The following is a 115343-nucleotide window of genomic DNA, read 5'->3' as shown; positions in this document are numbered from 1 at the left end:
CAGACTCGAAACCGTTGCCGAATAACCGTCAAAACGGCAGCGAAAAAAGCTAAGATATTCGCAGTACTTATAGGGATGTTATATCTGCACTTAATAGATGCCACCCCACGGTGCGAGGTTTATTAGAAGGCAAATGCGTTCTAATGTTGTTATGAAATTATCACTTTATTTAAAATGGTTCGTTTTCTTTGCGCTGACGTGTCTGCTCACAGGAAACCTTAATGCCCAAATACAACCTGCTGGCACTCAAGCCTCGCTTGTAGAATGGCATTACACCATTAGACCTAAAGATAATATCTGGACACTAGGTGAAGCGTTTCTTAATAGCGCTCACAACTGGGAAGATATTATTCGTCATAACAAAATCAATGACCCCAAAACACTCACATCTGGTACCGTTTTAAAAATCCCTGTCGACTGGTTAAAACATCAACCAGAGCCTGCTATCGCGGCTTCTGTGACGGGCAACACAATGGTAAGGCGGCATTTAGAAAGTCACTTTAGCCACCTCTCTAAAAACAGCGAACTACGCGTCGGCGACGAGATTAATACCTACGACGGCTCTGTTTTGATTCGCTTTGCAGATAGCTCAATTCTGCGATTAGCCCCCAACTCTCAGCTTGTGTTCAACCGGCTAACCCGCTACGGAAAAACCGGTATGGCCGACACTCGGCTTAGGCTGCAAAAAGGGCGACTCTCTACGCATGTTACGCCTCTTAATGGCCGTGGCTCACGTTATGAAATCAACACCCCATCAGCAGTTGCCGCCGTTCGCGGTACCGCCTTTAGACTATTAGTAAACGACCAAAGCACTCAGTTAGAAGTAACAGAAGGTACTGTTCTATTTAGTAACAACGCTCGATCTCTTGAGCTAGATATGGGGCAAGGTACGATTTTAAATTCAGGGACTTCACGTGCAACCATCATCGACCTACCTAAAGCGCTCAAGCCCAGATCGGTTATATCCAACACTCAGCAACTTCCTGTGACATTTAGCTGGCGCAAACAACCCAACATCACCACTTACTACTACCAGTTATTCAAAGACTCGGATCAAGGTGAACTGTTAGATAGCAGCTTTCTTGCGACCCCCGAAATCACCTTAAACCATTTAACTAACGGCACCTATCTTGTTGCTATGCGCGCGGTCGACAGCCAAGGGTTTAATGGTATTGACCATCATGTCAGTCTGGTCATCGGTATGATCGCTAAACCTGCTACCCTACTAGGCCCTGCTAATAACCTGTTTATTGATAATGACTTACCCGAGTTTACATGGCAATACAACAGTAAAAATGAGCTATCGCAGCTTGAAATAGCAAAAGACTTTGCGTTTACCGAGCTTATAAGTACATCTGAGTTTGCACCTGACAATACGGCCATCCCAACCCATGAATTGCTCCCGGGTGAATACTATTGGAGAGTGAAAACATTAGCAGGCGGAGAAAGCATTGCCTATAGCGATATCAGGCGCTTGAAAATCAGAGGTATGATGCCCCCTGCAACAATCATCAGCGTCAATTACATCGATAACCAAGCAAAAATATTTTGGAACACCGTCCCCCAAGCGGAGCATTATATATTACAGCTAGCAGAGGATTTAGAGTTTAAAAAAATCCTACACGAAAACACACTCGAAAAATCCAATGTTAGCATCAAGCTAACCAAGAATAAGCGTTATTTTGCACGCGTAAAAGCCGTCGGTAACGAGCTTTTCAAGTCAGAATTTAGCACCGGGAAAGAACTAATAATAAAATAATCAAGGCGCACCTTCTGGCCTTTGCGGACTCTGCTTTTAATGACTCGAGACAATACGCTAACCTTTCGTTCTTTTGAACAATATGTACTCGCCCTCACCCTTGTGGTGCTCAGTGGCCTACTTATTTACACTCAGCTTCCTGAGCGCCTTAACCTTATCGTTTACGACTTTGCTATTCGACTATCGCCACAAACTGCGGAGCAAAATACCGCAATAATCGCCGTCGATGAAAAAAGTCTTGACGCGCTAGGGCAATGGCCTTGGAGACGCTCGAACCACGCTAAACTGATTGACCAACTATCCAATGCCAACACAAAAGCCATTGCGTTCGATATTATTTTTGCAGAGCCCGACCTAAACCACCCTGAAGACGACGCCGCCTTTGCTAGCGCTATTGAGCGAAATGGCAACGTATTCCTGCCTTTACATATTCACCCCAGAAGCAATGAAACCACCCTTTCTGAAGTCATACCTATACCCGAGCTCACCGCAGCTGCGAAGAATTTAGGGCATATACATGTGGAGCTCGATATAGATGGAATCGCCAGAGGGTTTTATTTAAAAGAGGGGCTAGGCGAAGCCTACTGGCCCAGTATGTCGCTAGCACTAGCAGAGTCAACCCATCCAGATATTGCATTAAGCCTTGAGCAAACGAGCAGCGATAAAGAAGAGGTAGCAGCCTTCGTTAATGTACGAGAAGGCTATACCATGATTCCATTTGCGGGGTCTGCCGGTACATTCCCGACATTTTCATATATCGACGTTTTAAACGGCGATGTTCCTGCTAACCAATTAGACGGAAAAGTTATACTCATAGGCGCCACAGCTGCAGGTTTAAGTGATGTATTACCGACGCCAGTTTCCGGTTTAGCGTCCCCTATGCCAGGTGTAGAAATCCACGCCAACGCGTATTCAGCCCTTGTGCAACAAGCCACCATTCAACCGTTACAGCTAAAATGGATTTACTTGCTCACTTTCGCTTTTGTGCTGATACCGGTGCTGGTGCTTCCTCGCTTATCACCAGAGCAAGCGCTTCCCGCAACCCTAATACTTATCTCGGCTGTTTTTCTATTCAGTTTAGCGGTGCTATTTTTTGACCAACATTGGTACCCACCCGCATCGGCTATTATTGGGTTAATTACGGCCTACCCATTATGGAGTTGGCAGCGTCTGTCACAGCTGAATAAGTTTCTAAATAACGAGCTTGAGCGACTTCATCATGAACCTGCGTTAACAGTACGAAACCTAGCCCAAAGACCTGTTAAGCAGCTTATGTCTGGCCTAACAGCCATGCTTAAGCCGGATGCATACTTACTATTAAATGAAGATACTGTTATCGATAGCTTGCACAGAAAAAAGTTAACTCGCCCGAAAAGACTTACCCCCTACCGCTGGTATCACAAAGAACATTGCAGTTGGATAGCATTTAGTCGTGAACATAAGACATACGAGATCGGACTTTATTGGGATGACCTGCAAGAGATCGAGAAAAAAAGAACGTTTTTGGAGCGTTTAAAAATAAATAACATCGCAAGAAATCGTGCAAGTGCATTCAAACGCTATGAAAAAATTGCCTCGCGCATTGCTCAAGTCCGATTAGCCATAGACTCCATGGGCGATATGAGACGCTTTATTTCTGATGGCTTTGAGAATATGCCGAATGGCGTCATCGTAACCGACTCTCTTGGCATCGTGCTGTTTATCAATAGCCATATCGAGCAATGGCTGAACTTGCCTAAACAGTCTGTCGAAGGGCAGCCCATTTTGAACGTACTCCAGCTGTCGCAATCAACAAATCGGCCTAATTCCTCTACCGATTATCGTCAGCAAGACCCAGACTGGGAAACCATTATCCATAAAGTGCTGATCAACGGAGATTCAAACATCGCGGAACTGACGCTAGGTGAACGAGACCTGATGTTTCATTTTGTGCCGTCTTCGGCATCTGCACCAGGGGATGCAGGCATGATTATCAACTTATCAGATGTGACCTCAATCAAACAGCAACAACGCGAACGAAATCAACTCGTCAGCTTTCTATCACACGATGTCAGATCTCCGTTAGTGTCCCAACTAGCGATGCTAGACGGGTTGAAAACGGGAAGAATGAAACAAGAACACGACACCTTCGACAAATTAGGTCATCACGCCCACCGAAGCCTGCACCTTGCAGAACAGTTTTTGCAATTAAACCGCGCAGAACAAGTCAACGACTCTCAGTTTTATGAATGTGATTTACTCACCATCATAGAAAACAGTGTCGATAGTATTGCTCAACAAGCGACTAAGAAACACATCGAAGTCACCATCGTTGATACAGATGAGCTTTGGATTAATGGTAATGCTGAGCTGATCGAACGAGTAGTGATTAATTTACTATCTAATTCAATCAAATATAGCGACCCTGATACATCGATCAAGCTCTCACTTAAAGCCGCAGATAATAGAGCAATACTGTCTATTGAAGATCATGGTTTCGGCATTGAAAAAGATGAATTACCATATATTTTTGACCGTTTTAGGCGCCAAAAAACCTCTGAAAGCAGTGGCCCAAAAGGCGCGGGACTAGGGCTAAATTTTGTTAGTATCGTTATTGAGAAACACCACGGTTCTGTCGAAGTCGAAAGCGAACTAGGCAAAGGTACCACCTTCACCCTTAAACTGCCTATTGAGCAGGGGCTATAGAAAGTTACTTAAAACGCGAACCAGTGGCTACCTGAAGGCTGAAATTTTACCTAAACCTCGTTACACTGCGCAGCATATTCAATTAATCCTACTTATAACAACATGAGTCTGAAATATATGTCCAAATATCACGTATACGGCATCGGTAACGCCTTGGTTGATAAAGAATTCGAAGTTGAAGACAGCTTTTTACAGTCTACCAACATAGAAAAAGGGTTGATGACGCTGGTTGAGCAAGAGCGTCTACTAGAAATTTTAGAAAAACTTAACACTACATTTGGCCTTAAAAAACGCGCCAGCGGTGGGTCTGCAGCCAACACAATTATTGCTGTGAGCTATTTTGGTGGTAAGACTTATTACTCATGCAATGTGGCAAATGATGAAACCGGTGATTTTTACGTCAATGACCTCAAAGCAGCAGGCGTCGATACCAATTTAGGGGATGATCGAGAAGACGGCGTAACCGGAAGGTGCCTTGTCATGGTGACGCCTGACGCTGAGCGCACCATGAACACTTATTTAGGTATTACAGCTAACCTATCATCAAAGCACCTAGATGAAGAAGCGATCAAATCATCTGAGTACTTATACATTGAAGGCTATTTGGTATCGTCTGATACAGCTAGACCTGCGGCCATCGAAGCAAAGAAAATCGCTGAAGCTAACGGCGTTAAAACAGCCTTTACCTTCTCAGACCCTGCAATGGTTCAGTTCTTTAAAGATGGCTTAGTTGAGATGATTGGCGATGGCGTTGATCTATTATTCTGTAACGAAGCAGAAGCACTTAGCTACAGTGATACCGACAACATCGCTGATGCAGCTAAGGAGCTCAAAAAGATAGCAAAATGTTTTGTGATCACGCGTAGTAGTAAAGGCGCCATCGTATTTGACGGTGACAATCAGCTAACTATCGCGCCCAATGCAATTACTGCAGTCGACTCTAACGGAGCGGGTGATATGTTCGCCGGTGCGTTTTTGTACGCTATTACCCATGGTTACAGCTATCAACAAGCTGGAGACCTTGCGAGTTTAGCATCTGCTGAAGTGGTATCTAACTTCGGCCCTCGTTTGGAGCCTGTGCATCATGCGCAAATTAAGCAGAAGATATTAGGTTAAGGTTCATTAGTGATCATCCAGAAACACTGACATTGTGCCTTCCTGTCATTCCCGCATTCGCGAGGATGACAGTCGTTTTTGGATGATCACTAAACCAGAGGGAAATGCGTAGCTTACCAACTATGTCTTGTTACCCAAGGTAATATGCTTAGGACCTGAAAGGCTTTCCTGCCCACTGACCCCAGTATTGATATGTTCAATTTCACCACCAGACTGAAGAAACGCAGCGGTTTGCTCCTCAATCGATTGAGAAGTTTCAGTCGCCGCTGACGGCTTCTTTTTTGTCGTTGTTTTAGGTTTAGCAGTCATAATTAAATTTCGATATGGCAAATGATTTTTCATTGTACATGAAATGGCCTAACTTTATTCGTGAAGTTCCATAATTAAATTATTGTTAACATATCATGATAAGGTAAATTAGGCTTTTCAGGCGGAAAGTAAATACATTCCCCCTCATTTCGATTTACACTATCGACAATACTCGTTAGCAGTATCAACAAACCAGATTAACAGAACAGAGATATAGATTATGAGTCGCTTCTGGAGTGCGAAAGTAAACGAACTAACGCCTTATGTGCCAGGTGAACAGCCCAAGGTGTCTAACCTGATTAAGCTCAACACCAATGAAAACCCATACGGGCCATCGCCAAAGGTACTAGAAGCCTTAAAAGCGGAAGCAGCCGATACTTTACGTCTTTATCCAGACCCGAACGCCGAGCAGCTAAAGCAAGCATTGGCTGACTACTATAACGTTAGCCCAAGGCATGTATTTGTGGGTAACGGCTCTGACGAAGTGCTGGCCCACACATTTCAAGGGTTACTCAAACAAGATAAGCCACTGATATTTCCTGATATTAGTTATAGTTTTTACCCGGTTTACTGTGGTTTATATGATATTAAATACACAAACCAACTGTTGACTGAATCGTTTGAGATCGATCTAAGCCAGTACCCTACAGAGAACGGAGGCATTATTTTTCCAAACCCGAATGCTCCAACGGGTCGCGTTTTGCCGTTAAGTGAGATTGAGTCGTTACTGAAAAGAAATACTGAAACGGTGGTCGTTATAGATGAAGCCTATATCGACTTTGGCGGTGAGAGCGCCATTTCACTGGTAGAAAATTATCCTAATTTATTAGTTGTGCAAACACTTTCAAAATCACGCTCACTAGCAGGATTAAGAGTGGGTTTCGCGATTGGTCATCCTGCGCTAATTGACGGACTTGAGCGAGTCAAGAATAGTTTTAACTCTTATCCACTCGATCGCTTTGCCATTAGCGGTGCCGTCGCAGCGATTAAAGATCAACCTTACTTTGAGCAAACCTGTAACGCGATCATTGAAAGCCGTAATGCCTTGGTTGAACAACTTAAAGGGCTTAATTTTGATGTACTACCCTCTGCGACTAATTTTGTGTTTGCAAGGCATGCGACACATGACGCAGGTGAACTAGCCGTTAAGCTAAGAGAAAAATCTATTATTGTTAGGCATTTTAAACAAGAGAGAATACAGCACTACTTACGCATTACCATTGGTACAAATGAGGAATGCCAAGCACTGGTGGATGCCATAAAAGACATCCTCGCTTAAACGGTCTGAATAACCACTCATCTTATCGAGGGTTATTCATTTCATTGAAATAGATGAGTTTTTAAAAAAGCTCATCCTCTTCTTCTTCCGGCCAAGCTGTCACTAGGCTAAGTGCAAGCACTTCAACACTCACAATACCGCCTGCTTCTGATAGCTCTAACAGCGTACCTTGCTCCGTTAGATCATCACTATTTAACGACATGGCAACATAAACTCTATGGCTCTGGTCAGTTGTATCACCACCATAAATAGCGGTCCTCTCCATGCCAAACTCTTCAAACTTCAACCATGTATCGCCAAACTTCTCAATTATTTGATCTAACGTCATCGTATTCACCTAACTCACTATTAAATTACGCCTTATAATACAGCAGATAGCGCCTTTCAGATAAGCCTATTCTATATTTATAATCTTACGATCTTCTCCGTAGATAAACCGCGCAGTGCGATAACTCGGCGTATTCGCCACTTGTTCTAACCGGGTTAACGAGTAAAAAGGAATATCAATCATCAGCATGTTAACGAGCCAGTCAGGAATGTGACCGCCCGGCTCTGTATGCTGAACCCAAATAACGTTGGTTTCAGTTGGCGTAATTGGAGAGAGGTAATATCGAATCGTCATCTTTTCAAGCCTAACATTATCTGTCTTGGGGATATGCCCCGTAACCGCATCTAGAATAATCTTAATCTCACCGGTATCAGCATCATCAATAGTCACTACTCGGTTTACGTAATCTCGATCATCCGCCGGCCAAGGTAAATCATTTATTCCATACTGAAAGGCTGTATTGAATGTCTCTCCCTCTAACGTTCTCGCGTTCACACACCCCCTAACCCAGTCTGCACAAGTACTTTCATCTTTCATGACTTTCAGGATACTGCTCACAGAGGCAGACATGACGGTTTTACCCATAAACGCTTTAATATCTGAACCTTCAACATCCTTAAAATATACTTGAATGTTATCTTGGTCTTTCTGAAGTTCCCAGGTGGGGTCATTGGGATCCAACATAGCGTCTGCGTTGACACTTGAGTAACTTCCTAGCGAAAGCATTGCCACAACAAACAAAGAAGAAAAAATACGTACCCGTGCCATGACCAAAACCCTTTTACTATAATATGAAAAGCCATTTAAAACGCTGTGAATGACTCACTATAACGATGGGCACAATTTAACATACCCTGACAAGATATTGACGACACAGAAGACTGTAATGTTAACTGAATCCCGTATTCTTATGCTATCTAGCGGGGTAATTGGGTAAACTATTATCTAAACTCACAATAACCGCCTATGCTATTCATGTTACAAAAAGTTAACAGCACCTTACCAAGAGCCTATAGATGTCGATAAACCACGATCAACTGATTGATATGGTCGATAAAATCCCGACCTTTCAAGAGAGTGTGCACCGAATACTCGCACTTACTACAAGCCCAGACTGCTCAGCTAAAGACCTAGTGCAAGTCATTGAGCACGACCCTATCCTCACCATAAAAGTACTCAAACTCGTCAATTCTGCTTACTTTGGTTTATCTCAAGAAGTCACCTCAGTTAATCACTCTGTGGTTTATGTGGGCATCAATACGATTAAGAATGTAGCCATTAGTGTTGCCACAACAGGCGCACTCCCTAAAACCAATAAAGCTGGCTTGAATATGAACCACTTTTGGTCGCACTCTTTAGCAGTCGGCGTCATAGCAAAGCTTTTAGCAGAAAATAAAGGCGTTAAGAAAAACGAACAAGCGAATTACTTTGTCGGGGGCCTTCTACACGATATTGGTAAGGTTCTATTTGCTCATTTTATTCCCACCGACTACCAACATGTCCTTCAAAAGGCAGAAGCAGACGGCATACCCTTGCATCAAGCTGAAAAAGAACTATTGGGCTTCGATCATAGTGAGATTGGCGCTATGGTTGCCGAGAAATGGCAATTACCATCAGAGTTAATAAGCAGTATAAGAAATCATCATTTAACCGAAGAAAAAGACCAAAGCTCATTATCATTAGCCATCTATGCAGCCAATCAAGCGGCTCATTATTTAGCGTTAATGACTCAAGCCTTGTTAGATGAGAACGATACTGAGAAAACCCTTCTAAAGGCTGCAATCATTGATAATGACCTACCTCAATCGGTTAAAGACTGGTTAGGATGGCCTCTAGCGGAGGTCAGTAAGTGGCTATCAAATTTAGATGAAGAAATCGATAAAGCCTTAGCGTTTATAGATTTAAGTGATGGAGAGTAAATGATGATTATTAACCTTCGTGGTGTTAGAGGGTCTATACCGGTACCGGGTAAAGACACCGTTAAATACGGCGGCAACACCACCTGTATTGAGATCACCACAGACGAAGGCGATACAATAATCATTGATGGCGGTAGTGGTATTCGTCAGTTGGGCAACGAGTTAATGCAACAACTGCCCGTTAACTGCTCCATCTTTATCACCCATACACACTGGGATCATATTCAAGGGCTTCCATTCTTTATTCCGCTATTTGTACCCGGCAATAATATTGATATATACGGGTCTTTTGACCCTGTGTATATGAAGGATCTTAAAACTATTTTGGCCCAGCAAATGGAGTACTGTTACTTCCCTGTTAGGGAAAGCGAACTCAACGCGAATATACGCTATAACAACCTTAAAGAAGGCGAAGCCATACGCATTGGCTCCGCAACTGTAACCCCTATATTGATTAACCATCCGGTACTTAATTTTGGCTATAAAATTGAATCGAATGGTAAGCGTTTCTTTTTTACAGGTGACTACGAGCCTCCTCTCAATATTTATCAACCAGAGGATGAAGAGTACAGCGAGTATCAACGCTTAATTAATCAACAAAAACAAATTTTGACTGACTTTATTCAGGGTGTTGATGTGGTCGTAGCCGATTGCCAATATACACGCGAAGAATATCCAAGCAAAAAAGGTTGGGGGCATGGTACTCACGACGGCTGCATTGAAATAGCGAGGGACGCAAACGTTGGCGCGCTATACTTTACCCATCATGACCCGATGCGAACAGATCAACAATTAGATGAAATATATCGAGACGTCATGGCTCGAGGCGACCTTCCACCCACAAGATTTTATACTGCTATGGAAGGTTTAAAAATCGAGCTATAAGTGATTAAGAACACAACTAACAGAGCTTAAGCTCGTTAAAACAAAAAAGAGGTATATATGATTACCGTTTACGGCTACCCCAAAACACGCACTAATCGTGTGACCTGGATGTTAGAAGAGCTAGGGGTCGACTATAAATATCACTTCGTTGATTTAATGAAAGGAGAAGGTCTCTCAAAATCATATCGAGCAATAAACCCTTCAGGTAAAGTTCCTTCACTTGCTGACGACGATTTAATACTGACTGAGTCTGCTGCAATTTTGACCTATTTGGGCGACAAATACGGTGCCGCCCCATTGTTACCAAAACCCGGCAGCGCGTTACGTGGCACTCATGATCAATGGCTTTGCTTTGCCATTTCTGAACTTGAGCAGCCCTTATGGACAATAGGTAAACACAAATTTGCCTTACCGAAAGAACGTCGTGTTGTGGAGGTATTTGAAACCGCTGCATGGGAGTTTCAAAAAGCATTAGCATTATTAAGCGCGGGGCTAGGCAACAAAGATTATATTTTAGGCGCTGATTTTAGCGCTGCAGACATATTAATCGGCCATACATTATTCTGGGGTATGAGCTTCAAGCAGCCCATTGAGCAAGAGAATCTAGTGGCTTATATTAACCGTTTAAAAAACAGGCCTGCCAGACTTTCCGCCATTGAAAAAGAAGAACAGGCCGCCACGAGCCAATAGCACAACTATTTGATCCCCCCCGCTAGCGCATCATTCTAAGACTGGAGGGGGTTCAAGGTTGATCTCTAGACTAAATAAACAGCGAAAGCCCGACGGCCACCACAATAAAAAGAGTAAAGAGCTGCATCAACACTCGCCACAATAGCGGCGCATGCTTTAACTCCATAAAAACATCAATAATTTGATAATTCTTAATCAAAACAGTCAATAGCACTAATGATATCAATAAGTTTTGTGAAATTTCTAAGGTACCCAACCCAGCAGATATAAGTGTTAAGACAATCAACAATACCCAGGTACTGGTTAATTTACGGCTAGTTAACTGCATCATGCTCTCCTTTACTTAATCACATATATCAACGGAAATAGAATCACCCACACCATATCGACCATATGCCAATATGACGCGCCTGTTTCTATGCCGGTAATATCTTCATCATACCCGCCTTTCTTTGCTTTATTAGCTACTACAACGAGGATCACAATCCCCATCAATACATGCATAAAGTGGAAAAACGTAATAAAGAAGTAAAGGGTATAAAATGTGTTAGTTCTCAAGTTATAGCCCAGCGCCATTAAGCTTTGGTATTCCATGAACTTGGTAACAACATAGATGGCAGCAACCGCTATACCCATCCATATCCACTGAGCCGATTTGGCTAACTGCCCTTCAGCCGCTAAAAAAACAGCCTTTGCCACAAAGAAACTACTCGTGATCAGCGACAATGTATTAATAAGCCCCATCATCGGATGAAGCGTCGCCTGCCCTTCTGCAAACATCTCAAGGTTCATAGACTTCGAAACCGAGAAAGAAATAAATAGCGCTGCAAATACAGTCAATTCAGCTAGAATAAAAATCCATATAGCTAAATCCCCAGGTAAGCGTTTTTGCATCACAGTAGAATTATTCAAAGCACTTTCCTCTTTTAACTTATCAATGTGGCTCAATAGTTATTGAGTCAAATTCACATATAGTCGCGGCAGTTCATTAGGCAGCTGCTGCGGATCTTTTATGACGACAAATGCATTATTACCAAAAATATAAGGCAAATACTCATCCGCCTCGTCATCAATAGTGACACAAAATGGCTGTAAGCCAATACGTTTAGCCTCAATGATCGCCATGCGGGTATCTTCTATGCCATAACGCCCTTCATAACAGTCAAGGTCATTAGGTTTACCGTCCGTCAAAATAAGCAGTACGCGCTGATGACTTTTCTCTGCCGACAATACTTTTGTAGCCTGCCGTATAGCGGCACCCATCCGAGTATAATAGCCGGGTTTGAGCGCTTGAATACGCCCTCTTACAATATCCCCGTATCGCTCGTTGAAGTTTTTAATCATGTTAAACCTTACGTGATCTCTTCTGCGTGAAGAAAAACCGTAAAGCGCAAAGCGATCCCCTGTTGAAGATAACGCTTCTGAAAACAACTGCAAGCTATCATGTATAACATCAATAACCCGCTGCTCATTATTAATATACGTATCCGTAGAAAGCGATAAATCTGCCAACATCAAACAGGATAGATCCCTGACCTGGGCAGAAAAAGAACGGTATAAACGCGGATCACCACTCACCTGCCCTTGGCTGCGCATACTGCAGAAGTCCTGCCATGCATCCATATCAATTTCTTCACCGTCAACTTGGCGATTCAACCAACTTCTAACCGGCTTTAGGTTACTAAACTGACGGCGTAACTTAACCGCACTAGCGCTAAGGTGCGTAGGTAATTCTGAGGGTTTTGCATCATCTGCGATTACAGGCAACAGACAGCAATGATTATCATAATAACGATTTTTACGATAATCCCACTCAGGCAATAAAATACCGTCGCCCAATATCAAGTCATCGCCTTCCGCTGAGGGCAAATCTAAATCAAACTTAATGCTAGAAGATGCTGCTTTACGATCCCGAGATAAACTCAGCACATCTAAGTCATCAGCAACGCTCTCTGCGTCATCTTCTTTTGAATCATCACCCGCCCGGTCAACCGGTACAAATTCTGACCACGAAAATAAATTCTCAAGCCGAAAAGCCATTAACCCGCTGTTTTTATCATACGAATCCTGCCGTTCAGCTTTCTTTCGCTTACTCTTTCGTTTGCCTGATTTACTACCCGAGCTATCAGCATCAGGATCATCAGCAATCATAGCCTCTGCCCCTGCACTGGCAGCACCCGACGGGTATAGCCATAAATAGACAGGCATGGGGGCATATTTAGCCGGTGGTAGTACTGTCTCGCTGCCAGGGTCTAAAATCGCACGCTGTATCGCTCGTTCTTGAACGGCATACACTTCTTCCATTTGCTCGGGGTTTGGTCTAATACGCACGAAGGCTTTCGCCAATTCATGATAGATAGTGTGAAGGCCGTAGAATTTTGCTAATACGGTAGCCGTCAGCCGTTGGTTATCAATAAACCAACGTTCAAAGTCATTATTTTGTTGTGACGCTAATGCGCTCAACCATATATATAGTTTACGGTTAAGTTCTTTATCGGGAAACAGCGCTAATCGTTCTGGTAGTCTCAGCGTTTCGCCATCTTTCCAGGCTAACTCCACCTGATTTCGCGAGCTGGCCACTTTTTGCAAGAATGATCGTCGTGTGTAGTAGTCTCGAGGGGTCGCCGCTTCAATTCTAAGCCCAGGATCTCCTCCTAATGCTCGAAAAAGAATACTTAGCGTCAACTGCTGCTCTTTTAAATAGACCGCTGCATCTGGAAAATCTGTACGGGCTTTTCGAGTAATGTACTCATGCCACTTAATACCTACATACTCTTCCATTTACATTTCCTGAAGAATTTCATCAATAAGATAATGCGAAAAATAGAGCATCGCATCAATATGCGTAATTTGTCATTTTTACGCCAAAATATCCTTGATGTAAGACAGGGTCTAAGCTCAACCCTTAAGGATATTGCTTGAGTTCATAAAAGTTGCGAGCCGTAACAGCAAAAAGGCGACGTTCAAACTTTCGTTATCCTGTCGCCCTTTCATTTCTCAAATAAACTTAGGTTAGCCTAAGTTTATCTTATTCTATTTTTCAGCTATTTCTACCGGATCGCCCTTCACAAAGAAGCTGGCTAAGTAGGTTAATAGACCGATAAAGAATACTACGCCAGAGATCTCACGTAACCAATAGAACAATGCAATGTTATCTTGCGTTGCCATAAAGGAAAGCGCCTGACCTGATTCTGGAATACGCTGCATCCAAATCTGCAAGATCCCTGCAGCCGTTAGGAATAGCGTGATGAATACCATCGCGATAGTCATCAACCAGAAGCTCCACATTTCTACCGTCTGAGCCTGACGAGAGTTGCCGTTTGGACGTCCACGCATTACTGGCATTGCGTAAGAGATCATAGTGATAACGATCATTACGTATGCGCCATAGAATGCCATGTGCCCGTGAGCAGCTGTTACCTGAGTGCCGTGAGTGTAATAGTTTACTGGCGCCAAGGTGTGCAAGAAGCCCCACACGCCTGCACCCAAGAATGCCATTACTGCACAACCTAACGCCCATAATGTAGCCGCACGGTTAGGATGCTCACGACGACGACGGCTTACCATGTTAAATGCAAACACAGTCATCATGAAGAACGGAATTGGCTCTATTGCTGAGAATATTGAGCCAAGGTAGTGCCAGTACTCAGGTGGACCAATCCAGAAATAGTGGTGTCCAGTACCGATAATACCCGAGATCAATGCCATCGCAATAATGATATACAACCACTTCTCAATAACTTCGCGGTCCACACCGGTGACTTTAATCAATACAAAGGCCAAGATAGAACCCATGATCAATTCCCATACACCTTCCACCCATAAATGAACAACCCACCACCAGAAGTACTTATCTATAGCAAGGTTGATTGGGTTATAGAACGCAAACAGGAAGAATACAGCCAAGCCAACAAGACCTGTCATCAATACAATATTGATAGCCGTCTTACGACCTTTAAGCATTGTCATACCGATGTTGAACAAGAAGCCCAACGCGACAACAACAACACCAATTTTGGTAATCGTTGGCATCTCAAGGAATTCACGCCCCATGGTTGGGAGTAAATCGTTACCGGTAATTTTGGCTAGCGTTGCATAAGGAACTGCAAGATAACCAATAATAGTCAGCGTACCTGCCGCTGCAAAAACCCAGAATAGAATCCATGCTAATTTGGTGCTATATAGCTCGGTTTCCGCTTCTTCAGGCACTAAATAATAAGCAGCACCCATAAATCCGAATAATAACCATACAATCAGCAAGTTGGTGTGAACCATACGTGCTACGTTGAATGGTATTTCAGGGAATAGAAAATCACCCACCACATACTGTAAGCCGATAATCAGACCAAATACGATCTGACCGACAAACAACGCAAGGGCAAAAATGAAGTACGGCATCGCAGCCGACTGTGATTGAAATTTCATTCTGCTCTCCTTAACCTTCTATATTAGGTGGCCAACCGTTAGTGTTGATGCCGTTTGCGTACTTAAGAAACGCAGCCAGATCTTCTAACTCTTGGTCATTAAGGTTAAATTGTGGCATTTGACGACGACCCGGAACGTTCGTAGGCATCGCATTCATCCAGGCTTTAATAAAGCCCACAAATGCTTCGTCATTTCCCATACCGCGTCGGTCGTACACGTTACCTAGCTCTGGTGCAAAGTAAGCACCTTCGCCAAATAAGCTATGACAGCCTAGGCAGTTATTTTCTTCCCAAAGCATTTTACCGTTAGCAACAGATTCCGTTAAATTTTCACGGTTATCTCGCTCCGGCATCGCTTGCATAGTGTCGAACGTTAGGCCTAGAAACAACAGTATAAAGAAGGTACTACCCCCCAAATAGATGTTTCTGGCCATGCTCTTGGTAAAGCGCTCAGCCATTTCGATGCTCTCCTTCGTTATTAGCAATTGTTGTCAGCAATTGAGTGCAAGCTAAAGGTACTCGCACCCTGATGTAAAACCCTTGATTTTGGTCAACCTTCTCATTTTTAAAAAATATTTTTTGTATATGTAATCAATAAACTGCCTCTTACTTATCAATAGATTTATGAAAATACCAATTTAGAGGTATATAGAGATAATACCGTTCTTACTAAAACCATAATCTAGATCAATCTTTTGTTATTTAGTAAATCGAAAATTAACTGTCCTAATTTCTCTTGATTATGGTCAAGGTTTGTAATCCTTTAGAGGCATAACGTTAGCTCCGACAATTAGTCCTTGAAGGGAGACGTCATCAATGAAAAAAACTCTAACACTTGGAAAACTAGCCGCAGCAGTCACCCTGACTACCGCAGCGCTTTCCGGAAGCACTGGAGCATTTGCTGCAGCTGCTAAAAGCCCAACCTTAAGCGATGCTGACTTTGAAACAGCAAAAACACTATATTTCCAGCGTTGCGCTGGTTGTCACGGTGTTTTACGTAAAGGCGCAACAGGTAAGAGCCTTTTACCTGAAGAAACCTTGAAAAAAGGTCAAAAGCGTCTAGAGAAAATCATCTCTTACGGTACTGAAGGCGGCATGAACAACTTTGACGATATCTTTAGCAAGAAAGAGATATCTATGCTGGCTACTTACATCCAGATGGAACCACCTGTTCCACCTGAAATGTCTTTAGACATGATGAAAGAGTACACAAAAGAGTACGTTGCACCAAAAGACTACCCAACAAAGCCTCTACACGGTCTTAACTGGAAAAACTTTTTTGTTGTTATCGAACGTGATGCCGGTAAAGCAGCTATCATCGATGGTGATAATCACAAAATCGTGTCTCACATCGATACCGGTTATGCAGTACACGTAATCAAAGGTACTGAGCACCATAAGACAGATGCTAAGCCTAAAGATGAAGTAGGTCGTTTCTGGTACACCATCGGTCGTGACGGTAAAGTCAACAAGATCGATTTGTGGCAGACACCTGACAAGATGTTGGTTGCAGAAACTAAAATGGCGTATGACGCACGTGATATCGCGGTATCAGGTGATGGAAAATACGTTATTGCCGGCGGTTACTGGCCACCACACTTCGTTATCATGGATGCAGAAACGCTTGATCCATTAAAAGTGGTTTCTTCTCGTGGTATCAACGTTGACGGCGAATACGTAAACGAAGCACGTGTTGCAGCAATTTACACCACACCTAATGAACCAACCTGGATGGTTGCAATTAAAGAATTAGGTCAAATGTGGCAGGTTGATTACAGCGACATTAACAACTTACGTATCGACCAAATGGATACCGCTAAGTTCTTACACGATGGATTCTTCGACCCAACCGGTCGTTACTTCCAGATTGCAGCAAACGCGTCTAACCAGATGGTTGTTGTCGATACCAAAGAGCGTAAGCTTGAGAAGATCATCGATGTTGCTTCTCTTCCACACCCAGGACCAGGTGCTAACTGGACTGATAAGAAGTGCGGACCTGTTGGCGCAACCACTCACCTTGGTAAGGGCGAAGTATCTGTTTGGGGCAACGACCCAATCGGGCACCCTGATCAAGCGTGGAAAATGTGCTACACCGTTGAAACTGACGGCGCAGGCGTATTCATCCGAACTCACCCAGATTCACAGTACGTTTGGGCAGATCAGTTGAAGCACCCAGAGCCAGAAGTTCAGCAAAGTGTTCAGGTTTTCGACAAAGATACACATAAGATTGTTAAAACAATCCGTGTAACTGAAGAAGAAGGCAAAGCAGCACTTCACATGGAGTTCAACCAAGACGGCACAGAAGTTTGGGTTTCAGTATGGAACCGTGCTGATGCGAGCAACCCTACTGGTGAGATCGTAGTTTATGATGCGAAAACACTTAAAGAGATTACTCGCATCAAAGGTCTAACTACACCTACTGGTAAGTTCAACGTTTACAACCGTATGAACCACAAAACTTAGTAGTTGTAATTGAGGGCATTTAACAATGCCCTCTTTTTACTGCACGTCATAAAATGCAACTTATCGATGACGTACAGCAAGCACAAAGAACAGCAACATAAAATAAACGTATTAGCCTTTTGCATTAGCCCCATAACGCAAAGGCTAATAACGTTAAAAAAAGAATCAGGTTAAAAATCTGTAAAAGACAAGGTAATAGAGCTTGCCATAAGCAACCACTCTATTACCTTCTCCTATTTGAGCAGCCTGGGTGGAGCAAAAGCAATGAAGAATAAGTCCTGGTTACAGGAACTTTTATCCAAAAAAATTATTCTAGGTACCACAATCGGAACCTCCCTAATATTTATGGCTATCGGTGTCATTTTCTGGGGTGGATTTAACTGGTCTCTAGAAATGACTAACACTGAAGAATTCTGTATCTCATGCCACGAAATGGAGGAGAACGTTTACGTAGAATATAAAGAAACTGTTCACTACAGCAACCGTTCAGGTGTTCGTGCAACCTGCCCTGATTGCCATGTACCTAAAGACTGGTTTCACAAAATTCAACGAAAAATACAGGCATCTAACGAAGTTCTGCATAAGATATTGGGCACCATTGATACGCCCGAAAAATTTGATGCTAAGCGTCTTGAGCTCGCGAAAAACGAGTGGAAACGCATGAAGCAATCAGATTCTCGTGAATGCCGAAACTGCCATAATTTTGAGTCTATGCACCAAAATTCTCAAAAGCCACGCGCACTTAAACAGCACACAGCGGCCATTCAACAAGGTAATACTTGTATCGATTGTCACAAAGGTATAGCTCACAAGAGCGTGCGCCATCTATTAACAGATGAAGAGCTCGAAGAGTTAGAAGCCCCCGACCCTGAGATGGCCAGACCCAATGCAACGTTACACTTATTCCAGAAAGATATTGAAGATGCTGAAAAAGCGGCAATAGAAGCGGAACAAGAAAAACTTCGTAAAGCAGAAGAAGCGGCTAAGAAAGCTGAAGACGCTAAAATAGCTAAAGCAGAAGCGGCTGCAAAAGCTGCGGAGTCAGGTTCTACTGCACCAGCCCCTAAATCTGAAGGCGCTACAAGCAGTGTAAACTGGGATGCAGTACCGTCCAGAGACATCACGCTGTTCTTCCCCGGAACGGCTTCAATTGAGTGGATTCATGGTCGAGAGCATGGCGGTAAACGTGCATTCACCAAAGGTGATCGCTGTATTGAGTGTCATGACTCTGAAACCATGGATATGGGTGAAAAAATTGTAACAGGTGAAAAACTAGAAGAGTCTGTTATCCCTGGTAAACGAGGAAGCATTCCAGTGACGGTTCAAGCCTCTTATGATGCTGACAACCTATACATGAAGTTTAGCTGGCCAGAAGGTTCACATGCGGCTATCCCATTTGCTGACGGTGGTAAAATGGACCCTGCAAACCAAGTTAAGCTAGCCATGATGTTTGGCAGTGATGATGTTGAGTTTGCTGATCGATCTGGTTGCTGGGGAAGCTGTCATGATGATGTCAAAAATATGCCTGGTGAAGTCGATGACGCCACTATTAAAGCATACGCAGACGCTTCAAGACTGGATACATCAGGCGGTATTACTAAGTATATTTCCGAAAGCCGTACCGATATTGAATACAAAGGTAAGCGCGGCGCTAAGCTGGGTGGCTGGGATAAACTTAAGTCTGAAGATGAAATTAAAGCGGCACTTGCCGGCGGCGGCTTTTTAGACCTTATTCGTTACGAAGTAGGCACAGGTAAAGTTGAAGACGGTTACCTATTAGACGAACGTAAGATGAGTGGCGGACAAGGGGCAACCTTTACCTCAAACTTAACTGACGGTATCTGGACAGTAGAAATGACCCGTAAACTTAATTCAGACAAAGCAGGCGATGTTAGCTTTGACACTGACGGGGTTTATAACTTCGGCTTTGCCATCCATGATGACTTTAGTGATTCACGTTTCCACCATGTATCACTTGGCTATCGCTTAGGGTTCGATAAAGACGAAGAAGGCATTGAGATAAATGCTACCAAGCAATAAGTAATCTCCTCCACTTGGTAGGTTTTGCTCACCAAGTCCTTCAAGCCACCCAACAGGGTGGCTTTTTTGTTTCCGTTATTCATAACAAAAAATGGGGGCATTACGCTAAAAGCAGCGCATCAAGTTAAAAGCATTATTTATACGCGATTTTGTGCGCTTTCAGCACCTCAGCCATTAAATTATTGAGTTCAGTCAAAGTAGCCACCCAACCATTAAGCTATGTTGACTACTATCAATCGGCAACCAATAAAGCTATGTCAGTATGTATCTAAAGATGGGGTCAGCTGACATTTAAAGCTGAGCTAGGCGATAGACTAAAACGCTTTCAAAACATCACTGGAGTTAGTAATGCTAAGTAGATTCATTATGTTTTTTGCAACATTCTTGCTTTCGGTATCTGTGTTGGCAAGTGAAGTGGCCGATGTCAGCATTAAAAAATTTGAGTTTATACCAAAAGAAATTACCGTTAAAAAAGGCACAAAGGTTCGTTGGACAAATAACGAAAAACGACAATATCACAGCGTTTGGTTTGAAGAACGTGGGGACGCCGAATCTGACTACTTCTTTCCTGAAGAAACCTATGAACTCGAGTTCAACGAAGTAGGAACATTCCCTTACCGTTGTGGACCACACCCCAAAATGCTGGGTGTAGTCATCGTAACCGAGTAAGACGAAAACGCACTAACAGTAATAACACGCCAACACTTCAAGACAGTGACCGAGATTTATATGTCAAATATCGCAGTAAACGCAAGCAACTCCATGCAAATGGTCGCAGCAGCAGTCATGGTGTTTTGTATGGCTATTACCCAGCACACCATCGCAGGAGAAGCCCCCAACAGCACGAGTAAAAACTCGATCACTCAAACTAGAGCGACCGAACTAGCCCATATGGTTAAACATGACTGCGGATCTTGCCATGGTATGACCTTAAAAGGAGGGCTAGGCCCTTCCCTACTGCCAGAACAATTTAAAGATAAGAACGTTGAATATATTAAATTATCGATCCTTCATGGACGAAATGGCACCGCGATGCCTCCTTGGAATGCAATCCTCAGTGACAATGATGCCGAATGGATAGCAGAGTATTTACTCTCAGGCAAAATTAACCAATCAAACCAATAACAGACCGCTTTGGAATCATGACAATGCCAACCATCAAAACGCTAAATCTTAAAGCAGCCATTCTAGCGACTACCTTTTCTATGACCACGGTATTAAGTGGCTGTGCTGTCAGCACCAGTACTGATGCCGACACTAGTGCCGAGACGAACATCCAATATAAGGCAAGTGGAGATCTAGGCACTATTATTGAAAGAGCTGATGGCGCAGTATCGATCGTCAATACCACTCAAAAAACAGTTGAAGGTCGTGTCGAAGGGTTAGGCGACTTATCTCATGCCTCTATTGTTTATTCCCGAGATGAGCAGTTTGCCTATGTCTTTGGCCGAGATGGTGGCCTGACTAAGGTTGATATCCTTAACCAATCCATTGAAAACAGAATCATTCAAGCCGGAAACAGTATCGGAGGTGCAATTTCACAAGATGGAAAACTCGTCGCCGTCTCCAACTATACGCCTGGTGGCGTTAAAGTCTTTAATGCAGAAACCTTAGAACTAGTCGTTGATATTCCTGCTATCTATACTGATGAAAATGGCGAGCAAAAACAATCAAAGACCGTAGGGTTGGTCGATGCACCAGGGCAAAAATTTGTATTCAGCCTGTTTGAAGGTAACCAAACGTGGATCGCAGACTTTTCTGCATCAGCCACATCTTCAAATGCAGCCCCTAAAATAACTAAGTTGAAAAACACAGGCAAACAACCTTATGACGCACTCATATCGCCAGACGGCCGTTACTATATAGCAGGCCTATTTGGACAAGATGGCCTAGCGCTTCTTGACTTATGGCACCCAGAGAAAGGCTCTAAGATTATTCTTCCTAACTATGGAAAAGGCGAAGCACGCCTACCCGTCTACAAAATGCCTCACTTAGAAGGCTGGGCTGTAGCAGGGAACTATGCATTCGTTCCAGCCGTAGGTCGACACTCTGTATTAGTGATCGATATGAATACTTGGACTCAAATACGTGAAATCCCCGTATACGGGCAACCAGTATTCGTTATGGCTCGTCCCGATGCTCGTGAAATTTGGGTCAATTTCTCATTCCCAAAAAATGACACATTACAAATTATCGATGCTGAATCATTCGAGCTTAATAAAACCTTAACGCCCGGAAAAGCAGTACTCCATATGGAGTTTACACCTCGTGGCGAAGAAGTTTGGGTGTCTGTTCGAGATGAAGATACGGTAAGAATTTACAACACCGCAAACTACGAAGAAGTCACATCGCTGAAAGCACTTAAACCAAGCGGGATATTTTTTACGTCCCGTGCACATCGAATCGGACTATAATCGGAACTTAAAAATGAGCATAATTACTGTTGATTCGCTAGGCCAACAAATTATTGATCGCTACCAAAAAGGATTTCCGCTGTCAGCATCACCATTCAAAGACATCGCAGATGAGTTAGGCGTGCAAGAACAAGACGTTCTTGACACTATTCAGTCATTGCAAGAAAGCCAAGTTGTCTCTCGCTTAGGGCCAGTCTTTAACCATGAAAAAGTAGGCGCTAGCACATTAGCCGCGATCTCAGTACCTGAAGCACTTTTGGGCGAAGCGGCCGAGCTTGTCAACTCGTTTGACGAGGTCAACCATAACTATGCACGCGAGCATGCCTATAACCTTTGGTTTGTTGTCACTGCAACCGATCAGCAACACCTCGACAAGACCTTGCAAGCTATAGAAACTAAAACAGGTTACCCCATTCTGAACCTACCTATGGAACAGGCATACCACATAGACTTAGGTTTTAAGTTGAATTGGAGCTAATACGCGATGACAAATAAAAACAACATATCAACATTCAGCGACCAGCCAACGCTAAGCGAACGCCAACAGCAAGCACTCAAGTGCGCTATCCAAGAGGGGCTACCGATAGATGCCCGCCCTTATCTAGTATTAGCGAATATCATTGGTGGCAATGAGCAGCAAGTGATCAACTGCATTGAAGAGTGGATTAATAACGGCCTAATTAAGCGTTTTGGCTTGGTCATAAAGCATCATAAACTGGGCTATAACGCCAATGCGATGGTCGTTTGGAACGTACCTGATCAGCAGGTTGATGAAATCGGCGAGCGTATTAAGCAGTCAGGCCTCGTGACCTTGTGTTATCGACGCCCCAGAAGACTGCCCGAATGGAACTATAACCTATTCTGCATGATTCACGGCAAAGATAGAAACCAAGTGCTTGACCAACTTAATCAACTTAAAGACGCATGTCAGCTATCTGATATCAAGCACGATATTCTGTTCAGCTATAAACAATTTAAACAATGCGGTGGACGCTTCCATAAACAGCATAGTGAACCCCATGCCACTCAGTGGGACCCAAACAAAAAGGCCATCAACCATGGATGAAATAAACCGTAAAATCATCAACCAATTACAGCGAGGGTTTCCGATATGTGAACGCCCTTATGAAGAAGCGGCAAAGACCCTCGATATTACTGAATCCGACCTGATATCACGAATAGAATCATTATTAGAAGATAAGACCTTAACTCGCTTTGGCCCAATGTATCAAATAGAAAAGGCCGGAGGTGCTTTTACCCTAGCCGCTATGACCATACCCGAGAGCGAGTTCGATAAAGTCGCCGAACAAGTTAATGCATTTCCTGAAATAGCGCACAACTATGAACGCGCCCATAAACTCAACATGTGGTTTGTACTCGGTACCGAGAATCCTAATGAGATAGCGTCAACGATTAAAAGGATCGAAGATAAAACCGGCTACAAAGTATATAACATGCCAAAACTGGAGGAGTTCTATGTCGGCCTATATTTTCCAGTCTAACGTAAAAAAATTCACCATAACGGTTACGCTAAACCTTCGAACCAATACACCCACAACACCCGCAAGCCAGAGCCTCCGAAATGAATAACGCGCACCCAGAACGTCAATGCGGTCATGCATTCCAGCCAAGTGAGCTGGACAGAAAACTAATAGTCGCCACTCAAGAAGGATTACCTTTAACGGCACGCCCTTACCTTGAACTGGCAGAGCAACTAAACGTCACCGAAGCGGATGTCATTGAGCGAATGCAATGCATGCAAGATGCAGGCGTCATTCGCCGAATAGCTGTGGTTCCCGATCATTACAAACTGGGCTATACGCTTAACGGCATGACGGTGTGGGATGTGCCAGACGAGATGATATCAACGCTTGGTCAAAGGCTAGGATCGCTTGATTTTGTCAGTCATTGCTATCACCGCCCTCGACACCTACCCGATTGGCCACATAATTTGTTTGCCATGGTCCATGGACGCACTCAAGAAGAAGTAGATAACCACATAGAGGCCATTGTAGCGTTACTTGGCGAGCATAATCGTGGGCATGATGTATTATTTAGTAAACGAATTCTCAAGAAAACAGGCTTAAGAATTAGAAAGTAGATCTAACAAAAACATGGAGTAGGCTTGCTCAAAGTCAAGGTTCCAAAAATGATATTTCGTAAACTATATTGAAACGAAAAAAGAGAGCCTAACCATGTTCCGTATTACTCAGTATATGCAGTCGCTAATGAATCCAACACCTGTTGGCCCAGCACGCAAACCACCAGGTCCTGTGGTCATATGGAACCTGATTAGACGATGTAATTTAACCTGTAAACACTGTTATTCAATATCGGCCGATACAGACTTTAAAGGTGAGCTTTCGACCGACGAAGTTTATACCGTAATGGATGACCTTAAAGCATTTAAAGTACCCGTACTGATTCTTTCAGGTGGTGAGCCCCTGCTCCGCCCAGATATATACGATGTTTCAAAGCGCGCAAAGGGCATGGGTTTCTATGTAGGCCTTTCCACTAACGGCACACTAATTACTGAAGACAATATTGAAAAAATTGCCGAAGTTGGATACGACTATGTAGGTATCAGCTTAGATGGTATAAAAGATACCCATGATGAGTTTCGTCAATTAAAAGGTGCCTTTGACGCATCACTGCATGCAGTAAAACTCTGCAAACAGCACGGAATTAAAGTGGGCATTCGGTTTACACTCACCCAAAACAACAGTCACGAACTACCTCAGCTATTGGCATTAATGGATGAGTACGACATCGACAAATTTTACCTGTCTCACCTCAACTACGCTGGCCGAGGAAACCGAAACAGAAAGAGTGATGCATTTCATTTAACCACTCGTAAAGCGCTCGACTTACTATTTGAACGCAGTTGGTCTGAGCTTAAACAAGGAATCGTTAGAGAATATGTCACCGGTAATAACGATGCCGATGGCCCTTACCTACTGCAATGGGCAGAAAAAAATGTCCCTAGCGAGGTTGACGCGCTTAGGCAGCGTTTAGAAAACTGGGGCGGGAACTCTTCGGGTGTCAATATATCGAATATCGACAACCTCGGTAATGTTCACCCAGACACTTTCTGGTGGAACTACACCTTGGGTAATGTCAGAGAACGTAATTTCTCAGACATTTGGAGCAATCCAAACGATGAATTAATGGATGGGTTTAGACAACACCCACGCCCAGTTAAAGGTCGCTGCGCCGAATGCCAATACTTAAAAATGTGTGGTGGAAACACGCGCGTCAGAGCCTATCAGCTGACTGATGATGCTTGGGCCGAAGACCCTGCATGCTATCTAAGCAACGAAGAAATCGGTATCGAAGACAACGATGATGATCGCTTAGATATGCCTTACAACGATAATACAAGCGCCAAGTTAATTCCGGTTACTCGACAACAATAAGTCGAGCACCGAAGCCGGCCATAAAGTCTAACCAGTATTAGAATATTATAAAATAGCATCGCCTGGCAGCCCGGGTTATGGAGAGAGCAATGGTAGATCAAACCAGCGAAGTTAAAGCGCTCATGGGGAACTGCGCCAGCAACACCCCCTTACAAGCCGGAGAAGTAGCTCTAGTAGGCTCTGGGCCAGGTGACCCTGAGTTATTAACACTTAGGGCTTTGCGTCTTATTAGAGAAGCCGACATCGTTGTCTACGACAAGCTTGTTAGCGAAGCAATTATGGGCATGGTGCCTACCGATACAGACCGTATTTTTGTTGGCAAAACGGCGAACGAACACACGCTACCTCAAGAAGAAATTAATAACTTATTAGTTAAGTTGTCTAAAGAAAACAAACGTGTTGTTCGTTTAAAAGGCGGTGACCCATATATTTTTGGGCGTGGTGGTGAAGAAATACAAGTACTTTTAAGCGCTGATGTGCCTTGCAGGGTCGTTCCAGGTATTACTGCAGCTTCTGGTTGCGCAACTTATGCAGGGATCCCATTAACGCATCGTGATCATGCTCAAAGCTGCACCTTTGTGACGGGCCACTTGAAGTCAGGTAACCTCGTATTACCGTGGGAAAATCTCGCACGCCCAAATCAAACGGTTGTATTTTATATGGGGTTACAGAGTATTGAAGTCATCAATCGAGAACTTCAAGCCCATGGAATGTCCGGCGATATGCCTGCAGCACTTGTCGAACAAGGCACAACCCCCAATCAACGGGTTTATATTGCGACCCTCGATACATTGCAAGAAATGGTTGAAGATAAAAACGTTCAAACGCCTACATTGATCATCATAGGCACTGTAGTCAACGCGTTTAATGAGCAACAAAAAGAGAATATTACCACCAGCAATGTCGTACAGTTTGCAACAGGAATGTAGTTAATGAGCGAAAGTCGCAGAGACAACCCGATGGTAACAAAGCCTCAGCTTTGGAAGTGCATTTTACCTAGCCTGATACTTTTGTTATCTTCACAGAGCACTCTAGCTCAGGCTTCTTCAACACACGCGACAGCGTCTCAAATAGAGCTTTATAAAGACCATTGTGCAGAATGTCACGGGGTCAACCGAACAGGCGCAATGGGCCCTGCACTCCTGCCAGATAACCTGTCTCGGCTAAAGCTAAAAAAGGCCATCGATGTTATTAAAAATGGCCGCACCGCGACTCAAATGCCGGGGTTTTCAACTCAGCTAAATGACCAACAAATATCCACTTTAGCTGACTATGTATTTAGTCAGCCAGACGTTCAGCCAGAATGGACGTTAAAAGATATCGAGCACTCTCATATCCTTTATCATCCAAATGGAAGCCTGCCCGACAAACCAAAATTTGAGGCCGACCTTAAAAATCTATTTATTGTAGTCGAGTTAGAAGACCACTCCGCTACACTGTTAAATGGCGATACATTTGAACCCATTCATCGCTTTAAAACTCGCTTTGCACTCCATGGTGGCCCTAAGTATTCACCAGATGGCCGCTATGTTTATTTCGCTTCTCGTGATGGCTGGATTAGTAAATACGATATCTACAATATGGAATTTGTAGCAGAAGTACGAGCCGCAATAAACACCCGCAACCTAGCCATTTCGAAAGACGGTAAATATGCGATGGTCGCCAACTATTTACCGCAAACGCTTGTGTTAATTGATACGACCGACCTCAAACCCGTTAAAATTTTTGATGTGGCAGACGAACAAGGCGTGCCATCCCGCGTGAGTGCAGTCTATACCGCCCCACCAAGAAACAGTTTTATCGCTGCGTTAAAAGACCTTAAAGAAGTTTGGGAGATCCCTTATGATCAACCCGAAATAACTGTTAGAAAAATTGTCGTTGATGATTACCTTGATGATTTTTTCTTTGACCAACCCTATAACCACCTCATTGGCGCTTCCAGAGATTCCAAAGATGGCCAGGTTATCGACTTAGATTTAGGTAAAAAAATCAAGACAATCGATCTGGCAGGCATGCCACACCTTGGCTCCGGTATTACTTGGGAGTATAAGGGGCGAACGGTGATGGCAACCCCTAACCTTAAAGATGGCCAGGTGTCAGTCATTGACATGACGACTTGGGAAGTCATTAAGCGAATTGAAACTAAGGGGCCTGGCTTTTTTATGCGAAGCCATCAAAACTCAAAGTATGCTTGGGTTGATGTATTCTTTGGTCCAAACAAAGACTTAATGCACGTTATCAACAAAGAAACGCTAGAGATCGAAAAAACACTGCAACCTATCCCCGGCAAGACTGCAGCGCATATAGAGTTCACCAAAGATGGCAGTCATGCGCTAATGAGTATCTGGGACAAAGATGGCGCACTCATTGTGTATGACGCTAATACGCTTAAAGAGGTTAAACGTCTGCCTATGAAGAAACCATCGGGTAAATATAACGTTCATAATAAAACCACCTACGCGAGCGGAACGAGTCACTAGCCCTTACTGGGATATCACGACTCCGTAGCCTTGATGTAACTAAGTGGAATCAGAATTTGACCATTCCCCCTCTGGTTCCGCTCACGATATGCTTTTAACAATTTAGTGCATATACTCTAATCAAACCAATTAATGTTAACCGCCTCTCACTTACGAAAAAAATCATGAGCCCTGCCTCAAAAACTCAATTATTTTGATGAAAAATATATTCTAAATATGTAAATTTGCGCTCTAAGAAACCTGTGAGAAACAACACTTTGTTTAGCTTAACAAAGGCCTCAGAGCGTTTCTCATGGATTTTTAAACTCAATGGATACAGCAGGAAGGCTATGAAAAACACCAAAAGCTCATTGGTAAGAAAAACATTAAACGGCAAGAATATTCTTATCACAGGTTGCACCGGTTTTTTGGGTAAAGTATTACTAGAAAAGATCATTTCATCCATCCCTAAGATTGGATCAATCAATATCCTCGTTAGAGGCAGTTCAAGCTATAAAAGCGGTAGAGAGCGCTTTGAGCAAGAAATACTAACATCTTCAATTTTCGATTCATTAAGAGCAAAAGACCTACCAGCTTTCGAACACTTTTGCGCAACAAAATTAAACGTTATTACTGGCGAGCTGACTGAAAAAAACTTCGGTTTAACTGAAACTCAATTTTCAACATTAGCCAATGACATTGACTTGGTCGTCAACTCTGCCGCCAGCGTTAACTTTCGCGAAGCATTAGATAAAGCACTTAAGATTAATACCATCTGCCTTAATAATATCGTTGAACTGTCGAAGCGTGGCGGTGATATCCCTGTCGTTCAGGTATCAACCTGTTATGTTCACGGTTTAAATACCGGTGATATATACGAAGAGACTAAAGCGCCTTTCGGCAAGCAAATTCCACGTAATGAAAAGGGGCAATATCTAGTAGGTGACTTAATTGACCTACTTAAAGACAAAATTAACAATGTACGCTTCCCGACTAAAAACCCTGAAGCGCTGAGTAAAGCCTTGGTCGATTTAGGTATTAATGAAGCCAACAAGTATGGCTGGAATGACACTTACACATTCACTAAGTGGATGGGTGAACAGTTATTGATCGAGAAGCTTGAAGGCCAATCATTAGCCATTGTACGTCCCTCCATTATCGAAAGTACATTGAAGAGCCCTGTACCGGGTTGGATTGAAGGAATAAAGGTAGCAGATGCCATCATCTTCGCTTATGCAAGAGGTAAAATTGCTTTCTTCCCTGCGGACCCTAAAGGGGTTATGGATATTATTCCTGCAGACTTGGTTGCGAATAGCATTATTCTGTCTATGGCAAAAGTAATCAAATCACCAAAAGAAACCAACATATATCAGTGCTGTAGCAGCGGCTCTAACCCGGCCAATGTTAATGCCCTCAAGAAAACCATGATCAAAGAGGCGCGCGCTAATTACAAGGCTTACCCGAAGTTATTTAAGGGTAAGAAGCCTTCGGCTAGCTTCAACTTTGTGTCTAAGTCAGTCTTTGAAACCGCGATGAAAGCGATTCAATTACCCTTAGGAATGCTCAATGACGTTAATGCATTTTTGGGTAGAACAGATAAAACAAGCCTGATGCTTAAGAACATTGATACCGCGTTAACGCTCTCGACGACCTTTTCTTTTTATGGTTTCCCCAAATACCGTTTCCACAATGGAAAGTTATTATCCCTTGCAGAAGAACTGGGCGAAGCACCTGATGGAGAATTTGCTGTAGATGCCAAAATGATTGATTGGGAAGAGTATTTTGGCAAAAATCATATTGCAGGGCTTGAGAAGTATGCAATTAAAGAGAAGAAAGCGACTGTCAAAGTTGACGATAAAGACGTTAATACACTCAAAGAAACTGTAAAACAAGGTAAGAAAGCGGCTTAGTCATTTATCACTAAGAACACAACCCGTAGCCCTGATTCCGCTTCGCTGTATCAAGGCTACGGGTATATGTTTTTAAACCCAGTTGTTCCCATTAGACCTTTTAATCACTAAAAACGTGGGTACGCTATCGGCTTTTTGGCCAGCGACCACGCCAATCCCAAAATACCCCACATTACAAAACTTGTATGCACAAGTGTGAAGTACATAATAATCCACATCCATGCATTACCTGTATTGCCTAACCACAGATATAAGCCTGTACACCCGCAGAATACTAATCCACCACCCAACAGCGACATAAAAAATGTTTGTCTAACATGGTTAGTGCCGATTAATGAGCGGTCGCCGCCGCCATGCTTTATAAAAAGCCTTGCAAGAATAATAAATGATATACCCGGAAGAACTAATAAATTACACAGATACCAAGCTTCAGCTTGGTTCGCCAGTGATTGCTGTTCATTTTTTTTATTATAATTTCCGTAGGCCAATTTAAGCCTCCTCGCCACCAAATATGGCATATATTACTTCAGTAAGCGCACTGACAGTCGCCTCATCGTCCGTCAAAGGTTCAGCCATCGTTACTCGACAAGCCTCTAGTGGTGCAACACCACTCTTTATTAACTTGGCCGCATAAATAACCAGTCGAGTCGAAGCGGCTTCTTCAAGGTCATGGTCTTTCAAGTTTCTAAGGCTATTTGCGAGCTTAACAAGAACTCGCGCTCTAGCCTCATCAATACCGCTTTCTTTAACAACAATCGCCGTCTCAGATGCCTCGTCAGGATAATCAAATCGAAGCGCTACAAATCGTTGGCGCGTACTAGGCTTCATGCCCTTCAATAAGTTTTGATACCCTGGATTATAAGACACAACCAACATAAATCCAGGTGCCGCTTCGAGATACTCGCCGGTCCTTTCAATAGGTAATACTCGGCGATCATCTGCCAATGGGTGCAAAACAACAGTGGTGTCTTTTCTAGCTTCAATCACTTCATCAAGGTAGCAAATTGCGCCTTCTCGCACCGCTCTGGTTAATGGGCCATCTTGCCAAAAAGTTCCGTCTTTACCAATCAGGTGACGCCCAACTAAGTCGGCAGCAGTCAGATCATCGTGGCAAGAAACCGTGTAAATTGGACGCCCCAATTTCTCTGCCATATGTGCGATAAATCGTGTTTTCCCACAGCCAGTAGGCCCTTTAATCAATACAGGCAGTTGGTGGTTGTACGCGTGCTCAAACAACGCTTCTTCATTACCTTGTGGCTGATAAAAAAGGCCGTCGGTTTGGTCTTGTGGTTTTTCAAACGCATTCATAAAGCGGGTCCATGGATATATATTCTAAAAACAGACTCAAGTCAGCGGCTAAAGCGCATCATAGTTTGAATCTTCAGGATGCCGTTACCATACCCTGAAACAGCAAAAGCCCCCTTGACCGAGGTCAGACTAAGCCATCAGCTCAGTGAGTTAGTTACTTTCCTCCTTGTAGCAATCTAATCAGCCTTGCCATTGCATCACTTAGCTCTTCAGCTGCTTTCTCATCTCTATCAATTAATATCCAACGGTCATATTGACTTACCGGATGGTATAACCAGCAAATATAGCGGTCATAATCACACGAAAATTTAACAAATGGGTCTACGCCATACATATCCATTTTGCTGACTAATAACGTCGGCGCACCGTCTCTATCATACTTCTTCTCTTGAATCTGAAGCTCATTACCGTTGACATTAATACTGTACTTGGCGCCTTTATTCGCATTCTTTTGCTTTATTCTGGCACCTTGGTAAGGATGTGTAGAAAGAATACTGTTAATTCTCAACACTAGAGCATCGATTGAAGAATCAGTTAAATATAAAGTTTTAAGTGACTCTAGGTAGCTATCTTTGTTTTTTTCAAGCACTAAATCTGCCGTATTGACAGGCTCTTTCTTGATTACAACCGCATTCTTTTTTTCATCTGCTTCAGTAATCATCTTTAAAGACGGGATGTAAAATTCACCCTCTTCACCCGCTTGGAGAACATATATTTCAAACGATTTTTGGGCTAAATCAAACTCAGACTGCTGAAGTTGAACCTGTCCATTCAGATAGTGAAATTTGGCATCAAGGGGCACGTCTAACTCTGCTATTTTTTTAAGTTGCTCCTCAGCCTTATCCCATTGACTATTATCGATTGAATGCTGCACCGCCAATAACAAGCGTTTTGCTTCATGCTCAGGCGGAAGACCTGTTGCAACTGAAATTGATGGTAGAAGAATGATAAAAATTAACAGCCATTTTTTTGAAAATAATAAATGCATATATGCCACTATCTGCTTAGTCCGAGTTAACGTTTTAAGTAATGGTAGTTAAGAGGAGCCTTGTACCAAAGTAAAATTAAAACCTTTCTGATATATAAAACCATTAGTAGAAGAATAGATGAGAGAAGTTGTAAATGAAACCACCGAAATGATCTTTTGCTGCCTTATGCACGAATGCTAGAGAATGCATCACTGAGTGGAGCAGGTCTAGCTATTCCATATCCTTGGGCATGATCAACACCAATCAGTTTTAACATCGACAAAATTTCTGAGTTCTCGACAAACTCTGCAATGGTCTCCATCCCCATAAAATGAGCGAGTTCATTAATTGACTTCACTAAGGCTTGGTCTTTTTTGTTATTGACGATATTTTTAATAAATACACCATCAATTTTAATGTAATCCATTGGCAGTTTCTGAATATACGCATAAGAAGAAAGACCTGTTCCAAAATCATCCAGCGAAAACTTACAGCCTGTTTTTCTTAACACTTTAATAAAATCAGTCGCATCGGATAGGTTTGTTATTGCGGCTGTCTCAGTGATCTCAAAGCAAATTTTATGACGTGGAACCGAGGTCGCTGAAAGTTCGCTAAGTACAAAATCTAAAAAGTGTTCTTCGTTAATCGATGTGCCTGATAAATTGATAGAAAAGCCATCTACATTTTCAACAATGATTGGGTTGTTTTCCATCCACCTGAGTGTGTTGTGGATTACCCATTTATCAACTCGAGTCATCCGCCCAAAGTGTTCTGCTGCTTCTATAAGCGCCACTGGCGGCAGAATGTTTTTATCTTCATCGTACACTCCTAATAAAATTTCATAATGAGAGAATCGACCTTCGGCTTTATTTACCGGTCGAATCTCTTGGCAACGAAGCATTAAAAGATCTTCAAGGGAATGATCAATTTTCTGAATCCATGTCATCATTTCATCATGATGCGCCTGATCTCTGTCCTGCGGAGTATAAGCCGTAACGCGGTTACGTCCGTGCTCTTTTGAAAAGTTACACGCAACACTGGCTTTTTTCATCACCGTGTCACTACTATCTGAAGCGGCATCTATTTCAGTTAGCCCGGCACTAATCGTCACAATTAGTGCGTTTTCTTGCCATAAAAAGGTGCTATCCGAAACTGCAGTTCTAATGTTCTCACAAAGTACAGTACCTTCTTTTAACGCACAATGATCAAAGATTACGCCAAACTCATTACCACCGACTCGGCCACATATAGCCATTGGCCCCGCAGACTGTCGAACAACTGATGCAACATGTTTTAGCAGCTGATCACCGGCTATATGGCCATAGGTATTATTTACAACCTTAAATTGGTCAATATCTAAAAAGCACACCACATAGGCGGTTTGATTAGCCATTGAGTCTGCAACAGTGCGCTCTAGATTTCTTTCAAATGACTGACGATTTAAAAGACCGGTTAGCGGATCACAACTTGCCTGATTAGATAAATCTTCATAAACAGACTGTACCATTTGGTGTAAACCCTGATCTATAACCGGCACTTCTTCTTTATCTAATAGCGTTGCTTTGCCGCTATTCATTCGCTCAGCCAATTCGTCGAGCGATATGTCGATATCCTTCATGCCTTGGCTATCAACAAACACAAACCTAAATGACTTACTGCCAGACCACGCTAACCTCATCCTTTGGGCTACGTTCTCTTCATCAATTATCTCGACCCAATCGCCGATCACCATCATTCTTGCACGTTTATGCCAACGACTATTTCCAGGTTTATTATCTTCTGTCTGACTACGCGAGCTATCAGCAACAATTTGTTCTTGGTCCGTCTCAACAGACCAACGATAGGGTTCAGCAGGGCAAAGCGGTACTTTTTTGCCCTGTACTAAATATTCTTTTAGCTCTTCGATAATATTACTGTGTGTTGCTTGACCGGTCGCCTTAAGTTCTCGATCGATCATCGTTAAAAAGGTCGGAGCTTCTAGATCTTTTTCAAAGCTATCCCCTACCGACTCTTCGCCTTCTGACGACTCACCTAACCAAGCTAATAACTGGTCAAGTACTGCTAAAGACTCCTTAAAACGCTTACTGTCTTCACCTTCTCTAAGCAAGGTCACTAACATTAACTGCCGCCAACCACCTTCATCCAATAAAGACAGTAATATTTTAGGGATTTTCTTACCCTTAATTCGCCGATCAATTTCAGAAACAATTGTTTCCCTCGCTTCAGTCAGTCTCTGTTGACCTTCATAGGCTCGCGCAACGCGCTCTGCATTGCGTTTAAAGGCTTCTTCTTGCCGTGAAACTAAGTGACTTATTTCTATCAGCAGTTCTTCAAAAAGCCGCAGGTCGCCCGTATATTCTTTAATGATTCTGTTGGTAAAGTATTCTAAAGATCGCTCAATACTTCGGTTAGGCGTTCGCTTGGTGCCAGCCAGTTTCGCGAGTTGGTTGATCACCTGCCGAGCAGGGTGGCTATTATCAGAAAAAAACGTATGGTCTAATAAAACAACTTTGAGCACTGATAGCTTTAACTTTTTTAACCACCTTTTCAGAACAGTGCTTACACCTACTTGATCTAACAACGTCTCAAATAATCGATCGGTTATCTCAATCAACTCGTTGTCTGTTTTGCCTAACTGAGCCTCTTCTTTACCACTTTCGATCAGTTGTTTTTTGACAACATCCCTGAGAGGAAGCTCAACTACATTACCGGAGTAACCTTTGTTACGCGTTCTCTCACTTTGTTCTAACGCCTCTTTAAGTGAGTCTTCTTTGAGTTGCAGACTTTGCAGTTGATTAACGGCCTCAATAACATCACTAGATTGATAATAAGCATAACGAATATCTCTAACATTTGCTTCCGGCTGGCCTGACGATGCAGTGCTCCCCCCACTGTTCACGGCAACAGAAGCTTTAAGGTTTATAAGTCTTTGTAATGTCGCGTATGTGTCTCCCTGCGCACTGACCGACGACGGTGAATTTTGACTGTTTTGACCTGTCTCTCGTTGCGGCTGAGTAGTTGGAGCTCCAAATAGCTCTTCATCCGCCATTAACGGCGTGTTATCCAAAAAGTTTGTTTCTGAAGATGCACTCGGTTTTAATTCGTCCTGAGCAGCCTCTCTTTCTTGGTATGCCGTTTTTTTCGAGGGTTCCTTTTCACTTTGTGCCGTCCCACTTATACCATAACGCTCGGCTGCTGAAAGTAGAACTCCGTATATATCTTTAAGCTCTGAGTTTAAGATACGGCCTAAAATCTTATAAATAATTGGATAAGAAGAAGACGGTATTTTTAATAAACTACAGCCCTCTTGAAACGCATTTATGATAATAGAAGGGCCTACAGGACAGCTTTTAACGTCTACGCCTCGTCCAGAAATAACTTCAAAGATATAACATATACGGTTGAGTTCATATCCCAGGTCTTCTTCGATAAGCCTGATAGCAGAATTCATAGCCAACCAGTCTTCAAAGTCGTCTTTTTCTACAACAGATAGGGTCTTTTGTGTCTTTTTCACACTTTTGGGGGGAGTAGAACTTTGCGACTTTAATTTATCAATTAACGCTATCACGGCGTCTTTAGATACTTTTTCAGACAACCAATGACTGCGGGTTTCTAGCATTTGAAGGCTTACGGAAAAATCAGAACGAAGCACGCCATCCATCGATTCATTTATGGAGAGCATCAGCTTAACTTCAGCCTCTTTGATTGCTCTTTCAATCGCAAGCGGCAGATTTTCTAGAATAAGCTTGCGATAACTTAATAGCAGCTTTTCGGTGATGTCTTTTTTTTGCTGCTGTTGAGCTGTAAAAGGAGTATTTTGCATAATGCCTTAGTTTTGTGTGGCTGCGAGCCTCAATAAGTTCTTCTCAGATATCAACAGAGTATACCTTGTTGATTTATAGCATCTATTCTAAATAACGATTATTCTAAAATGGGCTCTATGCTAAATGATTCCCCTCTATTTAGAATAGACTAATGTTAAGAAAACTGCTTAATTTACCCATTATTATGTATTTTTTCTGTTTTTTTAATGGATTTCATTTCTGCAGCGGCTTCAGCGCTAAGCGCTATATCCAAATCACTGTTTTCAACAATCGCTTGAGGTAGCTCTTTTTTTACACGAACACCAAGATCAAGAAATTTTTGTGCCTGACTCACCAAATTACCTCGACCCTCTCGTAGAGAGTCCCAAGCTTCTTGATAAGTACCATTTGCAGTATTTAGTTGGCCGCCTAATCTATCCATTTTTTCTACAAAAACTCTTAATTTGTCGTACACTTTTCCGGCCTGGTCAGCTAAAACGCGCGCGCTTTGATTTTGCTTTTCAATAGACCAAAGAATTGAAACCGTGCGTAATGTCGCTAACAGTGTCGTTGGTGTCACAACCACAATACGACTTTCAAATGCGTCATTAAAAAGCGCTGAATCATATTCAAATGCCGCGATAAAGGCAGGTTCAACAGGTAGAAACATAAAAACAAAATCGGGCGAATTCATTCCTTTTAGCTTCGGATATCCCTTACCGCTCAAGCCTTTTATATGCGCTCGAATACACTGTACATAGGCTTTAATATGAAGATCTTTTTCTTCTTCGCTATCTGCCTCTATATACCGAGTATAGTCGATTAAAGACACTTTACTATCAATTATAATATGCTTACTTTCGGGCAGATGTATGATGAAATCTGGGCGCATGTTTTTGGCTTCATCATTTTTAAAGTTGGGTTCCCTCTCAAACTCTCGCCCTTTCTTCAGGCCTGACTGCTCAAGTATCATTTCGACCTGAATTTCACCCCATGTCCCCTGTAGTTTTTTATCCCCTTTGAGCGCTTTGGTAAGGTTTGATGCCTCATTCGTGATACGTTGATTAAGCTGATAGAGTACATCGATTTGTGTTTTGAGTGACGCCCTCTCTTTAGCTTCATTAACGTAAACATCATCTATTTTTTGACGAAAGCCCGTTAACTGCTCTTTGAATGGCGTGAGTAACGCATCAAGCCCTTGCTTGCTCTGCTCTGCAAAGTGCTTTTGTTTATCCTGAAATATCTGGTTAGCTAGATTTTCAAATTCTTGCTTTAAGTGCGCCTTATTATCTTCTAATAACTTAAGTTTCTCTTGCCAGTACTGCCGCTCTTTCTCATTCAGTTCCTCGTACATAGATTCAGCCTGAGCAAGTTGCTGATCTTTAAGATTTAACCGCCCTTTAAGCTCAGCTTCGTTGACTCGCATTTCAGATCGCGCCATTGCTCGCCCAATCATCATGCCAACCGCCAGCAAAAGAACGCCAGAGAAAACACCTCCGGCTAACAAATACCCTTCCATAACCTATCCCGCGTCTGAGCCGAACGTCTATTTATATTTAACAACTACTGATACTGAAGAATAACACTAAGAAAATCAGTACCGTATTTATCTAGTTTTTTCTGTCCTACGCCACTAACTGTGCCTAATGACTGTAATGTAGCAGGCTTTACTTCTATCATCTCTTTTAATGTTGCGTCATGAAAAATAACATAAGGCGGCACCCCCTGATCATCTGCTAGTTTTTTGCGACATGCGCGCAGCGCTTCCCATAGTGCTGAATTTTCTTCACTGACAGGCGCCCCTTTTTCACGACTTGAGCGACTGCTTTGCTTTTTAACCACAGGGTCAAGCCTAAACTCAACCTCTTCTTCGCCCCGCAATACGGCTCGACACTTATCATTGAGAAACAACTGTCCGTGATCAAAGTTTACGCTCAAATACCCTCTTGCCACTAACTGTCGGTATACCGAGCGCCACTGTGTATCACTTAAATCTTCTCCAATACCGAACGTGGTGACCTGATGATGGTTAAACTGAGACACCTTATCTGTCATTTTTCCTCTAAGTACATTGATAAGGTGAACCACGCCAAAACGCTGCCCAGTACGATACACACAACTGAGAGCTTTTCTCGCGGCATCGGTGCCATTCCAAGTCTTAACCGGGGTGAGGCAGTTATCGCAATTACCACATGGCTCTTTTAACGCTTCGCCAAAATAGTTCATTAAGGTTTGTCTGCGGCAGCTGGTGATTTCGGCCAGCCCTAGCATTGAATCTAGCTTGCGCTGTTCGATGCGTTTAAATTGTTCGTTCGCCTCAGAGCCTGCCATCATCTGTTTGAGCTTGATCACATCTTCTAAACCGTATGCCATCCAAGCCGTTGAAGGCAACCCATCTCGCCCTGCCCGGCCGGTTTCCTGATAGTAGGCTTCGATACTCTTCGGCAAATCTAGGTGCGCTACAAATCTAACATCGGGCTTATCAATACCCATTCCAAAGGCGATGGTTGCCACAATAACGACACTCTCTTCGCGTAAAAATCGTTCTTGATTCTGTTGCCTTTCTTCTTTGCTAAGCCCTGCATGATAGGGTAATGCCTTTATCCCTTGTTCTGATAACCACTTAGCCGTGCTATCTACTTTATTACGAGACATGCAATAAACCACACCCGCATCCGTCAGGTGCTCTTGCTGAATAAAGCTGAGCAGTTGTTGTCTGGCTTTAACTTTTTGAGTAATACGATATTGAATATTAGGTCGATCAAAGCCTGAAATATACACAGCGGCTTGCTGTAGTCCCAAACGAGCAACGATTTCTTCTTGTGTTTTGGCGTCTGCCGTTGCCGTTAGTGCAATTCTGGGCACGGCCGGAAAACGTTCTTGTAGAATACTAAGTTGTAAGTATTCTGAGCGAAAATCATGCCCCCACTGAGCAACGCAATGAGCCTCGTCTATGGCAAACAATGAAACACTCACACTACTGAGCCACTCAAGTGTTGAAGGTAGCATTAGGCGTTCTGGTGCAATGTAGACGAGATCTAACTCACCTTTTCTGACCAAGTTCTCAACCTCGGCATTGTGGCCTGGAGGCATAGATGAGTTCATACATGCCGCCCTAACCCCAACCTCACACAGCGCAGACACTTGATCTTGCATTAAGGCAATCAGTGGTGATATCACAACGCCTACTCCTGGCCGAATCAAGGCAGGAATTTGGTAGCAAAGTGATTTTCCACCGCCTGTGGGCATGAGGACAAACACATCTTGCCCTGCAACCAATGAATTAACGACCTCATCCTGAGGTGACCGAAATTGGGTATAACCAAATACCTTTTCTAGAATGTTATATGCTTCCTGCATCATAAGGGGAGTTTCTCACTTTTGTTCATTAGTCTGGATCGCGCGCTCACCAGTTTACATTACCGCATTAGTTGCTCCAACGGGAGGGCTGTTATCAAGTTGATCACCCAGGTTTCACTTAGTAATAAAAAACACAATGTATAGAATTAAAGAAAAAATAATTCTAATTGATATTTATACAGTAATAAGACTATCATAATACTGTTTATTCATACAGCATGATATTTATTATGAAAGTTACTCCGCTATGTATTTTACATTCGTCGTTTAAATCGACTAACGAAGTGCTCTCGGTACTGAGTCGTCGCCTTGCATGTGGCTTTCCATCACCTGCAGATGATTACGCTGAAAGCATACCGAGTCTTAACGAGCTACTTATAAAGCATCCTTCAGCGACTATTTTAGCTAAAGCGCAAGGTGACTCAATGATAGAAAGGGGGATCCTTGATGGTTCCCTGTTAATCATAGACCGATCCATTCAACCTGAAAATGACAGTACCATAGTGGCGTCTATTGCAGGGGAGTTAACAGTCAAGATCTTAGATTTGAAAAAACAAATGCTAAGACCTGCAAACCCAAAGCATCAGCCAATCCCTTTGCCTCAAGATATTGATGTGATTTGTGAAGGCGTGGTGACTTACTGTATTTCACCTCAGAAGAACTTTGCTTTTACATGCTAGCACTGGTCGATTGCAACGCGTGTTATGCCAGTTGCGAACAAATATTCAGACCCGATTTAAGAGGCAAGCCCATTGTTGTTTTATCAAATAACGATGGCTGCATTGTCACTCGCAATGCCCAAGCAAAAGCATTAGGTATACCTGGCCTCGTGCCTTTTTTTAAAATTAAGCCGTTACTAGAAAAGCATCATGTTCACGTCTTTAGCAGCAACTACGAGCTATACGGTGACATATCGGCACGATTAATGGGTTTGCTGGCAACACTAGGTGATCGGATTGAAATATACAGTATTGACGAAGCATTTCTTGAGCTTAACGGCTTTAGTGACGCTATCAGCCATGGTCAGTTAATTAAAAGGCTAGCATGGCAGCATCAACGAATGCCGGTATGCGTAGGTATCGCAGAAACAAAGACATTAGCGAAACTGGCAAACCACATCGCTAAAAAGTCAAAAAAACTGGATGGTGTTTGTCTAATTTCAAATATTGATCACTGGGAAAATGTCTTCAAAAAAATTGCAGTGGATAAAATTTGGGGGGTTGGTTCCAGAGTAGCCAAGAGACTTAACTTATTAAACATACACTCTGTTCATGACCTTAAACACCAACCGCCCAAATTCATCAAAAATGAATTTGGAGTAACCCTAGAGAGAACCGTACTGGAGTTAAATGAAGTTCGTTGTTTCGACTTAGACACCCAACCACCTCCCAAGCAAGAAGTATTTTGCAGCCGCTCTTTCTCAAAGAAAGTCACCTCTAAACGAGAAATCAGGGAGAGTGTCGCCAGCTATGCCAGCAGAGCCGCAGTAAAGTTACGGCAACAAAATGGGCTCACCAAAAGAATCTATGTAACGATCCAAACGTCGCGTTTTTCAAAGCAAGCTTACAGCAACAGTTGCACGGTATCGTTGCCCTACCCAACGAATGACAGTCGGGTAATCATCGGCACAGCGATCAAAGCTTCAGATGCTTTATTTCGTGAAGACTATGACTATGCACGGGCAGGAGTAGGCTTGCTAGAATTAACTCATAGCAAGCACTTCCAGAATGACTTTTTTCAAAATGATTCAGAGCAAGCTATCAAGCTGATGAGCACCGTTGACCAAATGAATAAACGATATGGTAACGGATGCCTATTTTTTGCAAGACAAGGTATTGCCAGAGATTGGTCAATGGCTCGACACTTTAAATCTCCGGCTTATACAACGCGGATATCCGACTTACCTATCGTTAAGATTTAATGTATATATCACTCTGCCTTTAACGCTAAAATTTTATCAATATCTTCAGCGCTATGACGATTTTCAAGCTGTTCCCACTCTTCACCCCAGCTTCGGTTAACAATACGACCTCGCTGTACGGCAGGGCGCGCTAAAATGGCTTTCGCCCATCGAAGAACATGGGTGTAATCTTCGACTTGAAGAAATTCTTTTGCTTCATAAAGGTTACCCAATACTAAATTGCCATACCAAGGCCAGGTCGCAATATCTGCAATGCTGTACTCGTCACCCGCGATAAACTCATTTTTCGCCAGTTGCTTATCTAACACATCTAGCTGACGTTTAGTCTCCATCGTGAAGCGGTTGATTGGGTATTCGAATTTTTCAGGAGCGTAAGCGTAGAAATGACCAAACCCGCCGCCTAAATAAGGCGCAGAGCCATGTAACCAGAACAGCCAGTTGAAGACTTGAGTACGCTTTACGCCTTTTTCAGGCAGTAATGCACCCAATTTTTCAGCAAGATAAACCAGAATGGAGGCGGACTCAAAAATAGGTTCAGCACCGTCACTACTAGAGTGATCCACTAATGCTGGAATCTTAGAATTAGGGTTAATATCCACAAAGTCTGTTGAGAATTGGTCGCCTTCAATAATGTTAATCATGTGAGCGTCGTATTCTGCTGCCTTTCCTAAGGCTAATAACTCCTCCAACATAATGGTGACTTTTTGCCCATTAGGCGTGCCCATAGAATACAACTGCAAAGCATGCTCACCGACAGGTAGCGTTTTTTCATGGGTTGCACCTGAGGTTGGCCTATTAAGACTTGCCCATTGACCGCCATTTTCTGCATCGAAAGCCCAGATGTTGGGTGGTGTGTATTGATTTTCCATCATCACTCCTATGTTTATTTTGTAGATCAATCAAATGTTTCAGCTAGTTTTAGCTCTGGCTACGATATTTAGCAAGCCTGCAAACCATAAAAAGGCAATCAACGCCGCGTAGAAAGGAAAACAATACTCTATTACTCCTAAATAGCCTTTTATACTGCCAGTATTGTGGCCAAGGCCCGCGACATTTGCGCAGAAGAAAATGATCGCAAGAAGTGATGTAGATGTACCCGCACTGACGAGTGCTGTCACCCTCCTTCGTCTCGATCCAAAAAACAATAGCAAAACGGGAATCCAACTTGATGCCCAAACATACTGATAGCGTTCAGTGTAAATATCTACCTGCTCCCTCGGTCGCCATTCATTCATTGTCAATGCCTCCTCACGAGGCATCTCTTCGCTGTATCCCCGAAGGCGTAGTTGCCAGGCGATCTCACGAACACTTCTTCCAAATTTTGGCGTATAACTACCTGGTAGTTGATCTTTAGATAGCTCAGTTATTTTTTCATAAACGGCACTGGGCCAAAGGGTTTTCAAGTCTAATTTTTGCCAGGATGCGCAATGTGTAATGGCGCTTAATAATAAACGCAGCCGCTCTAAATCATCACCTGCAACCTCTTCGATATTAAGCAATAACACCGACAAAGCCTTAGCATCGTTAATAGTGCCGGCTGTACAAAGCGACTCGTCCCAAAATACTTTGTACTGAGCAATCGACAATTTGTTCATGGGTAGCAAACCATCCATCCTAAAACTCTCTAACATACGTTTAACGCCTTCTTCTTGTGTCGGTGCCATTAGCGTATGAGTCTGTAGTAAAAAAGCGGCAAGCCCCCCCAGGCCGCTGTAATAGTTGCTGTTATACCCGGCAGGCTTTTCTGTGGTTGTAATTATTTTGATCCATTGCAACAACGGTGCATTTGTAACTATGTTATTTTCTGCCAGTGCCCATATCACATAGCTCCAGTGCAATGCTCTTAGGTAGTCTGCATCTGATTTAATCGTATCAGGAAATGGAAACTCAAAGCCTGCAAGGTCTTCCGCTTTAACCTGATTTTTCACCCAATCCACATACTCCTCAGACTTATAAATTCGAATATTGAATCCGCTATAATAGCGGCGGGAAATGTACTGATTCATGGAAGGTGGTGGCGTATTCAGAGAAGATATTTTATTGCCCGGTCCGTCTTGCCCCAAACTAATAAAAAGCATGCCCAGCGTTTTTGTCTCCTTAAAAACGTCTGACTCAACCCGCATATTTCGAAAGACCTGCTCAAACATAGGCTCAGAATACTGTCGCATTTTCTTTAGGTAGTTCAACAAAAACTGGGTATTAATGGGTGCTTCAGAATTAACATACATATAAGCATCCAACAATAAGGTAGCGATTTCCACCCCGCCATTCACATAGCCCGGATGTTCGGGAACCACTGTCCCTTTATCAATAATGATATTCAGCCATTCTTCTATCGGAGCATTAACCGACTTACCCGTCTTTGCTAAAGACCATACCAAATAGCTCGAATGCAGTGCTTGTATATAGTCATCGTCTGCAACTAACCATTCAGGAAAGTCCATTGATGGGTATTCTGTGTGAGTATTTATATTTTGGACGGCATCTAAATAATCTTTACGATTTTTGATTCTAATGCCACTTTTTGGATACTCGGGCGAGTCCTTAAGAAAACTCCACCCCTGCAATAACGCCCCAAAAGATGCTTCGGTTACTGGGTCAAGCCGCTGCTCTTGAGCATTAACTGACTGAGCAACCAAGTAAACAAAAAGGCAAAGAGCAAAAGCAGCATTAATGACTGGGGTGCATTTACGCTTAAGCGCACTTTTTATTGTTATGCGTCTGATGAGTCTGATTTCCATTTAGACATTTCTTCTTTGATAAAGTGATTAACTAAATCACGATACATTTTCTCAATTGCACCTGGACATAAACCTTCTGATAAAGCCCAGGACCGGCGCTGTTCAAGCATCGCTTTAAATCGCTCAGGGGCGCGAACAGATGTTTCCGAAGTTTTAAACTTTGATGCCGCTTTAACATATTGAAACCGTTTACCCAGAATAGCGATAATGTCTCTATCCATGTTGTCTATCTCTGTGCGGATATCCTCCATTCCCGAACAATTTTCAGGCTCAATATTGTTTTGGTATATCAATTTTATTCCTTAATTTTAATAAAACACTCAGATCTAACAAAACGTTTGATTTCTCTACCAACCATAATAGCTGTGTCTGGTCTTGTTAGAAAATTATGACACTAAACAGTGATAACGCCTCTCAAATACTGAACGGCATTGCCAGAAATGAGCACCCTGTCTCCTGAAACCAAACAGTTGAGTACACCACCACGCTTTGAGGCTTGATACGCTACCAAGTCTTTCTTACCAAGACGATCAGCCCAAAGCGGAGCTAGACCTGTATGAATAGAGCCCGTAACAGGGTCTTCGTCTCCGCCATTCGCTGGCCAAAAGTACCTAGATACAAAATCGTATTCTTGCGCTTCTGACTGACAGGTCACCACCACATCAAGCGGTTTGAGTAGCACCAGGGATTCGTTGTTGCGTTGCACAGATAACACTTCAGACTCAGATTCATAAATCACGAAATATGCTTGCGAGTTACTATAAACATCTACCGGAGGAATAGAGAGGCCGGCTATCAAGTTGTCAGGGATGACGCTAACCTTCTGAGGTTTGGTATTCGGAAAATCCATCTGAATCTTGCCTGATTCAGTTTTCTCTACGATCAACTCTCCAACGGCCTGTGCGGTAAAGGTAATACGGGTTAACCCTGGGCTCTTGTCAAACAAGACGAAAGCGGAGGCCAGGGTAGCATGCCCACAAAAATCGATTTCAGTAAGTGGTGAAAACCATCGAATTTGATAGACTGATGTTCCAGCCAAAACTAAGAAAGCGGTCTCAGAAAGGTTATTTTCTGACGCTATAGACTGCATTAAATCATCGGATAGCCATTCATCGGTAATAATCACGGCTGCTGGGTTTCCGCCAAAAACAGAATCTGTAAAAGCATCTACTACTGTTATTTCGAGTTCCATTCAATCCCCTTATATTTATAAATAAGCTTACCCAAGAACAAAGTAAGTCGCGACTGTGCGCGACTTACTCTTATTAATCAGGCAATCGCTAAATAGACTCCACCCAGTGCAATGACTCCACCCGCCAATCGACTAACCGCTTGAACATTTGCTTGTTTCATCAACATACCCATGCCAATACCTGCAAAGTGAAGCATGGCTGTTGCTAGCGCAAAGCCGATTGCATAAGTTGCAGCACTCATTGAAACCGGCATTTCTGTGCCATGTGCATGACCATGAAAAATAGCAAACAGGCCAACAATAAGGCTGCTGAATACTAACGGCGCTTTGTAAGCACTGGCGATCAACACACCTAAAATCAAAATAGACACTAGTATGCCTTCTTCGACAAACGGTAGAGACACACCCGAGAAACCAAGAATACCCCCTAACACCATGACACCGACAAACGTGCAAGGCACCACCCATGATGCTTTACCACCAGACTGTGCCGCCCAAAGACCTACAGCGACCATGGCCAACATGTGGTCTAAGCCACCTATTGGGTGCCCGAAGCCATGCATAAACCCTGTTAACTCACCGCCACCAGCATGTGCAAAAGCAATACCCGGAAGAGTAGCGAACAAACCGATCAACATTAGTGCAACTTTTTTCATTTTATTTCTCCTTAGTTAGTATTTAAAACTATGTAGCAGCTCGTAAAGCGATGCTGCTTAATATTAATAATTATTTATCGCCTGTACGACTTGGTTCTTTGCATCTAATTCACGCTCAGATAACAAACCTATTCTCAAAATGGCTTTCTCATGACCTAAAAAGATAACACGTAATAGAACCCCCCTCTTAGCAAAAAATTGACTGATCTTGAGTGCATCTTTTTTGTTTAAGAAATAAGACGAAAACAACCCGGCATGCACCGCCCTCTCAACTTCATATTGAGTGATTAATGGTAAAAATATTGCCTGCGTCATTTGGGCATTTTGAGCAATTGAAATACGAGCCCTTGTCTGCCAGTCACGATCAGTTAATGCTTGAATGGCTAATGCTTGTGCAGGCCCATTCACCTGCCACAACCCAAGCGCATCAGACAGTTTTTGAATTAAACCTGTATTTGAAAAAACAAAGCCTAACCGAATACCCGCTAAGCCAAAGAACTTACCAAAAGAACGCAATACGACGATGTTATCTGGCAATGAATTTTCTAGTAAGCTTTTGTCGGGTGTTAAGTCCATAAACGCTTCATCCACTATCAAATATGACCCTTCCGCTAATTGACTCGCCCAATTTAGGAGTTGTTCCCTAGAAAATATTACACCCGTAGGATTGTTTGGGTTTACCACCAACAGATGCTGCTGCGGATTTCGAGTGAGGGTTGTTTGAATATAATCAATGGCCTCTTCACTATGGCAAGAAGGATAGTGATCAATGACAGATTCTGTTTTTGACCAATGTTTTTCATGTTCTTTATAACCCGTTTCCGGGATCAGAATAGGTTGTTTTAATAACAGCTTAGGCAAAGCCTGTATCGCCGCCTGAGTGCCTGAAACGGGTATAACGTTATCCGCCTTATAATAAGACGCTACGGCCTGATTAAATGCGTCTGATAGATAAGGTAATCGATTAAATGCCGCTGATGATATCGAATCCACAGGATAAGGTTCGGGATTAATCCCCGTAGACAGGTCTACCCATTGATCGACAGGAATACCATATTGAGCAGAAGCCGCTTCTAAATCACCGCCATGCAAAGGCAAAAATGTTTCAGCCTTAATCATAACAACAACCCCAGGCCGACACTGACAATGGCAATCACCAGTAACCATAGTAGTAAGGCTCTATTCAATAATTCACAAGCCTTGTTAATGGATTCAGCGACCGGTATCTCTCCACCCATATCCACATCAGGCCCTAATGCTTGCCTTATTTGTAATTCATTATGGTATTGAGCCGCCCCACCCAGAGACACATTCAATGCGCCTGCTCCGGCGGCCATCACAGGGCCTGCATTGGGGCTTTTCCAGCTAAAGCCTTGTTGCCGCCAACACTTAAGTGCCAACCTTGTATTGCCAACAAACGAATAACTCAGGGCGGTTAAACGGGCAGGTATCAAATTCAACAGATCATCAAACCTGGCTGCCGCCCAACCAAATGCAATAAAGCGTTCGTTTTTATAGCCCCACATCGCATCAAGGGTGTTACTTAAACGATAAATAACAACCCCTGGCACACCCAATACACAAAACCAGAAGATGGCCGAAAATATGGCATCTGAGCCATTTTCTAACACAGATTCTGTTGCGGCTTTTGCAATATCTGTTTCAGATAAATGCTCGGTATCACGGCTCACAATCAGGGAAACGGCTTTTCTGGCTTGCGCCAGATTTTTCTGCTGTAAAGGTTGGCTGATATTCAAGGCATGCTGAATAAGGCTCTGCCAGCCAATGGCTAAATACAATACGAACGCAGAAAAAAGCATGTATAACACTGAAACATCTTGCAGTAGGCTATCAATCAGCACAAAAACAAACGTTATAGGGGCTATCGCTATAAACACGGCTATCAACCCTTTTAATTTCTTATGAGCGCCATTATTCAGCCCTTGCTCAATACGGTTTGCGATATTGCCAAAGCCGACCAGCGGATGAAACCGTTTTGCTTCTCCCAACATGCGATCAAAAATAAGCGCTAACAACACGATCACGAAGGTATCCATCATCACGCTTTTTCAACCGGTAAAGACAGTAGCGACTTCAATAATTCAAACGGTAAAGCTTTTTCTACTTCTGTCGCGAGTCGATCAATTTGTTGCCCTCGGTAAGCGGGGTAATCAAATGCTTCAACAGTTGCCAAACCAGCCCACTGCAAAAGGGAGTCGAGTAACTCTGGCTGATCAAATACACCGTGGATGTAGGTGCCTAATACGGTGTTGTCTTGATTGATCGCGCCATCAAAAAACGTTTCGCTGGAGTCTTTATGACTGATGGAAAATACAGGGGAATCTAACGCCTCACCCTGACTAACCCCCGCATGAATCTCATAACCGGTAACCGGTATATGTTTGTCTACACTCACGCCTTGCACATTACGCAAGGTCTTTTCACCGGTGAGCGTTGTTTCCATATTGAGTAACGAAAGTGCATTACTTGAGCCTGCGGCTGATTCGACAGCATCGGGGTCATGTATTGCCTTTCCGAGCATTTGAAAACCACCACAGATACCCACTACCTTGCCGCCTAAGCGTAAATGTCGTTCTATGATGGCTTGCCAACCACTCTCGATTAACCACTGCAAATCACTACGCACACTCTTGCTGCCGGGCAAAATGATTAAGTCTGCTCCGTTGAATTGTTGAACCCCTTTCATAAACTGACAGTCGACTTGCGGATGCATACGCAACACATCAAAGTCGGTATGATTACTGGCTCTCGGGTAAGCAGGAATAACCACTTTTAACTGTTGATAACGGCTTGCGGCATTGTCTTTTTGGTTTTGTGAAATACTATCTTCTGCTTCAATATGCAGGTTTTGGATATACGGAATAACCCCCAACACCGGCACAGAAGTACGTTCTTCTAACCACCTCAACCCTGATTCAAGCAGAGACACATCGCCCCTAAACCGGTTAATCACAAACCCTTTCACGCGCTGCTGTTCAGATTCACTTAGCAGTTCATAAGTGCCTAACAGGTGTGCAAACACGCCACCACGATCAATATCTGCCACAATAATGACCGGGCAATCGACCCGCTCAGCAAACCCCATATTGGCAATATCATGCTCACGCAAGTTAATTTCTGCAGGGCTACCTGCGCCCTCCACTACAACCACTGAATATTTTTCTTGCAGCGCTCGGTGAGCGTCAGTCACGGTTTCAAGTAATTCAGGTTTGAACTCGTGATATTCCTTAGCTTGCATATTGCCAATAGCACGCCCGTTGACAATCACCTGCGATCCGCAATCACTGTTAGGCTTTAGCAATACTGGGTTCATTGCAACCGAAGCGGGTAAATAACAGGCTTCTGCCTGAACCGCTTGCGCTCTGCCTATCTCACCCCCTTCAATCGTAACGGCACTATTAAGTGCCATATTTTGGGGTTTAAAAGGGGCAACACCCACCTTGTGACGGGCTAATATTCTGCAAAGTGCAGTCACCAGAATGCTTTTACCGGCGTCTGAGGTTGTGCCCTGAACCATGAGGGTGTGTGGATTTTTAAACACGGCTATTCCCTTCTTGTGTTGCGTCTATTTCTAACAATAAGTCTTGTAATTTTTGGGCATACTCACCGGGTTCCTGCCACAATCCGCGTTGTGTTGCTTCGAGTAAACGCTCAGTCATTTCTTCAAGCGAGTGCGGGTTGTGCTCTTTTAAAAAGGCCTGATTATGCTCATCAAACACTAACGCATCAGCCACCTTTTGGTACTGGTAATCAGCAATCAGATTGGTGGTTGCATCATAGGCAAAGAGGTAATCAATACTGGCGGCCATTTCGAACGCACCTTTATAACCATGTTCCTGCATTGACGATATCCACTTTGGGTTCAACACCCTAGAGCGAATGACACGGTTTAGTTCTTCTTTTAATGTGCGGATTTTTGGCGCAGATGGGTTAGAGTGATCATTGTGATAAACCACTGGCATATCGCCACGGTAAGTATTGACAGCATTAGTCATCCCGCCCTGAAACTGATAGTAGTCATCTGAGTCTAAGATATCGTGTTCGCGGTTATCCTGATTTTGAATCACCGCTTCGAGTTTTGATAGCCGGTTTTGAAACGCTGTTTTAGCCTCGACGCCATCGCCTGAAACTTTGTCATTACCGTAAGCATAACCACCCCAATTTAAGTAGGCTTCGGCTAAATCGCTTTGCTGCTCCCAACAACGCTCATCAATCAGGCCTTGCAGACCCGCTCCATAAGCGCCAGGTTTACTGCCAAACACACGATAACTGGCTTGACGCTTAGCGTCACCCTCACTGTAACCTTCGCTCAATAGTTCTTGCTGGCGGGCCTCGATATGTTGACGAATAGTATTGGTTTTACCGGGCTCTTCAAATTCTGAAATCGCTTGTACCGCCGCATCAAATAACTTCATTACATTGGGAAATGCATCGCGAAAAAAGCCTGACACGCGTAAAGTGACATCAATCCTCGGTCGCCCTAACAACATGGCCGACATGATTTCAAAATCAACCACACGATGTGAACCCGCAGCCCAAATCGGCTTAACCCCCATTAAGGCAAAAGCCTGGGCAATATCGTCCCCACCTGTGCGCATGGTGGCTGTACCCCACACAGAAAGCCCAACTTGTTTAGGGTAATCACCGTGCTCTTGTAAATGCCGTTCTATCAACGCCTGTGCTGAACGCTCACCGATTGCCCACGCCGCGGGTGAAGGTATCGCGCGATTATCTAACGAGAAAAAGTTACGACCTGTCGGCAATGTATCAAGACGCCCTCTTGTTGGCGCACCACTCGGCCCGGGTGGAACGAATACCCCATTGAGACCTTGTATCAACGATTGAATTTCAAGCACTGCCGATTGTTCAAGCGCCTTTAAAATAGTGTGTTGCACATATCGTAGCTGGGCCGCTGTGTTAGGGTAAGATAGCGTTAGTTTATCAACACTTTCTCTATCAGCAGACAACACATAATCACTCACCCACTGCATAGCTAACAGCTCCAAGCGCTCACGGGTATCGGCTTGAGTTCGCCACGCTGACTCACTCAGATCAATTAATAACCGGGGTTTATTGCCTAGCCAAGGTTCACTGCTCGCAGCCAATGGATCAAAGCTTTCACCCTCAACAGTCAAGTCAAAATCTATTGCCAGATTATGCAATATACCCTGACTGTGTGGCTCATTACCTCTTGGTAAACGTAGCAGAGCTACGATCGTGTCACTCAGTTTATCGGTATCGGGTAGAGCACCAAGGATATGCAAACCGTGACGAATTTGTGCTTCTTTAATGTCACATAAGTAGGCATCTAACTGCATCAATGTATTGTCGTCTGCGGCATCAGCAGCCAGACCTAATTCCTCTGCGACATTACTTTGCTGAACTTTTAGTAAAATCTGTTCTCGCAACCATTCTTCACGGCGAACATCCATGCCCATTGCCTGATAATACTCGTCAACTAAGCCTTCGAGATCGGCCAAATCGCCATAGGTTTCAGCACGCGTCATGGGGGGCATTAAATGATCAATAATAACGGCCTGAGTACGGCGTTTAGCCTGCGCGCCTTCACCAGGGTCATTCACAATAAAAGGATAAAAGTGTGGCATCGGGCCCAATGCGATATCTGGCCAGCATTGGTCAGACAGTGCCGTCCCCTTGCCTGGCAGCCATTCCAGATTACCGTGTTTACCTACATGCACGATGGCATCAACCTGATAGCAATGACGCAACCAGAAGTAGAATGCCAAATAACTGTGGGGAGGAATCAGGTCAGGGTCATGATAATTCGCTAACAGGTCTATATTAAAACCACGGGCGGGTTGAATACCGATAAAGGTCTCGCCTAACCGAATGCCTGCAAGCATTAAACGACCGTTGCGGCATTTAGGGTCTTGTTCAGGCGCGCCCCATTGCTGCCAAATGGCATCCTGAGAACTTTGTGGCATCGCCTTAAAGTGTTCCATATACTCATCAACGGCCATGCTTTGCCAACAGGGTAGCTGATGTAGAGTGTTCGGGTTGTTAGTAACCGACCCCAACAATTCTTCAATCAATGCCGTACCGTTGGCGGGAATATTTTCAACCGCAAAACCTGCTTGCTGAAAAGCGTTTAAAATATTGATGGTTGATGCCGGTGTATCGAGACCTACGCCATTACCTATGCGTCCATCTTTGGTTGGGTAATTCGCCAGTATCAGGGCAATGCGTTTCTCGCTGTTTTCTTTAAGCGATAAAGCGCAATATCGCCTGGCCAACTCAGCAACAAATTTTGCTCGATTCTCTTGCAATGCATAGCGGACAACTGAGATTTCGCAACGATCACTGTAATGGCTTTCAGCTTTAAAACTGATAGCCCGAGTGACAATACGCCCATCCATTTCTGGTAAGACAACTTGCATTGCAATATCACGGCTGCGTAACCCCTGACTGTATTGAGCCCAGTCTTCTTCTGTACTGCTAGACAAGACCAACTGCAATACAGGTAAGGCTCTAGCAAAAGGTGATTTAAATAACGTAGGCTCAGATGATAGGTCTGGGCTAGAAACCGTATTGCTGGCAAAACTGGTTGTATTAAGCACCAAACAAGCGCCACTTTGCTCAATCAACGCATTAACCAGTGCGATTGATTCAGCATCTTTTAATGATGCAACCGCAATAGGCAACGGGTTAATACCTTGGTCTTCCAAGGTTACAATCAAGTCATCGAACATTGCCGTATTGGCACTTTGCAGATGGCTTCGATAAAACAAAACAGCGCAAACAGGGGCATCAGTTTTTTGCTGTTGCCAACGATCTTGCCAATCACTAAAGCTTGCTTGTGAATGTTTCAGCGACGAGCCAGGCATGTACAGCATGCAGTGAGGCAATGCTTGAGGTTCATGCCACTTGTATGAGCCCCCCATGTACTGATCAGCCAAAAAGTACAATAAATGCTGATTATTGAGTACCCCACCTTCACGCAAATAGCGCCAAATCTTAACCGCAGACGACTCAGCCACCGTTGATGCAGCAAACAAGCTGTCATCAGGCGTATCGTCACCCGGCACTAGAATCAAAACCCGAGGGTTATCATCTGTACTTTTAGAGGCCCACTGTTGTAATCGTTCAAACCCGTACTGCCAGTAGTTTTGTCCCCCCAGTAAAGAGACAATAACGACATGTGCATGATCCAACACTTTCGTCTGATAAAGGTCAAAAGCCGCAGGCTTTAACAACTGCATCCAGTTAGCCAAACGAATGCTCGGAAAGTCTTCAGGTAAGGACTCGGCACTACTCGCCAATGCTGCCAGGGAGCTATCGGCAGCAGACAATATAACGATATCAGCGGGTGACTGGTCGAGGTCGATAATGCCCTCGTCGTCGACGAAGCCACCGGGTTTTGCTGCTAAAAGATGCATAGGTTATTTTTCTAAAACAGCATCTTCAACGACCGCTTCTTGCAGTGCTGCCGTCAATATTGCTTCATCAATATCTTTGCCGATAATGACCAGTTGAGTCTTGCGTTCTTCTTCTGCCCCCCATAAACGATCAAAGTGTACATCAACCCGCTCACCGACCGCTTGTATCACCTGTCGCATAGGTTTACCCGGTAAAGCCGCGAAGCCCTTCGCTCGAAATATATTGTATTTCGACAGCAAGGTTTTCAATACGGCCTGCAACCGTTCATGATCAACTTGTCCAACTGAAATGACAAAAGAATCAAAATGATCATGAGCATGATCATGATGTGCGCCATGAGCGTGGTGATGATCATGGTGATTATGTACATGATCAATACGTTCTTCCGCAGCCGCATCGATACCCATCAGCAGATCAAGTTGCACTTCCCCATTACTGATATACGTCGTCTTAACAGCTTCTGGGACTCTGGTCGAAACGATAGCTTGCACCTGCTCCCGCTCTTGGTCACTCAGCAAGTCATTTTTGCTGACAATAACAATATCTGCCGCACTTAGCTGATCATCTAACAATTCTTTTAAGCTTGGGTCATGATCAAGGCTTTCATCAGCTAATCGTTGAGCTTGCACTTGCTCTGCATTATCAGCAAATCGACCGGCAGCCACGGCCGGGCCGTCTATCACAGTAATGACGGCATCTACCGTGCAATACTGTTTTATTTCTGGCCAGTTAAACGCTTGTACCAACGGTTTAGGTAACGCCAAACCAGAGGTTTCAATCAAAATATGGTCAATATCATCACGACGCGCAACGAGTTCTTTCATAACCGGTAAAAACTCTTCTTCTACCGTGCAGCAGATGCAGCCATTAGCCAGTTCATAAATACCGTTTTCGCCATTCGATACCTGCGCTGATTCGTCTTCACAATCTAGAGGACAATTGCGCAATAGGTCGGCATCGATATCCAACTCACCAAATTCATTAACAATAACCGCGATACGTTTGCCGGCTGCCTGCTTTAATACATTGGATAATAAGGTGGTCTTTCCACTCCCTAAAAAGCCGGTTACAACGGTGGCTGGAATCTTATTTAATTGCATCAACTTAACTCCTGAAATCTGAATTATTTTTACGTAACACTCAACATATAAACCATCACTTGATGGCAGACTTCATCCAATAAAAACAAATGAAGTAGTAGGTGAATTAGGTTACACTTTGACTTTAATTTCCTGCATTTATTACCTTCATTTAACTGACTCAGACATCATTATGACCGATTTAAATCAACTCCCCGAAAATAGCGGAATTCTCATCTGTGGTCATGGTAGCCGCGCCAAAATAGCTGAAGAAGAGTTCAGCCTTTTAGCGAAAGGACTACGTCAACGCCACCCAACATTAAAAGTAGAATATGGGTTCTTAGAGTACTCTGCCCCCAATATTCATATGGCACTTAACAGCCTTGTACAGCAGGGCGTAAAAAAAATATACGCTGTGCCTGGCATGTTATTTACGGCTACTCATGCTCAAAATGATATCCCATCTGTTCTCACCACCTTCCAGGAAAAGCACCCTGGACTTGAGATTGAATATGGCAACGTACTCGGTTTACATGATGAAATGATTCTTGCATTTCAACAGCGAATACTGGATATCTTAGGCCTAAAAACCATACCTCAAGCCGGTGAGCTTTATGACACCATGCTTGTCGTCGTAGGCCGTGGCACTTCGGTCACCGAAGCTAACGCTGACGCCGCAAAGCTTACACGTATCGTCTGCGAAAACGTAGGCTTTGGCTGGGCCGAAACGGTCTATTCTGGTGTTACCTTCCCATCAGTAGGCCGCGGTCTTGAAATGGCCATAAAGCTAGGATTCAAAAAAATCGTTGTTGCTCCTTACTTCCTCTTTGGCGGTAAATTGATTGATCGTATCTATGCATACACCGATAAAGTCGCAGCAGAAAACCCGGATGTTCAATTTTTAAAAGCCGATTACCTTCGTGACCAAGACCACGTTATCAATACCTTTTGTTCTCGCATTCAAGAGACCGTAGCCGGGCAAGAAGCTGGAACCGGCTTAATGGCTGACTTTAAAAAACGCCTCGCAAATGGCGATGTTGATGTTCACCACCATCATGCAGAATATCAGCCTGAAAAATCTCACGGCCATTCGCACGATCACTCGCACAGTCATGATCATTCGCATAGCCATGTTCATTCACACAGTCACGACCACTCACATGATGGCGGCCATAGCCACTCTCATGGTCATCATCATGCGCCCTATAAACATATTGCACATCCTCACGGACCACGAACAATGATTAATGAGAATGTCTGTTGCTGCTTTATGGGCCAGTTTCCACAAGCCGTTATCGATGAAGACTTAATTAAAAAACCGATACTCGACGGCACACCCAGCTGTAAACAGTCTTAAATCACTTTGTTCTTCGAAGAACGACTTAGGTTGTTCTTCGTAACGAGCTCAGCCCAGCTTTCATACCCGAGGTTCTCGGCTTTTAAGTTAAGTGCTACGTTATAATTACAACGCAGCACTTTTTTCATCTCTTTCGCTTCTTTTTTAATTTGAATTACTTTCTGGTGGCTTACCCGTTCCATAACATTACTTTTTCAACACTGGGTGAGCACTCGCGTTATCAACTGTTCGCGCCTCGATAGGTTTTACCTTGGGGCGATAAACATGCGCTTTATTTTCATCATATAAATATGAATCTCTAAACTCGTCTGTGCCTAACACATGCCCTACCAGTATCAACGACGTGCGTGTGAATTTTTTCTCACGTACTTTTTCTACAATATTCTTTAACGTGCCAATCACCTTGTCTTGGTCAGGCCATGAGGTTCGATAACAAACCGCGACGGGGCAATCTTCGCCGTAGTGAGGAATAAGCTCCTCAACAATTTTATGAATACGCGTCACCCCCAAATGAATAGCCAGCGTTGCACCGCTTGCCGCTAATGCCGGTAAGCGCTCTCTTTCTGGGAACGGGGTTTTACCTTCATAGCGAGTCATGATGATCGTTTGCGACACACCTGATAGTGTTAACTCTTTGCCTAACCATGCAGCCGAGGCAGACGTTGCCGTCACACCGGGAATGATTTCATAATCAATATCGAGTTGCTCGAGTCGACGAATTTGCTCGCCAATCGCCCCATAGAGAGAGGGATCGCCTGAGTGAACACGCGCCACATCTTTACCCGCTTTGTGGGCCGTTTCTATATGCGCAATAATTTCATCAAGATGAATCGATGCCGTATCAATGATACTGTCTGCGGTATCTTCTACTTCGGCAAAAATCTCACGTGGCACCAAAGAGCCCGCATATAAAATAATAGGACACTGCTTAATTAAGCGCAGCGCTTTGACTGTAATAAGCTCAGGGTCGCCGGGGCCTGCACCGATAAAATAAACTGTCATAATTTTTTACGATAACCTCGCGGTGTGTAAACCCACTCTTTACTGCCATTAATGATGTGCCGCGACTCACTGTTACCGACCGATACCAAGGTAAACATATCGACGTCTTTAGCATCCAGTTTATCCAGCGTGGTAATGGTGATACTTTCATCTTCACGGGTAAGCTGTCTGCCTAACAATACAGGGGTATGAGAAGGACGGTATTTCAATAAAATATCTCGCGCAGTATTGATTTGCCAGTCGCGTTTTTTTGATTTGGGGTTATAAAATGAAACAACAAAATCACCCGTTCCACAGCTATGAATACGCTTTTCGATCGTCTCCCAGGGCGTTAATAAATCTGACAACGAGATAGTGCAGAAATCATGACCAAGCAGTGCACCCACCCGACTAGCCCCTGCTTGCATCGCAGAAATACCAGGAATCACTTCAATATCAACCTCCAACCATTCAGGGTGAGACTCCTTCCCTTGCAGCTGCTGATCTAGCAATTCAAACACCAAGGTTGCCATGGCATAAATGCCTATATCACCACTCGATATTAATGACGTGGTTTTGCCAGAGGCGGCAAGATCAAGCGCCAAACGGGCACGGCCTATTTCTTCACCGAGCGGCAGATCATGGTGCGTTTTACCGTCGCAAACATCACCCAATAGATCAAGGTACAACCCATAGGCCACCAAATCACTACTCGCATTTATCGCCTGTAACGCTTTTGGGGCAACAAGATCTTTATCTCCGGGGCCGGTACCTACCACAAACAATTTGCTCATTAATATCTCTTCTATTGTTCTAAATATTCATTTTATGAATCAGCGGCAGGGTAAGACCTGGCAATTGCACAAGTCGCCTTTGCTGTTTTCTGCTTCACCAATACTAGCTCTGCACTCTCACCGGTATGTTGTTGAGCCGAATATAAAGCCGCTGATTCTGCCACGCCATAAACACCCACTGTTTTAAAAACATAATCTGACTTGGTACTTAACAGGCTTTCAACGGTGGCAAGCTGCGCTTTATCCCAAACGACATAAGGCTTACCTAACTTGGCAGCCAAAGAAAGCAAACCCACCTCATCGGCTTTAATATCAATACTACTAATACTGTCAACGCTATCGAGCGTTAGGCCTGCCTGGCTCAAACAACGCGCTAGTAACTGTTGCAATTCAGCTTCAGGGCAGTTTCTTTCACAGCCCATGCCAACGGTGTAAATCGGTCTGAGATAAGGCTTAGCGGTTGTCATCACTAGCTGCCCATCAATAACCTCAGCGACTTCGTTTGCCCAGTCATTAGCGCCACCTTCATGGCCAGATAATAATGGGATGACAAACTGGCCTTGTTCATCAAGCACCAATACGGCTGGGTCTTGATGCTTATTACCCAGCACCGGCGCTAAAGTTCTTACTGCTATTCCAGTGGCACAGATCAGTATTAGTCGATCACCCTGTTTAAAAGCCTGCTGCACGGTTTCCGTAAAGGGCTTTGGCTTAAACCATAATTCACTATCGGGCAATTTCCGCTGCAGCCTTTCACCTAATCGTTGGCCTGCATCCGTTAGAGAAACAATGCGAATCATCGGCTATCTCTATTTTGACGAGTAACTACAAACAACGAAAAATAAGGCCCTGCTTTATCTTCGAGTAAAGAAACATCCGTTGTCATACGCTCGTTCTCTCTACCAATATATTCAATATACTGTGCATCTTGAGTTCTATTGCTCGTCGCCAATGCCTTTAAAATTCGTGGTCGAGAAAGCCCTGCCTTCATAATAACCACGCTGTCATATTTGTTGAGCGTATCGATCATCTGCTCATCGGTATGTCTGCCACTGATAACCGAAAAAGATTCTTTTAACATGGTTAGTGGTAATTGCAGTGCTGAAGCTGCCGCATTCACAGACGTAATACCCGGAACCACCTGGCACTCATTCTCTGGCATTAACCTTTCAAGTAAGTAAGCAAATGAGCCAAAAAATAACGGATCGCCTTCACATAGAAACACCACCGTTTTCCCCGCATCAATTTCACGCTGTATCGTGATAGCGGCGTTATCATAAACGTGATTAGCCGCACTGCGATTCTCAGCAAAAGGCATCAATATAGGTATTTCTTGCTGCGCTTTTGTCACGTCCCTTAGCGCGTCTCTGGCAATATTTCTTGCCTGTGATTCGCCTTTATCATTGGCAATATAACAAACCACATCAGCCCGACCGATGATGCGCCATGCTTTAACGGTGATTAATTCAGGGTCTCCCGGCCCTACACCCACGCCAATAAACTGTGCTGTCATGCTGATAATCCAGTCTTCGTAAATTTAAAAATTGCTACTGGTAATTTTGCTACATAGTCTAATTTTTGGTTCATTAAACTTCCGCGTTTCACGGCTAGCTCTGTGCTTTCAACCTGTTGCTCATTCAAGGTTTCAGCAAAGTCTTGTAACTGATTTTTGGTGGCTTCTACCACACCACTTGCCACCAAAACCCCGTCCACCGGTAACATCTGCCAAAGATCAGTTAACAGGGTTTTAAGCGTGCCATCACTCCCCCCTATAAACACCTTATTGGGTTTTGGCAGATTATGTAGCGCCTCAGGCGCCCGACCCTCTATAATTTTTAAGTTTTGTACCACGCCAAAGCGTTGTTGGTTTTGGTGTAAATAGCGTAAGCGTTCCTGATGGCATTCAACGGCATAAACGGTCGCGCGCTCGTTCCAATAAGCCAATTCAACTGCGACACCACCACAACCCGCGCCGATATCCCAAATCACATCTTCATTGCCAGGCTGCATAAATGAAAGAATCGCCATGCGTACTTCTCGCTTACTGATCATGCCTTTACCTGGCTCAGCACCCGTAACAAAATGGTGATCAGGTATTCCCGGGAACTCTGGCAGTACACCTCCACGCCCTGAGGTTTTAATAATCGTCACGTGAAGGGGATCAAAACTAAGATCCTTTTTGTTTAATAGCTCTTCTACCGAGAACGCTCGTATTTGCTGCTGGGTATAACCCAAATTTTCACAGACCCATAATGTTGACTGTTCAAAACCGGCCGCAGCGCACTCAGCCGCTAGCACGTGAGGTGTACTTTTTTTATCGGTCAATATCACCAACGTTTGGTTTTTACGTAGTTTGCTGCGAATTTTTTCTACGGGTCTGCCATGCAGGCTTAACACTTCAACATCTTGCATCGACAAACCCACTGCATGACAGGCGGCTTGAATGCTTGAGATTGCGGGGTAATAACAGAGTTCTTCTAAAGCAAAATGATTAGCAAACCAACGCCCGATACCATAAAAAAGCGGGTCACCCGACGCGATCACAACCACTTTTTTATCTGCAGCCGATGTTATAAGTTTTTTCAACTCTGCGAGCTTAGGTAATAGCTGCAAGGTTGGGCTAATTTCACGCTTAGTCAGCAAAGGCTTAATAATGTCTAATTGACGCTTAGAGCCAATCACCAGATCTGACGCCATCAAAGCTGAGTATGCTGCAGGGCTTAGTTGTGTTTCTTCGGCAACCCCTAAACCTACAATATGAATGTTTGCCAACGGCTGAGCGTTACCCATTAATAAAACTCACCCTTATTGCAACGTAACAAAGCATTGCAGCTTGCCGATGAAACGGCACTGCCGCCCTCTCTGCCTAAAAGCGTAATGCACTCAACGCCAAGCGCTTCATGATTATCCCACAGTGCTTGTTTCGACTCAGCAGCCCCCACAAACCCGACGGGCATGCCAATAATTAATGCGGGTTTATCAGCCCCCTGCTCTAACATTTCTAATAATCGAAACAAGGCCGTTGGCGCATTCCCGATAACGACAACACTACCTGAGAGATGTTCTTTCCACGCGTCTAATGCAGCCATGGAACGTGTTTCACCTTTTTGTTTGGCCAGTTCTGCAGTTTCAGGTCTATTCAAAAAGCATAAAGGCGCTTTCTCGATCATGCGTTTAGTGATGCCTTGTTTAACCATTTCAACATCACACAAAATTGGGCTGTTTTTACTTAACGCTTGCATACCGTTTTCACAGGCATTTTTACTGAAACGGACTTGCTCAGCCAAGTGCGGTAGACCTAAGCTATGCACGATACGCATGACCACTTGCTGCTGCTCACGACTTAAGCCGTCGAGGCGGGCTAGCTCACGAATCTGACGAAAGCTTTCTCGCTCTATTGCTTGTGGGTTTATTTCAAAGTCAAAAGGCATTATGGTCCTGTTCTACCGTTAATAGTCAAACCGTTGTTAAATGCGCTTACTACAAACCTTTCGCAACTAGCGCTGTCAGTAAATATCTCATCCGCTTTAGGCAGAGTTGGCCGCTCAAGCATATAGACTGGCACGCCTAGCGCTCTGGCAGCCTGTATTTTGGCAACGGTTGATTCACCACCGCTGTTTTTACTCACCAGCGCATCCACATTATGCGTTTTCATCAATGCTAATTCGTCAGTGAGATTAAAAGGGCCAATGGCTTTTATCCAGTGCATTGAATCACTCAATGTCACTTTTGGCTCAACCGCTGTGCGTAGTAATTGACGTTGTTGCTCATTTGCTGTCAGCGCATCAATTGCCTGTTGTTCGAGCTGCCCTGCCGTGAGAAATACTGTCTTTTTATCTTTCAGTGCAGGCAGCAGTGTTTCCCAACTTATAAATTCTTGCCACAGATCGCCCGCCTGCTTTTCCCAAGCCGGTCGATGAAATCGCCAACAAGGTATACAACAAGTTTTCGAAGCGTCTACCGCTGTCGCACTCATTTTGGCTGCATAAGGATGCGTAACATCCAAAATCGCAACAATCGCATGTTGCTTAATATACTCAACCAACCCACCAAACTGACTAAAGCCACCACTGATGACTTCACAAGGCACATCTGGCTGCCTTACTAATCCGGCCACGCTGTAGATCAGCGACACACCTTGTTGGTGCAGCTTTTTAGCAAGTCGCCTACCATCAGCTGTACCACCTAAAAGTAATAGGCTCATTAACTATGTCCTTTAGTGACATCAGAATCTCGAGCGCAACCCACAAACGCGCCTTTTCGATCAATCGCCCATACTTCAAGTTCAACTGAGCTGGGCACAATAGTTCGGGCTTTAAGTAATGCAGCTCTGCACAGTGCGGAAGCCAGATCAACACCTGCTAACTGGCAATGCTTAAGTGCCTCGATACTGGTGTTGGATGCTTTGATTTTTTCGCACAACGTCACACTGCCACCCAACTCATTTGCGGCACGCGCAAGAAAGTCAAAATTAATAGCCGATACCCGGCTGTTTAAATCCAAGTGGCCGTCGGCTAACTTACTAATTTTTCCAAAACCACCACAAATACTTAAACGTCCAACCTGAACCCGTTTTAAATGTTTGAATACAGCGCCGACAAAATCGCCCATCTCAATCAGTGCGATGTCATCAAGCTGATAATGGTCTCTGATGGCAGCTTCACTACTGCTCCCAGTTGTCGCTGCTATGTGGTTAATACCGTTTGCTTTAGCCACATCTATGCCTTGATGAATCGAGGCGATATACGCAGCACATGAAAAGGGTCTTACAATGCCGGTCGTACCCAATATCGATAAACCACCCATAATCCCTAATCTAGGGTTCATTGTTTTCAGCGCGATGGTTTCACCGTTTTTAATACCCACAGTCACCTCAAAACCACCGGCATAGTTGTGAACGCCAGCGAGGTGCTGTAAGTGCTCAGTCATCATTCTTCTGGGCACTGGGTTAATAGCAGGCTCACCCACTGCCAGCAGCAAGCCATCACGTGTAACAGTCCCTACACCAGGCCCTGCTTTAAAATAGACGCCTGTTTGCGCAATCAACCGTAACTCAACAAAAACGGTTGCCCCGTGTGTCGCGTCGGGGTCGTCACCTGCATCTTTAATGGTGGATGTTACAACGCCATCCTCTAATAATTGATAGTCACAAATGGTCAGTTCAACGACTTTACCACGGGGCAACGTTACGCTAACTATTTCAGGCTGGGTGTTTGTAAATAAATATTGTGCTGCAGCGACACTGCAAGCTGTTGCGCAACAGCCTGTGGTTAAGCCACTTCTAAGTGGGCGAATGTTTTCACTGGTCTCCGTCCACACAATAAATTACACCGCCTGACTAAACCCATCACTGCCCATTAGTATTGAACTACCTGCCATCACATGATCGGCATCTAATGCATGCATTAGCCCTAAGGTAAAACCGGCAGTTATTAATGGAATCAAAGTACTTAACATTCGCTGGCTTGAGCCTCTAACATGTGTACTTCAGATGCATTAAATAGTTCTGCAATAGCACTGGGGTTTGAAGGGAAAAATAAATGAAGGTAACTTGCCGTTAATTGGCGACATCTATAAATCGCCTCGCCTGGAGCACTATGGCGCTGGCGGCGACCATAAGCAATAGGTTCAGGAGCCTCTACACAGCGAGATCGATGGTGGGCATGCGCACGAACATCACCCTCAGGTAACTGGGCTGTCTGCATCCCCTGACACCCGCGTTTACCGCTCATTGTTCCATGCCCTTCTAGCAAGCCTGCCATCGGGTATTGTGCACCCTCTAAGTCGGTCAGTGTTTGTAAGCAATATAGCAAGCCACCACATTCAGCAAGAATAGGTTTATCTTGCTCAAAAAACGCTTTGATATGTTTAATAATAGTATGGTTTTCTGATAACGCTTTTGCATGCAGCTCAGGGTATCCACCTGGAAACCATAACGCATCCACTTCTGGTAACGCTTCATCAAACAATGGCGAAAAGAAAAATAACTCTGCGCCCATTTCACGTAATAATCTCAGGTTTGATTCATAAATAAAGCTGAAGGCAATATCTTTAGCAATACCTAACGACACACCTTCTAATAAAGGCGCTATAGCAGGCATTATTTCAGGATAAAACTCAACGGCAGTTAGCCTTTCTAATATATTGGCCGCTCCCGCAGCCTCTAACCAGTCGGCACCTGCCTCAAAACGACGCTCCAATTCATCCGTATTTTCATCTGCCTGAACCAGCCCCAGATGACGCTCAGGTAAAGCCACCTGATCTGATCGTTCAAGTGTGGCTAACAAAGGTAAAGAATCGGGTAAAGCGTTTTCAATCAATTCACGATGGCGTTCCGTGCTGCAGTTATTGGCAATTAACCCAGCTACGGTGATGTCATCTCGAAAATTAGCCAAGCCTATAACCACTGCGGCGGCTGTTTGCGCCATGCCTTTCACATCCATCAGAATAGCCATGGGGATATTATATCGCGAGGCTAAATCAGCACTTGAGGGGTCACCATCAAACATTCCCATAACACCTTCGACCAGAATAATATCCGCCGTTTGTGCCGCTTCATAAAGCTTCTGTTGGCAATAGCCTTCACCCGCCATCCACATATCAAGTTGCTCCACTGGGTGGCCAGAGGCTTGCGCTAAGATTTGAGGGTCTAAATAATCTGGGCCCGTTTTGAATACACGTACATGTTTACCCTGCCTGCTCAACAATCGAGCCAAGGCTGCAGTAACGGTGGTTTTCCCCTGCCCTGATGCAGGAGCGGCAATAAACAATGCCAGACATTTTACTGTCGGAGAAATAGGTATAGGCGTCGCCATTAGTATTCAATGCCCTGTTGTGCTTTAACGCCCAAGCGAAAAGCATGACGTTCGTCTTGAACAATAGAGATCGTATCTGCAATATCTTGCAACGCTGTTGCCATTGTACGACCCGTGATAATCACGTTTTGGTTTTTGGGCCGGCTTTTTAAAGCCTCTACCACAGGGGCAACATCTAGATAATCGTATTTAAACATATAGCCCATTTCATCAAAGACCAACATATCGTAGCGGTCATCTTGCAGTAGATCTTCAGCTATAGACCAGGCTTTTTGAGCCGCAGCAATATCTTGCGCTTTGTCGCGTGTTTCCCAGGTAAATCCGTGTCCCATTACATGCCAATCTACAAGGGGATGGTCTTTAAATAATTTGAATTCCCCTGTTTCTGTGCGGCCTTTGATAAACTGTATAACTGCGCAACGCTTACCATGCCCGACTGATCTCGCCATGGTTCCAAACGCCGAGCTACTTTTACCTTTGCCGTTGCCTTTTAATAAAATCAGTACGCCACGCTCTTCAGTGGCTTTGGCAATTTTGGCATCAATGACCGCTTTTTTTCGTTCCATGCGTGTCTTATGGCTACTATCAGACATAAAAAATTCTCACTATTGCGCCAATGGCTGGCAAATAGACGGGAGGGAAAAATAATCAGCTCTTAGCGCCTCTGCTATTAACTTCCCTTTACCTCGTTTAACCGTAGACTGCTCAATATCGATTACGATAGTGCTGCCAAACAAACTCACATCATCAAACGACTGAGTTGTTTTACCGTCTGTAATCAAATAGGTACGAATAGATAATTCCGGCATCGATCTCAACAGTCGTTGTTGATATTGATTAGCCTGCAACAACACTTCACGCAGTGGCGTACCACCCGACGCGGGAATGCCATTCAACATTTCTCTTAAGGCTTTTGGTGCGCGCACACGCGGCAGCAAGGTTTCAACTTGCTCATTACCAAACCCTAAAATAGTCAACTGCTCTCTGTCTAGATACGCTTGATTAGCAATGCTTAAAATCGCCGCTTTAGCTTGACTAAAAAGATTATTTTGAAGCGTTGAAGCAGACGTATCTAACAATACCAAATGCAAGACCGGTTTTCCGGTTTTAGCTTTACGATATCGCACCGTTTTAGGAGGCCATTGTCCGGCATTAGCCAATAAAGTAGCAAACCAATCAGGCTTAGCACTCATTTGACGACCCCGATTTACGCCCCCCATGACCGCACCTAATTTTTTAGACACCACGCTTTTCCATGAAGCAAAGCCGACCTTGCTTGAGATGCCATCTCGCAAAGGCAGAGATAGCTCGCTCATTTCAGCGGTTTGTTGCTGAACAGGCGCCATACTTCCCCAGTCCCCAGCAGGCTTTTTATCGGTCTCGGGGGGAAGTTCTTTTTGCTGATCACTAGCTGCACCGGGAGGCTCAGGCGGGCGGGTAAAAGGCTTTTGAGTTTGTGGAGGCATAGGCGGTTGCTTATTGGATGATGGCTTCCGGCGGTGACTGAGCACCAACTCTTCTACGGCGAGCACATCCGCTTCGGTAACGCATTTCCGTTGCTGCCATGCGGCATGCGCTATGGCGGCACGATACCAAACAATATCTGCCCTTAAGCCATCGACATTGGCTGCATAGCAACGTTCCGCTATCAATTTACGTAAGGTATCAGAACAACTCACATCAGCTAAACATTCTCGCGCCTGAGCAATACCGTCAGTTATCTCTTGCTGTTGCTCAGCATAATTATTAATAAACGCTTGCGGTGATGTATCGAACGCTTCGCGCAAACGAACTATCTCAATACGTTCTTCAATGCTGTATTGATTATCCAGCTCAACCGCCAGACCAAATCGATCTTGTAATTGAGGCCGTAACTCGCCTTCATCAGGGTTCATAGTCCCTAACAAAATAAAGTTAGATTGATGACTGTGGCTAATACCGTCACGCTCTACACAGTTGACACCACTGGCCGCAACATCGAGCAACAAATCAACCAAAGTATCGGGCAATAAGTTAACCTCATCTACGTACAACACCCCACCGTCAGCCTTAGCTAATAAACCAGGACAAAAAGCGACTTGTTGCTCGTTAAGCACCTGCTGAAGATCGAGTGTGCCGACCAGCATCTCTTCACTGGCACCTAAAGGCAGCGTTACAAATGGGTGTTGTATATGCGCTTCAACGGGCAGAATATCCGCCAAACCCCTAGCTAATGTAGATTTAGCTGAGCCACGCGGGCCACTTACAAGCACACCACCAATAGCGGGGTTGATGGCCGCTAGCACCAGCGCCATTTTAAATGACGCTTGGCCTGCAACAGCAGAAAAAGGAAACTTAGGCAGCAGAGCTGACATGAGCATCTATATCCTTATGTACCCAGAGATTAAGCGCCCATGCACAAGCAATCCCCAATACGATCCAGAAAATAAGATTAGCGATACCACTAGCCATAATAAACTGAAAGTGTAATTCAGTAAGGCTAGCAACAGCCGCAGGGTCTGGGTGAGCAAACTCAGGGCCATCAACATGCGGGGCGCCAACAATATAAGGTAAGGCAATGCTCAGTGCTCCCAAGATCTTAAGCTTGATCGGAGCAAAAGCCATCACAGCCAAACCAATAGCCGCGCAAACAACTGCGAATAGCCACCATAGTTGGCGATTCTCAATCACTGCTGCTTCTGTACCCGGTATTTCAGGCGGTAAACCAATACCAGGCGCCACAAAGAAGACGGCAAAACCTGCAAGTCCCCACAGCAACCCTTTTTGAACATTAACCTGAGTGATACCTTGCAACTGCAACTGACTCATCAAGGCAAGTACTACGGACGCAAAGCCTATACCCGCCAATACGTTAGACGCAACGGTGTAGAGTGTTCTTTCGGCGCCATCTTCTGGCGCCCAAGCTTCTGCATCATGATGATGCCCACTACTTTCTTCAACCCCATGGTGGTCATGAGCCGCAGCAGCGGGAGCCTCTTCAACCACCTCAAACGTCTCAGCCTCAAAAATAATAGGCGACACACCAATAACCTGTATCAAACTCAATAATAAACCAGCAGCCAAGCCAATAAACACGGCATTAAAGATAATGCGGCGAAAAACCATACAAAACTCCAACAGCAAAAAAGCTCAAGCCAATAAAAGGCTTAAGTAAGTAGTAATTTTTTAATAAAGAAAATTAAACGCTTAGTGACAAGGAAATGCTAGCGTATGCCGAGTATCGTGCGCAGCATTATGAGCCGCAGACATTGGCAAAAAACCCACAGCAAACAAAACAATTGCACCAAATGCAAATGCTGCTAGATTCTGAGCTAAAGTAGACGTCGCTGGAATAGAAAGAGTTTGTTGGTTGGTAGATATTTGTGTAGACATAAAAACCTCGAGCACCCGCCGTGCATAGTTAAATAATAGAATAAATACAGGCCGGTCTTCGGACTAAAAGAGAATCATCAAAAGATGATCGTTGTTTACACCTTCCCAGCGTGAAGCCAGTGGTTACTGCAAACTACTCTTTATTACCGCTGCGGGGGCAGTGATGGAATCGCATCGTGGCTTACCATACTTCCCGATTATCCCAAAAATAAGGGCACCTATAATTTGATTGGAATAGTACATGTATAATGACCAGTATTCAACGAGTATTATTCTGTCGTTTTTATACCCTAACCAATCGATATAAACTAGTTTCAATTTTTGAGGTCGATTGATGAACCTCTACACGCCCCCCCAAAGCAGCGAGGTCTGAATTTAAAGTGCTTGAGTACAGCATTTTAATAAACTCACTATACGACCCTTTATCAGCGCCACTAAAACAGTCGTAAAGGCCTTTTAAACTAAAGATCAGGCAATCACCTTCAAGATAAATTGATGTCAATTCAGTACGGCGAAATGTTGCAGCATCGATCTTCCCAGTTAAAACACCAGACAAAAACGAGAGTAATTCTGGATACATCACCACCTCATATAGGATTAAAGCTAGCAGCCATAAATGTCTCGATTTCCTATGGCTAGCTTGAGTAATCTAAGTATCTATCTCAAGGGATAAATTAATCAATTAAAAAGTAATAAAAATAGCCGCTTGAGTGTAAGCTTTTTGATGCGGTAGGATGAACTGTGTTTTACATAGCCTTTTAATAATCGTTATACATGCATAATCTTTCGGTAAAAAAATATCAATGATGGCACAACAGTTAATACTTGGGTTAACGCTTCTCTTTTGGTTAGGTAGCAGTATGGCAGCAGAAAAAATAGCACCCTCCCTCAATTTTAAAGACGCTAATAAAGGCCTTAATGTTTCGTTATTTTCTGCTGTGAGAGGGCAACTATCCAAACAGGGCAAGCCTCTTGAGGGCGTCAAAGTAGAACGGAGCTATCATTTCACTTGGGCCAATAAAGATTATAAAGACAAAACCTATACCGATGAACAAGGACGGTTTTACTTTTCTGAAGCCGTAAAGTTCATGCTATTTGGCCGCCTACTCCCCCATGAAACCGTCATTCCACAAACAATAACGGCATTTCCAGAGGACACACCTCAACCGATAGATGTTTGGCTAAACAGTAAACGCAATTACCGTACAATGGGGGAATTAAGTGGCTTAGACGAGTATATGATTCGCACCAACGCAGAACACGTGACGCCTGTAATGAACGCTTATACTCAAGGTGAAATAGCTCTACAATGTGACCTGAGCAATATAACGCAAGATAATGGCGACGAGGCCGATGTGCAGTATGTGACCCCTTATACGGCTGTGAAAAGCCCATGTAATTTACAACTTCCTTACCAGACTGCGGTAAACCAAGCTAAAGAAATCATTCAACAGCAACAACCAAAGATTTTACACGCACTGGCGTTATACTTGGCCAATAGCCCTACAGCGTTTAACCCCCTGCAAGAAGATAGATTTAAAAACTTCCAAGACCTTAGTTTTGAGTCTATCGATTTAATCAACCTTTATGATCACCTCGAGTTACAAAACCACCTCCAGGATTATGGATCTAACCATGTCTCGGTTGCGCTCAGCGGTGAAATAATTCTGAATATGAAAAACCCACAAGAAGAGACAGTGAAGATTCGAATGTGGTTAAACCATGGTTTTTTTCGTGTAACCCCTAAAAGTATAACGTTCTTATCCGATGATCATGCCCTGAATTTTAATGAATTTAATATCGACGCGAATAACGCGCCTTAACATTTAGCCTATAAAGACAACTAACATTATGACACTTTCAATTTGGTTAACCGTTGTGAGCATTTGTTTACTCGGCGCGATGTCACCCGGCCCCTCCTTAGCCTTGGTGTTAAAGCACACGTTAAACGGCGGACGTCAGCAGGGTATGATTACCGGTATATTCCATGGCTTAGGAGTAGGTATCTACGCCGTATTATCGGTTGTTGGCTTGGCCGCGGTTATTCATAATTTACCCAACGTATTTATTGCGATTCAGTGGGGCGGTGCGTTGTTTTTAGCATGGTTAGGCTTTCAAGGTTTACGTAAAAAAGCGACCATTATAAACCCTCAAATCACTGTAAATAACGCTTCCAATGCCGCCCGCGATGGGTTTCTGATGGCCTGTTTAAACCCTAAAGCCGCAATCTTTTTTATTGCCCTATTTAGTCAAATAGTAGGGCCAGAAACACCACTAATCGCCAAATTTATTTATGCCTTTACCGCTATGATCATTGATATGGGGTGGTATGTCACTGTCGCATGGTTGTTTTCCCGTCCTAAATGGTTGAGCGGATTACAACGCTATAGCCATTGGTTAGAACGAATATTTGGCATTATATTGATTGCTTTAGCGGCTAAGATTATTGTGTCAGCTTAATGTTTATGCACTCAGTCATCTAAGCATTAAGTGTCATTGTCCGAGATATAATCAAAACTTAAGCCAGGTCTCGCGGTGCGTTGTGCTACTTCCTTATCTCGGCCAATCCAGAAATATGCTTTTCCATCAGACCCCCGTGAAAACCTAGCAATCCTTCTCACCCTTATCCCTGTTGGCGTAATTTCTTCTTCGAAGATACGCTTAGACTCTTTTACAATTTGCGTCCTATACTGAGGGTTACTTTGGGACGCTTGCTCGTCTGTACGAGCTCGCCGTAAGTGAAACGCCCCATCCGCTTCTGGGCGCTCACTATTGTGTCTCGGTACATAAGGTATCCAGTGACGTGCAGTGGCCGACTTAAGCTTAAACTGAGGCAAACCATCAATAGAGCGATGCATATCACCCCCCCCAACCTGCTCTGAAACAGTCGTCTCGGTTTGCCCTTGCTCGTTCACCATGCGTCGTTCCCATGCCCATACGAGATTTGCATCTTCATCCCTGATAAATCGAACTTCTTCAATTTCATCATTTTGAACAATATCAATGGCTGTATTAGGGGCTAATAAATAACGGCCATTTAAGGATTCTCCCAAATCAGCGTCTTCATGATCTTGTGCAAATAAAGCCCAATCAGCCTCTTCGTTACTGTCTACGACAGGGTTTAGCGATGTAATTACGCCAAAGCTATCTATTACTGTTACATCTGTAATCTCTCTTAACGACCCTGAAGGCATAGACAGCGGTAAGGTGTACCAATTATTTATGTCTGTATAAAAAAACTCCGGCAGTAATAAAGAGAGTGCATTTTGCTCCGGGTCTTTTGGTGAATCAAAATATACATCGCCCTCCTCTAGCCGCCACCAACGAGGGTGTGGAGCCCCCTGAAAGTATAATTGCGTGGGTGTAACACGCTGTGAGACCTCAGACGGTGTAGCGCCAGAAGCAGGGCCTGAATACGAGAAATGACTCCAATCTAAAAACCGTCCGTCGTACTCTGAAACAGTAAAATGATGTTTCAGTGATTTAAGCTTAAAACGGTATTCTAATGCCTCCGATTGCCAGGCAGGCGCATCCCCAGAATCTGTCTCTGCTTCAACCACTGATTCCAACGGCACATCAGGTTTAATGGGTTTATTTTTATTGCCAACATTAACTGACTGAAATGGATATATTTTGGAATCAACCGCTATTTGGGCTGGGCGCCCCCCATTCTCTGCAGAAAACTCGCCTGTTTGCCACTGCCGAGCCAGAAACCACAAAGGGTCTTTAACTCTAGCCTCTAAAGCCTCCCCAATACGAGATGAAACATTAGAGGCATGGAGTTGCTGTGACTTTACCTTACTCTGAGGCATGTTATTGCTCCTTAATACGGAAAAAACCGTTACGCTGGTGGACCGCTTCTGGTGCTGTTCCAGTCTTATCACGCACTACAAACGATGCATCTGATTCAAACCATGCCTTACTAGGGAAACTAAAGCGCTGCTTGGGGATACGTGATAATGATTTTGCACCCATTTTTTTGTAAGCAACTTGGTTTGCTTGGGGTAACAAGGCAGCAGGCGTTACTTTATCCGTAGTGGGTAATGCTCTAATTTTCATCCAAGAAATCGCTTCAAATACCATGTTAGAAGCATTCTGGGGGGTCCATCTTTTCAATGAGTCGTCAGGGGGTACGCAGAGCAAAAGACAATGGGGCGACTCAGCTTGAGGAGTGTCATAATTAATTGCTAAAGCAGCAGCCTGATGGTCTGCAGGGCGCTGCTCTGACCATTCATCAACGACAAAGCCCAGTGCAGTAGCTGAACGCTTCACTGTGAACTCTTCTCCAATCATTACACCAAAATGGCGTGACCTCGGCGCTTCCTTTTCACTTCTTTGATCCGCGTCTTCACTAATATCATCTGCACCCGTCGCAGCATCAGAAACACTAAAAGCCTGCATAGAAGGTAGCAAATCTAGCAACGCACTCGCTTTTGAAATAAGCCCTCGAACGGCAGCCCAATCCTTTAACGTGCCTTTAACAGAACTAGCGCCAGACAATTCTGGGTTTAATGCATTATCACGCGGATAAGGCGGCAATATTTTAAGCGCATCACCATCTAAAGCACCCGAAATGGCAGAGACTAATGTATTCAATGCTTTTCTAGCATCAGATACCGCTTGAGCGGCAGAGCTCGAGGTTTCAGATAAAGCCGACATTAATTTAGACCGCCGCTTTGCAAGTCGTCTTTCTAGCTCAATGAGATGCTCTTCAATTTGCCCCGTGTCGGATATCGCCTCCTGAAGTAAAATTGGTCTTAATGCTGATGGCTCAGACCATGATGAAGCATGAGTTAGAATATCGGTTAATGCTCTTCGCTTAAGTTCCGCACGATTTAAAGCCAACCCAATTTCAGAGTCATGGACACCGCTTTTAAGTAACTCCGAAGCCACGTCAATAGTTTGAACAAACTGTCGCCGACAGACTGTTAATTGATTGATATCATGGCTTAAACGGTTGAGCATTGTATTCGCACGATGCCTTAATTTGACTACCGCACCTGCTATAGTTTGAACTTCAGTTTGTTCGGTTAATGTATGCTCTGGTAACGCAGCAGCATTGATATCTGCCGGTTCAATAGCCCGCCCTTTTTGAATAACCCCGCGGAGTAGGTCTGCTTTATCTAAAAGTGATGCAACGCTGGTCGAACCAACACTAAAATCAAACTCAATATTTAGTTCATTTGAAAAAAAACGCTCAAGAGTTAATCCTAAATGATCGCCCATAGCAGGGTTTCGTAGCCAACTTTCAAGCAATCTATTTTGAAGCCTGATATCGATTTCACTTTTACCCCCAATCACTAAATCAATAGGGCTTATACCGAGGTCAGAACGCAGGTTCATAACAACTGATAACGCACCCTCAGGGTTATCTAGTGATGATACCTGAACGTTAATATTAGCCGAATCAAAGCCTGATAGTGCTTGTTGTGCTAAGGCCGCAATAGCGGGTTCTGCGACTGCTCTGAGTGAGTCATTCTCCGTAATTTCTGTCTCTTCAAGCATCATAGAGACTCGATGGCTAGACCCCTGTCCATGACGCTGACACTTCAAGAATACCGGTTCGCCAGGTATATGCCCGCCAGACAGCACTTGCAACCAAGCACTAGCAGCTGAAACAGCACCCTGCGCTCGTTGATGAACAGCCTCAGCCATGACTAAATCGGATAACGCATCAAAATCGTTATAAAGCTGCTTTCTAAGACTTAACAAAGGTTTTCGGTTTTCGCCAACCGCGAGTGATGAAATAACGGATTCAAGAAAAGCTAAACCATCAAATACCCGTCGACCTGCTGGCGACTCTTTACCCTCTGATTCAGCGCTTGAGTTCATATTTACAACAGGGAACCGCTCACGAATAAAGGGAATTAACGAACTTTTATTTAAGTCATGAAGAAAGCGCTCACCTCTCAGACCTAGAGCTTCACCTACCGTGAGGCCCTTCTTTAATAAGTCAAGTAACGCAAGAGCCCTTCTCGCTCTATTGGAGCGAAGGTTGATCGCAAAAGCACCATTTTCTCTCTGACGAAGGTAAGCAGATCTTAGAACTGCTGCTGTAGTGGCTTGAGCCATTGAGGGTGCTTGAATATAGCCATCGCTGCTACCTGAAACAGACGTCCTTCGTAGTTTTCCGATAAAGCCAAAATACCCCGCACTCAACCCTTCTTGCCCCGTATCGCGCTTCTCTTTTAATCGAGAATACGCAAGCCCTGTTGCCCAAGCATCAACCCGATGCTGAAACAAGTCGACGACTTCCATCATTAGAATTTCTAGTTGCGCATTGCCTCCAGGCCTGGCGGCAATAGTTTCAAGGTGCCTTAATGCTGACGAAAACGTCTTATTGGCTTTACGTAAAGAACTCAATGTCTGCTTAGGGATACGATGACTTCTGTTAGGCCTGAGTTCTGCAATCGCCGAAGCAGACTTACCCATGATAGTACCGTAATCACGCATCATCGCCCGTTTATCTTTGGCTTTAATGGTTTCAAGGTCCCTTAAGCTTTTCACGTTACTGCCGTGTTTTACTTTACTGAGCGTTAATAAACTATTTCTAGTTAACGATATGCGAAGCAGACGATACAGCAAAGGCCAAACCCTATCTTGGCTAGTAGGGTCAGGAAGCCGGTTTAAAGCCAATGTTCTAAGTTCTTTTAAGTACACCTCTGGCCGCTGCCGTCTTCTGGAACCGCTTACATAAGGGCACCCTATCGCTCGAGTGTTATCACTGCCTTCATCAGTCACATCAAGACGCACTGAGACACGATTACTTTTTAAAATAGCATCCAATTTGTCTGTAGCATAAGCATCATCAGGCTCCAATATAGGCACGACTTCGTCTGCGTGATAAGGCGCAAAATGTCGAATAATGGAAGAGGCACTCTGTATAAAGTTATTAATTGCATGCGCACCATTATCGCCACTATTTACGAATCTCAGTTTTTTTACATCTGTCATTGCCGTTATGCCGTATGCATTTCGACCTGAGCGAATAGGCGAAAAAACACCTCGAGCAACAATAGATGAGGCCAGTACCTCAATAAACTTGTTTTCGTCGACACCACTTAAAAATGTTTTTCCGTTTGCATCATCATCTAAAAGCGCAGGTCCTATCAGTTGTAACATGGCTTTGGCGTCTTCGTAAGCAGTATCTCCTGCCCTAACAGCATGATCTAAACTCCCCCCTTCCAGCCCTAATGCTTCCGATAATAAACCCGCTGCGGAATGAGCACGCTTATTTACATCCCCACGCTCATAGTCAGTTGCTTTGTTTAAGTACGCTAGTGAGTCTAGCTTGGGATCAGAGTGAACGGTTCGTTCACCTGCACTATTATTTGTTGGGGTATCCTGTGGCAAGAACTCAAATTCACCATTAGCTATTCGGTCTTTAAGGAGGCTTTCAACTTCAGCCTTTGCATCTTTTGAATGCAGCCCTACCGCAATAATCCAATCAGCATTAAGTGCTACATTAACCGTCTTATGGTCTGATAACTTTAGCCCCATGCCACTTTCAATGGCTGTATCAAAATCAGACAACCAACCACCGAGATCTATGGCATCGTATGTATATGACACTTTACTTCTAACTGAGCCAGTGTTTTGTTCTATCTTGTTGCCCAGACCAATAGACTGTATAACCTCCCCTTTTACCGCAAATAATTCAACGGTATGAGGAAGTGCTGCAATACGACCTATGTTTAACTCCCAACTTTTCTGATCCTGTTTATCAGGCTGACGCTCCGCTATAGAACGTAAAAGGTGAACGGCACGCTGAGGCCCTAAAGTGCTCGCTAATGACTGCCAACCAGAAGCCACTTCTTCTACACTTGTATCCCACCAATTGTGACGACCAATACGTGAAAGAAAGTGATTGATCAGCGCTTTCTCTTGATCATCTGCGGGGACGATGCCTTTTGTTGTAAATGCTTCGTCGGTATACCAACGAAACCATATTTCACTTTTTCGTCGATGAGGCAGCCTACTTTTTTTAATGGGCTGGTTTCTCAATTCGCTCGCCATTTCATTTTTAGCGCTTTCACGCGCTTTTTTAACTTTTATTGAATTACCTTGCCCCATGGCCAATACATTTTTAATTTTCTGAGTGTCAGCCCCTGAGTCCACCATATCTAACTGTTCTGTGTTGTCCACAACCCGATATTCTAATCTCATAGGCATCAACAACAATGGGGAAGCCTCAATAGATGCCTTAACATTTCCTTTAATGGCCCCTATCGGCTTAAATAAATCTGGGTTAATCAAATTTGGATTAACTCGCCCCGCGTTAATAACGCCAGTACGAACTCGGTGCTTTTTATTTACAACCCTTCTACGAGGGTTAATTCTTTTTGTTGGCATTACAGAATCCTCTTCAAGGGTAAAACAGCGGCTATAGGTTTTTGCCACATAGCTCTAGCAATAGATGCCGATGTTTTATTACCTCCCCACAAATCAGCCTCGCCTGAGATATGTATATTTTTATTAAACCTTAAATAGTTCGAACCCGTTAATGGCTGAACGTGACGCCAAGAAAGATCACTCCACTTTTGGGGATGCGAAGATGGCGCCAACGCTGGAGCTAACGGTTTTGCTTTTACTTGGTTGTAGCTTCGGCCTAAAGCAGCAACAGGAAACGGCAGCGGTAACGTTGAATACGCTTGGCGCTCTATGCGTACTTGTGCTGAGCCCACATCTAAACCAAATCTGAGTTGACCAACGGGCTCATAAATAACAAAGAATGTTTTGTCTTTTTGTGTATCAGACAGCACTCTATCTCGTGGTACATCAAACCCATAATAAGCGACATCCTGCCCAAGTTTCCCAAAAAAAGCAGGCTCATGCCGTGGGCTATCATCTTGCTTCCAGGTTGTATTTTTTGCCTCATTTAGCATAACGAGCGGTAAACCTAATTTTCGAATCACGTCACCTCGAATAACCACGACTAACGCATTTTCTGTTGAACTCGCTTTTGCCGTATCATTTTTACCGAGCAATCCTCCCCATTGATGAATAGGCTTAATATCATTACCGCTTTCATCACTTGGCAATAAGCCTCTATCCCAAAACCGACTAAAAATTGTGCCTCGCATATCTGTAGGGTATTCACGCCAGCGCAACTCATCATTCATAGCATGGTTAGCACCGACCATAAATGACTCAATAAACATTCGATTTTCATCAAAAATAGCCACCGTATTATTAGGTAAATGAGATACGCCCGGTAACAAACTATCTTTTGAAAACGCCGTTAAATAGTTAGCCAATGGAAGAGGGACAACAGGTGAACGGTAAACAGGCGCCACCTTTTTTCTCTCAATATCAGTTAAACCTGAGACAGTAAAGCGGGCTTTGGCTTCTGGTAATGCATAGAGCGTATTTGAGATTTCTTTTACATATTCGTGGCTACTAAATTGCGAAATGGGTGTCACCAGTGTTCGTGGCCGAACAGCACCATTAAAACTATTTTCACCTAAAATATTCTTAAGACTACGGCCCAGTGCACCTTTCACCCCCTTATGAGAGAGTATACTTTGGCGACGTTTTATAGCGGTATTTAATATACCTGGCGAAATAGTAGATATTTTTGAGGCTGCCATATCACCCGGTATTTGAGGTGAAGGAATTGTTTTTAGTTCTCGGTTGTTATTACTTGTGGTTTGACGAACAGGCCTCTTTGCAGAGATTCGTCTAAGGTTTCTGCTGGCAAAAGATGAGGGTATGCCATTATTTCGAATATTATCCAGCATGGCTTTTCCTTTGCTATCGACAATATAAGGCAGCAATGGCTCAGATAATACTAACGAAACATCGGAAGGTAATTTAACAAAGTGCTTTTGCACCAGTTTGCCTGTCAGCTCTTTGGCTAATCTTAAACGCGCCAAACGCTTATTTGCTTCTAAAACATCTTTATATTGTCGCCAGCAAATTTTTGAAAATTCTTCTTGGTTTTTACGAACAGTTTCTGCACCCAGTGCAGCGACCTGGCGCATTTTTAAATCGAGGTTGATTCGATCAAACCATTTATTCTGCCTGGCTCTACTTTCAACCACCCTTGTTTCATGACGGAAGTGATGCCCATAAGCAGGAAATGAAACGAGAGGGTCTTCATCATCATGGTCTTCTAGCTCGCCTGAGATTCTCTCTTTTAGAGTATTAACCATTTTTGACGCCAGTACAGTGTCAGTATTATATTGCTCTACTAAACTGCCTGGTTGCTTTAAAGCCCCTTGTAACTCAAACTGCGCACCTCGTTTTTGATAACCTAGATAATACCCTGGATTAGCGGCTGAGATCTTAGTTGTTGCACCAGCCTCGTCGACACCATCTGCTTTGAATGCCGTTAAGCGACGCAATAGCACTTCAAGGTCTTCCAATGCATTAGTGTTAAATCTAGACTGCAGGTAAAACGGCAGTGTAACCGCGTCACCCGAATTGCTATCCCATGCCGATGCTGAACCTGCGTCAAGTACGTTCCCTGCCCCCATGCCAGCAAGTACGCCACACTGATAATTTGGCACTAAAAACAAATAGTACGCTACCTGGGGATCTAACTTTCGAAAACACATCAACCGAGAGAAGCCCCTAGCTTCATCCTCGGCTAAAACACCCACCGGATCATTTGAGCCTTGCTCAGCCAAATTAACCTGTGAGTGGGCTGTAGCCCATGCATCATTTAAGTTAGGTAAAGACTGACTAGCACTATGAATCCGTATACGCGGCAGTGGCCCCATCCCTTGATCAATAAAGTCAAACTCGTCAGGTTTTAGCGCAAGTAATGATAACCAGGGTCGATTACGACGAGAGACACCATTATCTAATGAAAAACGCCAAGGAAAATCTACATCTACAAATTCAACAAAGGGGAAATAGTTAGGTTCGAAACCCCGTAAACCTTGCTGAGGTTCTATTCTGGCAATTTGGTCAGGCGACACTGATACAACATCGCCAGGACCTTTTAAGTTCGCTGTGATTGCAATATCTGACCCTATAGCGGCAGATGAAGCACCCGGTGAGGCTGATATTTTGAGGTCATATGATAGCGTTAACTGGCTGCGATTATTCCCTTTTGCGTCAGCAGCTAAACGGGTTTTAAAACTGGGTAAAAAAGCAAAGTGTGAGTTCATCTGCTAATTCCTTAACTGAGCCGCAGCAATATAATCTGCAACAACCGGGTTGGCTTCAAGCTGAATGGCGTCGTCGGATACCCAAAAAGCCTGACTCAAATTAGTATGTGAAAAATCTGCTTGGCGTAGCGTTCTATCAATTAAACTATTATCAACACGACCAACAGACTGAGTGGCAAGTTCAGAAAACTGTTTCTGCCTTACAAAACTAGTCTCCTCAACAACAATAATGTCTTCAGGTTTTATTTGACCAATAATGCTGCCTCTCGAACGGAAATGAAGCTCTTGATGCCCTCTCATAAATCGAGTAATTAAGGCATCATCAAGGTTAAAGTGCGGTGTTATTTTCAAAACATCGTCACGCTCATCTTCTACTGGAATCTCAATAACTTCATATTCATATTCGGCTGTAATTTCAGCCCCTGTCTTAGTAACAAGCTCATCAGCCTTTAATTCAAAACCAGCTTTATATTTTTCAAATGCTGCCGAACGAAGCTTTTCATCTTCGGTTAGGCTAAAAAAATGTCCTCTAACAAAGTCTTGTTTAATTTCGCTAACGTTTACTTCCCGACCTTGACTAAAGACCTTTAAATCAAGCTTATTCGGCCCCACAACCGTAGCATCACCAATTTTTTGTATCGAAACACCTAACGGTAAAGCTCGCTGCATAAAACGCAAACCACCAACAGGGTCTACAGCAGAACTGCTTTCATCAGACGACCTGAATGACACGCCACTAGACCTGCCTGAAGGTGCTACGGTCTCAAATCCTTTAGATTCCAAAAGCGCTGATCGAAGTGCTGTGATGGCATTTACCGTAGCCTCGGGCAACGTCTGACGCGCTCCCCAGGTATGCTTCACATTAAAATCCACATCAATACCAAATACAGTGACCCATACTTTACCGTCTATTTTGAATGTATTAGGCCCTGTAAAACGGATGCTAAAACCAAGCCCACACACCGTATCGCCATCCACCAATAACCTAAGCCCTCCTCCTAGACGGGTATCAAAAGCAAACGGGTTAAAGTAAATGAGCGCATCAAAATAGATTTCTCCTTCTGCCGCAAGCCTGCCTACCAGCCATACTTTTGGGCCTTTAGCATAAAGGTCTGCGCGAGCACCAAACTGTAGCGAGTTTAAAGTAACGGCTTGGTATGCAGATAATGTAATCTTAGGATTATTAGTACCAAAATTAATCGATAAACGCCTTAAATTCGGCAAACCAGGAGGGATAGGGTATTCTGGGTGGAATCCGCCAAAGGAGGCTAGATGCTCTATTCGGTTAGCCCAACCAGTTCTAATGGCGGCATCGCCTGATACTGCAAACGTTAAAATGCGAGACCCTTGCAACGTCGCATCAAAACTAAGCGTGCCTGCAGCAAAATCTATCTCGCCCATAAATGATAAATTAAGAGCGACTAATGCACTCTCTTTAGTAGGAAGATTGCACCCAAGACCGCCCAATATAACCAAGCGAACTTCATCACCCACTTCCAGAATAAGCCCAAGTTTGACATCTACCAATACAGGTTGTCCCCAGGCGATTTTCATTACCGGTCCCGCTAAATGCTGCCCTTCTTTTGCGGGTAAAATTTCCGCCATATCATCTAATATCGTTTTAGCATTGGCGATAGGATTAGAGGGGAACAACAAGTTATCTAAACGCCCTTCATATAGCACATCGCGCAAGGCATCGGTGTTACACGTTCTATTAATACCTATCACGCCACCAACACCCGTTAAGAAGAACCCATAACCAAGCGGTAAACTAAACTCTCCAAATATAGATGCAGCCATAGAGAAGCCGTCACGGCCATTAGGCAGTTGGGTGTTCAAGATGCCAAACGCAGAAAAACCAAATGACTCAAATTCTAACGCCAGCGCTCCTCGGTATTCATGTTCATCTATCGATAAAAAGCCACCGCCCCCAACAGGGCTAAAATCGAGGGCAACGGCATACCCTGTCGGAGGCTGAAAACCAAAATCAAGATCATACTGGCCAAGCAACCCCGTATTTTGTTGGTTTTTTTCTACTGAAATTACGACGCCCATATTTTCAGCATAAGCATATAAAGGACCAAGCGTGGCGTCTGCAGTTATAGCTAACGTAACATCAACATCAGACTCCCAGTCCAACGCCAAACTAACCTCGTATATAGACACAGGCCCCAAGTCAAGATCAAGAGGCACCGTCACTGATAAGCGAGTGCCACCATCAAAATAAACACCACGCCCGTTTCTCCACCCCATAAGTACCGAGCCTAGGGTGATATCAATCGGTTCCGAAATAATCGCCCCTAAAAAACCATCGCTCGATAAGTCTACCGTTGCTGAAAGGCCTTCAACACCACCAGCAATATAAAAGTCACCTGTGAGATGACCACCTACGGAGGCAACAATCGCATTAGCTTGAATGCGCGTTGAATCAGCGTCCCCAACAAAAATAATAGGTTCATTGTCTTGTTTGGCATACTTAAGTCCATACTCAAAAGAGGCATTTACCGTCCCACCCGTGAGCATATCAATGCCCTCTGGCGACAAGTTTAAGTAAGCGCCGCCTGTCGCACTTCCCGTAAAGGACGCACTAAAGCTCAGGTTTTCAGTAATATCTTTTTCAGCCGAAGCATGTCCTTTGGCATACGGTGAGACTGCGAGGCCTAATCGTTCAGGTATATTAAGGTCTCCTGAGGGTATAACTTTAATGCCTACTTCATTAGCAAAAATAGGCTCGCCATCGACACCATCGGAGTCAAATTCATCTTGAAATAAAGGTAGAACCGCTTGAGGAGTAACAACAGTTGGGTCGGTATTTTTAAGAAATACAGACAATTCTGCAGGAGTTAAATCTTGCTCGTAAGCTAAAACCGTTTTAGTAGACTCAACCAAACCCACGAGGTTGTTAATTGCTTTTTCATAGTCAAAGTACTTTTCATCGCCACTCGATGGCTTACCTGCCCAACCATAAACATCGTAAGCCCACTCGCCTGTCTCTTTTACAAACGTCCCCAAACGATCCCAACGCAGGGTAATCTGCGTGAAAGCATACTGTCTTACATCTGCACTAGCAGGAGATGAACCGGGCCGAGATGATTCAATTTCTTTTGTCTCAATAACCCCTAAGGCTTTCAATAAACCCGATGCAACAGGAATACGAGAACTTAAATACCGAGCCACTAAATAATCGAAAACCTCTAGCATAAAATCAGTACTATCAGTCACGATCACCCTTACATCATCGTTATCCACCAAACGTTGAATAGCGCTGAAAAGCTCCCTTGCAACTATCACTACATCCATTTGGCTAATATCGCCATCAAAGATATCGCCAAACGTATCAGTCAGCGAAGGCGTTATATTGGTTAGTGTATTAAACAAACTCGCTATATCAGCAGAGGCTACGTCATAACCAAACTGTCGAAAAAATAAAGTACAACTCTCTTCGCTGTCTAGTAGCTGGGTTAGTGGTTCTGCAAAAGAAAGCAACTCATTTAAAAAATTGGGCGTCTGTGGCATAAGAATAACCTTTTCCGCAAAGTTGAGTTATAGAGATGACTTAGCTGGTAAGGATTGCTGCAACAATTTCTGTGCATCAAGAATTCCAGCGCCACATTTACTTGTGTCCCAACCGGCCGGTGTATGACACGAATTGATGAGCACTCTCTTGAATGCAGCAAACAATAAAGGTTTAGTATATTTTCTGATTAATGCATCGCGCCCATGATATGCCTGCCACATAGCGCATGCAGCAGCAGTAATGGCGGTTGCGTAAGACGTACCACTACCTTGCTCAATGGTATAAACACCTTTAAGCAGCAAGTAATCGCCATAATTAGTCTTTCGACTTACACGAGTTGATTTTCCATGCCACACCCCTACTCCAGGTGCCGTGATATCGACTGCCTGACCATAAAATCCTACATCATATTTAGCGCCTGTTGAGTCACACGCAGCAACACAGATAGTATCTTCACTTTTTCCAGGGTAAACAGGGCTCTGCCAGTCGGGCTGCATGAATTTCTTTCCTTGACCTGCAGCGGAACAAACAATAATTCCGCAAGATTTAGCCCTTTTCAGCGCAATCCTCAGACAGTCATTTGGCGCACCAAGCTCAACAGAACCTAAACTTATAGAAATAACACCTACAGGAATGGTTTTACTTAGATAGCAGGCGTAATGAATAGCACGAGCCAAAGAAGCATCGCCCGAATCCCCCAAAAATACATCATTGGTCACTCGGCAAGGTATCAGGTTAACTTTTGGCGCTGCACCATTAACCCCCCGAATGCCTATGCCTGGCGAGGGAGCCCCCCACTCGCTCATCATAACAGTACCCGTATGCGTCCCATGCCCTGGTGCAACAAGCCCCTGATAAGTCTCATGGGCGGTTTGATATTTTGCGTACGGCCCAACAAAGCACCGATCTAAAGATCGGTCAGTCGAGACTCTTCCGCCATCTAGCAACTCAGGGTGTTCGGTGTAACCAGTGTCAGGATGAACAACGTAAATACCCTCACCCTTGCTTTTGCCGCCAGCGGGTGGAGTCAGAGCCCATGCACTATCGAAATTAGAAAACTTAATAGCCCAGTCATGATCATTAACAGATTCATTAGACTTAAGTCCAGTAGTCATTGTTTGCTCCAGAACCAATAAAAAATTAATAATTTTCTATAGCTTGAAACTACAAAAGCACAGCATAAGCTGCACTTTTACTACGAGTATTTTGGTAGGGATACACCCTTAAAGGGCGTGAGGAGCGTACTACGCTTTAGATCAATTATCGCTTCTGTTAACAGCTATTCCATACCGTTAGCTAAAACCGCATTAACATAAACTTACATGCAAGCTTGAAAACTTTCAAGCTTTAAAAAATAAAAACCAGATACTTGCATTTTAAGTTTCGATACCATTCTTCTTTGAAAGGTTCAATAAGAGCAGTAGATACCGTAGGGGCAGGCGAAAACACAGAATCTACGCATGGCGAGCCTGTAGAATTATTTATCTAAATCGTTGTTAGTTGACCTAGTCTTCGATTAAATACTCATCAGTTTACTACGGTATTTATGAGGAAGGGTTCTTTAAAATCTTGATGGATGGCACAAAGTAATTTATTTGTAAATCGACCGCATAATTCGGAATGATTCCGAACCTTTCATGGTACTTTGATAGAAATACCAAAGCATTATGGTTCATAACAATATAGCGTCCCGCCTTTAATTTCAAAGGATCAGGGGGAATAATCTCGAGCGATCAGTGTAATTCGAAAGATAATGATTTTTTGGGCCTCGCATAAATCGACGGAGCGGAACTTGCAACTACAGTAAGCTCGATTTAGTGATATTTAAAGTGATACGATATGCCGAAGAGCAATTAATCTGTAGCATATTAAAGCCACTAACTATCAGCGCCTTACCTAACATAAATGGACGAAATTAAAGTGATATCTTTCGGCCTGTTTTGCAACCAACATTACTCCCAGTTCAAAGTTTTGTCATTTTTATGTATAGCTAACTCAATAACACTATAGACCTTTGCACTAGCGTGAGCCCCTCTCGGTGTATCACTAAACAACCAGCTCTTGCGACCGATTACGAACGGTCGGATAGCATTCTCTGCTATGTTGTTATCGATATTCAAGCGGCCATCTTCCAAGTAGATCGTCAGACGTGACCAGTATTTGTGCAGATAATTCAGGGCCTTTCCCAATAATGTGGTTAGCGGGACAGCAGGCAAGGTTTTATCCAACCAGTGCCGCAGTTTTTCGAGCACGGGTTTCGCCTTCTCTTGGCGCATTTGATAGCGGATTTCTGGTGTCGAATCTTGATAAGCTCGCTCTAGCCCACACAGCTTGCCAATCATATCGATAGCAACATCAACTTTACTACGCGTTTTGGCCTTAGCTTTGGGTTGTTTTGTTCTAGAATTATCGTTCGATATATCACAGCGGCTGATGTGACATAGCGACTCTTTTTGAACTTAATTATAACGCAATTTTTTCAGTCTCATAAAACGCCAAATCAGTAAAGCCTTTCGCTATGAGCGTATCCTTAACTTGCTGATGAACAATTATCGCATTTGTTGACTCAGCTAGTCGAAAAAACAAAATTTCATTAGTTTTATCATTATCAATGGTCAAACCATCAAAATCTACATCGTGCCTAGCTGGGCCATTAGGATGTACTGTTGCGTTTGACTTTTCCATATCTGCAGCAGAAACCAATCCAATAATATTCACCGATTTATAGTTTTTATATACATCTCCGCTATCTGGATCAGTAATGTGGCAAGGGTAAGTGACTAGATTATCAACGCCGCAGTCTCGAAGTGCTTCAAGCAACTTATCGCTGAATATTGGCGCAGAAGCTCGGAGAAATGATGGCATATGATGGCTATCATCAGTGGAATGAGGATTGTAGGGCCGCAAAGTGAAGGTTATTGGGTTAGGGATTTGTTCCCTTTCAGGAATAACGTTTCCTTGTCGCCAATAAAACCAGTCAACCAACGGTTGATTTGTTCCTTTTGATGCATCTATCCACCGGCCTACACAATCGCGATCAAATAAATAATAATTAGCCATTATAACGCCTATTCTATGTGTTTTTTTCGTCTGATTTATGTACTTTATCAGTCATGTAGTCTTTGGTAAATCTAGATGTTAAGCAGTAGAGAGTTATGTCCGGAATTAAGGCACTAAGAAAGAAAAGGTCAATATTACTTCATAAGTCTAGGGATATGAGGTTAAGCCTTAAACTCTTAGTTGAGAAAGTAAAAGCTGCAGACGAAAAATCCCGTAATGTATTGCTAGACAAAGTCGTCTTGAAGAATAAACAATTAATTGATTTACAGGTTGAAATTGATTCAATTTCAGACGAAATAAAGTCAATCAGACCAAAGACCAGTTCAAAGATAAAAAAGGGAGGAAGAGTTCACCCCGTAGCAGGCAGATATGTTGACCCAACTGGTTTTTCTGGCGTTGTACAAGGAGGCTTACCTCAATAATTAAGTTTCATTATAACTCTATGAGGTGTCTATAGAACTAGGGGCGAACCACTCGCTACTTCTAGGTGGACTTGATGGCTCCCCTTAAAAACTTTCTCGCCAAGTATAGTGTTCAAGGTAAACCCTTAAGCCACTTTTATCTGTGAGATAATCATAAACCATAAGGTATCATTTTAACTGCCAAACAGACTAAAGAAATATCATAAGACGCTCAGTAACCCCCTCTCAATGACGTTTAAGTACAAGACTATGTCTATAACCCTATATTTAAACCCTTTAAGGAAAGCTCATACAGGGGTGTTTAAGTGGTAAATAACAAATGGCGAGTTAATGCAGATAATAGAAAGTCCATTAACATTAAAACTCAATAACTCCACTCACTACCGCCGCGTTATACACTGAACGCAAGTTATTGCTTCAGTAAATATCATAAGGCTGCATATGTAAGAATAAGTTTTAGAGGGAGAAACAATACTATATCGAAAAGAAAAAGCTGAGAGAAAAAGAGGAAACTTAAGGTAGTTGTGGTCAATCATTTACCCCCCCGGCCAAGAATCAACCGCTCCTACCGCCACGTTGATATCGGGGGTTTATTGGGGGTATTTAAGGGGGTTAATAATACATGGAAATAAAATATAACTTATAGTATAAAATTATAAATTTTATATATACTTCAGTACTTTATGACCACTTTATATAAACAAAATAATAAAAAATTGGTCGGGACGAGAGGATTTGAACCTCCGACCACATGCACCCCATGCATGTACGCTACCAGGCTGCGCTACGTCCCGAACTATCGTTTAAGGTAATGGGGATCAACCTCAAACGCGTGAGGATAATAACCTAACTCTCTAAATAAATAAAGGCATCTATTATTAATCTATTAGAAATAAAAACGCCCACATAAGCGGGCGTTTTTATTGCTTAGATTACACACAGTATTAACTATTAAGAACCACCAAAACCTCTTCTAATTCAGTAATCATCTGATGAATAATCTGATGATATTGCGTTGAGTCTTCTACGCTATCTTCGTTAGTAAGCTTTTGTTTTGCGCCTCCGATGGTATAACCCTGATCATATAGCAGACTACGGATCTGACGTATAGTCAACACATCTTGTCTCTGATAATAACGTCGATTTCCGCGTCTCTTAACAGGCGACAACTGAGGAAACTCTTGTTCCCAATAGCGTAAAACGTGTGCTTTTACGCTACATAGATCGCTTACCTCACCTATAGTGAAGTAACGTTTGCCCGGTATAGGGGGCAACTCATTATTATGACTGGGTTCCAGCATATGCTTCTACTTTCGCTTTTAACTTTTGTCCCGGACGAAACGTAACCACTCTGCGAGCTGTTATCGGAATTTCTTCACCCGTTTTAGGGTTTCGGCCTGGTCTCTGTTTTTTATCTCGAAGATCAAAGTTCCCGAATCCAGAGAGCTTCACCTGCTCATTATGACCAAGAGAGGATCTGACTTCGTCAAAAAATGACTCAACCATTTCCTTTGCTTCTCTTTTATTCAAGCCTACTTCTTCATAGAGGCGCTCAGCCATATCAGCTTTTGTTAAAGCCCCCATACATTCAACTCCTTAGTATTGCACCAAATCGATCTTTTAATACATCAATGATATCGTTGAAGGTCTGAGTAATTTCATCATCATTAAGTGTTCTTTCGACATGCTGCCAAGTTACTCCGATGGCCAGACTCTTCATTCCTGGCTCAACACCCTGCCCCTGATAAACGTCAAACACTCTCAAATCAATCAGAAAATCACCTGCCTTTTCAATGATTGCAGCTTTAACATCATTAAACTGTATTTCTTTATTAACAATGATAGCTAAATCTCTGCGAACTTCCGGAAATTTCGAAAATTCTTTACATTGCGGCACGTTACCCTTAACGATTTGATTTAAGCATAGCTCAAATAAATAAACCGAGCCATTTAAATTCAGTGATTTATGTATTTCTGGGTGTAAAGCACCTAAATATCCAACTTTTTCACCATTTTTAACAATTTCAGCGGCTTGGCCGGGGTGCAAAGCAGGCAAACTACCCTTTTTGAACTCAAAACCAGTCCCCAAACGCGCAAGAAGCGATTCTAAGTCGGCTTTAACATCAAAAAAATCAACCGAATCACTTCCGCCTGTCCAGTTTTCTGGTAATCGAGTGCCAGAAACCACCCCTGCTAGCATAAGCGGCTGATCGATATCATCACCTTGCTTAACAAAGCGTAACCCCGTCTCGAAAAACCGTACGCGATCTTGTTGACGGTTTTGGTTATACATTAACGCTTTTAATAAGCCTGTCCACAGCGTCGTCCGCATAACTGAAAGATCGGCAGATATTGGATTCGCTAGCGCGATCCCTTCATTTTCAGGGTCTAGCCTCTTTTGTAACTCTGGATCGACAAAACTATAGGTTATAGCTTCTTGATAACCCAATGTGACCAAATGATTTTGAATGTCCGCAATAGGCGTTATAGATTCATCATTAGGTCTTAGTGCAAGACTTCCAACAGGCTTCGTCACCGGCAGATTATTGTAACCGTAGATTCGCCCGACCTCTTCAATTAAGTCAGCCTCAATTGAGATATCAAAACGATATGATGGCACTTTTATGAGCCAACCATCTTTAGTTAATTTATCTACAAACAATCCTAAACGTGTGAGTATTTCTTCGACTTCAGTTCTATCGATACTCAGGCCTAATAACGACTCAACTCGTGCATACCTAAGCTCAACTAGTGACCTAACAGGGAGGTCGGCCTTAGAGACCTTCTCTGATACAGGGCCTGCATCACCACCAACAATATCAAGTAACAACGCAGTTGCTCGCTCGATCATGCTAGCCTGAAGATTAAAGTCTACACCTCGCTCAAAACGGTGTGACGAGTCAGTATGTAGTCCGTATGAACGAGCCTTTCCAGCAATGCTGATAGGTTCAAAAAACGCACATTCTAGGAATATATTGGTGGTACTCTCATTAACGCCTGAATGCGCTCCACCCATAACCCCCGCAATAGCCAATGCCCTTTCTTCATCAGCAATAACCAATGTATTTGAGCGTAACTCAACTTCTTGGCCATCTAACAGTGTTATCTTTTCTTTATCCTCTGCCATCCGTACATTTATTGAACCCGATAAATTATCTAGATCGAATGCATGCATGGGCTGACCAAATTCAAGCAATATGTAATTAGTGACATCAACCACAGGGTCAATACTTCTCAAGCCGCTTCTTCTAAGCTTCTCTTGCATCCATAGAGGTGTTTGTGCATTTACATTAATACCCTTTATGACTCGCCCAATATAGCGTGGGCAATATGCAGGTACATCAACGTTAACCGTAAATGTGTCTTCTATCGTTGGCAAAACAGCCTTCACGTCTGGCTGCTCTACCAATATTTTATTTAACACGCCCACTTCACGCGCTAAACCCGCTATCGATAGACAGTCACTTCTGTTGGGCGTTAAATCAACCTCGATCATACGGTCATTCAGGCTCATATATTCTCTGAAGTCTTGACCGACATTTGCATCTACAGGCAGCTCCATTAGACCATCTGACGCTTCAGATAGCCCTAACTCAGCTTCTGCACAAAGCATTCCCTGAGACTCGACTCCTCTCAGCTTTGCTTTCTTAATTTTGAAATCACCGGGTAAAATCGCACCAATAGTTGCAAAAGGTACTTTTAAACCAGCTCGAACATTCGGCGCACCACACACAACCTGATACGTTTCGTCGCCAGCACTTACCTGGCAAACACTTAATTTATCAGCATCTGGGTGTTTCTCTGTCGATAAAACTTCGCCGACCACAACACCACTAAACTCACCGGCAACAAGTTCTACACCATCAACTTCCAAACCAGCCATGGTAATTTGTGAAACCAATTCTTCGGTACTGATATCGGGATTAACCCATTCCCTAAGCCACTGTTCGCTGAATTTCATTATTCTCTCGCTAATTTGGTATTTGTAGTGGTCAACTAAATTTGTAAGGCTTGTAATGATTTACTTAAACTGATTTAAAAACCGTAAGTCATTTTCAAAAAACAATCTCAGGTCATTTACGCCATAACGCAACATTGCAAGACGCTCAACACCAAGACCAAACGCAAAACCTGAATACTTTTCTGCGTCAACGCCACTAGCTTCAAACACTTTAGGGTGAACCATTCCGCAACCCATTACCTCAAGCCACTTAGTATTGCCATCTGCATCTTCACCCCACTCTATATCAACCTCAGCAGAGGGTTCAGTGAACGGGAAATAAGACGGTCTAAACCTAACTTTAAGGTCTTTCTCAAAAAACACTCTCAAAAACTCTTCAATGGTGCTTTTAAGATCTGCAAAACTAACATTCTCTTCAACTAACAAGCCTTCTACTTGGTGAAACATAGGCGTGTGTGTTTGGTCAGAGTCACAGCGGTAAACACGACCTGGACAGATCATTCTGAACGGAGGCTTACCAATTTCCATTGTACGTATTTGAACAGGAGACGTATGAGTTCTCAGCAACGTGTTTGCATTAAAGTAAAAAGTATCATGCATTGCTCTTGCTGGATGATGACCTGGGATATTGAGTGCTTCAAAGTTGTGGTAGTCATCCTCTATTTCAGGCCCTACTTCAACTGAATAGCCTGATTGAGAAAAGAATTGTTCGATTCGTTGCATGGTACGTGTAACGGGGTGTAGACCACCTAAATCTTGACGTCTACCTGGAAGCGTTACATCTACAGCTTCTGATTCAAGCTTTGCATTTAACTGTGCTTGCTCTAACCCTTGTTTTTTCGCAACAATGACGGTCTGAACTTCTTCTTTAGCTTTGTTTATAAGTGCACCGGCTTTTGGCCGTTCTTCTGAAGAAAGCTTACCCAGAGTCTTCAACTGCTGGGTGATTAGACCTTTCTTACCCAGAAAATCTACGCGGACTTGGTCTAGCTCTTGTATTGTTTGAGCTTTCTCTGCGGCTTCTAGGCCTTGTTTAACTAGTTGATCAAGATTGTCCATCTCACCTTCTCCAAAACAAAAATAGGGGAAGAGCTGCCTCTTCCCCTATTGTTTGACCACATCAATTAAAAAGCACTATCAGTAAAAAATACTGTTAATAACGTAGCACTGATCAATTCATGCTTTTTGCAAACTTCTTACAATCGAGAAATTCGGCTTAAGCAAGCGCTGCTTTAGCGGTTTCTACAACTGCTGCAAATGCATTCTTTTCGTTCATCGCCAAGTCAGCTAGGACTTTACGATCAATTTCAACATTTGCTTTTTTCAGTCCAGCAATCAAACGGCTATATGACAAACCGTTGATACGAGCTCCAGCGTTAATACGCGCGATCCATAGAGCACGGAACTGACGCTTACGCTGACGACGGTCACGGTAAGCATATTGACCTGCTTTGATAACCGCCTGCTTTGCTACTCTAAAGACTCGACTACGAGCTCCATAGTAACCTTTAGCTTGCTTTAGAACTTTCTTATGACGACGACGAGCGACGACACCACGTTTTACGCGAGGCATATTACAATCCTTCTATCTAATCTTTTATAAGGCGATTATTAAGCTAACATACGTCTGATTAATGGAACATCACTCGCTGCTACTTGCTTACAACCACGTAACTGACGCTTACGCTTAGTACTTTTCTTTGTCAGTATGTGGCTGGTGAAGGATTGCTTGTGCTTATATCCGCTAGCTGTTTTTTTAAAGCGCTTTGCTGCCCCGCGCTTGGTTTTCATTTTTGGCATAATACATAACTCCGCATTCGTTAATAAAAGGAGCAACTCAGAAAATAGAAAACCCCTCCAAATACATATTCAAATTTCAAAAAATGAAACTAAATACTCTTCAGAGAGTTCTATTAACGTCAACGTTACTTTTTCTTTTTCGGGGCGATTACCATCATCATCTGCCGACCTTCCATCTTCGGCCTTTGTTCAACAGCACCATACTCTTCCAAATCAACTTCGATTCGGTTAAGTAATTTCATGCCGATCTCCTGATGAGCCATCTCGCGGCCTCGGTAACGAATTGTCACCTTAGCTTTATCCCCGGCTTCAAGGAAACGTATCAGGTTGCGCAGTTTTACCTGATAATCCCCTTCTTCCGTCCCTGGTCTTAATTTGATTTCTTTAACCTGGGTCTGTTTTTGCTTCTTGCGCTGTGCTGCTTTCTGCTTTTTCTCTTCAAAAACCTTTTTACCAAAGTCCATAATTTTACAGACTATTGGATCAGAGTCGGCTATTTGAACCAAGTCGAGACTTGCTTTCTGAGCCATTTCTAAGGCTTCTTCGATAGCTACGACCCCAACTTGGTCACCGTCCGCCCCTATAAGGCGACACTCTGTAGCTGTAATATTTTGGTTAATTGGAGCTTTCTTAGCTCGGCTACCCTGACTATTACGCTTAATTGTTATTACTCCGCTGTAATCCGACCTTTTTTCGCCATTTCGTTTTGGAATACTACTTCAAGCTCTTCCAATGTCATTACACCCAAGTCTTCACCTGTACGAGTGCGAATGGCGACCGTTTTATTTTCTACTTCCTTATCTCCGATAACAAGCAGATAAGGAATCTTGTTTAATGTGTGCTCACGAATTTTAAATCCAATCTTCTCGTTTCTCAAGTCTATATGCACACGATAACCCATATCTTGCAACTTTTCTGACAAATTTTGACAATATTCGTCTTGTCGATCAGTAATATTGAGAATTGCGACCTGTTCTGGCGCTAACCAGAATGGAAATGCACCTTCGTAATGCTCAATCAAAATACCAATAAATCGCTCAAATGAACCCAAAATTGCTCGGTGTAACATCACAGGTGTCTGTCGACTTTGATCATCTGACACATATTGTGCGCTCAAACGACCTGGCATTGAGAAGTCCACTTGTATGGTTCCACACTGCCAAACACGACCGATACAATCTTTTAACGAGAACTCTATTTTTGGACCATAAAAAGCACCTTCACCCGGTAATAATTCCCAATCAAGGCCTTTGCTATTTAATGCTTCTTCTAACGCCGCTTCAGAACGATCCCACACTTCATCTGACCCTACTCGTTTTTCAGGTCGAGTAGACAGTTTCAATAGCACATCGTCAAAACCGAAATCTCGATACACTTCAAATAGAAGGTCTATAAATCGACTTACTTCATCTTGCATCTGCTCTTCTGTACAGAAAATATGAGCATCATCTTGAGTAAAGTTTCTAACTCGCATCAAACCATGCAGCGTACCTGATGGTTCATTACGGTGACATGAGCCAAACTCAGCCAAACGTAACGGGAGATCTTTATGACTTTTTAACCCCTGATTAAATATCTGTACATGGCATGGGCAGTTCATTGGCTTAACTGCATAGTCACGACTTTCAGAGTGGGTCGTGAACATCATATCACTGAACTTGTCCCAGTGTCCTGATTTTTCCCACAACGTACGGTCAACAAGTTGAGGCGTTTTGACCTCCTCGTAGCCCTGACGGTTCAATACGCTACGCATATAATTTTCTAATACGTTATAAATCGTCCAACCTTTTGAATGCCAAAATACCATACCCGGCGCTTCTTCTTGGGTATGAAACAAGTTTAACTTCTTGGCAATTTTTCGGTGGTCTCGCTTTTCAGCTTCTTCAAGTCTGTGAACGTAAGCTTTTAGGTCTTTTTTATTTGACCAAGCTGTCCCGTATACACGGGTTAGCATTTCGTTGTTTGAATCACCACGCCAATATGCACCTGCCACCTTCATTAACTTGAAGTACTTGAGGTTTGATGTTGAAGGCACATGGGGGCCGCGACATAAATCTATAAAGTCGCCCTGACTGTAGAACGAAAGGTCTTGATCACCCGGAATATCTTGTATGATTTCAACTTTATACTTTTCGCCCTTCTTCTCAAATAACGCAACAGCTTCATCACGAGACATAATCGAACGAGAAACAGGCAACCCCTGCTTGGCAATTTCGGTCATTCGTTTTTCTATTAGAACAAGATCATCAGGTGTAAACGTTCGTTCGAAAGCAAAATCATAAAAGAAACCGTCTTCAATGACCGGACCTATAGTTACCTGTGCAGTAGGGAACAATGACTGTGTTGCCATTGCTAAAAGGTGAGCAGTCGAGTGCCGTATTATCTCCAGCCCTTCTTCATCACGGTCGGTTATAATGGCGAGTTCAACATCGCTATCTATTGTGTACGATGTATCAACTAGCTCTCCATTGACCTTACCGGCTAATGCTGCTTTTGCTAACCCTGGACCGATTTCAGCTGCAACGCCTGCAACTGTTGTAGAGCTATCAAAAGAACGCTGACTTCCATCAGGAAGAGTGATGACTGGCATATCATAAACCCCTTTCAGTGGTGATCCCTACTAAAGATCACATGATTAAAAAAATCGAAGGCGCGATTCTAGCAAGATGAAATTGCGAATACCATTAGTTCAAGTGCATTAATTAATAAACATTGCGCTTGTTTAGTGACGCTATCCACAATGTACAAACGAAAAAACAGGCGTCTTGCGCCTGTTTTGATTAAACCACTGAAAGCTAAGCGGGTTGACGCCGCCTGAGCTGATTCCAACCTAGTATTATCAGTAAGAGCAATGCAGGAATAAACATCCACTCTTTGGTTGGCCGGTCGGTTTCTACTTCTAATGCTTTAATTTCCCAATCAAAATCAATGCCAGCCTGTTCAGCCTGAGAGCCAAACCCCATCATATCAACAAACAGCCTTCCGTCTTCATTTCGAAGCTCTAAGCCAGATTCTTTTAAACGTGCTTCAGCGCTATCACCCTCACCCATTGTAAGCATGACACGTTTATTAACCTGATCACCGTCTAGGGTTTCGCCCTCTACAACAACTCTAAGCTGTCCATCCACTGCCGTCCTGTCGATTTCTTCATAGATAACTTGAGCACCAACCTGCTCTAGCGGCGGATAAACCATATCCCACCAAAAACCGGGTCTAAACATGGTAAATGCAATAAGCACCAGAATTAAAGACTCCCAGATTCGAGACTTAACAAGCCAATATCCTTGGGTGGCCGCAGCAAAAACAAGCATCGCAATAACCGCAGATACAATAGTAAGAACTAATTGAAACCAACTATCTATACCGATTAGCAAAAGCTGAGTATTGAAGATAAACATAAACGGTAAAATAGCCGTACGAATATCATAGGTAAAACCCTGAATCCCCGTCCGTATAGGATCAGCCCCTGAGATCGCCGCTGCAGCATACGCAGCTAGCCCTACCGGCGGGGTATCGTCAGCAAGAATCCCAAAATAAAACACGAACAAATGGACAGCTATCAGCGGCACAATCAAGCCATGCTCAGCGCCCAATGCAACAATAACCGGTGCCATCAACGTTGAGACAACGATGTAGTTAGCTGTGGTCGGTAACCCCATTCCCAGTATCAGACTGATAACCGCGGTAAACACCAGCATCATAATCATAGAACCGCCGGATATAAACTCCACAAATTCAGTCATTACCAAGCCGATACCCGTTAAGGTAACCGTGCCCACCACAATACCTGCAGCTGCCGTCGCAACGCCTATTCCAACCATATTTCTTGCGCCCGTTACTAAGGCATGAAAGCAATCATCAACACCTTCTTTAACTGCCTTCAAATAGTCATTCTGGTTTCTGAAAAAACTGAATAACGGCTTCTGTGTTAATACAATAAACACCATAACCAACGTTGCCCAAAAAGCTGATAGTGCGGGCGATCGCTGCTCAACAGCTAGCATCCATACCAATACAACCACTGGCAATAGAAAGTGTAACCCTGCTTTAACCGTAGGGCCAACTTCTGGCAGCTGTGTCATATCTGTAGTGTCGTCATCTATTTCGAGCTCTGGATATTTAGAGGCGTACATAACTAAACCTATATACGCGATCAGTAATAATGGCGTTACGATGTAAGCGACTGAGTCCCCTGCAGCATCTTTGATCCACCCTAAGCCATAATAGACGGCGAGCGTCATAACCATTAAACCGACAAAGACGGTTAAGAACGATAAGAGTTTTTGCGCTACCGTCGTTTTTACTGTTCGAGGAATACCCTTCATGTTCAGTTTGAGTGCTTCAAGGTGAACGATATAAACCAGCGCGACATAAGAAATCAAAGCTGGAAGAATTGCATGCCGTATGACTTCAAGATAAGAAATTCCGACATACTCAACCATCAAGAAGGCTGCAGCCCCCATTATAGGTGGTGTTAGCTGTCCATTTGTGGAAGCAGCAACCTCTACAGCGCCAGCTTTAGTCGCAGGAAAACCAACACGCTTCATCAAAGGAATTGTAAAGGTTCCCGTTGTTACTACGTTCGCAATAGAAGAGCCCGATATAAGTCCACTCAAGCCGCTCGACACAACGGCAGCCTTTGCTGGGCCACCTCTCATATGTCCTAGCAACGAATAGGCGACTTTAATAAAGTAATTACCAGCGCCCGCTCGTTCAAGCAAGGCTCCAAATAAGACAAACAAAAATACAAAGCTGGCAGACACCCCTAAAGCCACACCAAAAACGCCCTCTGTCGTTAGCCACTGGTGAGAAATAGTTTTGCTTAGACTTGCCCCCTTATGCGCAATAACGTCTGGCATGTAAGGCCCACCAAAGGTATAGATCAGGAAAACAATCGCTACGATCATTAACGGTAACCCAAGGCTTCTTCTTGTAGCCTCAAGCAGCAGGATCATCCCAATGACACCTATTACTAGATCAAACGTAACAGGCGCACCCGAACGGCCTGCCAGTTGATTTCTAAACACCAACAAATACATAGCGCTAGCAACGCCAAGAATAGCAAAAACCCAGTCAATAACCGGTATTCTCCCTGTATTGCTTTTGAACATTGGAAATGCCGTAAAGGCTAAAAATAGAGCAAATGACAAATGAATATACTTTGTCTGATCTTCATTAAAGACGCCAAAGTTAAACTCGAAAGGCAATGGAGAGGCAACCCACAACTGAAACAACGACCAGCAGAGCGGGACAATAAGCAAAATTTTAGCAGGGATTCCCGTAGATGCACGCCCCCCTGTCTCTGCTTGAAGAATGCTGTCAATTACTTCTTTATTTTCGGGGTCAATCGCATCATGCGCATGCGGTTTTTCTTCGTTCATAATAAGAAAACACTCTGCTAATTAGAAGGATGTCTGCTAAAACGTTTTTAATAGTCACTTGCTCTCGCAAGGCATTAAATTCTTAGCGATTACAAGAAACTACAAAAAACATTTTGCAAGAAATGAAAGCAAAAGGAGGAGAACCTCCTTTTGCTAAAAAGAAACTCAGCTTATTTAATTAAACCGACTTCTTTGTAATACTTCACAGCACCAGGATGAAGAGGTGCTGATAACGCATCCTTAACCATATCTTCTTTTTCTAGGTTTTCAAAAGCAGGGTGAAGTCGCTTAAAGCTATCAAAGTTTTCAAACACAGCCTTGGTCACCTGATAGATCACATCTTCAGGAACATTAGATGACGTAACAAATGTTGCGCCTACACCAAACGTAGAAACATCATTATCCGTTCCACGGTACATGCCACCAGGAATTGTCGCCTTACGGAAATATGGATTCTCAGTAATAAGTTTATCTACTGCAGGACCGCTAACAGGCACAATCACGCTATCGCAAGATGTTGTCGCTTCTTTAATAGCTCCAGAAGGAATACCAACAACATAAACCATTGCATCTATTTTGTTGTCGCAAAGTGCTTTTGACTGCTCTGAAGGCTTAAGTTCAGATGCTAGCTTAAAGCTATCCATCGTCCAACCATTCTCAGCCATCAATAATTCCATTGTTGCACGCTGACCAGAGCCTGCGTTACCAACGTTAACGCGCTTACCTTTTAGGTCTTCAAACGTTTTGATATTGGCATCTTTACGCGCCACAACAGTGAACGGTTCTGGGTGAACAGAGAAAACTGCGCGCAAATCTTTGTTGGCGCCTGAGTCTGCAAACTTACTTGTTCCGTTATATGCATGGAATTGCCAGTCACTCTGGACAATACCCATATCTAGCTCGCCTTCACGAATAGTATTCAAGTTATAGATAGACCCACCGGTACTCTCTACTGAACAACGAATACCATGCTCTTTACGAGATTTATTAACCAAGCGACAGATTGCTCCACCCGTTGGGTAATATACTCCGGTAACACCGCCTGTACCGATAGTGATAAAGCGCTGCTCTTTAGGCGTCGCATTGATCCCACTTGAAGCTGCAATACCTACGGTAGCCGCTATAATGACTGAAGCTAATTTCGTTTTTAGAGCCATATTCATTTTCCCTTTATTTACCTTTATTTATAATTCCCCATCTTCTTACGAAATGAGATTAAACATTGGTCTTGATATACGCACATAGCGTTACACACGTTAAAAACTAGCCTATAAATGCAATTAAATAAAGGAGTTAGTGTCAATTAAGCATAAACAAGCGATATATTTCTTATTATTTAAATAATAGCGAGCACCTAAAACAAAAAAAAGCCCGTATAAACGGGCTTTTTGATGTCACTTTATTTAGCTTGCATTTGCTTCAGCTTTCTTAGCCTTTGCAACCATTTTATCAGGACGTAATAAGAATCTCGCCAGCGCCGGTAGCAGCCAAAGGGATCCTACCATATTCCATAAGAACATAAAGAACAAAAGTATCCCCATGTCTGCTTGGAACTTAATCGGTGAGAAGATCCAAGTAAAGACACCTACTCCCAACGTAACCCCTGTAAATGCAACCGCCTTACCAGTGGTGCGTAATGTTTCAAAGTATGCTTCCTGAAGTGGTTTACCCTCAATCAGCAACTTCTCTAAGCGAGTATAAATATAGATACCATAATCGACACCAATACCCACACCAAGCGCAATAACCGGTAAGGTCGCCACTTTAACACCAATGCCTAATTGAGCCATCAGCGCCTCACATAAGACTGACGTTAAGGCTAGCGGCGTAACAATACAAATTACAGCTCTAATCGATCTAAATGTGATAAAGCAAAGAGTACTCACTACGGCATACACAAAAAACAACATCATGTCTTTCGCTTTAGAGATTACCTGGTTTGTAGCAGCTTCAACACCCGCGTTACCTGCACCCAGTAAGAACGTAAAGTCCTCGCTTGGGTTATCTGCCACAAACTTCTCAACGGTATTCACAACACTATCTAATGTCTCTGCTTTATGATCTTTTAAGAATGCTAAAACAGGCGTCATATCACAATTGGTATTAATTAAACCTGCAGGAGCACGCTGAATTGACGAGTTGATAATGCTTTGGTTACGAGATAGATCAAACCACTTGAAGTTACCTTCATTAAGCGCCTTAGTCACCAACTTAGAAACAGTCACCAAAGATGCTGTTGACTCAACACCAGGCGAGTTTTCAAGGGTCCACTGCAATCTATCCATCGCATCCATTACACGATAGTTAGTACATTGCTCTTTCTCAGTCTCAACCATAATAACCAAGACATCGGCACTAGTACTGTAGTTACTGATAATGTACTCATTATCAACGTTGTATCTAGAGTCTGCACGCAACTCAGGCGCACCCTTATCTAAGTCACCAATTTTAAGATCTTTCTGGTAGTAGATACCAATACCAAAACCTAAAATCGCAATTAAAATAGAGATAGGTGCAACACTCGGGTGCGAGAAAAATGACAATAAACGCCATTTACGGTCTTGTTTTTCACCGTGATTTTGAACGTGCCTAATGCCCCCCTTACTAATACCTACATAAGACATAACAAGCGGATGAAGCACAAGATTTGTTACGATAATTACAGCTACACCAATACCCGCAGCAACAGCCAAATCTCTAATTACATCAATTTGGATAAATAGCAGTGTTAAGAAACCAATTGCATCACTCACCAACGCCAACATCCCTGGAATATAGAGCTGCCTAAATGCCAATCTTGAAGACGTCATCGGGTCAAACCCTTTCGCCGCTTCAACAGCCATTTGGTTAACTATTTGAACACCGTGACTTATCCCAATCGCAAATACCAAGAACGGAACCAGTACAGAGTATGGGTCCATACCGTAGCCAAGCAATTTCAATATACCTAGCTGCCAAAACACAGCGACTAGTGACGTTAAAACAGGAATAATCGTTCCTGCTAAACAACGGGAATACCAGAATAAAAATAAAGTCGTTAACGTGATAGTTACCAAAGCAAACATTGCAATGGAACCAATCCCTTCTATTAAGTCACCTACTTTTTTTGCAAAACCGATAATATGAATATTAATGTTCGGGTCTGATTTACCATATTTCTCACGAATCTTTTCTTCTAATTCTAAAGAAAATGCTTTGTAGTCTAATGGCTCATTTGTTTCTGGATTTATTTCAAATAGCGGCGCATAAATAATGGTGGACTTAAAGTTATCTGCAACAATACTTCCCACTTGACCAGACTTTAATATGTTCTGCCTTAACGCTTCTAAGCTATCTCTTGACCCATCATAACCGTCTGGAATCACAGGGCCGCCCTGAAACCCCTCTTCTGTTACTTCTACCCAGCGGACATTTGGTGTCCATATCGATTTTAGCCCTGCTCTATTAACCCCTGAGAGATAGAACATCTCATCAGTGACCTTTTGCAGCATGCTCATGTATTCTTCAGTGAAAATATCACCGTCTTCGACAGCAACCGCTATCTTGATAGAGTTACCTAGATTTTCTAAGTCCGACCTATTCTCGAGCATATTAATGATAAATGGATGCTCAAGCGGGATCAGCCTCTCGAATGACGCATCAGGCTTGATCTTGACTGCGTTGTAACCCAAAAACACAGTTAAGAACAGAAACATAACCAATATAATAAAACGGTTATTAAAGATAATACGTTCTAGGAAGGGTTCAGCCTTCGGTGTCAGTAGATAGTGTTCACCCTTATCATGCTTGGGGTTTGACATTCACTATTCCTCTTGCTCAAAAAAGCGACAAATTCATTTTTAACATTGGGCATTTCAAACACTCTAACGAGTAATTATCAAAGCCTAAATAATTTATTAAAAACGTCTAAAAAAATTAATCCAAGTGCTCAACAAATATTAGTGGTATTACAAGTTACGCCCTGTCGGACCACTAATATCTATACCGTGCTCACCCACCAACAAGAAATTTCCATTTTCCAATAAATATACCGATGTAACGGCTTGCCTGTTATCTCTAACGATGGCCTGAAAGGACTCACCAGCATTGCCGCTTACTAAGACAATCCCTGAATTACCCACCACCGCAACAATCCCATCGTCGCCATACTGAGCCGCTATCAAGGTAGCCTCATTACCGCTATGTATTCGTGTCCAGTTAGCGCCTAAATCTATTGAGCGGTAGAGATTTCCTCTCAGCCCAAACACCAGCACTTCGTTAACATTGCCTGTACCGCTAACACCGAAAAAAGAGCCTTCATAGGGGCTTTCTACACGCTCCCACGTACTGCCTTTATCGTTACTTCTAAAAATATTACCTGCTTCACCTACGATGAACAGCGAACCGCCCACTATTTCATTGATGGCATTTAAATGGAAGCGATCTTGGTTATCAATACGGTTTGATGCATTGGTCCAGGTCTTGCCCCCATCCTTTGTTTCAAAGAAGAAACCATAAGCCCCTATAGCAAAACCTTTAAGCTCGCTTTCAAACCAAACATCCAATAACGGTTTACTGGGTCCCGTCTCAGCATCAAACTCTGCATCTTCTAGCCCAAACTGAGCTTCTTCTAGCTTGAACTCAATCTCACCCTGCATATCTTCAGGCGCCGTTTCCAAATCACGTTCTAAGTTGGCTATGCGTTGCTCCGCTTGCTCAATAACTTGCTGATTAGCCAAGTTGCCATCAAACTGTTTAGTCCAACTCTCACCTGCATCACTTGAATGCAAAATGATAGCGCCATGCCCAACAGCCCAACCCTGAGTACTTGTGGGAAAGTGAACCGCTGTTAGTGTTACAGATACGGGAACGCTCGCTTGTACCCAACTCTCACCTTGATCATCAGAATAGATAATATGCCCGCGTTCACCTACTGCAACCAAACGCTTTCCTGCAGCCGAAACATCTAACAACAACGACTGATCAGCTATCTGTGTTGTCATTGAAGGGGTGTCCAATACATCATCCAACGCATACACCTTGGAAGAAATACAAATAGTAAACAGAGAAAAAACCAATAACTGTGTAAACAGCTTATGAAAGCAGTGTCTCATTAGAGAAGCCTTTGTTATAACGATAGTATCATTTAGGATAGTAAAAACCGTTCCGTTCGCAACTAATCCTTTGCTTTAAATATAAAATAGGGAAAGCGCCTTAAGACACTCTCCCTTAAATCTACCAATAATTACCGGCCTCTTCTTCTGAGAGATGACGGTTTGAAGTAACGTGAATTCGGTACTTTATTTTCAAATATACGGGTTTCACGCTCCTCTGAATCTAGCCCTTGCACATGATAACGACGAGCCTGCAGGTCATAAAACACATCTAGCGCCGTCCACACACCAGGCAGTTCATAAAAGTTTTTCAAGAATGCAACACTGACACGCCACAGCTCGTCACGGTTATCATATTGATCAACCATTGTTGCGTTCCAGCTATCTTCATCTAGATAAAATACACGCTTTTTATAAATATGACGCTCTCCTTTTTTAAGGTTCGCTTCAACAACATGTACTCGGTGCAACTCCCATCGTGTTAGCTCAGGGTTAATATGTGATACGCCCAACAAATCACTATATTTAACATCACCTTGGCTCATTCTGTAATTATTGTAAGGGATATAAACTTCTTTTAACCCCTTATATGTCCAGTTATATCGATCTGGAGCACCATTGAATAAGTCGGTGTCATCAGCTGTACGTAAATTATCAGATGCTGCAATAGGCGAATCATAAGCAAGGTTTGGTGCACGACGTACACGACGCTGACCAGAATTATAACCCCATGCCTGACGCGGTTCTTTCACCTGATCCATCGTTTCGTGAATCAATACTGCCCCACCCGCTAAACGAGCAGGTGACTTAGTAAAAGAGAGGTAGTAGAAGAGAATATTCTTCAGTGTCTTTTCACTACCTTCTGGGTTGTAATAGTTAAAAAAGAGCTCCTGCTGCGAGGTCACGGGTGTAAAGTCACCGTTGCGCTGTACGTTAACCTCTGACGAGCGACGGGTTACAAACACGCCACGCCAGCGGGTGTTGTGGTTCCAGATAGCCTGCAGCCCTTTTTCACTCTCATCCCCACTCAGTAAAGGGAAAGGAATACCGCCATAGGCTTTTTTGATACCTGCACCACCTCTGACCAATTCAGCTTGGGTCGCATTTTTAAACGTGTTATCAGCAACCCACTCAGGTGCTGCGTGAGTACGCCTGGATTGATACACAGGCATTTGATAGGTAGTAGGGTATGTTTTAAAAAGCGCTAACTGACCAGCTGTTAGCTTATCTTTATACTTTTCAACATTTTGTGCGGTAATGGTAAATAATATTTTATCGCCTGGAAAAGGGTCGATATGGTGCTGACCAGATTTTTTATATCCGTCCGGAGCAACCGTTAAGCCACCTGTCCATTCGGGAATTGTCTTTTCTTCATTCCCTGATTTAATGCCCCCAAAAGGTGTTAAATCGCCTTTTAATTTCTGAGCTTCTTGAGAAGAGACTTTTGCGTTAGCACCTGCTGAAAAAAGCGAGAATACAATCAAGCTACTCAGCAGTATATTTCTTTTCTGCATATTATTACCTAGTACAAATCAAAGTTGATGATCGGTATAAAACCTAACACCTGTGAATATAAATTCACGGTTATATTTTCCGTAAGCAATTTTATTATTGTTATGTCACTTTTTTTATTATAACTACGGCCAAATCTATATCAGGTTGGAGCCTACCCCTCCGCCTGAGTTTTACTCTAGCTACTCGATATTGCGCGCTTTTTCATCCCGCTAAATACCTAAGTAACACTTACTCTTCTCTACGTTTTTTTATTACCCAATACACATTCATGCATAGGCGATAAGAATCTAACCCTACAGTTAATCTGAGAAAGCACTGCTTACCCTATCTATTTTTAGCATATTTTGGCGGTCTGTCTATCAGTCCAAAGTGCTATTTTTGTTACTTTATGCTTTTTGACACCACTTCATAGACGTCTTTAGATAGGTTTTCTTCGCTTAAAATCCGATGCAACTGTGCTTGCATGAGCGCCTGCCGTTCTTGATTAAACTTTTTACCGCGCGTTAAGGGTGTCACCAATCTTGATGCAATTTGCGGATTAAGCTTATTTAGCTTAATCACGTTATCCGCTAAAAACTGATACCCCTCACCACTTAAATTATGGAAGTTAATAAGATTGTGATTACAAAAGGCACCAATGACAGACCTCACCTTATTTGGATTTTTAATATCAAAAGCCTCGTGCGTCATTAAGCGCTTAACAGCCTCTAAGGTTCCAGATTTAGCGCTAGTACACTGAATAGATAGCCACTGCTCAACAACCTGAGGATCTGCCTTCCACTTTGCATAAAACGTATTAAGCGCAGATTCACGCTGCGAAACAAAGTCCGAATTAACCAACGCAATTAACGCGGCACTTTCATCCGTCATATTAGTAGCGCTTACAAATTGTTTCTCTGCGAGCACAAGCGCATCAGAATCACCTGCAGACAGTAAAATATTAAGCGCTGAGTTTTTCAAAGATCGACGAGCGATTGAGTTAAAGTCTGCGCTATATGCAGCGCCAACATCAGTGTTTTCCTGATAGCATCTCAACAACTCAATCTTAAGCTTTTCAGCAAGCGTATCACGCACAAGGTTTCTGGCATGATGTATCGCCTCAATATTAGCCTCATCTGCCAACTCAATAAGATATGACTCTGTTGGTAACATCAGCATCTTTGACAGTAGCGCCTTATCTATTGACTTGCTCACTAGCAAGCCCCTATAGGCATTAACCAAGCGCGCATCAACATTAAGCGCTCGCCCATGCATGTAGTCTTCTGCAATTGACTGAATAATATCAGCCGAAAGCCGTTGACCTGCATCCCAACGATTAAAGCCATCAGTCTCATTCATCATCAAAAAAAGCAGTTGGTCACGACTGAATGTATTTTTAACTTTTACGGGTGCCGAAAAGCCTCGCAAAAGCGAGGGTACAGGTTCTTTTTCTATATGCTGAAATTTAAAGGTTTGCTCTGTTTCTACAAAATCCAACACCAACTCTGTAGGCGCATTTGCAAATACTGCATCATCATTTTGTATCAAAGGAATATTGCAGCCATTGCTATCCAGTAATGCAAAAGTAAACGGAATATGAAAAGGCTTCTCATCCGCATCACCTTCCGTTGAGGGGCATGACTGTGAAAGCGTTAGCGTAAATAGTTGAGCTTGCTCATCGTATTGATAGTCAACATCAATAACGGGCGTACCGGCAATATCATACCAGCGTTTGAATTGTGTTAAGTCTTTCCCACTGGCATCTTGCATTGCTTGAACAAAGTCGTCAGTCGTTACTGCTTGCCCATCATGACGCTCAAAGTAGAGGTCACTTCCTTTTCGGAACAACTCTTCACCTAGCAATCGATGAATCATGCCAACAACTTCCGCGCCCTTCTCATAAATCGTTAAGGTATAAAAGTTGGATATTTCAATAAAAGACGACGGTCTAACAGGATGAGACATAGGCCCTGAATCTTCAGCAAATTGGGCAGTACGAAGCAAGTTAACGTCTTCGATACGCTTAACTGTTCGAGAGTTCATATCTGCGGAGAACTCAGCATCTCTAAAAACAGTAAACCCTTCTTTAAGACTTAACTGAAACCAGTCTCGACACGTTACTCTATTCCCGGACCAATTATGGAAATACTCATGCGCCACAATCGCCTCAATGCGTTGATAGGTCGAATCGGTTGCAGTATCAGGCTTTGCCAGCACACAAGATGAGTTAAATATATTTAACCCCTTGTTTTCCATCGCCCCCATATTAAAGTCATCAACCGCTACGATCATGAATATATCTAGATCATATTCACGCCCATACACGTCTTCGTCCCATTTCATTGATGCCTTTAAAGAACTCAGTGCGTGCTCACACTTATCTTTATTTTGTGGCTCTACAAACATCCGCAATGAAACCTTTCGCCCAGATGCGGTTACGTATTGATCGTCAATATTTAAAAGATCACCTGCCACTAAGGCAAATAAATAACATGGCTTTCTGAACGGGTCTTCCCATCTTACAAAATGACGACCGGACTCCAGATCACCACGCTCAACCTCATTACCATTCGACAAAAGCACTGGGTATAGGGTTTTATCTGCCGTAATTGTAGTGGTAAAGCGAGACATAACATCTGGTCGGTCGAGGTAGTAAGTAATCCTTCTGAATCCTTCTGCCTCACACTGTGTGCAAAACATAGAAGAGGACTTATAAAGCCCCTCTAGGCAGGTAATCTCCTGGGGTTTAATCAGCGTCTCACATTCTAATAAGAACGTATCAGCAACACCGATAACCTTGAGACCTTCCTCAGTTACCGCGTATTGCCCCTCTGATAAAGCAACGCCATCAATCGCGATGGATACTAATTCAAGATCAACCCCATCAAGAGTCAAGTCACTTGTTGTGAGCTCTGCTTCAGGGTTTCGCCGTACACTTAATCGAGACTTAACTGTAGCGCCCTGTTCATTTAAGTCAAAATGAAGAACTGTTTCATCAATTAAAAATGGAGGTTTTTGATAATCTTTAAGGAAAATGGTGCGTGGCTGAGCTTCTTTCATTCCCTGACCTACTTATTAGAATTAATAGATATTTTTTTTAGCAAAATCAAGATATTAATATATTTATATGATATTACAGGTTATAGCTAATAACTGAAAATCTCAACATGATAGGACCCGAACTTCCGTATATTGATGCAGCCATTATCAAGTATTAAGTACTGCCCCTTAATTCCCACGAGTTGCCCCGATACTTCAGGCGTTTTATCTAAATTAAGCGACACCACCTTTTCTGGCCATACATCTACCGGATATTCCATTGGCGTTTTTTTCTGTGTTTCGACCAACTCAACCGTTTCCTCTGGAAACTCAGACTTAATCTGCTTAATGTCTTCTTCGACCAAAGCAAGTAAGCGGTCACGTTCAGCTAACATATCCATTTCAGCAACCTGTCCTTTTAGCATGGCCCGCCAATTGGTCCTATCGGTGACATGTTTTTTAAAGGCAACCTCCACCAAACCAGACAAATGACGTGTTGACACTCTAAAAACCGGAATCGCTTCTATCGCACCTTGATCAATCCATCGTGTTGGCACCTGGGTCTCGCGGGTGATCCCCACTTTTATACCTGATGAATTAGCTAAGTAGACGATATGAGGTGTCATGCAGTGTTTATCACCCCACTCTGGCTCACGACAAGTACCTGCGGCATAGTGGCATTTTTCAGGACTCATGATGCAAGTGTCGCATGATGCAAGCTTTGTAAAGCAAGGATAACAATGCCCCTGAGCAAAACTTTTATTGGTCTTTCTTCCGCAATTTGTGCAGGTAATCTTGCCTTGATACTGAATCTTAATCTGTGTCCCAATAAGCTCATTTAGGTTCAATGAAGCATCACCTAATGTCAGGCTATAACTGACGGGTTGTTCCAACGAAACAACCATTTTTGACAAAGGACCTTCACCGAGTAGTGCCACGTTAGCCGCCTATATTCTCAACAATATATTTCTTAAAAAGCGTTAGACATTAACACTAATACGCCATCAACAACGTATTAGCCAACCTTAATGACCTCAACGTCATTAGTGCCTGCAGATGTCGCGCAAGGCGTTGCCTCAACTTTAGCTCTGTCGATAAAACCGATTCGGTCTGACTCCGCTATATTGGCTTGGTTTTCATAATAAATAACCGCCTGCATAGAGATCTCTTTCTGATCACGCGTCAGTACTCGACCATCTGGCCATTTACCTAGTTCTAGAGCAGTACGTAAATTTTTATAAATTTGTGGGTCTATTTTCTGAACAATCTCTTCAAATGTCATGACAGTAATCCATAAAAAGGGAGGCAGGACTATATCATACAGAGTGAGGAACGAGCCATTGTTTCACTGTTACCGTCGGTAAAATGAATATTATTTTGATAGCAACTAGCATTGCAGAGATTAAGAAAATGCAGCCAAAAGATTGAAACAATAAAATAATGAAAAGAAATTAGACTAATACTATTTACAAGACAAATGATAATGATTATCATTTGTCTTGAGTGTTAAAGCTCTACTGATCTCTCTCATCAGGAACTTCACAGATTGTGACCCCCTCTCCCAAAGAGGGGTTTTTTTATTAATTATTACCGCCTAAATACTATTCTCTTTGGCCCCCGTCTTACATAAAACTATATAGGCATACAGCATCCCTGTCAGCAGTCCAAATAAATGCGCCGAGTTAGCCATCCTCCCTAGCAAGAGTGTCTCAGTTAATGATGTATAGCCAATCACTAACCAAACAACACTAATCCCCATTATGGCAGGTGGGAACGTTAACTCACCTGGTCTTTTTCGACACCACAACCAGCAGTAACCCACCAACCCATAAACAACACCAGACATCCCCCCAAACAAAGGGCCCGCTTCTAGATATTGCGCAATATTAGGGACAGCAGAGCAGATTAAGAACAACATTAAAAACCGCCCCTTACCCTGCAAAGACTCAACCTGTCCGCCTAAAAACCAAAACATTAACATATTAAAAATAAGGTGTAGGCTACTAAAGTGAAGAAAATCAGGTGAAATGAGCCGCCACAACTGAAGATCAGCAAGCGTAGAAAGCAGCAAGCTTAGCTTCGTGGTTGCTAGCGAGACATCAACCCCGCTAGGGTCTACTATCATCATCGCTCGCAGTATAGGCCCGCCCTCTCCAAAGCCAGTTAATAAAGCAATAATCATAGAAAGACATATAAATGCAAATGTTATAGGCGCCTGCGATAAGGTGGGTCTTGGCATTACGGCAGCAGAAGACCTTACAGTGAAGGTAAGTTGGGCACTATAGGCATCTACCTGTGATTTAAAGTCATCATCACTCAGATAGCGATCAAGTGCCGCTCTAACTGAAGGCTCCGCTTCAGCGGCTTCGACCCATACAACCTGAACACCCTTCTCTTCCGCTATCCGATGCAGAACTCGTTGACTACTTAGCCAACGACTAAAAAGCAGCAGATCAACACCTATATCAACTTCACTTACTTTTTCCACTACACCCGCCTTGCCTTTGCGTAATCACATTTCTGGCTTTTCTACATCAACCCAAACAAATTTATCTTTAGATAGCTTTTTTTCACCATCCATTTGATAGGCGACGAGCTTGCCATATTTAACCGCGCTGTAATCTAGACAAGCAATATTATTTTGAATAGGTCGCGGAGGGCCAGACATCCAGTAGTGCCCCACAAATACTGGCGGTTGCTCAGCATCATAGCTAAGTAACCGATCTTTCTCTTTTTCTGTCAGTTCGTGTTGCGCGATGTGTTCAGGTAGAGGATCTGGCTGAAACACAATATCCTGATAGACTTGCGGATCATCATTCCAAAACTTAGTACGGAAGAAGTGTCGAGTAAAGCCATCCTTTCCTACAATATATTCAGAGTTAGGCAGCCGCATATCAGTTCCGCGCAATAATCGATCCATCATCTGCCCGGCAAAACTATCTTTCACCGTTGAGGCATGTAAAAAGTCTTCGTCAATCAAGTTTCCGCCATAGCGGTCTTTAAATTGCGTAATCAACCCATCATCCCAACAAGCATGGACAGCCCGAAAGTCTTCTAATTCTAAAAATATCGGAATTTGATAAAACCAATCCAAAAAGTCATTCCACTCAGACGGATATGCTTCAAACTGGTCAAGGGTTTCTCTAATCAGCCGTTTATGCCGGTCATTATGCTCTCTCAGGTAGGTTTGCCCGCTACCGGGCCTTGCTCGAGTACAATAACCTAATGCATTGTATTCGTGGTTTCCCATCACAATATAAGCTGAACCACGCTCGACCATATCTCGGACAATATGCAAGCTCTCACGGATCCGCGGCCCTCGATCTATAATATCGCCAATAAATACAGCCTTCCGATTAGCATGCTGATAAACACCGTTTTTCTTACGGTACCCTAACTGCTCCAGCAGCTTAACTAATGTCATCATGCATCCATGCACATCACCAATCAGGTCATAACCTTGTGATTTTGCCACTATTCCTCCAGCATATAATCATCACCAGCCACTCGTGCAACTGCCAAACAGTAAACCATCATCATTTATATAATCAGCTTGCATTAGGGGGATCAACTTACGTCGTACCTAAGTTATGCGCCCACCCAAGCTTTTTTCTACAGGTTTCATAGAAGTTATGGCTTGTTGGGTGTATTAATCTGACTTTATAAGGTCTTTTGTAAATGTTGACGACATCCCCTGGCGCTACCGGCAAGTCGGTTTGGCCATCACAGCTAACCTGAGGGTATATTTCATTACCCTCACCGATAATGATTTTAATTTCACTATTGCCATCCACCACAATTGGTCGACTACTCAATGTATGAGGAAACATAGGTACTAGCACAATAGCATCTAGCCTAGGGTGCAATAATGGCCCCCCGGCAGACAATGAATAGGCTGTTGAACCGGTAGGGGTCGATACAATCAGGCCATCTGAACGCTGACTGTAAACAAACTGCCCTTCTACAAACAAATCAAAGCCAATCATACGCGTAGACTTTCCTGGATGAAGCACTATATCGTTCAACCCAGAACCATACGCGATAGGCTCACCATTACGTTTGACCGTAACATCCAACAAAAAGCGTCGTTCCTCAACATATTCGCCATTGAGAACACTACCTACTTTCTCCTCTAGCTCATTTGGAGATATATCTGTTAGAAACCCGAGCCGCCCCCTGTTAACACCCAACAACGGAACATTGGATTTTGCCAACTCCCTTGCTGCGCCCAGCAGGCTACCGTCCCCTCCAACAACAATAACAAGGTCACACACCTCACCCATCATTTTAACACTGCTCACCTGCAGACCATGACCTGGCAGCAACGTAGACGTGTTTTCCTCAATGATCATGTGGTAGCCTTCATTGAGGAGATACTTTTTTAGGGTACGAAGCGTTTCAACAACTTTTACGCTGCCCATTCGGCCGATCAGCCCAATATTACGAAAGTGGTCCATAGTGTCTTTTATATACCTCCGGCGGTGTATTAACTCCATACTAACGGAAAAAACAGTCCAACGGAAAGAGCGAACCAACGAAAAGATTACGCCAACGAGATGATTGTACAAACAATATGCAAAATAAATGCGTAAGAGACCTCGCTTGGGTTGTTACTAGCCCATCACTCATTATACAAAAAGCTAATTGGCCAACCGTCGTCGATGCAGCGCATGACAAATGGGTTGATCAGTGGCTTTTATCATTAGACCAAAACCCCTCTCCGCTACTGAAACACCTTTCACATGAAAAATCTCACTTTTTAGGCCCCTACTTTGAATCGTTATGGGCGTTTTACCTACTTTCAAGCCCAAGGTTTGAGCTGATTGCCAAAAATCTACAAGCTAATACTGCCGCACGAACAGAAGGTGAGTTTGACTTTATAGTCTTAGACAAAGAAAGAGAGCAATACTTACACCAAGAGATAGCCATCAAGTTTTATTTAGGTTTCAGCAAAAAAAACCAGCTAGAATTTTCGGACGGTGAGAATATTTGGCTAGGCCCTCAATGCAGAGATCGCCTAGACTTAAAAATGAGCAAAATGATTAACACTCAGCTCCAGCTATCTCAGCTAGACAGTGGAAAACAGGCGCTGAGCACAATCAACATAGATCCAATAGCCACGTCTATAGAGCCGCAAATAATTATTAAAGGTTATCTTTTTTACCCTTCTACCCCCTCGGTCGTTTCACCCAATTATTGCAACGAAGCTCATCAAAGAGGCCTATGGTTTACACTTAAAGAGTTTACGACTTACATTGAAGAAAACAATGTTGATGCATGGGCCATGCTGACTAAATCAGAGTGGGTCAGTGCCTATACTGTAAATAATAGCGTTAACGAAAATACCCATAATAACGATGAACAAGGCAGCCTATTCTTTAATAGCATTGAGATGCTAGAAGCTGTCACAAAAAAGGTTAAAACCGAGAGTCGACCTTGGATGATTGCATGCCTAACAAAGCAACATGAACGCTACACTGAAGCACTTAGACTATTCGTCGTACCTGATAACTGGCCACACACAAGCGAACCCACCAGCATTTAAAGCAACTTAAGCCCTCTTCTCCCCTGAAGACCGCCAGTGTGAACAGCAACAATACGCTGCCCTCTATTAAAATAGCCCATCTTGATTTGATCAAAAATTCCGTAAAACATTTTTGCGGTATAAACCTGCTCCAACGGTATTTCAAAGCGCCCTTCAAACCAAGCAATAAAACTCAGAAGCTCAGGTCTAACTTTAGCAAAGCCACCAAAGTGATAGTCATGAACCATTTCAAACATAGGGGCCTCTTTATTATTGAGCTCATCCGAGGTATAACCATGACTTAATTGATACTGATTAATCAATACCTTAATGTCATCTTCTAGATATTGGCCACCCTTGAGCGCACTATACCCCAAACACGAAACAGCAGAGTCAGCACCTGCAATCAAACCAGAGAGCGTTCCACCTGACCCCACAGCACAACACAGATAATCACACCACTGAAGTCGACCAAGAACAGCACTCGCAACCTCTGACATTCCTTGCACCGCTAAAGTATTACTCCCTCCTTCTGGAACAAGATAGAACTCACCTAGCTGATCATGTAAGGATTGAAGAAATTTCGGGGAGGTTTTCTCGCGATATTCAATACGAGAGACAGGTAAAAAAGACATCCCCCACAACTCACAGTCTTGCAAGGTTGCATTATAAGGGGACACTAACTCACCCCTTATTACCGCAGTAGACTTCAACCCCAAACGATGACAAGCAGCCGCTAATGCATGAAGATGATTTGAATAAGCACCGCCAAAGCTAACCACATGGGTCGCACCCTGATCGAGCGCCTGCAACAAGTTGTACTTAAGCTTAAACCACTTATTCCCTGATATCAGCGGGTCAACGAGGTCGAGCCTTGCCACCCAAAGCTCAACACCAGAGTCATCTAACAGTTCACAGTTAAGCGAGATAACCGGTATATCTTTAGGTTCTTTCAACCAAGCAGCTGCGATAGAGCCCTCAGCCATAACGCTCGCTCACCGCATTTCGTTGTCGCTTAATCAACTCGGTGTCTCGAACAATGATCACTAACCCCTTCCTCAAAATCACCTGGATTGCTAATTAACTTAAGCGATGCCCCACACAATTCGCCATCACCTTTCTTGTAGCAACAAACAGGGTTGTCTTGATGGTCTAGCCACTTCTTATAGACCTCCTCTGTCACATAACACTTAGAGGCCACATATTTTAATGGGCTTTCAACATATCGATAAATATCTGAGAATGGCACCGTGACATGACCTGCCCCTGGGTGATACGCCACAAACACAACCTCCAGCTCTTGCAATTTGGCCATCATGCTTTCACGCTCAGTTTGCTCTGTTGTCGCTTTCAGCTCTTCTAGCTCCGCACGCAACAACTCTTGTTTCTCTTCTCGGTAAACAGCCTCTATATCACGTCTATCCAGCTGCTCTTTTAAGATAACTAACTCTGCTTCAAGCTTCTGCCTCTCTAGCCCTTCAATTTCGGCTACCTCCGCATGCTTGAGCTTATCTTCGAGATCAGATAGATGCGTGGTTTGATTAGACACTTTGTCTTGAAGGCCCAGAAATTGCTGATTTCGATTAAAGAGTTTTTCTTGCAACTGCTCATTAATTACTTTTAGTTTTTCAACGCTTAACTCAAGGTTCTGGATTCTTGTTTTATATGCTTGAGACTGTAATGTATTCTGCCGTTGAAACTCTTCTTTCTGAGCCTGCCGGTGTGACTCAAGCGTTTTAATTCTTAAACGTTGGTTTTTGATCAAACGTGCAAGCTTTAAACGATGTTCTGTGTCATCCGCCTCACTATCAACTTTGGTGGTAATCGTTGGAATTAAGTCAGCTTCAAACGGCTGAAGTGTCGGCACATTTTCTTCAACACTAACGCTCTTAAACCCCAAACGATTCTTTTCTACTGCCTTTTTAATAGCGGCAAAGTGGCTAGAGCCGGGCGTCATATCCGGGTCCCACAACTCCTTTTGATGCCAATTAATAGAACACTGACTTCGACAAGATAGCCGAATGGCTCCGCCCCCCATATCGGGGCCACCACCAGAAATAGACGCTAACCGCTCAATAGGAATATTCCACTCGGGGTCAGCGCGACCTTCATCATCAAAATAAATTAAGAAGAATACCAACGCCTCAACTTGCAACTGACCATTTACAACCACATAGACGGCTTTGGCTTCTTTATCTGCCATATCTGATAAACCGACATAACCATCCAAGATTGCCTCGAATTCAGAAAACAACATCTGCCGACTAACCGTATTACCTTCCATGAAAAAAACGGCAACAGATGTATCCGACTTCAGACTTCCCATAACTTCCTCAAAATTCACATAATAGTTGCAAGTGTAACACCAATGCCGTTTGCGCCAATCATGCTAATTCAACATTGATTTAAACTATAGTTTAGAACAGATCACAACCTATCACTGTGATGCGCCATGCATGCTAACAAATCTTAGTCAAAAAATAATTGGCACACTTTGCTCGAACCTGAATTTCAGCGAGATAAAACGCATAGGAATAAATCGACTAGATACGACAGGGCTGTCAGCAGCACTCTAAAGCTGTACATCTTATAAAATTTACAAATAGCCAAGCTTTAAAGTGGGCAGGGATAACAAAAAGTAAGGAAATACTCAGAAAATAACAAGAAAGGAAACACTCACTTAAATTATGGATGCCTACATCTCTACGGCATCATCAATTTCATCATCATCCATCTCATCAAACATTAACTCTAGAATATCGTCTTCGTAATCACTCATAATTTTTTCTCTTTATACAATTTTTTATTAAATGAACGACTTTATTAAGCCCGTTCAAACACATACTACAAGCAGTAAGCATTACTGAGGTGAGACAATCGCTGCTTGATGATAGAAAGTGTAATAGAAGAGTATTTCAGAAAAATTAAACTAATATTAAAGTTTTATTACATCGAAGATAAACAAAAGAATTTAGCTACAGATATGCTGACTGGATAAAATTTTAATGGCGGACCGGACGGGACTCGAACCCGCGACCCCCGGCGTGACAGGCCGGTATTCTAACCAACTGAA

The 115343-nt window shown here is 43.4% G+C and carries 96 protein-coding genes, 2 tRNA genes, 1 pseudogene and 1 riboswitch (2 of these 100 only partly in view); of the genes and pseudogenes, 29 read left to right on the top strand and 70 right to left on the bottom strand.

From position 1 onward, the window contains the following. The 4 genes from NKI27_RS07270 to NKI27_RS07255 form a co-directional block, all read left to right on the top strand. Positions 1 to 25 carry the 3' end of a response regulator transcription factor gene (locus NKI27_RS07270; protein ID WP_265049008.1) on the top strand. 668 nt of this gene lie to the left of the window's left edge, so only the last 25 of its 693 coding nucleotides appear in the window; the start codon falls outside the window, past its left edge; it ends in the stop codon at positions 23 to 25. 126 nt (positions 26 to 151) lie between these two features. Next, a complete protein-coding gene (locus NKI27_RS07265) occupies positions 152 to 1759 on the top strand; it encodes a FecR family protein (protein ID WP_265049007.1) in 1608 nt (535 codons plus the stop codon). A 39-nt stretch (positions 1760 to 1798) separates the two neighbouring features. Continuing rightward, on the top strand, positions 1799 to 4444 hold the full coding sequence (locus tag NKI27_RS07260; RefSeq protein WP_265049006.1) for a CHASE2 domain-containing protein: 2646 nt from the start codon (positions 1799 to 1801) through the stop codon (positions 4442 to 4444). Between the two features lie 117 nt (positions 4445 to 4561). Further along, a complete protein-coding gene (locus tag NKI27_RS07255) occupies positions 4562 to 5560 on the top strand; it encodes an adenosine kinase (RefSeq protein ID WP_265049005.1) in 999 nt (332 codons plus the stop codon). A 120-nt stretch (positions 5561 to 5680) separates the two neighbouring features. Here the strand turns inward: NKI27_RS07255 and NKI27_RS07250 are convergent, their stop codons facing one another. Beyond that, complete coding sequence (locus NKI27_RS07250; RefSeq protein WP_265049004.1) at positions 5681 to 5869, bottom strand: hypothetical protein; 189 nt, start codon at positions 5867 to 5869, stop codon at positions 5681 to 5683. 220 nt (positions 5870 to 6089) lie between these two features. Here NKI27_RS07250 and hisC point away from each other — a divergent pair, with 220 nt between their 5' ends. Next, on the top strand, positions 6090 to 7148 hold the full coding sequence (gene hisC, locus NKI27_RS07245; RefSeq protein WP_265049003.1) for a histidinol-phosphate transaminase: 1059 nt from the start codon (positions 6090 to 6092) through the stop codon (positions 7146 to 7148). 61 nt (positions 7149 to 7209) lie between these two features. Here the strand turns inward: hisC and NKI27_RS07240 are convergent, their stop codons facing one another. Next, positions 7210 to 7476 carry a hypothetical protein gene (locus tag NKI27_RS07240; RefSeq protein ID WP_265049002.1) on the bottom strand — a complete coding sequence of 89 codons (267 nt, stop codon included), beginning with the start codon at positions 7474 to 7476 and terminating at the stop codon, positions 7210 to 7212. A 66-nt stretch (positions 7477 to 7542) separates the two neighbouring features. Beyond that, positions 7543 to 8244, bottom strand: a complete 702-nt coding sequence (locus NKI27_RS07235; protein ID WP_265049001.1) for an START domain-containing protein — start codon at positions 8242 to 8244, stop codon at positions 7543 to 7545. A 248-nt stretch (positions 8245 to 8492) separates the two neighbouring features. Here NKI27_RS07235 and NKI27_RS07230 point away from each other — a divergent pair, with 248 nt between their 5' ends. The 3 genes from NKI27_RS07230 to NKI27_RS07220 are packed head-to-tail and all read left to right on the top strand — an operon-like array spanning position 8493 to position 10970. Then, positions 8493 to 9395, top strand: a complete 903-nt coding sequence (locus NKI27_RS07230) for an HDOD domain-containing protein (protein WP_265049000.1) — start codon at positions 8493 to 8495, stop codon at positions 9393 to 9395. Further along, positions 9396 to 10280 (top strand): MBL fold metallo-hydrolase, encoded by an 885-nt coding sequence (locus tag NKI27_RS07225; RefSeq protein WP_265048999.1) that lies wholly within the window; start codon positions 9396 to 9398, stop codon positions 10278 to 10280. It begins immediately after the preceding gene. A gap of 57 nt (positions 10281 to 10337) precedes the next feature. Beyond that, positions 10338 to 10970: a glutathione S-transferase family protein gene (locus NKI27_RS07220; RefSeq protein ID WP_265048998.1), complete on the top strand. Its 633-nt coding sequence runs from the start codon at positions 10338 to 10340 to the stop codon at positions 10968 to 10970. Between the two features lie 70 nt (positions 10971 to 11040). On the opposite strand, the gene NKI27_RS07215 is transcribed toward NKI27_RS07220, so the two are convergent. The 5 genes from NKI27_RS07215 to NKI27_RS07195 all read right to left on the bottom strand — a co-directional run bounded on the left by NKI27_RS07215 (position 11041) and on the right by NKI27_RS07195 (position 15852). Next, entirely contained in the window at positions 11041 to 11301 is a 261-nt protein-coding gene (locus NKI27_RS07215) for a cytochrome C oxidase subunit IV family protein (RefSeq protein ID WP_265048997.1), read from the bottom strand. A gap of 8 nt (positions 11302 to 11309) precedes the next feature. Then, positions 11310 to 11882: a cytochrome c oxidase subunit 3 family protein gene (locus tag NKI27_RS07210; RefSeq protein ID WP_265048996.1), complete on the bottom strand. Its 573-nt coding sequence runs from the start codon at positions 11880 to 11882 to the stop codon at positions 11310 to 11312. A gap of 39 nt (positions 11883 to 11921) precedes the next feature. Continuing rightward, a complete protein-coding gene (locus NKI27_RS07205; RefSeq protein WP_265048995.1) occupies positions 11922 to 13751 on the bottom strand; it encodes a nitric oxide reductase activation protein NorD in 1830 nt (609 codons plus the stop codon). Positions 13752 to 14003: 252 nt separating this feature from the next. Next, positions 14004 to 15395, bottom strand: a complete 1392-nt coding sequence (locus NKI27_RS07200; RefSeq protein ID WP_265048994.1) for a cbb3-type cytochrome c oxidase subunit I — start codon at positions 15393 to 15395, stop codon at positions 14004 to 14006. Between the two features lie 10 nt (positions 15396 to 15405). Beyond that, positions 15406 to 15852 (bottom strand): c-type cytochrome, encoded by a 447-nt coding sequence (locus NKI27_RS07195; protein ID WP_265048993.1) that lies wholly within the window; start codon positions 15850 to 15852, stop codon positions 15406 to 15408. 358 nt (positions 15853 to 16210) lie between these two features. Between NKI27_RS07195 and NKI27_RS07190 the strand changes: the two genes are divergently transcribed. The 14 genes and pseudogenes from NKI27_RS07190 (at position 16211) to NKI27_RS07130 (ending at position 30096) form a co-directional block, all read left to right on the top strand. After that, the gene (locus tag NKI27_RS07190; RefSeq protein ID WP_265048992.1) at positions 16211 to 17857 is read left to right on the top strand and encodes a nitrite reductase; all 1647 of its coding nucleotides are present in this window, start codon (positions 16211 to 16213) and stop codon (positions 17855 to 17857) included. Positions 17858 to 18121: 264 nt separating this feature from the next. Next, positions 18122 to 18667, top strand: a pseudogene (locus NKI27_RS19325) (NapC/NirT family cytochrome c); the annotation flags it as partial. A gap of 63 nt (positions 18668 to 18730) precedes the next feature. After that, on the top strand, positions 18731 to 19897 hold the full coding sequence (locus NKI27_RS07185) for an ethylbenzene dehydrogenase-related protein (protein ID WP_320109457.1): 1167 nt from the start codon (positions 18731 to 18733) through the stop codon (positions 19895 to 19897). Between the two features lie 348 nt (positions 19898 to 20245). Then, positions 20246 to 20566 carry a cupredoxin domain-containing protein gene (locus NKI27_RS07180; RefSeq protein ID WP_265048990.1) on the top strand — a complete coding sequence of 107 codons (321 nt, stop codon included), beginning with the start codon at positions 20246 to 20248 and terminating at the stop codon, positions 20564 to 20566. A 60-nt stretch (positions 20567 to 20626) separates the two neighbouring features. Next, positions 20627 to 21022 carry a c-type cytochrome gene (locus tag NKI27_RS07175; RefSeq protein ID WP_265048989.1) on the top strand — a complete coding sequence of 132 codons (396 nt, stop codon included), beginning with the start codon at positions 20627 to 20629 and terminating at the stop codon, positions 21020 to 21022. Between the two features lie 23 nt (positions 21023 to 21045). After that, positions 21046 to 22311, top strand: a complete 1266-nt coding sequence (locus NKI27_RS07170) for a cytochrome D1 domain-containing protein (protein ID WP_320109447.1) — start codon at positions 21046 to 21048, stop codon at positions 22309 to 22311. A 13-nt stretch (positions 22312 to 22324) separates the two neighbouring features. Continuing rightward, entirely contained in the window at positions 22325 to 22789 is a 465-nt protein-coding gene (locus tag NKI27_RS07165; protein WP_265048988.1) for a hypothetical protein, read from the top strand. Between the two features lie 6 nt (positions 22790 to 22795). Next, complete coding sequence (gene ahbB, locus NKI27_RS07160; protein ID WP_265048987.1) at positions 22796 to 23377, top strand: siroheme decarboxylase subunit beta; 582 nt, start codon at positions 22796 to 22798, stop codon at positions 23375 to 23377. Next, positions 23370 to 23813, top strand: a complete 444-nt coding sequence (locus tag NKI27_RS07155; protein WP_265048986.1) for an Lrp/AsnC family transcriptional regulator — start codon at positions 23370 to 23372, stop codon at positions 23811 to 23813. Before ahbB (NKI27_RS07160) ends, NKI27_RS07155 begins: the two co-directional genes overlap by 8 nt. Before the next feature lie 80 nt (positions 23814 to 23893). After that, the gene (gene ahbB, locus NKI27_RS07150) at positions 23894 to 24412 is read left to right on the top strand and encodes a siroheme decarboxylase subunit beta (protein WP_265048985.1); all 519 of its coding nucleotides are present in this window, start codon (positions 23894 to 23896) and stop codon (positions 24410 to 24412) included. Positions 24413 to 24506: 94 nt separating this feature from the next. Further along, complete coding sequence (nirJ, locus tag NKI27_RS07145) at positions 24507 to 25727, top strand: heme d1 biosynthesis radical SAM protein NirJ (RefSeq protein ID WP_265048984.1); 1221 nt, start codon at positions 24507 to 24509, stop codon at positions 25725 to 25727. An 89-nt stretch (positions 25728 to 25816) separates the two neighbouring features. Beyond that, on the top strand, positions 25817 to 26656 hold the full coding sequence (gene cobA, locus NKI27_RS07140; RefSeq protein ID WP_265048983.1) for a uroporphyrinogen-III C-methyltransferase: 840 nt from the start codon (positions 25817 to 25819) through the stop codon (positions 26654 to 26656). Positions 26657 to 26659: 3 nt separating this feature from the next. After that, positions 26660 to 28207, top strand: a complete 1548-nt coding sequence (locus NKI27_RS07135; RefSeq protein WP_265048982.1) for a nitrite reductase — start codon at positions 26660 to 26662, stop codon at positions 28205 to 28207. 329 nt (positions 28208 to 28536) lie between these two features. Beyond that, the gene (locus NKI27_RS07130; RefSeq protein ID WP_265048981.1) at positions 28537 to 30096 is read left to right on the top strand and encodes a fatty acyl-CoA reductase; all 1560 of its coding nucleotides are present in this window, start codon (positions 28537 to 28539) and stop codon (positions 30094 to 30096) included. 107 nt (positions 30097 to 30203) lie between these two features. Here the strand turns inward: NKI27_RS07130 and NKI27_RS07125 are convergent, their stop codons facing one another. The 6 genes from NKI27_RS07125 to recQ form a co-directional block, all read right to left on the bottom strand. Next, positions 30204 to 30584 (bottom strand): hypothetical protein, encoded by a 381-nt coding sequence (locus tag NKI27_RS07125; RefSeq protein WP_265048980.1) that lies wholly within the window; start codon positions 30582 to 30584, stop codon positions 30204 to 30206. A 1-nt stretch (position 30585) separates the two neighbouring features. Beyond that, positions 30586 to 31404, bottom strand: coding sequence for a CbbQ/NirQ/NorQ/GpvN family protein (locus NKI27_RS07120; protein WP_265048979.1), 819 nt, complete (start codon positions 31402 to 31404; stop codon positions 30586 to 30588). Positions 31405 to 31558: 154 nt separating this feature from the next. Next, positions 31559 to 32392, bottom strand: a complete 834-nt coding sequence (locus NKI27_RS07115; protein WP_265048978.1) for a tetratricopeptide repeat protein — start codon at positions 32390 to 32392, stop codon at positions 31559 to 31561. A 164-nt stretch (positions 32393 to 32556) separates the two neighbouring features. Continuing rightward, positions 32557 to 36195 (bottom strand): DUF1631 family protein, encoded by a 3639-nt coding sequence (locus tag NKI27_RS07110; protein ID WP_265048977.1) that lies wholly within the window; start codon positions 36193 to 36195, stop codon positions 32557 to 32559. 173 nt (positions 36196 to 36368) lie between these two features. Then, complete coding sequence (locus tag NKI27_RS07105; protein ID WP_265048976.1) at positions 36369 to 37694, bottom strand: DNA recombination protein RmuC; 1326 nt, start codon at positions 37692 to 37694, stop codon at positions 36369 to 36371. 44 nt (positions 37695 to 37738) lie between these two features. Further along, complete coding sequence (recQ, locus tag NKI27_RS07100) at positions 37739 to 39538, bottom strand: DNA helicase RecQ (protein WP_265048975.1); 1800 nt, start codon at positions 39536 to 39538, stop codon at positions 37739 to 37741. Positions 39539 to 39765: 227 nt separating this feature from the next. On the opposite strand from recQ, the gene NKI27_RS07095 reads away from it, so the two are divergent. Together NKI27_RS07095 and NKI27_RS07090 are read left to right on the top strand one after the other, a co-directional pair. Next, positions 39766 to 40215 carry a LexA family protein gene (locus NKI27_RS07095; RefSeq protein ID WP_265048974.1) on the top strand — a complete coding sequence of 150 codons (450 nt, stop codon included), beginning with the start codon at positions 39766 to 39768 and terminating at the stop codon, positions 40213 to 40215. Next, complete coding sequence (locus tag NKI27_RS07090; RefSeq protein ID WP_265048973.1) at positions 40209 to 41456, top strand: Y-family DNA polymerase; 1248 nt, start codon at positions 40209 to 40211, stop codon at positions 41454 to 41456. The genes NKI27_RS07095 and NKI27_RS07090 overlap by 7 nt, the downstream gene beginning before the upstream one ends. 8 nt (positions 41457 to 41464) lie before the next feature. Here the strand turns inward: NKI27_RS07090 and yghU are convergent, their stop codons facing one another. From yghU to cobW, 10 genes are all read right to left on the bottom strand, one after another. Continuing rightward, on the bottom strand, positions 41465 to 42325 hold the full coding sequence (yghU, locus tag NKI27_RS07085) for a glutathione-dependent disulfide-bond oxidoreductase (protein ID WP_265049486.1): 861 nt from the start codon (positions 42323 to 42325) through the stop codon (positions 41465 to 41467). Between the two features lie 39 nt (positions 42326 to 42364). Continuing rightward, the gene (locus NKI27_RS07080) at positions 42365 to 44197 is read right to left on the bottom strand and encodes a hypothetical protein (protein ID WP_265048972.1); all 1833 of its coding nucleotides are present in this window, start codon (positions 44195 to 44197) and stop codon (positions 42365 to 42367) included. Beyond that, the gene (locus NKI27_RS07075) at positions 44170 to 44490 is read right to left on the bottom strand and encodes an isochorismate lyase (protein ID WP_265048971.1); all 321 of its coding nucleotides are present in this window, start codon (positions 44488 to 44490) and stop codon (positions 44170 to 44172) included. Before NKI27_RS07075 ends, NKI27_RS07080 begins: the two co-directional genes overlap by 28 nt. Positions 44491 to 44591: 101 nt before the next feature. After that, positions 44592 to 45389: a PhzF family phenazine biosynthesis protein gene (locus tag NKI27_RS07070; RefSeq protein WP_265048970.1), complete on the bottom strand. Its 798-nt coding sequence runs from the start codon at positions 45387 to 45389 to the stop codon at positions 44592 to 44594. Positions 45390 to 45466: 77 nt separating this feature from the next. Beyond that, positions 45467 to 46045 (bottom strand): HupE/UreJ family protein, encoded by a 579-nt coding sequence (locus tag NKI27_RS07065; RefSeq protein ID WP_265048969.1) that lies wholly within the window; start codon positions 46043 to 46045, stop codon positions 45467 to 45469. 63 nt (positions 46046 to 46108) lie between these two features. Further along, positions 46109 to 47164 carry a threonine-phosphate decarboxylase gene (locus tag NKI27_RS07060; RefSeq protein ID WP_265048968.1) on the bottom strand — a complete coding sequence of 352 codons (1056 nt, stop codon included), beginning with the start codon at positions 47162 to 47164 and terminating at the stop codon, positions 46109 to 46111. Beyond that, positions 47161 to 48105 (bottom strand): adenosylcobinamide-phosphate synthase CbiB, encoded by a 945-nt coding sequence (gene cbiB / locus NKI27_RS07055; RefSeq protein ID WP_265048967.1) that lies wholly within the window; start codon positions 48103 to 48105, stop codon positions 47161 to 47163. The genes NKI27_RS07060 and cbiB overlap by 4 nt, the downstream gene beginning before the upstream one ends. Then, the gene (locus NKI27_RS07050) at positions 48105 to 49583 is read right to left on the bottom strand and encodes a cobyric acid synthase (protein ID WP_265049485.1); all 1479 of its coding nucleotides are present in this window, start codon (positions 49581 to 49583) and stop codon (positions 48105 to 48107) included. The genes cbiB and NKI27_RS07050 overlap by 1 nt, the downstream gene beginning before the upstream one ends. Before the next feature lie 16 nt (positions 49584 to 49599). After that, complete coding sequence (gene cobN / locus NKI27_RS07045; RefSeq protein WP_265048966.1) at positions 49600 to 53463, bottom strand: cobaltochelatase subunit CobN; 3864 nt, start codon at positions 53461 to 53463, stop codon at positions 49600 to 49602. Between the two features lie 3 nt (positions 53464 to 53466). After that, positions 53467 to 54564 carry a cobalamin biosynthesis protein CobW gene (gene cobW, locus NKI27_RS07040; protein WP_265048965.1) on the bottom strand — a complete coding sequence of 366 codons (1098 nt, stop codon included), beginning with the start codon at positions 54562 to 54564 and terminating at the stop codon, positions 53467 to 53469. 172 nt (positions 54565 to 54736) lie between these two features. Here cobW and NKI27_RS07035 point away from each other — a divergent pair, with 172 nt between their 5' ends. Beyond that, positions 54737 to 55900 carry a sirohydrochlorin chelatase gene (locus NKI27_RS07035; RefSeq protein ID WP_265048964.1) on the top strand — a complete coding sequence of 388 codons (1164 nt, stop codon included), beginning with the start codon at positions 54737 to 54739 and terminating at the stop codon, positions 55898 to 55900. On the opposite strand, the gene NKI27_RS07030 is transcribed toward NKI27_RS07035, so the two are convergent. The 16 genes from NKI27_RS07030 to NKI27_RS06955 form a co-directional block, all read right to left on the bottom strand. Then, positions 55897 to 56082, bottom strand: coding sequence for a hypothetical protein (locus NKI27_RS07030; RefSeq protein WP_265048963.1), 186 nt, complete (start codon positions 56080 to 56082; stop codon positions 55897 to 55899). The genes NKI27_RS07035 and NKI27_RS07030 overlap by 4 nt on opposite strands. Positions 56083 to 56086: 4 nt before the next feature. Next, entirely contained in the window at positions 56087 to 56902 is an 816-nt protein-coding gene (gene cobM, locus NKI27_RS07025) for a precorrin-4 C(11)-methyltransferase (protein ID WP_265048962.1), read from the bottom strand. Further along, positions 56899 to 57675 carry a precorrin-3B C(17)-methyltransferase gene (cobJ, locus tag NKI27_RS07020; RefSeq protein WP_265048961.1) on the bottom strand — a complete coding sequence of 259 codons (777 nt, stop codon included), beginning with the start codon at positions 57673 to 57675 and terminating at the stop codon, positions 56899 to 56901. The genes cobM and cobJ overlap by 4 nt, the downstream gene beginning before the upstream one ends. Positions 57676 to 57707: 32 nt before the next feature. After that, complete coding sequence (locus NKI27_RS07015; protein ID WP_265048960.1) at positions 57708 to 58475, bottom strand: cobalt-precorrin 5A hydrolase; 768 nt, start codon at positions 58473 to 58475, stop codon at positions 57708 to 57710. Further along, positions 58472 to 59188 (bottom strand): precorrin-2 C(20)-methyltransferase, encoded by a 717-nt coding sequence (cobI, locus tag NKI27_RS07010; RefSeq protein WP_265048959.1) that lies wholly within the window; start codon positions 59186 to 59188, stop codon positions 58472 to 58474. Before cobI ends, NKI27_RS07015 begins: the two co-directional genes overlap by 4 nt. After that, the gene (cbiE, locus tag NKI27_RS07005; RefSeq protein ID WP_265048958.1) at positions 59185 to 60465 is read right to left on the bottom strand and encodes a precorrin-6y C5,15-methyltransferase (decarboxylating) subunit CbiE; all 1281 of its coding nucleotides are present in this window, start codon (positions 60463 to 60465) and stop codon (positions 59185 to 59187) included. The genes cobI and cbiE overlap by 4 nt, the downstream gene beginning before the upstream one ends. Next, positions 60465 to 61106: a precorrin-8X methylmutase gene (locus tag NKI27_RS07000; RefSeq protein WP_265048957.1), complete on the bottom strand. Its 642-nt coding sequence runs from the start codon at positions 61104 to 61106 to the stop codon at positions 60465 to 60467. The genes cbiE and NKI27_RS07000 overlap by 1 nt, the downstream gene beginning before the upstream one ends. After that, positions 61106 to 61879, bottom strand: a complete 774-nt coding sequence (gene cobK / locus NKI27_RS06995; RefSeq protein WP_265048956.1) for a precorrin-6A reductase — start codon at positions 61877 to 61879, stop codon at positions 61106 to 61108. The genes NKI27_RS07000 and cobK overlap by 1 nt, the downstream gene beginning before the upstream one ends. Next, positions 61879 to 62994: a cobalt-precorrin-5B (C(1))-methyltransferase gene (locus NKI27_RS06990; RefSeq protein WP_265048955.1), complete on the bottom strand. Its 1116-nt coding sequence runs from the start codon at positions 62992 to 62994 to the stop codon at positions 61879 to 61881. The genes cobK and NKI27_RS06990 overlap by 1 nt, the downstream gene beginning before the upstream one ends. A 6-nt stretch (positions 62995 to 63000) precedes the next feature. Next, the gene (locus tag NKI27_RS06985; protein WP_265048954.1) at positions 63001 to 63132 is read right to left on the bottom strand and encodes a hypothetical protein; all 132 of its coding nucleotides are present in this window, start codon (positions 63130 to 63132) and stop codon (positions 63001 to 63003) included. After that, complete coding sequence (locus NKI27_RS06980; protein WP_265048953.1) at positions 63126 to 64490, bottom strand: cobyrinate a,c-diamide synthase; 1365 nt, start codon at positions 64488 to 64490, stop codon at positions 63126 to 63128. The genes NKI27_RS06985 and NKI27_RS06980 overlap by 7 nt, the downstream gene beginning before the upstream one ends. After that, positions 64490 to 65083, bottom strand: a complete 594-nt coding sequence (gene cobO / locus NKI27_RS06975; RefSeq protein WP_265048952.1) for a cob(I)yrinic acid a,c-diamide adenosyltransferase — start codon at positions 65081 to 65083, stop codon at positions 64490 to 64492. Before cobO ends, NKI27_RS06980 begins: the two co-directional genes overlap by 1 nt. A 12-nt stretch (positions 65084 to 65095) precedes the next feature. After that, a complete protein-coding gene (locus tag NKI27_RS06970) occupies positions 65096 to 66844 on the bottom strand; it encodes an AAA family ATPase (protein WP_265048951.1) in 1749 nt (582 codons plus the stop codon). Beyond that, a complete protein-coding gene (locus NKI27_RS06965; protein ID WP_265048950.1) occupies positions 66825 to 67595 on the bottom strand; it encodes a CbtA family protein in 771 nt (256 codons plus the stop codon). Before NKI27_RS06965 ends, NKI27_RS06970 begins: the two co-directional genes overlap by 20 nt. An 81-nt stretch (positions 67596 to 67676) precedes the next feature. Further along, the gene (locus tag NKI27_RS06960) at positions 67677 to 67862 is read right to left on the bottom strand and encodes a CbtB domain-containing protein (RefSeq protein WP_265048949.1); all 186 of its coding nucleotides are present in this window, start codon (positions 67860 to 67862) and stop codon (positions 67677 to 67679) included. Between the two features lie 32 nt (positions 67863 to 67894). Continuing rightward, positions 67895 to 68099, bottom strand: a riboswitch (cobalamin riboswitch). A gap of 46 nt (positions 68100 to 68145) precedes the next feature. Beyond that, positions 68146 to 68442, bottom strand: coding sequence for a hypothetical protein (locus NKI27_RS06955; protein ID WP_265048948.1), 297 nt, complete (start codon positions 68440 to 68442; stop codon positions 68146 to 68148). Positions 68443 to 68722: 280 nt separating this feature from the next. Between NKI27_RS06955 and NKI27_RS06950 the strand changes: the two genes are divergently transcribed. Both NKI27_RS06950 and NKI27_RS06945 read left to right on the top strand, forming a co-directional pair. Then, a complete protein-coding gene (locus NKI27_RS06950; protein WP_265048947.1) occupies positions 68723 to 69685 on the top strand; it encodes a transthyretin-like family protein in 963 nt (320 codons plus the stop codon). Between the two features lie 28 nt (positions 69686 to 69713). Next, positions 69714 to 70322 (top strand): LysE family translocator, encoded by a 609-nt coding sequence (locus tag NKI27_RS06945; RefSeq protein ID WP_265048946.1) that lies wholly within the window; start codon positions 69714 to 69716, stop codon positions 70320 to 70322. Between the two features lie 26 nt (positions 70323 to 70348). Here NKI27_RS06945 and NKI27_RS06940 read toward each other — a convergent pair whose 3' ends face one another. From NKI27_RS06940 to NKI27_RS06910, 7 genes are all read right to left on the bottom strand, one after another. Next, positions 70349 to 71674: a hypothetical protein gene (locus NKI27_RS06940; protein WP_265048945.1), complete on the bottom strand. Its 1326-nt coding sequence runs from the start codon at positions 71672 to 71674 to the stop codon at positions 70349 to 70351. A 1-nt stretch (position 71675) separates the two neighbouring features. Further along, a complete protein-coding gene (locus NKI27_RS06935; protein ID WP_265048944.1) occupies positions 71676 to 76214 on the bottom strand; it encodes a hypothetical protein in 4539 nt (1512 codons plus the stop codon). After that, complete coding sequence (locus NKI27_RS06930; protein WP_265048943.1) at positions 76214 to 78979, bottom strand: hypothetical protein; 2766 nt, start codon at positions 78977 to 78979, stop codon at positions 76214 to 76216. The genes NKI27_RS06935 and NKI27_RS06930 overlap by 1 nt, the downstream gene beginning before the upstream one ends. 3 nt (positions 78980 to 78982) lie before the next feature. Further along, positions 78983 to 82495: a DUF6603 domain-containing protein gene (locus NKI27_RS06925; RefSeq protein ID WP_265048942.1), complete on the bottom strand. Its 3513-nt coding sequence runs from the start codon at positions 82493 to 82495 to the stop codon at positions 78983 to 78985. A gap of 27 nt (positions 82496 to 82522) precedes the next feature. Next, a complete protein-coding gene (locus NKI27_RS06920; RefSeq protein ID WP_265048941.1) occupies positions 82523 to 83611 on the bottom strand; it encodes a S8 family peptidase in 1089 nt (362 codons plus the stop codon). An 837-nt stretch (positions 83612 to 84448) separates the two neighbouring features. Next, positions 84449 to 84916 carry an IS66 family transposase gene (locus NKI27_RS06915; RefSeq protein WP_265049484.1) on the bottom strand — a complete coding sequence of 156 codons (468 nt, stop codon included), beginning with the start codon at positions 84914 to 84916 and terminating at the stop codon, positions 84449 to 84451. Between the two features lie 43 nt (positions 84917 to 84959). Then, a complete protein-coding gene (locus tag NKI27_RS06910) occupies positions 84960 to 85556 on the bottom strand; it encodes an imm11 family protein (protein ID WP_265048940.1) in 597 nt (198 codons plus the stop codon). A 95-nt stretch (positions 85557 to 85651) separates the two neighbouring features. Between NKI27_RS06910 and NKI27_RS06905 the strand changes: the two genes are divergently transcribed. Further along, positions 85652 to 85978, top strand: coding sequence for a hypothetical protein (locus NKI27_RS06905; protein WP_265048939.1), 327 nt, complete (start codon positions 85652 to 85654; stop codon positions 85976 to 85978). A gap of 717 nt (positions 85979 to 86695) precedes the next feature. Here the strand turns inward: NKI27_RS06905 and NKI27_RS06900 are convergent. The 20 genes from NKI27_RS06900 to NKI27_RS06805 all read right to left on the bottom strand — a co-directional run bounded on the left by NKI27_RS06900 (position 86696) and on the right by NKI27_RS06805 (position 111203). Beyond that, positions 86696 to 86772: transfer RNA gene (locus NKI27_RS06900), tRNA-Pro, on the bottom strand. A 150-nt stretch (positions 86773 to 86922) separates the two neighbouring features. Beyond that, positions 86923 to 87279: a MerR family transcriptional regulator gene (locus NKI27_RS06895; protein ID WP_265048938.1), complete on the bottom strand. Its 357-nt coding sequence runs from the start codon at positions 87277 to 87279 to the stop codon at positions 86923 to 86925. Beyond that, on the bottom strand, positions 87260 to 87562 hold the full coding sequence (ihfA, locus tag NKI27_RS06890) for an integration host factor subunit alpha (RefSeq protein WP_250658700.1): 303 nt from the start codon (positions 87560 to 87562) through the stop codon (positions 87260 to 87262). The genes NKI27_RS06895 and ihfA overlap by 20 nt, the downstream gene beginning before the upstream one ends. 4 nt (positions 87563 to 87566) lie before the next feature. Continuing rightward, positions 87567 to 89939: a phenylalanine--tRNA ligase subunit beta gene (gene pheT, locus NKI27_RS06885; protein WP_265048937.1), complete on the bottom strand. Its 2373-nt coding sequence runs from the start codon at positions 89937 to 89939 to the stop codon at positions 87567 to 87569. 60 nt (positions 89940 to 89999) lie between these two features. After that, positions 90000 to 90998, bottom strand: a complete 999-nt coding sequence (gene pheS, locus NKI27_RS06880; protein ID WP_265048936.1) for a phenylalanine--tRNA ligase subunit alpha — start codon at positions 90996 to 90998, stop codon at positions 90000 to 90002. Between the two features lie 157 nt (positions 90999 to 91155). Further along, a complete protein-coding gene (rplT, locus tag NKI27_RS06875) occupies positions 91156 to 91512 on the bottom strand; it encodes a 50S ribosomal protein L20 (protein WP_265048935.1) in 357 nt (118 codons plus the stop codon). Between the two features lie 38 nt (positions 91513 to 91550). Continuing rightward, positions 91551 to 91739 carry a 50S ribosomal protein L35 gene (gene rpmI / locus NKI27_RS06870; RefSeq protein WP_265048934.1) on the bottom strand — a complete coding sequence of 63 codons (189 nt, stop codon included), beginning with the start codon at positions 91737 to 91739 and terminating at the stop codon, positions 91551 to 91553. 125 nt (positions 91740 to 91864) lie between these two features. Beyond that, a complete protein-coding gene (gene infC, locus NKI27_RS06865; RefSeq protein ID WP_406803132.1) occupies positions 91865 to 92407 on the bottom strand; it encodes a translation initiation factor IF-3 in 543 nt (180 codons plus the stop codon). Continuing rightward, entirely contained in the window at positions 92407 to 94329 is a 1923-nt protein-coding gene (gene thrS / locus NKI27_RS06860; RefSeq protein WP_265048933.1) for a threonine--tRNA ligase, read from the bottom strand. The genes infC and thrS overlap by 1 nt, the downstream gene beginning before the upstream one ends. A 205-nt stretch (positions 94330 to 94534) precedes the next feature. Continuing rightward, the gene (locus tag NKI27_RS06855) at positions 94535 to 97120 is read right to left on the bottom strand and encodes a TRAP transporter permease (protein WP_265048932.1); all 2586 of its coding nucleotides are present in this window, start codon (positions 97118 to 97120) and stop codon (positions 94535 to 94537) included. A gap of 170 nt (positions 97121 to 97290) precedes the next feature. Further along, complete coding sequence (locus NKI27_RS06850) at positions 97291 to 98277, bottom strand: TAXI family TRAP transporter solute-binding subunit (protein WP_265048931.1); 987 nt, start codon at positions 98275 to 98277, stop codon at positions 97291 to 97293. Positions 98278 to 98523: 246 nt separating this feature from the next. Next, on the bottom strand, positions 98524 to 100920 hold the full coding sequence (locus NKI27_RS06845; protein WP_265048930.1) for an efflux RND transporter permease subunit: 2397 nt from the start codon (positions 100918 to 100920) through the stop codon (positions 98524 to 98526). 147 nt (positions 100921 to 101067) lie between these two features. Continuing rightward, complete coding sequence (locus NKI27_RS06840; protein ID WP_265048929.1) at positions 101068 to 102129, bottom strand: WD40/YVTN/BNR-like repeat-containing protein; 1062 nt, start codon at positions 102127 to 102129, stop codon at positions 101068 to 101070. A 215-nt stretch (positions 102130 to 102344) separates the two neighbouring features. Then, the gene (locus NKI27_RS06835) at positions 102345 to 103727 is read right to left on the bottom strand and encodes a DUF1329 domain-containing protein (protein WP_265048928.1); all 1383 of its coding nucleotides are present in this window, start codon (positions 103725 to 103727) and stop codon (positions 102345 to 102347) included. A 382-nt stretch (positions 103728 to 104109) separates the two neighbouring features. Then, the gene (gene pepN, locus NKI27_RS06830) at positions 104110 to 106767 is read right to left on the bottom strand and encodes an aminopeptidase N (protein WP_265048927.1); all 2658 of its coding nucleotides are present in this window, start codon (positions 106765 to 106767) and stop codon (positions 104110 to 104112) included. 86 nt (positions 106768 to 106853) lie between these two features. Beyond that, entirely contained in the window at positions 106854 to 107651 is a 798-nt protein-coding gene (locus NKI27_RS06825) for a DUF2797 domain-containing protein (protein ID WP_265049482.1), read from the bottom strand. 110 nt (positions 107652 to 107761) lie between these two features. After that, on the bottom strand, positions 107762 to 108028 hold the full coding sequence (locus NKI27_RS06820) for a YeaC family protein (RefSeq protein ID WP_265048926.1): 267 nt from the start codon (positions 108026 to 108028) through the stop codon (positions 107762 to 107764). A 312-nt stretch (positions 108029 to 108340) separates the two neighbouring features. Continuing rightward, the gene (locus NKI27_RS06815; protein WP_265048925.1) at positions 108341 to 109234 is read right to left on the bottom strand and encodes a rhomboid family intramembrane serine protease; all 894 of its coding nucleotides are present in this window, start codon (positions 109232 to 109234) and stop codon (positions 108341 to 108343) included. A 24-nt stretch (positions 109235 to 109258) separates the two neighbouring features. Then, positions 109259 to 110221, bottom strand: a complete 963-nt coding sequence (locus NKI27_RS06810) for a metallophosphoesterase (RefSeq protein ID WP_265048924.1) — start codon at positions 110219 to 110221, stop codon at positions 109259 to 109261. Between the two features lie 97 nt (positions 110222 to 110318). Beyond that, positions 110319 to 111203 carry an NAD(+) kinase gene (locus NKI27_RS06805; RefSeq protein WP_265048923.1) on the bottom strand — a complete coding sequence of 295 codons (885 nt, stop codon included), beginning with the start codon at positions 111201 to 111203 and terminating at the stop codon, positions 110319 to 110321. A gap of 116 nt (positions 111204 to 111319) precedes the next feature. On the opposite strand from NKI27_RS06805, the gene NKI27_RS06800 reads away from it, so the two are divergent. Then, a complete protein-coding gene (locus NKI27_RS06800) occupies positions 111320 to 112291 on the top strand; it encodes a DUF1853 family protein (RefSeq protein WP_265048922.1) in 972 nt (323 codons plus the stop codon). On the opposite strand, the gene NKI27_RS06795 is transcribed toward NKI27_RS06800, so the two are convergent. From NKI27_RS06795 to NKI27_RS06785, 3 genes are all read right to left on the bottom strand, one after another. After that, positions 112288 to 113256, bottom strand: a complete 969-nt coding sequence (locus NKI27_RS06795; protein WP_265048921.1) for a 1-aminocyclopropane-1-carboxylate deaminase/D-cysteine desulfhydrase — start codon at positions 113254 to 113256, stop codon at positions 112288 to 112290. The genes NKI27_RS06800 and NKI27_RS06795 overlap by 4 nt on opposite strands. Positions 113257 to 113285: 29 nt before the next feature. Continuing rightward, a complete protein-coding gene (locus NKI27_RS06790) occupies positions 113286 to 114596 on the bottom strand; it encodes a hypothetical protein (protein ID WP_265048920.1) in 1311 nt (436 codons plus the stop codon). A 680-nt stretch (positions 114597 to 115276) separates the two neighbouring features. Continuing rightward, positions 115277 to 115343 (bottom strand) — tRNA-Asp (locus NKI27_RS06785); it runs 10 nt beyond the window's last position.

This window comes from Alkalimarinus alittae (genome assembly GCF_026016465.1).
In the GTDB taxonomy this organism is placed as follows: Bacteria; Pseudomonadota; Gammaproteobacteria; order Pseudomonadales; family Oleiphilaceae; genus Alkalimarinus; species Alkalimarinus alittae.
Note: the sequence above shows the minus strand (reverse complement) of the source record. Positions and strands in the feature narration are given on the sequence as shown.

Coding starts and splice junctions, on each gene's coding strand:
- NKI27_RS07220 (WP_265048998.1), top strand. CDS start 10,338: ATGATTACCGTTTACGGCTACCCCAAAACACGCACTAATCGTGTGACC.
- NKI27_RS06795 (WP_265048921.1), bottom strand. CDS start 113,256: ATGGCTGAGGGCTCTATCGCAGCTGCTTGGTTGAAAGAACCTAAAGAT.
- NKI27_RS07110 (WP_265048977.1), bottom strand. CDS start 36,195: ATGCAAAATACTCCTTTTACAGCTCAACAGCAGCAAAAAAAAGACATC.
- ahbB (WP_265048985.1), top strand. CDS start 23,894: ATGAATAACGCGCACCCAGAACGTCAATGCGGTCATGCATTCCAGCCA.
- NKI27_RS07260 (WP_265049006.1), top strand. CDS start 1,799: ATGACTCGAGACAATACGCTAACCTTTCGTTCTTTTGAACAATATGTA.
- rpmI (WP_265048934.1), bottom strand. CDS start 91,739: ATGCCAAAAATGAAAACCAAGCGCGGGGCAGCAAAGCGCTTTAAAAAA.
- NKI27_RS06935 (WP_265048944.1), bottom strand. CDS start 76,214: ATGCCAACAAAAAGAATTAACCCTCGTAGAAGGGTTGTAAATAAAAAG.
- cobA (WP_265048983.1), top strand. CDS start 25,817: ATGGTAGATCAAACCAGCGAAGTTAAAGCGCTCATGGGGAACTGCGCC.
- NKI27_RS06920 (WP_265048941.1), bottom strand. CDS start 83,611: ATGACTACTGGACTTAAGTCTAATGAATCTGTTAATGATCATGACTGG.
- nirJ (WP_265048984.1), top strand. CDS start 24,507: ATGTTCCGTATTACTCAGTATATGCAGTCGCTAATGAATCCAACACCT.
- NKI27_RS07155 (WP_265048986.1), top strand. CDS start 23,370: ATGGATGAAATAAACCGTAAAATCATCAACCAATTACAGCGAGGGTTT.
- NKI27_RS07185 (WP_320109457.1), top strand. CDS start 18,731: ATGGCCAGACCCAATGCAACGTTACACTTATTCCAGAAAGATATTGAA.
- NKI27_RS07195 (WP_265048993.1), bottom strand. CDS start 15,852: ATGGCTGAGCGCTTTACCAAGAGCATGGCCAGAAACATCTATTTGGGG.
- ihfA (WP_250658700.1), bottom strand. CDS start 87,562: ATGGGGGCTTTAACAAAAGCTGATATGGCTGAGCGCCTCTATGAAGAA.
- NKI27_RS07080 (WP_265048972.1), bottom strand. CDS start 44,197: ATGGAAATCAGACTCATCAGACGCATAACAATAAAAAGTGCGCTTAAG.
- NKI27_RS07175 (WP_265048989.1), top strand. CDS start 20,627: ATGTCAAATATCGCAGTAAACGCAAGCAACTCCATGCAAATGGTCGCA.
- NKI27_RS07180 (WP_265048990.1), top strand. CDS start 20,246: ATGCTAAGTAGATTCATTATGTTTTTTGCAACATTCTTGCTTTCGGTA.
- NKI27_RS06930 (WP_265048943.1), bottom strand. CDS start 78,979: ATGAACTCACACTTTGCTTTTTTACCCAGTTTTAAAACCCGTTTAGCT.
- NKI27_RS07070 (WP_265048970.1), bottom strand. CDS start 45,389: ATGGAACTCGAAATAACAGTAGTAGATGCTTTTACAGATTCTGTTTTT.
- cbiE (WP_265048958.1), bottom strand. CDS start 60,465: ATGGGTAACGCTCAGCCGTTGGCAAACATTCATATTGTAGGTTTAGGG.
- NKI27_RS06835 (WP_265048928.1), bottom strand. CDS start 103,727: ATGCAGAAAAGAAATATACTGCTGAGTAGCTTGATTGTATTCTCGCTT.
- NKI27_RS07035 (WP_265048964.1), top strand. CDS start 54,737: ATGACCGATTTAAATCAACTCCCCGAAAATAGCGGAATTCTCATCTGT.
- NKI27_RS07095 (WP_265048974.1), top strand. CDS start 39,766: ATGAAAGTTACTCCGCTATGTATTTTACATTCGTCGTTTAAATCGACT.
- NKI27_RS06800 (WP_265048922.1), top strand. CDS start 111,320: ATGCAAAATAAATGCGTAAGAGACCTCGCTTGGGTTGTTACTAGCCCA.
- NKI27_RS07205 (WP_265048995.1), bottom strand. CDS start 13,751: ATGGAAGAGTATGTAGGTATTAAGTGGCATGAGTACATTACTCGAAAA.
- NKI27_RS07015 (WP_265048960.1), bottom strand. CDS start 58,475: ATGATTCGCATTGTTTCTCTAACGGATGCAGGCCAACGATTAGGTGAA.
- NKI27_RS07230 (WP_265049000.1), top strand. CDS start 8,493: ATGTCGATAAACCACGATCAACTGATTGATATGGTCGATAAAATCCCG.
- thrS (WP_265048933.1), bottom strand. CDS start 94,329: ATGCCAGTCATCACTCTTCCTGATGGAAGTCAGCGTTCTTTTGATAGC.
- cobM (WP_265048962.1), bottom strand. CDS start 56,902: ATGACAGTTTATTTTATCGGTGCAGGCCCCGGCGACCCTGAGCTTATT.
- rplT (WP_265048935.1), bottom strand. CDS start 91,512: ATGCCTCGCGTAAAACGTGGTGTCGTCGCTCGTCGTCGTCATAAGAAA.
- NKI27_RS07120 (WP_265048979.1), bottom strand. CDS start 31,404: ATGAATGCGTTTGAAAAACCACAAGACCAAACCGACGGCCTTTTTTAT.
- NKI27_RS07030 (WP_265048963.1), bottom strand. CDS start 56,082: ATGGAACGGGTAAGCCACCAGAAAGTAATTCAAATTAAAAAAGAAGCG.
- ahbB (WP_265048987.1), top strand. CDS start 22,796: ATGACAAATAAAAACAACATATCAACATTCAGCGACCAGCCAACGCTA.
- cobJ (WP_265048961.1), bottom strand. CDS start 57,675: ATGAGCAAATTGTTTGTGGTAGGTACCGGCCCCGGAGATAAAGATCTT.
- cobN (WP_265048966.1), bottom strand. CDS start 53,463: ATGCATCTTTTAGCAGCAAAACCCGGTGGCTTCGTCGACGACGAGGGC.
- NKI27_RS07000 (WP_265048957.1), bottom strand. CDS start 61,106: ATGCCTTTTGACTTTGAAATAAACCCACAAGCAATAGAGCGAGAAAGC.
- cobO (WP_265048952.1), bottom strand. CDS start 65,083: ATGTCTGATAGTAGCCATAAGACACGCATGGAACGAAAAAAAGCGGTC.
- NKI27_RS06905 (WP_265048939.1), top strand. CDS start 85,652: ATGTCCGGAATTAAGGCACTAAGAAAGAAAAGGTCAATATTACTTCAT.
- NKI27_RS07235 (WP_265049001.1), bottom strand. CDS start 8,244: ATGGCACGGGTACGTATTTTTTCTTCTTTGTTTGTTGTGGCAATGCTT.
- NKI27_RS06855 (WP_265048932.1), bottom strand. CDS start 97,120: ATGAACGAAGAAAAACCGCATGCGCATGATGCGATTGACCCCGAAAAT.
- NKI27_RS06850 (WP_265048931.1), bottom strand. CDS start 98,277: ATGGCTCTAAAAACGAAATTAGCTTCAGTCATTATAGCGGCTACCGTA.
- NKI27_RS07060 (WP_265048968.1), bottom strand. CDS start 47,164: ATGATTAAGGCTGAAACATTTTTGCCTTTGCATGGCGGTGATTTAGAA.
- cobI (WP_265048959.1), bottom strand. CDS start 59,188: ATGACAGCACAGTTTATTGGCGTGGGTGTAGGGCCGGGAGACCCTGAA.
- NKI27_RS07050 (WP_265049485.1), bottom strand. CDS start 49,583: ATGGTTCAGGGCACAACCTCAGACGCCGGTAAAAGCATTCTGGTGACT.
- NKI27_RS06985 (WP_265048954.1), bottom strand. CDS start 63,132: ATGTTAAGTACTTTGATTCCATTAATAACTGCCGGTTTTACCTTAGGG.
- pheT (WP_265048937.1), bottom strand. CDS start 89,939: ATGAAATTCAGCGAACAGTGGCTTAGGGAATGGGTTAATCCCGATATC.
- NKI27_RS06970 (WP_265048951.1), bottom strand. CDS start 66,844: ATGTCAGCTCTGCTGCCTAAGTTTCCTTTTTCTGCTGTTGCAGGCCAA.
- pheS (WP_265048936.1), bottom strand. CDS start 90,998: ATGGACAATCTTGATCAACTAGTTAAACAAGGCCTAGAAGCCGCAGAG.
- NKI27_RS06910 (WP_265048940.1), bottom strand. CDS start 85,556: ATGGCTAATTATTATTTATTTGATCGCGATTGTGTAGGCCGGTGGATA.
- NKI27_RS06980 (WP_265048953.1), bottom strand. CDS start 64,490: ATGGCGACGCCTATACCTATTTCTCCGACAGTAAAATGTCTGGCATTG.
- NKI27_RS07255 (WP_265049005.1), top strand. CDS start 4,562: ATGTCCAAATATCACGTATACGGCATCGGTAACGCCTTGGTTGATAAA.
- NKI27_RS07250 (WP_265049004.1), bottom strand. CDS start 5,869: ATGACTGCTAAACCTAAAACAACGACAAAAAAGAAGCCGTCAGCGGCG.
- NKI27_RS07215 (WP_265048997.1), bottom strand. CDS start 11,301: ATGATGCAGTTAACTAGCCGTAAATTAACCAGTACCTGGGTATTGTTG.
- NKI27_RS06845 (WP_265048930.1), bottom strand. CDS start 100,920: ATGTCAAACCCCAAGCATGATAAGGGTGAACACTATCTACTGACACCG.
- NKI27_RS07090 (WP_265048973.1), top strand. CDS start 40,209: ATGCTAGCACTGGTCGATTGCAACGCGTGTTATGCCAGTTGCGAACAA.
- NKI27_RS07190 (WP_265048992.1), top strand. CDS start 16,211: ATGAAAAAAACTCTAACACTTGGAAAACTAGCCGCAGCAGTCACCCTG.
- cobW (WP_265048965.1), bottom strand. CDS start 54,564: ATGCAATTAAATAAGATTCCAGCCACCGTTGTAACCGGCTTTTTAGGG.
- pepN (WP_265048927.1), bottom strand. CDS start 106,767: ATGAAAGAAGCTCAGCCACGCACCATTTTCCTTAAAGATTATCAAAAA.
- NKI27_RS07170 (WP_320109447.1), top strand. CDS start 21,046: ATGCCAACCATCAAAACGCTAAATCTTAAAGCAGCCATTCTAGCGACT.
- NKI27_RS07200 (WP_265048994.1), bottom strand. CDS start 15,395: ATGAAATTTCAATCACAGTCGGCTGCGATGCCGTACTTCATTTTTGCC.
- NKI27_RS06960 (WP_265048949.1), bottom strand. CDS start 67,862: ATGTCTACACAAATATCTACCAACCAACAAACTCTTTCTATTCCAGCG.
- cobK (WP_265048956.1), bottom strand. CDS start 61,879: ATGAGCCTATTACTTTTAGGTGGTACAGCTGATGGTAGGCGACTTGCT.
- NKI27_RS07265 (WP_265049007.1), top strand. CDS start 152: ATGAAATTATCACTTTATTTAAAATGGTTCGTTTTCTTTGCGCTGACG.
- NKI27_RS07240 (WP_265049002.1), bottom strand. CDS start 7,476: ATGACGTTAGATCAAATAATTGAGAAGTTTGGCGATACATGGTTGAAG.
- NKI27_RS07105 (WP_265048976.1), bottom strand. CDS start 37,694: ATGGAAGGGTATTTGTTAGCCGGAGGTGTTTTCTCTGGCGTTCTTTTG.
- NKI27_RS06965 (WP_265048950.1), bottom strand. CDS start 67,595: ATGGTTTTTCGCCGCATTATCTTTAATGCCGTGTTTATTGGCTTGGCT.
- NKI27_RS07065 (WP_265048969.1), bottom strand. CDS start 46,045: ATGAAAAAAGTTGCACTAATGTTGATCGGTTTGTTCGCTACTCTTCCG.
- NKI27_RS06805 (WP_265048923.1), bottom strand. CDS start 111,203: ATGGACCACTTTCGTAATATTGGGCTGATCGGCCGAATGGGCAGCGTA.
- hisC (WP_265049003.1), top strand. CDS start 6,090: ATGAGTCGCTTCTGGAGTGCGAAAGTAAACGAACTAACGCCTTATGTG.
- NKI27_RS06820 (WP_265048926.1), bottom strand. CDS start 108,028: ATGACATTTGAAGAGATTGTTCAGAAAATAGACCCACAAATTTATAAA.
- yghU (WP_265049486.1), bottom strand. CDS start 42,325: ATGGAAAATCAATACACACCACCCAACATCTGGGCTTTCGATGCAGAA.
- recQ (WP_265048975.1), bottom strand. CDS start 39,538: ATGATGCAGGAAGCATATAACATTCTAGAAAAGGTATTTGGTTATACC.
- NKI27_RS06825 (WP_265049482.1), bottom strand. CDS start 107,651: ATGGTTGTTTCGTTGGAACAACCCGTCAGTTATAGCCTGACATTAGGT.
- NKI27_RS07225 (WP_265048999.1), top strand. CDS start 9,396: ATGATGATTATTAACCTTCGTGGTGTTAGAGGGTCTATACCGGTACCG.
- NKI27_RS06895 (WP_265048938.1), bottom strand. CDS start 87,279: ATGCTGGAACCCAGTCATAATAATGAGTTGCCCCCTATACCGGGCAAA.
- NKI27_RS06945 (WP_265048946.1), top strand. CDS start 69,714: ATGACACTTTCAATTTGGTTAACCGTTGTGAGCATTTGTTTACTCGGC.
- NKI27_RS06950 (WP_265048947.1), top strand. CDS start 68,723: ATGGCAGCAGAAAAAATAGCACCCTCCCTCAATTTTAAAGACGCTAAT.
- NKI27_RS06790 (WP_265048920.1), bottom strand. CDS start 114,596: ATGGGAAGTCTGAAGTCGGATACATCTGTTGCCGTTTTTTTCATGGAA.
- NKI27_RS07130 (WP_265048981.1), top strand. CDS start 28,537: ATGAAAAACACCAAAAGCTCATTGGTAAGAAAAACATTAAACGGCAAG.
- NKI27_RS06925 (WP_265048942.1), bottom strand. CDS start 82,495: ATGCCACAGACGCCCAATTTTTTAAATGAGTTGCTTTCTTTTGCAGAA.
- NKI27_RS07115 (WP_265048978.1), bottom strand. CDS start 32,392: ATGCATTTATTATTTTCAAAAAAATGGCTGTTAATTTTTATCATTCTT.
- cbiB (WP_265048967.1), bottom strand. CDS start 48,105: ATGATGGATACCTTCGTGATCGTGTTGTTAGCGCTTATTTTTGATCGC.
- NKI27_RS07135 (WP_265048982.1), top strand. CDS start 26,660: ATGAGCGAAAGTCGCAGAGACAACCCGATGGTAACAAAGCCTCAGCTT.
- NKI27_RS06940 (WP_265048945.1), bottom strand. CDS start 71,674: ATGCCTCAGAGTAAGGTAAAGTCACAGCAACTCCATGCCTCTAATGTT.
- NKI27_RS06955 (WP_265048948.1), bottom strand. CDS start 68,442: ATGTATCCAGAATTACTCTCGTTTTTGTCTGGTGTTTTAACTGGGAAG.
- NKI27_RS07165 (WP_265048988.1), top strand. CDS start 22,325: ATGAGCATAATTACTGTTGATTCGCTAGGCCAACAAATTATTGATCGC.